97 protein-coding genes and 1 other RNA gene (2 of these 98 cut by a window edge) are annotated in these 115,343 nt (G+C 44.0%); 41 read left to right on the forward strand and 57 right to left on the reverse strand.

Translation table 11 applies throughout. The annotated features are described in order from the left end of the window. The 3 genes from lysS to dksA all read right to left on the reverse strand — a co-directional run. A protein-coding gene (gene lysS, locus QNI24_RS11120; RefSeq protein ID WP_267176185.1) for a lysine--tRNA ligase crosses the window boundary here: on the reverse strand, positions 1–224 show its start. Its footprint begins 1,255 nt before the window's first position; the window shows 224 of its 1,479 coding nt (coding positions 1–224); it begins with the start codon at positions 222–224; its stop codon lies beyond the left edge, outside the window. Between the two features lie 71 nt (positions 225–295). Beyond that, positions 296–1,391, reverse strand: a protein-coding gene (prfB, locus tag QNI24_RS11125) for a peptide chain release factor 2 (protein ID WP_267176186.1) whose coding sequence is annotated in 2 segments (ribosomal slippage) — positions 296–1,318 and positions 1,320–1,391 — 1,095 coding nt in all. Because the reading frame shifts where the segments join, the coding sequence is not laid out codon by codon here. A gap of 242 nt (positions 1,392–1,633) precedes the next feature. Continuing rightward, on the reverse strand, positions 1,634–2,092 hold the full coding sequence (gene dksA / locus QNI24_RS11130; RefSeq protein WP_267176187.1) for an RNA polymerase-binding protein DksA: 459 nt from the start codon (positions 2,090–2,092) through the stop codon (positions 1,634–1,636). 154 nt (positions 2,093–2,246) lie between these two features. Here dksA and yidD point away from each other — a divergent pair, with 154 nt between their 5' ends. After that, complete coding sequence (gene yidD, locus QNI24_RS11135; RefSeq protein WP_267176188.1) at positions 2,247–2,495, forward strand: membrane protein insertion efficiency factor YidD; 249 nt, start codon at positions 2,247–2,249, stop codon at positions 2,493–2,495. A 52-nt stretch (positions 2,496–2,547) separates the two neighbouring features. On the opposite strand, the gene QNI24_RS11140 is transcribed toward yidD, so the two are convergent. The 6 genes from QNI24_RS11140 to QNI24_RS11165 are packed head-to-tail and all read right to left on the reverse strand — an operon-like array spanning position 2,548 to position 10,203. Then, a complete protein-coding gene (locus QNI24_RS11140) occupies positions 2,548–2,943 on the reverse strand; it encodes a DUF3224 domain-containing protein (RefSeq protein ID WP_267176189.1) in 396 nt (131 codons plus the stop codon). Between the two features lie 14 nt (positions 2,944–2,957). Next, entirely contained in the window at positions 2,958–4,622 is a 1,665-nt protein-coding gene (locus QNI24_RS11145; RefSeq protein WP_267176190.1) for an AMP-binding protein, read from the reverse strand. A gap of 45 nt (positions 4,623–4,667) precedes the next feature. Beyond that, positions 4,668–5,885 (reverse strand): BaiN/RdsA family NAD(P)/FAD-dependent oxidoreductase, encoded by a 1,218-nt coding sequence (locus QNI24_RS11150; protein WP_283708716.1) that lies wholly within the window; start codon positions 5,883–5,885, stop codon positions 4,668–4,670. A 15-nt stretch (positions 5,886–5,900) separates the two neighbouring features. After that, positions 5,901–6,359: a GNAT family N-acetyltransferase gene (locus tag QNI24_RS11155; RefSeq protein WP_267176207.1), complete on the reverse strand. Its 459-nt coding sequence runs from the start codon at positions 6,357–6,359 to the stop codon at positions 5,901–5,903. Then, a complete protein-coding gene (gene maiA, locus QNI24_RS11160; RefSeq protein WP_267176208.1) occupies positions 6,352–6,996 on the reverse strand; it encodes a maleylacetoacetate isomerase in 645 nt (214 codons plus the stop codon). Before maiA ends, QNI24_RS11155 begins: the two co-directional genes overlap by 8 nt. A gap of 6 nt (positions 6,997–7,002) precedes the next feature. Beyond that, positions 7,003–10,203, reverse strand: a complete 3,201-nt coding sequence (locus QNI24_RS11165; protein ID WP_267176209.1) for an amidohydrolase family protein — start codon at positions 10,201–10,203, stop codon at positions 7,003–7,005. 129 nt (positions 10,204–10,332) lie between these two features. On the opposite strand from QNI24_RS11165, the gene QNI24_RS11170 reads away from it, so the two are divergent. The 6 genes from QNI24_RS11170 to QNI24_RS11195 all read left to right on the forward strand — a co-directional run bounded on the left by QNI24_RS11170 (position 10,333) and on the right by QNI24_RS11195 (position 18,376). Then, positions 10,333–11,220: a DMT family transporter gene (locus QNI24_RS11170; protein ID WP_267176210.1), complete on the forward strand. Its 888-nt coding sequence runs from the start codon at positions 10,333–10,335 to the stop codon at positions 11,218–11,220. A gap of 109 nt (positions 11,221–11,329) precedes the next feature. Next, positions 11,330–12,121, forward strand: coding sequence for a hypothetical protein (locus QNI24_RS11175; RefSeq protein WP_267176211.1), 792 nt, complete (start codon positions 11,330–11,332; stop codon positions 12,119–12,121). 85 nt (positions 12,122–12,206) lie between these two features. Then, complete coding sequence (locus QNI24_RS11180) at positions 12,207–13,103, forward strand: TIGR01777 family oxidoreductase (protein WP_267176212.1); 897 nt, start codon at positions 12,207–12,209, stop codon at positions 13,101–13,103. Next, on the forward strand, positions 13,103–13,828 hold the full coding sequence (locus QNI24_RS11185) for an SDR family NAD(P)-dependent oxidoreductase (RefSeq protein ID WP_267176213.1): 726 nt from the start codon (positions 13,103–13,105) through the stop codon (positions 13,826–13,828). The genes QNI24_RS11180 and QNI24_RS11185 overlap by 1 nt, the downstream gene beginning before the upstream one ends. Positions 13,829–14,086: 258 nt before the next feature. Next, positions 14,087–17,047 carry a ligand-binding sensor domain-containing diguanylate cyclase gene (locus QNI24_RS11190; protein ID WP_267176214.1) on the forward strand — a complete coding sequence of 987 codons (2,961 nt, stop codon included), beginning with the start codon at positions 14,087–14,089 and terminating at the stop codon, positions 17,045–17,047. Positions 17,048–17,161: 114 nt separating this feature from the next. Further along, entirely contained in the window at positions 17,162–18,376 is a 1,215-nt protein-coding gene (locus QNI24_RS11195) for a pyridoxal phosphate-dependent aminotransferase (RefSeq protein ID WP_267176215.1), read from the forward strand. 2 nt (positions 18,377–18,378) lie between these two features. Here the strand turns inward: QNI24_RS11195 and QNI24_RS11200 are convergent, their stop codons facing one another. Further along, positions 18,379–19,683: a DEAD/DEAH box helicase gene (locus tag QNI24_RS11200; RefSeq protein WP_267176216.1), complete on the reverse strand. Its 1,305-nt coding sequence runs from the start codon at positions 19,681–19,683 to the stop codon at positions 18,379–18,381. A 149-nt stretch (positions 19,684–19,832) separates the two neighbouring features. On the opposite strand from QNI24_RS11200, the gene QNI24_RS11205 reads away from it, so the two are divergent. Next, entirely contained in the window at positions 19,833–20,330 is a 498-nt protein-coding gene (locus tag QNI24_RS11205; RefSeq protein ID WP_267176217.1) for a pyridoxamine 5'-phosphate oxidase family protein, read from the forward strand. A gap of 102 nt (positions 20,331–20,432) precedes the next feature. Here the strand turns inward: QNI24_RS11205 and QNI24_RS11210 are convergent, their stop codons facing one another. Further along, positions 20,433–22,847 (reverse strand): mechanosensitive ion channel family protein, encoded by a 2,415-nt coding sequence (locus QNI24_RS11210; RefSeq protein WP_267176218.1) that lies wholly within the window; start codon positions 22,845–22,847, stop codon positions 20,433–20,435. A gap of 162 nt (positions 22,848–23,009) precedes the next feature. Here QNI24_RS11210 and QNI24_RS11215 point away from each other — a divergent pair, with 162 nt between their 5' ends. Next, positions 23,010–24,569, forward strand: a complete 1,560-nt coding sequence (locus QNI24_RS11215; RefSeq protein ID WP_267176219.1) for a SulP family inorganic anion transporter — start codon at positions 23,010–23,012, stop codon at positions 24,567–24,569. A gap of 367 nt (positions 24,570–24,936) precedes the next feature. Further along, positions 24,937–26,949 carry a S8 family peptidase gene (locus tag QNI24_RS11220; protein ID WP_283708717.1) on the forward strand — a complete coding sequence of 671 codons (2,013 nt, stop codon included), beginning with the start codon at positions 24,937–24,939 and terminating at the stop codon, positions 26,947–26,949. 66 nt (positions 26,950–27,015) lie between these two features. Here the strand turns inward: QNI24_RS11220 and QNI24_RS11225 are convergent, their stop codons facing one another. After that, positions 27,016–27,882, reverse strand: coding sequence for an alpha/beta fold hydrolase (locus tag QNI24_RS11225; protein WP_267176221.1), 867 nt, complete (start codon positions 27,880–27,882; stop codon positions 27,016–27,018). 61 nt (positions 27,883–27,943) lie between these two features. On the opposite strand from QNI24_RS11225, the gene QNI24_RS11230 reads away from it, so the two are divergent. Both QNI24_RS11230 and QNI24_RS11235 read left to right on the forward strand, forming a co-directional pair. Next, positions 27,944–28,822, forward strand: a complete 879-nt coding sequence (locus tag QNI24_RS11230; RefSeq protein WP_267176222.1) for an ATP-grasp domain-containing protein — start codon at positions 27,944–27,946, stop codon at positions 28,820–28,822. Between the two features lie 128 nt (positions 28,823–28,950). Then, positions 28,951–30,792: a DUF4397 domain-containing protein gene (locus tag QNI24_RS11235; RefSeq protein WP_267176223.1), complete on the forward strand. Its 1,842-nt coding sequence runs from the start codon at positions 28,951–28,953 to the stop codon at positions 30,790–30,792. Between the two features lie 49 nt (positions 30,793–30,841). Here QNI24_RS11235 and QNI24_RS11240 read toward each other — a convergent pair whose 3' ends face one another. Further along, complete coding sequence (locus QNI24_RS11240; RefSeq protein ID WP_267176224.1) at positions 30,842–31,141, reverse strand: YciI family protein; 300 nt, start codon at positions 31,139–31,141, stop codon at positions 30,842–30,844. Positions 31,142–31,212: 71 nt separating this feature from the next. Between QNI24_RS11240 and QNI24_RS11245 the strand changes: the two genes are divergently transcribed. From QNI24_RS11245 to QNI24_RS11260, 4 genes are all read left to right on the forward strand, one after another. Then, on the forward strand, positions 31,213–31,407 hold the full coding sequence (locus QNI24_RS11245; RefSeq protein ID WP_267176225.1) for a YwbE family protein: 195 nt from the start codon (positions 31,213–31,215) through the stop codon (positions 31,405–31,407). Next, a complete protein-coding gene (locus tag QNI24_RS11250) occupies positions 31,400–32,071 on the forward strand; it encodes a glutathione S-transferase (RefSeq protein ID WP_267176226.1) in 672 nt (223 codons plus the stop codon). The genes QNI24_RS11245 and QNI24_RS11250 overlap by 8 nt, the downstream gene beginning before the upstream one ends. Before the next feature lie 137 nt (positions 32,072–32,208). After that, on the forward strand, positions 32,209–33,216 hold the full coding sequence (gene trhO, locus QNI24_RS11255; RefSeq protein WP_267176227.1) for an oxygen-dependent tRNA uridine(34) hydroxylase TrhO: 1,008 nt from the start codon (positions 32,209–32,211) through the stop codon (positions 33,214–33,216). Then, positions 33,216–33,866: a lysoplasmalogenase gene (locus QNI24_RS11260; RefSeq protein WP_267176228.1), complete on the forward strand. Its 651-nt coding sequence runs from the start codon at positions 33,216–33,218 to the stop codon at positions 33,864–33,866. Before trhO ends, QNI24_RS11260 begins: the two co-directional genes overlap by 1 nt. A gap of 85 nt (positions 33,867–33,951) precedes the next feature. Here QNI24_RS11260 and QNI24_RS11265 read toward each other — a convergent pair whose 3' ends face one another. From QNI24_RS11265 to hppD, 7 genes are all read right to left on the reverse strand, one after another. Then, positions 33,952–34,275, reverse strand: a complete 324-nt coding sequence (locus QNI24_RS11265; protein ID WP_267176229.1) for a glutaredoxin family protein — start codon at positions 34,273–34,275, stop codon at positions 33,952–33,954. A gap of 105 nt (positions 34,276–34,380) precedes the next feature. Further along, a complete protein-coding gene (locus QNI24_RS11270) occupies positions 34,381–35,667 on the reverse strand; it encodes a choice-of-anchor Q domain-containing protein (protein ID WP_267176230.1) in 1,287 nt (428 codons plus the stop codon). A 372-nt stretch (positions 35,668–36,039) separates the two neighbouring features. Next, entirely contained in the window at positions 36,040–38,301 is a 2,262-nt protein-coding gene (locus QNI24_RS11275) for a TIGR03032 family protein (protein WP_267176231.1), read from the reverse strand. Between the two features lie 146 nt (positions 38,302–38,447). After that, the gene (locus tag QNI24_RS11280) at positions 38,448–40,724 is read right to left on the reverse strand and encodes a M36 family metallopeptidase (RefSeq protein ID WP_267176232.1); all 2,277 of its coding nucleotides are present in this window, start codon (positions 40,722–40,724) and stop codon (positions 38,448–38,450) included. 194 nt (positions 40,725–40,918) lie between these two features. Next, positions 40,919–41,899 carry a fumarylacetoacetate hydrolase family protein gene (locus tag QNI24_RS11285; protein WP_267176233.1) on the reverse strand — a complete coding sequence of 327 codons (981 nt, stop codon included), beginning with the start codon at positions 41,897–41,899 and terminating at the stop codon, positions 40,919–40,921. A gap of 24 nt (positions 41,900–41,923) precedes the next feature. Then, positions 41,924–43,054, reverse strand: coding sequence for a homogentisate 1,2-dioxygenase (locus tag QNI24_RS11290; protein ID WP_267176234.1), 1,131 nt, complete (start codon positions 43,052–43,054; stop codon positions 41,924–41,926). A gap of 12 nt (positions 43,055–43,066) precedes the next feature. Beyond that, positions 43,067–44,095: a 4-hydroxyphenylpyruvate dioxygenase gene (gene hppD / locus QNI24_RS11295; RefSeq protein WP_267176235.1), complete on the reverse strand. Its 1,029-nt coding sequence runs from the start codon at positions 44,093–44,095 to the stop codon at positions 43,067–43,069. A gap of 106 nt (positions 44,096–44,201) precedes the next feature. Here hppD and QNI24_RS11300 point away from each other — a divergent pair, with 106 nt between their 5' ends. After that, the gene (locus QNI24_RS11300) at positions 44,202–44,624 is read left to right on the forward strand and encodes a MarR family winged helix-turn-helix transcriptional regulator (protein WP_267176236.1); all 423 of its coding nucleotides are present in this window, start codon (positions 44,202–44,204) and stop codon (positions 44,622–44,624) included. Positions 44,625–44,648: 24 nt separating this feature from the next. Here the strand turns inward: QNI24_RS11300 and QNI24_RS11305 are convergent, their stop codons facing one another. Both QNI24_RS11305 and QNI24_RS11310 read right to left on the reverse strand, forming a co-directional pair. Further along, the gene (locus tag QNI24_RS11305) at positions 44,649–45,263 is read right to left on the reverse strand and encodes an ACP phosphodiesterase (RefSeq protein WP_267176237.1); all 615 of its coding nucleotides are present in this window, start codon (positions 45,261–45,263) and stop codon (positions 44,649–44,651) included. Between the two features lie 78 nt (positions 45,264–45,341). Continuing rightward, the gene (locus QNI24_RS11310; RefSeq protein ID WP_267176238.1) at positions 45,342–47,216 is read right to left on the reverse strand and encodes an ATP-binding cassette domain-containing protein; all 1,875 of its coding nucleotides are present in this window, start codon (positions 47,214–47,216) and stop codon (positions 45,342–45,344) included. 254 nt (positions 47,217–47,470) lie between these two features. On the opposite strand from QNI24_RS11310, the gene QNI24_RS11315 reads away from it, so the two are divergent. Then, the gene (locus QNI24_RS11315; protein WP_283708718.1) at positions 47,471–49,714 is read left to right on the forward strand and encodes a bifunctional serine/threonine-protein kinase/formylglycine-generating enzyme family protein; all 2,244 of its coding nucleotides are present in this window, start codon (positions 47,471–47,473) and stop codon (positions 49,712–49,714) included. A 4-nt stretch (positions 49,715–49,718) separates the two neighbouring features. Here the strand turns inward: QNI24_RS11315 and QNI24_RS11320 are convergent, their stop codons facing one another. From QNI24_RS11320 to QNI24_RS11335, 4 genes are read right to left on the reverse strand one after another with little or no spacing between them, the layout of a single operon-like run. After that, the gene (locus QNI24_RS11320; protein WP_267176240.1) at positions 49,719–50,717 is read right to left on the reverse strand and encodes a serine/threonine dehydratase; all 999 of its coding nucleotides are present in this window, start codon (positions 50,715–50,717) and stop codon (positions 49,719–49,721) included. After that, positions 50,714–51,319 (reverse strand): DUF938 domain-containing protein, encoded by a 606-nt coding sequence (locus tag QNI24_RS11325; protein ID WP_267176241.1) that lies wholly within the window; start codon positions 51,317–51,319, stop codon positions 50,714–50,716. Before QNI24_RS11325 ends, QNI24_RS11320 begins: the two co-directional genes overlap by 4 nt. A gap of 7 nt (positions 51,320–51,326) precedes the next feature. Then, the gene (locus tag QNI24_RS11330) at positions 51,327–52,556 is read right to left on the reverse strand and encodes an MFS transporter (protein WP_267176242.1); all 1,230 of its coding nucleotides are present in this window, start codon (positions 52,554–52,556) and stop codon (positions 51,327–51,329) included. Positions 52,557–52,560: 4 nt separating this feature from the next. Next, the gene (locus QNI24_RS11335; RefSeq protein ID WP_267176243.1) at positions 52,561–54,954 is read right to left on the reverse strand and encodes a tetratricopeptide repeat protein; all 2,394 of its coding nucleotides are present in this window, start codon (positions 54,952–54,954) and stop codon (positions 52,561–52,563) included. A gap of 64 nt (positions 54,955–55,018) precedes the next feature. Here QNI24_RS11335 and QNI24_RS11340 point away from each other — a divergent pair, with 64 nt between their 5' ends. Continuing rightward, positions 55,019–55,225: a SlyX family protein gene (locus tag QNI24_RS11340; RefSeq protein WP_267176244.1), complete on the forward strand. Its 207-nt coding sequence runs from the start codon at positions 55,019–55,021 to the stop codon at positions 55,223–55,225. 73 nt (positions 55,226–55,298) lie between these two features. Here QNI24_RS11340 and rpsI read toward each other — a convergent pair whose 3' ends face one another. The 3 genes from rpsI to QNI24_RS11355 form a co-directional block, all read right to left on the reverse strand. Further along, positions 55,299–55,691, reverse strand: coding sequence for a 30S ribosomal protein S9 (gene rpsI / locus QNI24_RS11345; RefSeq protein WP_267176245.1), 393 nt, complete (start codon positions 55,689–55,691; stop codon positions 55,299–55,301). Between the two features lie 7 nt (positions 55,692–55,698). Further along, the gene (gene rplM / locus QNI24_RS11350; protein WP_267176246.1) at positions 55,699–56,127 is read right to left on the reverse strand and encodes a 50S ribosomal protein L13; all 429 of its coding nucleotides are present in this window, start codon (positions 56,125–56,127) and stop codon (positions 55,699–55,701) included. 146 nt (positions 56,128–56,273) lie between these two features. Continuing rightward, the gene (locus QNI24_RS11355; protein ID WP_267176247.1) at positions 56,274–56,819 is read right to left on the reverse strand and encodes a UPF0149 family protein; all 546 of its coding nucleotides are present in this window, start codon (positions 56,817–56,819) and stop codon (positions 56,274–56,276) included. Positions 56,820–56,995: 176 nt separating this feature from the next. Here QNI24_RS11355 and QNI24_RS11360 point away from each other — a divergent pair, with 176 nt between their 5' ends. From QNI24_RS11360 to rpiA, 5 genes are all read left to right on the forward strand, one after another. Then, entirely contained in the window at positions 56,996–57,199 is a 204-nt protein-coding gene (locus QNI24_RS11360; protein ID WP_267176248.1) for a TIGR02449 family protein, read from the forward strand. Further along, positions 57,196–57,489 (forward strand): cell division protein ZapA, encoded by a 294-nt coding sequence (locus QNI24_RS11365; protein WP_267176249.1) that lies wholly within the window; start codon positions 57,196–57,198, stop codon positions 57,487–57,489. Before QNI24_RS11360 ends, QNI24_RS11365 begins: the two co-directional genes overlap by 4 nt. A gap of 14 nt (positions 57,490–57,503) precedes the next feature. Then, positions 57,504–57,689, forward strand: a non-coding RNA gene (ssrS, locus tag QNI24_RS11370) — 6S RNA. 45 nt (positions 57,690–57,734) lie between these two features. Next, on the forward strand, positions 57,735–58,277 hold the full coding sequence (locus tag QNI24_RS11375) for a 5-formyltetrahydrofolate cyclo-ligase (RefSeq protein WP_267176250.1): 543 nt from the start codon (positions 57,735–57,737) through the stop codon (positions 58,275–58,277). Then, positions 58,274–58,939 carry a ribose-5-phosphate isomerase RpiA gene (rpiA, locus tag QNI24_RS11380; RefSeq protein WP_267176251.1) on the forward strand — a complete coding sequence of 222 codons (666 nt, stop codon included), beginning with the start codon at positions 58,274–58,276 and terminating at the stop codon, positions 58,937–58,939. The genes QNI24_RS11375 and rpiA overlap by 4 nt, the downstream gene beginning before the upstream one ends. 92 nt (positions 58,940–59,031) lie before the next feature. On the opposite strand, the gene QNI24_RS11385 is transcribed toward rpiA, so the two are convergent. The 11 genes from QNI24_RS11385 to ndk all read right to left on the reverse strand — a co-directional run bounded on the left by QNI24_RS11385 (position 59,032) and on the right by ndk (position 69,670). Continuing rightward, positions 59,032–59,307: a hypothetical protein gene (locus QNI24_RS11385; protein ID WP_267176252.1), complete on the reverse strand. Its 276-nt coding sequence runs from the start codon at positions 59,305–59,307 to the stop codon at positions 59,032–59,034. 293 nt (positions 59,308–59,600) lie between these two features. Then, a complete protein-coding gene (locus QNI24_RS11390; protein WP_267176253.1) occupies positions 59,601–60,767 on the reverse strand; it encodes an FAD-dependent monooxygenase in 1,167 nt (388 codons plus the stop codon). Further along, a complete protein-coding gene (locus QNI24_RS11395) occupies positions 60,764–61,954 on the reverse strand; it encodes an FAD-dependent monooxygenase (protein ID WP_267176254.1) in 1,191 nt (396 codons plus the stop codon). The genes QNI24_RS11390 and QNI24_RS11395 overlap by 4 nt, the downstream gene beginning before the upstream one ends. After that, on the reverse strand, positions 61,947–63,419 hold the full coding sequence (gene purF / locus QNI24_RS11400) for an amidophosphoribosyltransferase (protein ID WP_267176255.1): 1,473 nt from the start codon (positions 63,417–63,419) through the stop codon (positions 61,947–61,949). The genes QNI24_RS11395 and purF overlap by 8 nt, the downstream gene beginning before the upstream one ends. Beyond that, a complete protein-coding gene (locus QNI24_RS11405; protein ID WP_267176256.1) occupies positions 63,419–64,045 on the reverse strand; it encodes a CvpA family protein in 627 nt (208 codons plus the stop codon). The genes purF and QNI24_RS11405 overlap by 1 nt, the downstream gene beginning before the upstream one ends. After that, complete coding sequence (locus QNI24_RS11410; RefSeq protein ID WP_267176257.1) at positions 64,045–65,070, reverse strand: SPOR domain-containing protein; 1,026 nt, start codon at positions 65,068–65,070, stop codon at positions 64,045–64,047. Before QNI24_RS11410 ends, QNI24_RS11405 begins: the two co-directional genes overlap by 1 nt. Before the next feature lie 32 nt (positions 65,071–65,102). Beyond that, a complete protein-coding gene (gene hisS, locus QNI24_RS11415) occupies positions 65,103–66,371 on the reverse strand; it encodes a histidine--tRNA ligase (RefSeq protein ID WP_267176258.1) in 1,269 nt (422 codons plus the stop codon). Positions 66,372–66,461: 90 nt separating this feature from the next. Then, positions 66,462–67,397 (reverse strand): helix-turn-helix domain-containing protein, encoded by a 936-nt coding sequence (locus tag QNI24_RS11420; protein WP_267176259.1) that lies wholly within the window; start codon positions 67,395–67,397, stop codon positions 66,462–66,464. An 8-nt stretch (positions 67,398–67,405) separates the two neighbouring features. Beyond that, positions 67,406–68,146 (reverse strand): type IV pilus biogenesis/stability protein PilW, encoded by a 741-nt coding sequence (pilW, locus tag QNI24_RS11425; protein WP_267176260.1) that lies wholly within the window; start codon positions 68,144–68,146, stop codon positions 67,406–67,408. Further along, entirely contained in the window at positions 68,143–69,246 is a 1,104-nt protein-coding gene (gene rlmN, locus QNI24_RS11430) for a dual-specificity RNA methyltransferase RlmN (RefSeq protein WP_458368001.1), read from the reverse strand. The genes pilW and rlmN overlap by 4 nt, the downstream gene beginning before the upstream one ends. A 4-nt stretch (positions 69,247–69,250) precedes the next feature. Further along, positions 69,251–69,670, reverse strand: coding sequence for a nucleoside-diphosphate kinase (gene ndk / locus QNI24_RS11435; protein ID WP_267176262.1), 420 nt, complete (start codon positions 69,668–69,670; stop codon positions 69,251–69,253). 414 nt (positions 69,671–70,084) lie between these two features. On the opposite strand from ndk, the gene QNI24_RS11440 reads away from it, so the two are divergent. The 4 genes from QNI24_RS11440 to QNI24_RS11455 are packed head-to-tail and all read left to right on the forward strand — an operon-like array spanning position 70,085 to position 76,607. Further along, positions 70,085–70,708: a TetR/AcrR family transcriptional regulator gene (locus tag QNI24_RS11440; protein WP_267176263.1), complete on the forward strand. Its 624-nt coding sequence runs from the start codon at positions 70,085–70,087 to the stop codon at positions 70,706–70,708. An 8-nt stretch (positions 70,709–70,716) separates the two neighbouring features. Further along, complete coding sequence (locus QNI24_RS11445) at positions 70,717–73,047, forward strand: acyl-CoA dehydrogenase domain-containing protein (RefSeq protein ID WP_267176264.1); 2,331 nt, start codon at positions 70,717–70,719, stop codon at positions 73,045–73,047. Further along, a complete protein-coding gene (locus QNI24_RS11450) occupies positions 73,037–75,403 on the forward strand; it encodes a 3-hydroxyacyl-CoA dehydrogenase/enoyl-CoA hydratase family protein (RefSeq protein WP_267176265.1) in 2,367 nt (788 codons plus the stop codon). The genes QNI24_RS11445 and QNI24_RS11450 overlap by 11 nt, the downstream gene beginning before the upstream one ends. Before the next feature lie 13 nt (positions 75,404–75,416). Then, positions 75,417–76,607: an acetyl-CoA C-acyltransferase gene (locus QNI24_RS11455; protein WP_267176266.1), complete on the forward strand. Its 1,191-nt coding sequence runs from the start codon at positions 75,417–75,419 to the stop codon at positions 76,605–76,607. Positions 76,608–76,677: 70 nt separating this feature from the next. Here the strand turns inward: QNI24_RS11455 and QNI24_RS11460 are convergent, their stop codons facing one another. After that, entirely contained in the window at positions 76,678–78,831 is a 2,154-nt protein-coding gene (locus tag QNI24_RS11460) for a pilin (RefSeq protein ID WP_267176267.1), read from the reverse strand. Between the two features lie 158 nt (positions 78,832–78,989). Between QNI24_RS11460 and QNI24_RS11465 the strand changes: the two genes are divergently transcribed. From QNI24_RS11465 to QNI24_RS11475, 3 genes are read left to right on the forward strand one after another with little or no spacing between them, the layout of a single operon-like run. Next, a complete protein-coding gene (locus tag QNI24_RS11465) occupies positions 78,990–80,942 on the forward strand; it encodes an acetoacetate--CoA ligase (protein ID WP_267176268.1) in 1,953 nt (650 codons plus the stop codon). 9 nt (positions 80,943–80,951) lie between these two features. Further along, on the forward strand, positions 80,952–81,902 hold the full coding sequence (locus QNI24_RS11470) for a helix-turn-helix transcriptional regulator (protein ID WP_267176269.1): 951 nt from the start codon (positions 80,952–80,954) through the stop codon (positions 81,900–81,902). Between the two features lie 32 nt (positions 81,903–81,934). After that, positions 81,935–83,587 (forward strand): DUF748 domain-containing protein, encoded by a 1,653-nt coding sequence (locus tag QNI24_RS11475; RefSeq protein WP_267176270.1) that lies wholly within the window; start codon positions 81,935–81,937, stop codon positions 83,585–83,587. 67 nt (positions 83,588–83,654) lie between these two features. Here QNI24_RS11475 and ppnN read toward each other — a convergent pair whose 3' ends face one another. Together ppnN and QNI24_RS11485 are read right to left on the reverse strand one after the other, a co-directional pair. Beyond that, the gene (ppnN, locus tag QNI24_RS11480; protein ID WP_267176271.1) at positions 83,655–85,037 is read right to left on the reverse strand and encodes a nucleotide 5'-monophosphate nucleosidase PpnN; all 1,383 of its coding nucleotides are present in this window, start codon (positions 85,035–85,037) and stop codon (positions 83,655–83,657) included. A 307-nt stretch (positions 85,038–85,344) separates the two neighbouring features. Next, complete coding sequence (locus QNI24_RS11485) at positions 85,345–85,842, reverse strand: peptidylprolyl isomerase (RefSeq protein WP_283708719.1); 498 nt, start codon at positions 85,840–85,842, stop codon at positions 85,345–85,347. Positions 85,843–86,006: 164 nt separating this feature from the next. On the opposite strand from QNI24_RS11485, the gene QNI24_RS11490 reads away from it, so the two are divergent. The 4 genes from QNI24_RS11490 to QNI24_RS11505 are packed head-to-tail and all read left to right on the forward strand — an operon-like array spanning position 86,007 to position 91,656. After that, complete coding sequence (locus tag QNI24_RS11490) at positions 86,007–88,133, forward strand: prolyl oligopeptidase family serine peptidase (protein ID WP_267176272.1); 2,127 nt, start codon at positions 86,007–86,009, stop codon at positions 88,131–88,133. A 24-nt stretch (positions 88,134–88,157) separates the two neighbouring features. Then, on the forward strand, positions 88,158–89,420 hold the full coding sequence (locus QNI24_RS11495; RefSeq protein ID WP_267176273.1) for an amidohydrolase: 1,263 nt from the start codon (positions 88,158–88,160) through the stop codon (positions 89,418–89,420). A 3-nt stretch (positions 89,421–89,423) separates the two neighbouring features. Next, entirely contained in the window at positions 89,424–90,770 is a 1,347-nt protein-coding gene (locus QNI24_RS11500; RefSeq protein ID WP_267176274.1) for an alpha/beta hydrolase, read from the forward strand. A 52-nt stretch (positions 90,771–90,822) separates the two neighbouring features. Beyond that, positions 90,823–91,656: a hypothetical protein gene (locus QNI24_RS11505; RefSeq protein WP_267176275.1), complete on the forward strand. Its 834-nt coding sequence runs from the start codon at positions 90,823–90,825 to the stop codon at positions 91,654–91,656. Positions 91,657–91,700: 44 nt separating this feature from the next. Here QNI24_RS11505 and tldD read toward each other — a convergent pair whose 3' ends face one another. The 7 genes from tldD to rsfS are packed head-to-tail and all read right to left on the reverse strand — an operon-like array spanning position 91,701 to position 100,607. After that, positions 91,701–93,140 carry a metalloprotease TldD gene (tldD, locus tag QNI24_RS11510; RefSeq protein WP_267176276.1) on the reverse strand — a complete coding sequence of 480 codons (1,440 nt, stop codon included), beginning with the start codon at positions 93,138–93,140 and terminating at the stop codon, positions 91,701–91,703. Continuing rightward, positions 93,140–93,967, reverse strand: coding sequence for a paraquat-inducible protein A (locus tag QNI24_RS11515; RefSeq protein WP_267176277.1), 828 nt, complete (start codon positions 93,965–93,967; stop codon positions 93,140–93,142). Before QNI24_RS11515 ends, tldD begins: the two co-directional genes overlap by 1 nt. 2 nt (positions 93,968–93,969) lie before the next feature. Beyond that, positions 93,970–97,650 carry a YhdP family phospholipid transporter gene (locus QNI24_RS11520; protein ID WP_267176278.1) on the reverse strand — a complete coding sequence of 1,227 codons (3,681 nt, stop codon included), beginning with the start codon at positions 97,648–97,650 and terminating at the stop codon, positions 93,970–93,972. Between the two features lie 12 nt (positions 97,651–97,662). Continuing rightward, positions 97,663–99,159, reverse strand: coding sequence for an Rne/Rng family ribonuclease (locus QNI24_RS11525; protein ID WP_267176279.1), 1,497 nt, complete (start codon positions 99,157–99,159; stop codon positions 97,663–97,665). A 9-nt stretch (positions 99,160–99,168) separates the two neighbouring features. After that, a complete protein-coding gene (locus tag QNI24_RS11530) occupies positions 99,169–99,774 on the reverse strand; it encodes a Maf family protein (protein WP_267176280.1) in 606 nt (201 codons plus the stop codon). A 3-nt stretch (positions 99,775–99,777) separates the two neighbouring features. Continuing rightward, positions 99,778–100,248 (reverse strand): 23S rRNA (pseudouridine(1915)-N(3))-methyltransferase RlmH, encoded by a 471-nt coding sequence (gene rlmH, locus QNI24_RS11535; protein ID WP_267176281.1) that lies wholly within the window; start codon positions 100,246–100,248, stop codon positions 99,778–99,780. Further along, positions 100,245–100,607 (reverse strand): ribosome silencing factor, encoded by a 363-nt coding sequence (gene rsfS, locus QNI24_RS11540; protein ID WP_267176282.1) that lies wholly within the window; start codon positions 100,605–100,607, stop codon positions 100,245–100,247. The genes rlmH and rsfS overlap by 4 nt, the downstream gene beginning before the upstream one ends. A gap of 285 nt (positions 100,608–100,892) precedes the next feature. Between rsfS and ovoA the strand changes: the two genes are divergently transcribed. Beyond that, positions 100,893–103,001 carry a 5-histidylcysteine sulfoxide synthase gene (gene ovoA, locus QNI24_RS11545; protein ID WP_283708720.1) on the forward strand — a complete coding sequence of 703 codons (2,109 nt, stop codon included), beginning with the start codon at positions 100,893–100,895 and terminating at the stop codon, positions 102,999–103,001. A gap of 28 nt (positions 103,002–103,029) precedes the next feature. Next, positions 103,030–104,124 (forward strand): pyridoxal phosphate-dependent aminotransferase, encoded by a 1,095-nt coding sequence (locus tag QNI24_RS11550; RefSeq protein ID WP_283708721.1) that lies wholly within the window; start codon positions 103,030–103,032, stop codon positions 104,122–104,124. Here the strand turns inward: QNI24_RS11550 and QNI24_RS11555 are convergent. The 6 genes from QNI24_RS11555 to QNI24_RS11580 form a co-directional block, all read right to left on the reverse strand. After that, positions 104,087–105,904 (reverse strand): GGDEF domain-containing protein, encoded by a 1,818-nt coding sequence (locus tag QNI24_RS11555; protein WP_267176285.1) that lies wholly within the window; start codon positions 105,902–105,904, stop codon positions 104,087–104,089. The genes QNI24_RS11550 and QNI24_RS11555 overlap by 38 nt on opposite strands. Positions 105,905–106,061: 157 nt before the next feature. Beyond that, positions 106,062–106,238: a hypothetical protein gene (locus QNI24_RS11560; protein WP_267176286.1), complete on the reverse strand. Its 177-nt coding sequence runs from the start codon at positions 106,236–106,238 to the stop codon at positions 106,062–106,064. Positions 106,239–106,374: 136 nt separating this feature from the next. Next, positions 106,375–107,175: an SAM-dependent methyltransferase gene (locus QNI24_RS11565; RefSeq protein WP_267176287.1), complete on the reverse strand. Its 801-nt coding sequence runs from the start codon at positions 107,173–107,175 to the stop codon at positions 106,375–106,377. Between the two features lie 60 nt (positions 107,176–107,235). After that, positions 107,236–108,966: a GGDEF domain-containing protein gene (locus QNI24_RS11570; protein WP_267176288.1), complete on the reverse strand. Its 1,731-nt coding sequence runs from the start codon at positions 108,964–108,966 to the stop codon at positions 107,236–107,238. Between the two features lie 83 nt (positions 108,967–109,049). Continuing rightward, a complete protein-coding gene (locus QNI24_RS11575) occupies positions 109,050–109,232 on the reverse strand; it encodes a hypothetical protein (protein WP_267176289.1) in 183 nt (60 codons plus the stop codon). Positions 109,233–109,416: 184 nt separating this feature from the next. Beyond that, positions 109,417–109,935, reverse strand: a complete 519-nt coding sequence (locus QNI24_RS11580; protein ID WP_267176290.1) for a GNAT family N-acetyltransferase — start codon at positions 109,933–109,935, stop codon at positions 109,417–109,419. Between the two features lie 141 nt (positions 109,936–110,076). On the opposite strand from QNI24_RS11580, the gene QNI24_RS11585 reads away from it, so the two are divergent. Together QNI24_RS11585 and QNI24_RS11590 are read left to right on the forward strand one after the other, a co-directional pair. Next, positions 110,077–110,832 carry a M90 family metallopeptidase gene (locus tag QNI24_RS11585; protein ID WP_267176291.1) on the forward strand — a complete coding sequence of 252 codons (756 nt, stop codon included), beginning with the start codon at positions 110,077–110,079 and terminating at the stop codon, positions 110,830–110,832. Between the two features lie 76 nt (positions 110,833–110,908). Continuing rightward, complete coding sequence (locus tag QNI24_RS11590; RefSeq protein WP_267176292.1) at positions 110,909–111,460, forward strand: hypothetical protein; 552 nt, start codon at positions 110,909–110,911, stop codon at positions 111,458–111,460. 17 nt (positions 111,461–111,477) lie between these two features. Here QNI24_RS11590 and QNI24_RS11595 read toward each other — a convergent pair whose 3' ends face one another. Continuing rightward, a complete protein-coding gene (locus QNI24_RS11595; RefSeq protein ID WP_267176293.1) occupies positions 111,478–112,857 on the reverse strand; it encodes an FAD-binding oxidoreductase in 1,380 nt (459 codons plus the stop codon). A 54-nt stretch (positions 112,858–112,911) separates the two neighbouring features. Here QNI24_RS11595 and serA point away from each other — a divergent pair, with 54 nt between their 5' ends. Then, positions 112,912–114,144 (forward strand): phosphoglycerate dehydrogenase, encoded by a 1,233-nt coding sequence (serA, locus tag QNI24_RS11600; RefSeq protein ID WP_267176294.1) that lies wholly within the window; start codon positions 112,912–112,914, stop codon positions 114,142–114,144. Positions 114,145–114,164: 20 nt separating this feature from the next. Continuing rightward, positions 114,165–115,343, forward strand: the 5' portion of a protein-coding gene (locus tag QNI24_RS11605) for a DUF885 domain-containing protein (protein WP_267176295.1). 570 nt of this gene lie beyond the right edge of the window; the window shows 1,179 of its 1,749 coding nt (coding positions 1–1,179); it begins with the start codon at positions 114,165–114,167; its stop codon lies beyond the right edge, outside the window.

Consider the following 115,343-nt stretch of genomic DNA (forward strand, 5'->3'; position numbering starts at 1 on the left):
GCAAAACCACCTTTACCAAATAACCTTTGGCTCATCATGCGTCCAACAACTGCCACTTCGATGCCTTGTGGATCGAGTTCTTCTTTCTCCATGGCGTCGTATTTGGCATGTAAGTCTGCCGCCAAATGCGAGCGTCTGAACTGGTTAGGGTACGCATTTCGCTGGGTTCTGATGGCGTCTAATTTGCCACGTCTTTCGGCAATGAGTTTGTTGTCTTCTGTCATGATCTTCGGTGTTATTTAATTGCGGTTGATTTTACTTTTCAGTCTGTGATGATTGGGTCACAAAACTTGGGTTACAGCCCTTGTTTTAGGCTCGCTTCAATGAATTTATCTAAATTACCATCCAATACAGATTGGGTATTGGTGTTTTCAACGCCAGTGCGCAAATCCTTAATGCGAGATTGATCCAGAACGTAAGAACGTATTTGACTGCCCCATCCGATGTCAGATTTGGTCTCTTCTAAGGATTGCGATTCCTCACTGCGTTTTTGCATTTCCAACTCATACAACTTGGCTTTGAGCTGTTGCATGGCGGTGGCTTTGTTCTGGTGCTGAGACCGACCATTTTGACACTGCACAACTGTATTGGTGGGAACATGGGTGATACGCACAGCAGATTCGGTTTTGTTGACGTGCTGACCACCGGCACCAGATGAACGGTACACATCAATCCTTAAGTCTGCTGGGTTGATATCAATTTCAAAACTGTCATCTATTTCTGGTGAAACAAAAACAGCAGCGAAACTGGTGTGGCGCTTGTTACTCGAGTCAAAGGGTGACTTACGCACTAAGCGATGCACTCCTATTTCTGTACGCAACCAACCATAGGCATATTCACCATCGACCTTAATGGTGGCTGATTTGATGCCAGCCACATCACCGGCTGAAACTTCAATCAGCTCGCCTTTCCAACCTCTGGATTCAATCCAACGCAGGTACATGCGCAATAACATTTCAGCCCAGTCTTGGGCTTCTGTACCACCAGAACCGGCCTGGATATCGACAAAGGCATTGTTGGCGTCCATGCGCCCTGAAAACATTTTTTGGAATTCTAGTTTTTCAATCTTGCTTTCCAGCTCAGCTATCATCCCCAAAACTTCATCCAAACTATCCTGATCTTCTTCTTCATCAGCCATTTGCAAAAATTCTGAAGCATCAACGATACCAGATTTGAGGTCATCTAAGGTGGATACAATGTGATCCAAAGAGGCACGCTCCTTACTCAGCGCTTGGGCTTTGTCCTGATCATTCCAAATATCAGGGTCTTCCATTTCGAGGTTGACTTCTTCTAGACGTTCTTTCTTGTTTTCGTAGTCAAAGGTACCTCCACAGCGCATCAGTACGCTGTTGGAAGTCATCCAATTGGGCAACTTGTGGTGCAATTTCCATAGTAAATGGTATTCCTGCTAAAAATAATTTGTATTATCGGTGTATGCCCGGATCAGGGCTTGCCTAATAAAAGGTGTTGCTTCGCTGTTGAAGCCAATGCACAGAGCGCACTCAGATCATCGATTCGATGCCGTATTGCTCTCTGCGCATCATGATTGTAAGGTACTGCGATTGTCATTACAATCTTTCCTCATGGTCTTGCGCTACATGACAGACCAAAGTATCAAATTGTTTGCTTCGCGTTAACCTTCTTTGGTGATTTTTTGTTTCAATTCCCAACGTTCTTGCGCATCGATACATAAGGTGGCTATGGGCCTGGCAATCAAACGAGGCAAACCAATCTCTTCATCAGTCTCCTCACAGTAACCATAATCACCGGTCTTGAACCGATCCAATGCCTTATTGATTTTCTTCAACAATTTACGGTAACGATCGCGTGTTCTGAGTTCGAAAGTATTTTCAGTCTCACGAGAGGCACGTTCTGCTTCATCGCTGACATCGCGGGCTTCAGACCTTAAGTTAGCAATGGTTTCATTGGACTCTTTCAATAGGTCTTCTTTCCACTGTAAGATGCGGCGCCTGAAATATTCAAGCTGCTCATCACACATGTATTCTTCTTTATCTGATGGTACGTATCCCTCGGGTAAATCCATGTTTGGAACATAATCCTCAGGCAAATCATTGATGCTTCTTTCCGCCATTTATATCTCCGTTAGTGCGTCGCACTGTTTAAGCGCGTGCTAAAATATGGACTGTTTTAAGTTTTTCAATGGCAATCATAATTTGTGCTGCCAACAACTTAAAATTTAAGGCGAACTTTATACCTGAAACTGACCCAATGAGCAACCATTTTCGATGATTAGAAGCATATTCATTTCAATTCTGAGAGGCTACCAATATTTAATCAGCCCAATGCTCGGTAATCGGTGTCGTTTTTACCCCTCTTGTTCTGAATACATGATTCAAGCAGTGCGGCGTTTTGGTGTGTTTAAGGGGGTTTATTTGGGCCTGAAAAGATTAAGTAGATGCCAACCGATGTGTGAGGGTGGAGTCGACCCAGTACCTGAAGAGTACCCTGGAAAGAAGGCTAAAAAGTCTCAGTGATTCATGGCTCACTTGTCAGTGATTCATGGCTCACTTGTCAGTGATTCATGGCTCACTTGAATGTGAATTCAAAGTCATAGAAATGCACTCCATTCTCAATTTTGATATCCATTTGACCCTGCAGTCCATGTAACTCACCGCTGCCCGAATCTGGAATCACCACCAAAGTTAATTCACTTTTCCCTTGTTGCATGATACCTGAATGCTGCAAAACAAACCCACCTGACTTGCCTACCAAAACACCACTGACTTGTTCAATGGCGACATAACCAGCTGAACCCTCGGTTGCGGTTACAGCACTGAGCATTTCACCTTGGCTGGTGGCATTGAGCTCACCTTGGTAATTTTTGTTCAGTACCATTCGTCCGATTTTGACACCATTGGTGCCAATAAATGAACTGGCTTCAGGCTGCATTTTGACTTCAAAAACCCCACTGATTTTTTTCATTTATCCTCCTGTGGTTATAATACAATGACCTGACTTGAATGTTTTGACATCAATTCTTTAGCCTTACCTTGGTATTGTTGTTCGATTTGTGGGCGTTTCATTTTAAGTGTTGGCGTGAGCATGCCATTTTCTATACCCCACAAGTCTTCGGTAATGAATACGTGACTGATGCGCTCTTGGACTTCTAATGACTGATTTATTTCTGCTAAATGCTCCTCACATAAGGCCACCAGAGCGCTGATATCATCATCGAAACGGGTTTCGAAAGTGGTGATGACCAAAAAGGGTTGAGTGAAACCGTCACCCATTACTATCATGTGTTCCAATCCCAGTGCCGACTGAAACTTTTGTTCAATGGGAGATGGGGCAATGTACTTGCCCTTGGCTGTTTTAAAAATATCTTTTACGCGACCAGTAATGTACAGGAAACCTGATTCATCAATCCGGCCTTGATCGCCGGTATGCAACCAACCCGCTGAGTCAATCACCTCGGCAGTCAGTTCAGGCTGTTTATAGTAGCCAGTCATCATCGCAGGATTGCGCAACAATACCTCGCCTGATGCTGAAATTTGACATTCACAACCATCAATCACACGGCCCACGCTACCAGTTTTGGTGTCACTTTGTTTGGTCATGTGTGACAATCCACAAGTTTCTGACATGCCATAGGCTTCATTTAATTTAACACCCAATTGATCGAACCATTCAAGCACATCCTTATTCACTGCTGCAGCCGCGCATAATGCGTATCTCACATGCTGAAAACCCAGCTTTTTGACCAGCGCTTTTTTCAACAAACCACCCAGCAGCGGTAGTCGCAACAGCGTACCCAATACCTTTGGCCCACCCAGCTTGCTTTCTATGGCTGATTTGATTTTGGTCCAAATTCGCGGCACCCCAAAAAAGATGGTTGGGGCTGCTGTTTTTACATCTTCACTGAACGTTTCCAATGAACGAATGAAAGAGACATGCGCACCGTTAAAGAGGGCACCGAATTCAACTGCCATCCTTTCAGCCACGTGGGCCAAAGGAAGATAGGATACAAAGCGGTCTTGCGGCTTAATAACAATGATGCTTTTGACCAAGCTCATTGAGGCTTGAACTGCACGATAGGGCACCATCACGCCTTTGGGGTCACCAGTGGTGCCTGAGGTATAAATAATACTCATTAAATCATCAGGCTGATGAGTCGCAGCAACATTAATTGGCTTGTTTTCATTGACCAATGTTTGCCAATCAAACATACCTGGGTATGACTGATAAATGGCCATAAGATCAATCTCGGCATCGCCGATGGCGGTTGTAACACTTTTCAGCCCTTCATTCGGCTCAAACATTTTCCCAATGAACACTGCTTTGGCCTCAGAATGTTTGAGGATTTTTCTCATGGTATCTACCGAAGCAGTTGGGTAGATGGGTATCGAAACGTGCCCTGCCATTTGAATCGCCAAATCAGCCAAAATCCAATGGGCACAGTTAAGTGAGACAATGGCAATGTGACTGCCAGGAGGGTATTTGCTCAAATAAGCAGCTACCCGCGAAACCTCATCCAGGGCCTGTGACCAGGTATAGGTAAAAGTTTCAGCACCAATAGGCTGAGTCAAATAGGTGTTATCTGAGCTGGTTTTAGCCCAGTAACGCAATCGATCAATTGGCGTTTTAAATTCTGTTGCACACATATCTTTGATAATAACATATTTATTTGTCAGTCTTGCAAAGGCCGATTATTTTGCTATCAAGTCTTGCGCAGCAGCATAGCCAGAAGCCCAAGCCCATTGAAAGTTATGACCACCTAAGTGGCCTGTCACATCAACAACCTCACCAATAAAATAAAGGTGTGGATGACCAATTAAAGACAGATTTTTAGAGGAAAGATGTTGGGTATCAACACCACCCAAAGTTACTTCTGCGGTGCGATAGCCTTCGGTACCAGAGGGTTTGAGCTGCCAACAACTCAAACTGTTGGCGATTTTTTTGATTTCTTCCTTTGATAGATCCTGTAGGGTTTTTTCTTTAAATTCAGCCAACAGGTATTCGATAAAGGCCACTGCTACTTTATTCGGCCAATATTGACATAGCCATTGCGCCAATTTTTTTTGCGGTGATGATAATTTGTAATTGGTCAAATCCAACGTCACATCGTCCACTTCAGGCATCAGATTAATCTTCAGGGTTTGGCCTAAATCCCAGTAACTTGAAATTTGTAACATGCTAGGCCCAGATAAGCCTCGATGCGTAAACAACATTTGATGTCGAAAACTGGGGGCTTGTGATGTTTCCGGAGAACAGACCTCAACTTCTATTGATGCACCTGATAAGGCACTGAATAACGCTTTGTGTGCGTCAGTAAAAACAAAAGGCACCAAACCCGCTCTTTGGGCCCGAATCTGTAAACCCAAACGTTCAGCCAATTCATAGCCAAAACCAGAGCCGCCCATTTTGGGGATAGACAAACCGCCCGTTGCAATCACCAAATTCTCGGCGCTGAAGGTGCCTTGGCTGGTTTTGACTTGAACCGGTAAATCAAGCGTTGAATCAAGCACTTCAACATCGAGCCGAATGCTTACATGTGCATCCGCACATTCATCCAATAACATGTTCACAATGTCTTTGGATGAACGATCACAAAATAACTGACCCAGCTCTTTTTCATGGTAGGGAATGTCATGCTGGTTGACCATTTCTATAAAATGCCATGGCGTGTAACGTTTCAATGCCGACTTACAGAAATGAGGGTTGGCCGAGAGGAAGTTTTCAGCTGATGTATGGATATTGGTGAAATTACAACGACCACCGCCTGACATGAGGATTTTTTTGCCCGGTTTATTGGATTTTTCTAAAACCAACACCCGCTTACCGCCATGGCCAGCAGTCAAAGCACACAACAAACCAGCAGCACCTGCACCCAGAACAATCACATCATAATGATTGGCTTGATTCATGAACAGCGTATCACCTCAGAATAAGTGCCATTCCCAGACCGGACCATCCTCTGGGTGCTCAACCACATCTATAAAAGTGAAGCCCAGCTTTTGCAAGATGTGGTTGGATGCATTTTTCTCAGGCAATGTCTGTGCCACTATAGTTAACTCCTCATCCGTTTGTATCGCCAAATCTATCAACGCCTGCGCGGTTGCTGTGGCAAAACCTTGGCCTTCTAATTCTGGCACGGTATAGTAGGCAACCTCAACTTGTTGTTGGTGAGGTGCTGATTTAAAAGTACCACCACCAACCACCTCATCATCAACCACTGATACATAAGCAATCCAAGGTGACTGAAAACCAGCTTGGGCATAGTAATCAATCATTTGGCGATTGATTTGTTGAACCATTTCGGGCAACCCTGACAGCTCATCTAAACCTTCGGCTTCGCCCTCAGCGCTGACTGGAATCAATCGTACCGATACCTCATCCATCAATTTCACCAAGCTGGGCTTCAGGCCTTGCAGTTTTGAATGCCGGTAATTGTAAACACCGCTCATTGATTGCAAGCAGCCTGGGAAATTCACCCAAAGGCACTTTGAAGCGATTGGCATTATAAATTTGAGCCACCAAACAAATGTCAGAAATACAGGGGTACATTTCATTCATGAAACTGTATGTCGAGCCTTCAAGCATGGTTTCCAGCGCAGAGAATCCTTCATGAATCCAATGCGCGTACCACAAATCCACCTGTGTTTGGTTCCAGCTCTTTTTAAGCATCTGTAGCACCCTTAAATTATTCAAAGGATGGATGTCAGACACAATCATTTGCGCCATCGCACGGGCTTTGGCTTGTCCTATATGATCAGCAGGCAGGATGGCAATATCAGGATAACTGCTCTCAAGATACTCCATGATTGCCATAGATTGGTTGATGACTTCACCACCTTCAGTCACCAATGCTGGCACCAAACCCTGGGGGTTCAATGCCTTGTATTCTGGCTGATGTTGCTCGCCGCCGTCTTTGACCAAGTGAATCGGCACTGATTCATATGACAAACCCTTCAAGTTCAGTGCAATGCGCACTCGGTATGCAGCTGTGCTGCGCCAATAGGTATAAAGTTTTAACATGGTTGCTTACTCAAAATAAAACTTAGGTCTGGTTTGTTTTTCAGGATAGATTTGATTCATTGTGGCAGCCTCATACAAACGACCATTGAGCATCACATGACTGACTTGGTCAGAATTTCTGATGTCTTGCATTGGGTCTGCATCTAATATCACTAAATCGGCCAATTTGCCTACCTTAATTGAACCCAGCTCATGGTCCATGCCAATGTATTTAGCCCCATCTATGGTGCTGGCTTTGATCACATTCCATGGAGACATACCACCTTGAGCAAACATCCACATCTCCCAATGAGAACCCAAACCCTCACGTTGACCATGTGCGCCCAACAAAACATCAACGCCCTCGTTTTGTAATTCAGTGGCTACGCGGGCATTATTGAAATGGCCATAATCTTCTAAAGGTGCTTTCATGCGGCGTACATTGCCTGGTTGCAAGACATGATCAGGGACATACTGTGTTAACAATGGGTGTTTCCACACTTCAGTGGTGTCATACCAATAACGCTCGCCCCAGATGCCGCCATAACCAACTGTCAAAGTGGGTACATAGGCAGTTTGGGTACCGCTCCATAACTGTTTCACATCATCATAAATCGCTCCCACGGGTATAGAGTGCTCTATACCAGTATGACCATCGATGACCATTGTCATGTTGTGCATAAACAATGAACCACCCTCAGGCACCACCATCAAACCAGTCTGACGTGCTGCTTCCAATACTTGTTGGCGTTGATCCCGACGTGGCTGGTTATAGCTTTTGACCGAAAAAGCGCCTGCTGCCTTCATCCGCTCTAAGTGCCCTATGGCATCATCCAAAGAATCGACCTTGGCAGTGAAGTAATGATTGGCGCCATACAGGATGGTCCCGGTTGAGTAAATTCTTGGCGCTAAGATTTTGTTGGCTTTTTGCATCTCCGATGAAGAGAAAACTGCGGCAGTATTTGCCGATGGATTGTGAGTTGTCGTCACACCAAATGCCAATGTGGCTTGTGCGTTCCAGTTATTTTGTGGGGTGATTTGACCATTTGCATATGGGCCATGCCAATGCACATCGACCAAACCAGGGATTATGGCTTTGCCTTTTAAGTCAATCACTTCTGCATTTTCTGGCGGTGTGATTGATGCCGCAGAGCCAACCGCAGTGATGCGATTGTTGTTAACAATAATGACCCCATCTTCAATCACCAACTGTTCACCATCGACTTGTTCCATGGTGATGATTTTCGCGCCCACCAAAGCCACAGTGCCTTTGGGAATGTCGGTCTCTACATTAAAAGTAATTTGGCTGGACTTAGCTGATGGTTTCGACTCACCTGCTTGGTCTTTATCCCCGACTTTGATTTCCCCACCTAAGAAATCAAATCTATCTGACAGTTTTTGTTGGTATAAAGTGGCACCCATGGCCCAGCTTAATTGGTTGGATGATTGGTTCCAATGAATATAGTCGCCAGCATGTTCAGAGAAGTTTTCCACTGGCAAATTAGTGGCTCCAGAACCGGTACTGATGTGCTTGCCGTTGCGAACGAAAGGAGTAACATAGACTTGGTAGTTCTGCACAAACGCCAGCCATTGCTCATCAGGTGACACTTTGTATTGGGTAATCCACTCACCTTGATAATGGTGCTGTTCCTCGTTACCACTGAGGTCAACCGATTTCAGTTGGGTGGTCACTACTTCGCCACTGCGGCTTTGACCGACAAAGAAAATACGCTGGCTGTCATTGGTGAAAAATGGATTGGCACCACTGTCAGCAATCTTGTTTTGTGTTTTATTGGCCACATTCACCACGAACAAACCGGTGTCATGCGAATACAGCGGCGAGGTCAAATAACCACCAGAAGTGGCCTCAAACACCACGTGTTTGCCGTCTTTTGATATGGCAGGGTTGGTGTAGTGGCCCGGTCTGCTTGAGACCACTTTGGATTTACCGCGTAAATTTGAGACCCTGACTGTGCCCAATTCCTCATCATGCCATGTGGTATAAACTATCTGTTTGCCATCGGCACTGAATTGAGGGAAAAACTCAAAATGTTCTGCTTGTTTGGTCAAGCGTTTGGGTTGACCTTGCATTGCGCCATTTTTCAAACCCACGGTGTAAAGGTGTCCCATCGATTGAAAAACAGCCAAATCACCATCAGGCGACAGTTGTAACCAGCGCAACATTTTAGCCTCGAAAGTGGTCGGCGACACTTCATTTTTCACCGTCACTGCTTGGCGAATTTCTCTCCTGTCATCAACTTGAAATGGTATGTTTTTAACCGTTTTTGATGCCACATCAATGTGGTGGATTTTACCTTTGGCATAAAACACAATACCCTTACCATCCGGCATCCACGCCATACTTGGATATACGCCGTGAATGGCCCAGGTTTCCTGCATGTCACGTTCTAAGCCAGTAAAAATCGGTCTCACCGCTCCACTTTCACGGTCTTGGATGAACAAAGCCGTGTCATTCCTGATGCGCCTGACAAAGGCCAAAGAATCGCCATCAGGTGATGGTGTAGGTCTGACCGCACCACCGGGACCTGAGACCCAAGATTCAATTTCACCAGTGGCCAATTCAATCGCAAAAATTTCATAAATTTGGGTGTTTGAATCCTTCGAATATTCAAAGATCCTGCCCGGCGTAGAATCCCTTGAAAACAGCACATAATTGCCATCTGGGGTGTAAACAGGTTCGCCCAAATCTTTTTGTTCGTTGGGTCGTTTGTTCAGCTGTACGCCTTTGCCGCCACTTTTGTGGTACATCCAGATTTCACCAGCACCCAAAGAACGCATGCCAGTAAAATGTTTACGAGCGACAATATAATTACCATCTGGTGACCAGCTGGGGGCATTGAGCAGCCTGAATTTCTCATCAGTCACCGCTTGTTGATCGGTTCCATCAACTGCCATCGTCCAAATGTTATCACCACCGCCTTGATCGGTGGTAAAAACCAGCCTCGAACCATCAGGTGAAAACTTGGCTTGCATGTCCCAAGCCATTGAGTTGGTAATGTTTTTAGCCTCACCACCACTGATTGGCATGGTATAAATATCACCCAGCATATCAAATACAATCAGCCTGCCATCAGGACTCACATCAAGATTCATCCATGTACCCGTATCGGTTTTGATATCCACGAATGCTTGTTCACCTGGTGGGTTATTAACATCCCACTTGTCTTTGTTTGGTTCAGATGCTTGTGCCACCCAACTCTGTGTCATTAACCATGTGATGCAGAAAAGTATTCTTATCATGTTCAACCCTTTATTTATAAAAACGGGATAATTATACGTTCATTGGTCATCCACTTCGCTTACAATTTGCTGAATTTTTAACTGGCTGCTTTATTCATGTCATTGGGTCTTGGTGAGTTTTTATCATTGTTGTGCGCGCTGTTGTGGGCATTTGCTGTGATTTGTTACCGCAAAGCCGGTGAAAAAATCGATGTCAGCGCAATGAATTTATTTAAAATCAGCTTAACACTGATTTTGATGATACCCACATTGTATTTCACCGATGGTTTGATTCCTCCCTCATTGAGCACTGCCGATTGGTTGTTGTTATTGGTCAGTGGTTTTTTCGGTATCATGCTGGCTGATTTATTTTACCTCAGGGCACTGCAACTCATAGGTGCAGGACTGACCGGTTTGACCGGCAGTTTGTACAGTCCTTTTGTGGTATTTTTGTCCTTCTTTTATTTAGGTGAACGCCTCAATAGTTGGCAAATCATGGGCATGGCCTTGGTCATCATTGGGGTGCTTGTCATCAGCTACCGCAAAAAATCAATGACCATTGAACACCCACCAATCAGAGGCTTCATTTATGCTGCACTGGGGGTTTTTTTTACAGCGCTGGGGATTGTCATCATCAAACCAGTGACCACTGAAATGCCTTTTTTCTGGATCATCACCATCAGGACCCTAGGCGGTATCAGTACCATGGTTATATTCAATTTATTATTGAAAAAAAGTTTAAACCCTTTGGCTGTTATGCACAGTTCTGGCAAGTATTGGTTACTGGCAGGTGCTTTGCTGGGCCAGTACCTCTCGACCATGATTTGGGTGGCCGGGTACAAGTACACCTCTGCATCGGTGGCATCAATTCTTAATGAAACGGCATCCATCTTTATTTTGATTTTAGGTTGGTTGATGCTGAAAGAACAATTGACCACTCGAAAACTGGTCGGCGCTTTTATTTCCGTGTCTGGAGTATTATTGGTCATTCAAATGAGTCAATGATGTTTTTCACTGCTCAGCGATTCAACAATTGTTCACAAAAGCGGTCAATAAGTTCTCAGCGATTCGGTTATAGTTAAATCTATCCTTAAAACTGAACACCAACCTTTCCATGACCACTTTGACTGATTCAAACCGTAAACAGAACGGCTCCAACGGCTCCGTGAAAAATGCCGCAGGCCAGTTGGGAACCATGGTCTATTTCAGAGGCGTCAACAGGGTTCAAATCAATCGCTTCAAAGCCTATTTATTAATCTTCAGCAGTCGTTTACAAAATCATTGGCAAGTCACTGATGACATCAAGTCTGCTCAGATTTTAATTGAATGGAAGCAGCAGAAATCCAGCCAAGAGAAACACTTATCCATGGCGGTGTTGTCAGGTACGGTCAATCAAAGACCTCAAGTTATCAAACGGTTTCCTTTAGATTTTGATGAAGCCCGAATGGTGAATCAGCTGAACCAAGCTTACAAACTATTGCGACGCAGCAACAACACCATCGAAGAGGTCAGCGATGATTATCAAGACATCATGGTATCTGGCCTATTGAATTTACCTCTGAGTCAGGTATGCGAGCAATTTAACAATTTATCGCAGAAAACTGAGTTTTCACCATGTGTTGATCTGTTTTCAGGCAAAAATGATGTTTTCAGAGAAAAGCTGTTATTATTGGTTGATCCAACATCAGCTGATTCCATACAGGCCTATAAGACACTGATCAAGAAAAAGCGACAAGGCGATCTGATTATCAGTGAATTAATCATCGGTGTTATACAGAGTGCTAACCAACATCGCAATGAGGCATTTTTTGATCAGGTATATAACCACTCAGACGCCAATACCCAAGTGACCATGGTTGACTTGAATGATGAATCGAGTTTGGTCAGTGTAGTGACATACCTTTAAGCCATGCTCGCTGCCAATAATCAATATTGACACCTCCTTCACTGGTGGTTTCTTATGATGAAGTTCTGTTCTAATATTAAACTTCATGAAAACCACAAAACCCATCGTATTCATCACCGGCCAAAGTGGTATGGTCGGCACCGCACTGACTGAATTTTTATCAAACAAATACCACGTGCATGGTTTAGAACGCAGCAAGTCATCTGCCAAAAACCCAAGCTGGAACTACCGTCAGTCACTTGAAAAACTGGGCATTGATGCACCAGATATAGTGATTCACTTGGCTGGCGCAGGCATTGCTGACAAACGTTGGAACGCAAATTACAAACAAGTCATCTACGACAGCCGAATCAATGGCACCCAATGGTTGGTTGATGAGGTACTTATCCACGAACAAAAACCAAAACTATTCTTATCTGCCTCTGCCATTGGATTTTATGGACACAGACCCGGGGAAGTGCTGACCGAATCAGCTGAAGCTGGCACAAACTTTGTAGCAAAAATCTCGAAAAATTGGGAAAAAGCCACAACGCCACTGAGCCAAGCTGGCATCAGAACTGTCAACATGCGATTTGGCATGGTTTTGAGTCAAAATGGTGGTGCCTTGAAAGAAATGCTGTTGCCATTCAAATTGGGCCTTGGCGGTCGCATGGGTGATGGCCAACAAAAATACAGCTGGGTCGCCATCGAAGATGTGGTTCATGCCACCCATTTTTTGATCAACAACAGCAACATCGATGGTGTAGTTAATATAACCTCACCCCATGCCGTCTCAAACAGCGAATACACCCGCTATTTGGCCAAAGCCCTGAATCGTCCTGCCTTTTTCCACATGCCAAAACCTGTGGTGCGCTTAGCCTTTGGTGAAGTGGCAGATGAACTGCTGCTGGCAAATGCTGAAGTCAAGCCAGAAAAATTAGTCGCTGCTGGTTACACATTCAAACAACCACAATTGAAGGCATTCTTTGAGGAGATATTGTAATGAATGTACTACTTATAGGCGCAGAGAGAGGTATCGGAGCTGCTATGGCCGCGGCGCTCTCCAAAAACAATGAATATATTATCATAAAAACCAGTCGTTCGTACGGTGAATTAACGCAAGACCAAAATACTCACTGGCAGCTCAGGTGTGACATTGCAGATGCAGATTCAATCAATCAAATGGCCAATGCTTTGATGCAACAATTTGAAAAGCTTGATTGGATAATTAATTGTGCCGGGGTGCTACATAACAATGACTTCATGCCAGAAAAGTCACTCAAAGCAGTCAATTCAAAACAATTGATCGATAGTTACCAAACCAATGCCATAGGCCACTTGTTATTAATCCAAGCATTGGAAAAATTACTGACCACAAAAGCACCAGCTGTGGTAGCTTCCATTTCGGCCAGGATTGGCAGTATCGAAGACAATAAACTGGGGGGCTGGTATGCCTACCGCATGAGCAAAGCTGCTCTGAACATGGGTATCAAAACCTTGGCCATTGAATGGTCTCGAAAAAACCCCCAAGTCAAGTTCATGTTGTTGCACCCAGGCACCACAGACACAGACTTATCGGCACCATTTCAAAGAAACTTACCCAGCGGGCAGCTCCAGACCGCAAAAGAAACTGCCCTAATGCTGCTGGAACAAATCGACCAACACAAAAATCATGATGAAAAACACCCGATATTTATCGATTACAAAGGCAAAAAAATAGCTTGGTGACAACCGACAATTAATCTTCAAATACAATGCCAGCCTGCGATAACATCACTTAAACTTATGAGCCACTGCAGCTTATCGATTACCTTTTAAGTTTGTTTGTGGTGACAAAATTAATCACTTGTGGCTGCTTTTGACGCGGCCAGCAGCAAAAAATAAAAAATACTGACCTTTTCTGGATCAGCAATCAACTGAGATTGCCGAAATTTTACCAAGGTGCTATTATTTTAGTTGTGTGTGAAAACGAAAGGGGATTGTTGCTTGTCTTACAAATCATTACTGTCGCAGTATAAGCCAGGAAAAGCTTGGTTTGTTCTGTCGATGTGTTTTCTATTTACCCTGTTTTCCTCTCAAGTCTCGGCACAACAACTGCCCTATTCTCAACTGACCATTGCAGATGGTTTAGAGGACATGGTCATTATAGATATTGAACAGGATAATGAGGGTTTTTTGTGGTTCACCACCCGCACCGGTGTGAATCGCTTTGATGGCAAACAATTTTGGACCTTTAACCAAGCCTCAGGGCTGCCCCATAATTTAGTCAGAGACTTAATTAAAACCAGCAATGGCAAACTGTGGGCTGGCAGTGAAGCTGGATTGGCTTGGTTTGATGGCACGCGATTTCAAGCGGTCAGTGAAACAATTTGGCCAACAAACGTTCCAATCAGACAATTACAAGAAGCACCCGATGGTACTTTATGGGCGGCTACTTATGGCATGGGACTGGTTCAAATAGAAACTTTTGGTCAGCCAAAAATATTACAGAAATTTGGTACCGAATCGGGTCTATCAACCAACCGCATCCGCAGCTTATTAATAGACCAAGAAGGTGCGATATGGGCCGGCGACTCAGATCAAGTGATGCGATACAAAGACGGGAATCTCCAAGCCATACCATGGTCTGCCGAACCTTCTGAAATCAGAACTTTGTATGAACATGAAGACGGCACCATTTGGGCTGGTACACGCAATGGTGTGACCTATTTTAACGGTACTTCATTTGTTCCGCTCGAATTTGAAGTTGACTTGAGCAACGAAACCATCAACAGCATCATCACCGACTCCGAGCAGAGAATATGGCTCGGTTCTCGTGATTCAGGTGCTTATGAATTTGATCAACATCGACAATCAGTGAGTCATGCCAACATCAACAATGGCCTGCCCGATAACAGCATCAACCGCATTTTTGAAGACAGCGAAAATAATTTATGGTTTGGTACTTATGGTGGTGGTGTGGCCAGACTCAGTGCCACCAATGTGATTAATTGGAAAGCCCAAGAAGCCTTGCCCAACCCCAATATCTACGCCCTGGTAGCAGATCAAGATCAATGCATGTGGGTTGGCACCAATGGTGATGGAGTCAGTCAAATATGCGGCAGTGAAATCAGCAGATTCACCACCGCAGATGGACTGAGCCACAACAAAGTCCTGACTGTAGCCATCGATCCAGAGAACAACCCTTGGCTTGGTACATTACATGGCTTAACTGGCATCATTGAAGGTGAATTCATCACCTACAATACTGAGGACGGTTTAGGTGGTGCTGTGGTATTCCACATCATCAATGCTGCAGATGGTGGTCTTTGGTTAGGTACCAACAATGGTTTGTCTTACTACCACCAAGGCAAGTTCACCACATACAGAACCGAAGATGGCTTACCAGATAATCGCATCAATCGCATGTACCAAAGTAAAGAGGGTGTGCTGTGGGTGGCATCTTCAAATGGCTTGTCGAGATTCCAGCAGGGTCAGTTTCAAAATTGGACGGTCAAAGATGGTTTGGCTGCCAACTTCATCAACGACATTTACGAAGACAGCAGTGGTTTGATTTGGTTAGCAACCAACAATGGACTCAGCACATTCGATGGTGAAAATTTCAATACTTGGACCACCGCTGATGGCCTACCACATAACAATGCGGCCATCATCCTTGAAAGTAAACAAAACAATGAAATGTGGATTGGCACCAGTCGCGGTGTTGCGCTGTTCAACGGAAAGACTTTCTCAGTCATCACTACACGTGAGGGTCTGGTGTTTGATTTGGTTAATCGTGGGGCGGGTTTTCGCGATCGTTTGGGAAATCTGTGGTTTGGAACGGCGCAAGGCATCAGTCGGTTCGCAGCGAATTTTCAACCCGCTGCAGGCTCACCTCCACCGGTTAGAATCCTTTCAGTGCGGAACGACAATGAGGAAATCATTAACCTACCAGGCACCTTCATCAAAGAACAAGACACCAACCTTACCTTTGATTTCACTGCCATCAGTTTCCAACGGGCACCAGACATCAATTACCGTTACAGGCTAAACAGCAAAAATGCCAGCACATGGCGCACGACTCGACTGAACCAGATACAAATCAACTCACTGAATGCAGGCATATATACCTTTCAAGTCAGTGCCAGAGTCGGAGACGGTGAATGGAACCTACGTCCAGCAGAATTCAATTTTGTGGTAACCCCACCCTTTTGGCAGACCATAGAATTTGCCATTTTAGTATTGGCTTGCTTTGCGGCTGCTTGGATTTACCGCACCTGGCGCATTCGCCAGCATGCACTTCATTTGGAAAAAACCGTCAAAGACAGAACCCAACAGCTGGAAGATGTGAACAGTGGTCTAGACTGGCTGGCCAATCACGACAGTTTGACCCGCTTAGCAAACCGACACCAAGTTCAGCATGTTCTTAAATCATTCCAGTCAATAAAAAAAATCACACCCTTGGGCGTGGTGGTCATTGATTTAGACTATTTCAAATCAATCAATGATCAGTTTGGTCATGGTGTTGGGGATGTCACCTTACAATTATTTTCTGCCATGTTAAAAAAGTTGGTTCACCCCAAACACACTGTGGCTCGCTGGGGTGGCGAGGAGTTTTTGATTATATGCTCAAAAATTCAATTAGATGCACTTAAAACATTGACTGAAAATATTTTAGAACAATGCAGAGTACTACACATTCCCGCGGGTTTGAACCAAACAGCGCCATTGAATTGTTCAATCGGCTTTGTTCACTTGAAGCAGTTAGATGCCCAATCAGACATAACCAAACAGCTGGAACAATGCATCCAACTGGCCGATAAAGCCTTGTATTCAGCCAAACACCGAGGACGCAATCAAATATGTGGTTACACTGTAAATTTCCCTATGGGCGAATTGAAACTGAATGACTACATCAGTGATCCTGCAGAGGCCATCAAAAACAAATGGATTATTGAAGTCAATTAGATAATAATTTCAAGACAGTTTAACAGACTGTTATATTCAATCATTATTGATTCATTTAAGCCATCAATAATGATTCAGGCTCAACACAAAGCATCTGCGAAATGGCATTCAGACATGAGAAAGGTATTAAAATCAAATAAATTATCAGGGGTTTGTTACGACATCAGAGGTCCGGTTTTAAAGGCGGCCATCCAGATTGAAGCAGAGGGAGGCAAAGTACTTAAACTGAACATTGGCAATCCCGCTCCTTTCGGTTTCGATGCACCTGATGACATTGTGCGTGACGTGATACACAACATCACCGATGCAGAGGGCTACTGCGACTCCAAAGGCATCTACCCCGCTCGGGTCGCCATCTACCAATACTACCAGCAAAGAAAAATAAAAAACCTCAACATCGATAACATATTCATTGGTAATGGAGTCAGTGAATTGATTGTTATGACCATGCAAGCCTTATTGAATGATGGTGATGAAATGCTCATTCCTGCACCTGATTATCCGCTGTGGACAGCGGCTGTCAATTTATCAGGTGGGAAAGCCGTGCATTATCTGTGTGACGAAATGCAGAATTGGGCACCAGACTTGGCTGATATGGAAGCTAAAATCACTGCAAAAACCAGAGGCATATTACTGATTAACCCAAACAACCCAACTGGTGCGGTTTACACCAAAGAACAATTGTTGGCAGTCATTGAGCTGGCCAAGAAACACCAATTGATAATTTTTAGTGATGAAATTTATGAATTAATCCGCTATGACAACACCCCTTTTATCAACACAGCAGCTTTATCCGATGAGGTGATGTTCGTGACTTTCAATGGCTTATCAAAAACTTATCGTGTTGCAGGCTACCGCACCGGGTGGATGGCAATCTCAGGCAATACGGCCATTGCTCAAGATTACTTGGATGGACTCAACATCCTCTCATCGATGCGTTTGTGCGCCAATGTTCCCACCCAATTTGCCATTCAATCTGCCTTAGGTGGTAAACAATCGATATATGACTTAACCGATGACCAAGGTCGCTTGAATAAACAAAGAATCTTAGCCCATGAAATGATCAATGACATCCCTGGTTTATCTACAACTTTGCCCCAAGGGGCGCTTTACTGCTTCGTTAAAATTGATACAGCACGTTTTGGTATCAATGATGATGAAAAATTTATTCTCGATTTATTGATTGCCAAACACATCTTATTGGTACACGGTTCAGCCTTTAACTGGCCCCAACCTGACCACTTCAGGTTGGTTTTTTTACCGGAAGTCACGGTTTTAGAGGATGCTTTACAGCGACTCAAGGATTTTTTAAATACTTATCAACAGTGAAATTATTTACGCTTTCTGATGGCTTTGCGGTTTTTCTTGCCGCCAGCGCGACTAGAAATTGATTTTTTGCCTGATTTGTGTGTTTTCGATTTGTTCGATTTGGGTTTGGGTTCACTGACCTTTTTCTTCGGTTTACTGACTGTCTTTCGAATGGTGGTCTGCTCTATTTCATCACGCAAAGCCAGCTCATAGCCACGCTGGTAGATTCTTTTGATTTCCTGACCAATCACCCGTTCAATTTTTTGCAGTGCGCGGTTTTCTTCAGGACAGACAAAAGAAATGGCATGACCTAATCGTCCGGCCCTGCCAGTTCGACCAATTCGATGAACATAATCTTCAGGCAAATATGGCAAGTTGTAATTCAGAACATAATCCAATCCCTCGATATCAATACCACGCGCTGCCACTTCAGTTGCGACCAAAACTTGTATTTTTGCTGCTTTGAAATCTTTCAAAGCCCTGCGTCTGGCACCTTGAGTCTTATCGCCGTGACACAAGGCAGCCGGCACATCCTTTTGTTTCAGCCGCATCAACAAACGATCAGCTTGTTTTTTGGTGCTGGTGAAAACCAAAATTTGAAACCAATTATGAACTTCCAGCAACTCCATAAACAAATCAAGTTTCTTTTCTTCATTAACCGGATATAAGACATGTTCCACTGTATCAGCCGTTGCGTTGTTGGCAGAAAGTCTGATTTCATGGTGTTTGTTTAGCACTTGATGTGCCAAATTATTAACTGCTGCGGTGGTGGTCGCAGAAAACAACATCATTTGTTTGCGTTTTGGTGCTTGGCTGTTAATGCCCAGAACTGACTCAACAAAACCCATATCCAACATGCGATCAGCTTCATCCAAAACCAATACTTCCAGTTCAGACAAATCCAAGGCTTGGTCGTGCAACATTGCTACCAAACGTCCTGGGGTCGCAATCAGTACGTCGGCACCCGTTTTGAGTTTTGCTGATTGATCTTTGGTGCCACCAAACACAGCGCGAACATTCAATGCTGTGAACTGCGCATACTGTTGAATTTTATCTTGTAATTGGTCGGCCAATTCACGTGTTGGGGTCAGAATCAAGGCCCTCACATGTCCGGCACTTAATTCTTTAGCTGATTGATGTAATCGATGAATGATTGGCAAGGCAAAAGCAGCTGTCTTGCCGGTTCCGGTTTGTGCATTGACCCACAAATCACGCCCTGATTTGGCCATTGGAATGGTTTCCTCTTGCACAGGGGTCATTTCATCATAACCACATTGCTCAATGGCTCTCAGAATATCCGGTAACAAGCCGGTAGCAGCAAATTTCATAAATTAAATCAATCGTTGTAACAAAGGCGCGAGGTTACCACTAAAAGCTTTAAATATAAACCTCGGCGAGGTGAAACAACATCTTTTTGACAGGTTTTTGATGAGGCTATCCATAACATACCTAGTCTTTATCATTCAAAGGAGATCACATGAGTATTAAAGAAACCCACGATTTTGACAAAGTCAGAGCAATAATCAAGGAGCTTAAAGTGGCCATGCTGGTCACTGCTGATGATGGACTGAGTATGCACGCCAGACCGATGCATACCGCCGATGTAGACGATGAAAATAACATATGGTTTATGACCAATGAAAACTCTGAGAAAGTCAAAGAAATGATCAATGACCACCATGTCAGTTTGACCTACTCATGCCCACAATCCGGTAAGTATTTGTCAGTAACTGGAACGGCTTCATTCAATGACAACCAATCACGCAAAGACGAACTGTTCAATGTGTTCGGTAAAGCATGGTTTCCTAAAGGCGCCGAAGACCCTGAGTTATTATTGATTAAAATCAACCCAGATTGTGCTGAATATTGGGAAACATCTTCCAGCAAATTGGTGCAACTGTTCAGGGTGGTGAAAGCCGTTGCTACTAAATCAACTTATGATGGTGGTGAACACGGCCAGGTCAACAACATCTAACAACCACACTATATAGCCACCTATAGGTGCGACAACTCAAACCCAAAAACCTTGATTCATGAGTCAGTTTCAAGGTTTTTTTGCATGTTCTGCTGATTGATATCAATCTTCTGTTTCTTGGTCTTTTTGCTTTTGTTGTTCTTTTTCCTGTTCTTTGCGCTTTTCATCCTCTTCTATCATTTGCTCAACTTCACCTTTATCATCATTTGAGTCGTTTTGTTGATTGGTGCTGCTTTGACTGGGTTGATTGATGTTCTTCTCACTTGAATCTTTATCATCATTGGTTTGTTCTCGGTGCTCATCAACCTGATTCAATTTCAACACCGACGCGTCTTTGATATGCAGGTCGCGTTGTGGGAATGGAATTTGAATGCCAGCCTCTTTGAAGCTTTGGGCGATTGCAAAATTAAGCTCAGTTTCAACATCCAGGAATTTTTTAATGTCTTTGATCATTACCCGCAACTCAAAATTCAAGCTGCTGTCACCAAATTCTCTGAACAACACCTTATGTAAGTAAGGTTCTCTTTGCATCACTTGATCATGATTCTTGGCCACTTGGTTGAGTAGTTCAAGCACTTGATTAACATCTGAGCCATAGGCCACACCCACCGGCAAGGTAATTCGCCCCACACTGTTGCTTAAGGTCCAATTGGTTACATGGTGAGAAAGTAATTCAGAATTAGGTACCAAAATCTCAGCATTATCGAATGTTCTGATTCTGGTGGCTCTGATCTTAACCTTTTCAATCAAGCCAACCGTGTTACCGACTTCGACCCAATCACCCCGAGTCACTGGCCTTTCAAATAATAAAATCAAACCCGAGACAAAATTACTGACAATGTTTTGCAGTCCAAAACCAATACCCACCGACAGGGCGCCCGCAATGATGGCCAAATTAGAAATATCAAAGCCAGCTACTGTCAAAGCAATGAATACCGCGATGGTGATGCCAATGTACCAAACCAACATCGAAAAGACTTCCCTCGAACTCTTCCTCAATCTGCTTTTGTCAAACCAGCGATTTTGAATGCCACTTTTTACGCCGCTGAGGAACATCACCAGCACCGTCAAAATGATCACCCCAATTAAGATGTTTTTTGGCACCAGCTGGACTGAACCTATCTTGAAACCTTCATTGAAGACAAAAGTAAAGTGTTTGTAGACTTGTTCATTGATTCCAGCCAACCACCCAACAAAAGCCAATCCTATAAAACCAGTTATAAGCGTCACAAATAAGCTGATCCAAAACGGAAAAACAAAATTAGAGTCTTTGAATTTATCGTTGCTCTTAAGTTGTTGTATTTTCTTGGTCAGCAGTATTTTTCGCAGCCAATTGATACTCTTCCAAGACCAATGCACCAGCATGCTACCCACTGTAATCACCAACAAATACTGAGCCCCATTGGCATACGAGAAAACATAAGCCAACACACTGATCAGCGCAAAACCAGCCAGTACCAATGAAAAATACCGATCACGAGCGGCCGCTAACAGTCGATAAAGGTGCCAATTAACAAGTGCGGTCAAAACACCTGTCAGCAACATCAATGGCGTAATCACCACTGCAAATTCACTGAGCCAATTAAACTCAATGCTGTTTTCAATGTTGATGCCATTGACCCCGATGGCCACGAAACCCAACAGCACAGTAGATAACCAGACAAATCGACGCAAAGAAGGCTGCTCATTTACCGATATCTGATTCCTCAATGCCAAAAGAATCAAAGTATCTCTGAGCAACAGGCCGGTGAAAAGAATCAATAAATTGATACCGCCTTGTAACAAGAACAAATAGCCAATAACAGCAACACTTATCGGCACAGCATGAATTCTTAACAGGGTTTTTACCTTGGGTTTGATTCTAATATCTGTCAATTCAGGATTTTTTGCTGGATCAAATGCTGTAATCAAATGACCAAAAGAAAATAAATAAACAACCATACCCAATAACGCAAAAATCCAAAAATATAGATTCAGGGGCAGCAGCTCTTGTAAACCATTCTTAATTCCAGCCAAATCAACGGGCTTACCTAAAAAACTCCAAACAGACTGCTTTTCCGCCAACTTAGCTAACCACTTTTGTTGTCTTTGTTCGATGATGTCTACTCGAATTTCAGTAATTTGACTGGATTTAAGGCGACACGAAATAAGGGCTTTGGTTGCTTGGTTGATTTGTCGATCAACTTCATCACTGGCTATGTCTGCGGGTATCTGTGATGGTTCACTGCCGCCACCTGAGTCAGTGCTCGCATTAAGCTCTTGTATGTTCCTGATTTCAACCAATTGACTGATGTCTTCCTCAGCTCGATTTTCACAACGCTGTAATTTTTTAATCAGTTCTTGGCTGGTTGACTCGAAGCCATTCAACTGCTTGAGGCTTTTCTCAGCCGATTCATACTGGCTTAAAAACTCATTGGCTTGTTGTTTAAGTGCCGGGCTGTTGTAATCGTCTGCCGCAACTGGCATCACCACCAACATTCCCCACAAAATGAAGTTCCTGATTGAAAGAGCTAACACTTGATTCTGGATCCATTTAAAAAAACTGTTTTGATTTTAACCGATTCCTATCAATAACGTGTCAACATGCTCACAACTCACCACCTATTGAAAGTCAATTGAATCATTGACTTTGAGACTAAATCCTTTAATATGCGCGCCACTTATCAGTGAACCAGTGACATGTTTAACTTAATCTCAAAACAAACCGGCTACAGCATCAAAAATGACGTACTTTCAGGATTAACCGTAGCTCTGGCACTGGTTCCTGAAGCGGTGGCTTTCGCTTTTGTGGCAAAAGTTGATCCATTGGTTGGCTTGTATGCAGCTTTTATGGTTGGATTAATCACTTCTGTATTTGGTGGCAGACCCGGGATGATTTCAGGTGCCACTGGCGCCATGGCGGTGGTCATGGTGGCTTTGGTCGCAGAACACGGTGTCCAATACCTGTTTGCTGCGGTGGTGTTGACCGGTGTCTTTCAAATGCTGGCCGGGGTGTTCAAACTGGGTATGTTTATCCGCATGGTTCCCTATCCAGTCATGCTGGGTTTTGTTAATGGTTTAGCGATTGTGATATTTCTGGCGCAACTGGGACAGTTTAAGTTCGTCGATGAGTCCGGTATGCACCAATGGATGCAGGGCAGCACATTGTATTGGATGATTGGCATGGTTGCTTTGACCATGTTCATTATTCACTTTTTACCAAAGATAACCAAAATCATACCCGCTTCACTGGCAGCCATATTGATTGTCACTGGATTGGTTATTGTGCTTGATATTCCTATTCCCAACGTGATTGATTACGTGCGCTCAGAATCAGGCGACCCTGCAGCGACCATAGCTGCTGGATTACCTACTTTTGCTATACCTTCTGTGCCTTTTAATATGGAAACATTTCAAATCATCCTACCTTATGCGCTTATTTTGGCAGCTGTGGGTTTGATTGAATCATTGTTGACCATGACACTGATTGATGAAATCACTGAAACACGTGGACATGGTAATCGCGAATGTCTTGGTCAAGGTTTGGCTAACTTCACCAATGGTTTCTTTGGTGGTATGGGTGGTTGTGCAATGATTGGTCAAAGTATGATTAACATCAAATCGGGTGGCCGTGGACGCTTATCGGGCATCACTGCAGCTGTTGCTTTGTTGTTGTTCATATTGGTGGGTTCATCTTGGATTGAAATGGTACCCTTGGCTGCGCTGGTTGGGTTGATGTTTATGGTGGTGTTGGGCACTTTTGAGTGGGCCAGCTTGCGCATGATAAATAAAGTCCAAAAATCAGAAATATTCATCATTGTATTGGTATCGAGTGTAACTGTGATTGCTGACTTAGCCATTGCGGTGATTATTGGCGTCATTGTCAGCGCCTTGGTGTTTGCTTGGAAAGGTGCCAAACGCATTTACGCCACCAATGAGATTAATGCAGCGGGATCAAAAGTTTACCACCTCAGTGGACCAGTGTTTTTCGGTTCAATCCAAAACTTCCAAGACATCTTTCAACCAAAAACCGATCCAGATGACATCATCGTTGATTTCATGGACGCACGCATCTATGACCACTCAGCCATCGAAGCTTTGGACTCATTGGCAGAGCGGTATGAAAGAAACGGCAAGACCCTGCACTATCGTCATTTAAGCCCAGAATGCAAACAACTGCTCTCAAAGGCCGGTAACCTGGTTGAAGTCAACCTGATTGAAGATCCAGACTATAAAGTAGCAGACAGCCAGTTAGGCTAATTTTAACTGTCATTTAGTATTAGCCATTGATTTTTTCTGATCTTAGTTTTTGGTTTCATAATGCCGGCATAATCGAACCACAGTTCTGTGATTTTCTCTGATTGGTTTTTTGCCAACCTCTGCGTAAGTACGTACGAAATAAACGGTCGAATAGTCAACCCCTTTTTTCAAGAAATTTGTACTTTTTAGCTGTAAAAATCCTTTTTTTTGACCTTTTTTTTGGTTTTTCCCCTAAATTTATTTGTCGAATGTCATGTTTGTGTTATATATTTATGTCATCACTGAATAAAAAATTATAAAAAAGTGGTAACGAAGGATTGATTTTTGATCAATCTAAAACATAAAAAATAGAGGAGAGACATCTAATATGAAAAAGTTAGGTCTTGACGTGCGTTCGTCAAATTTAAATCTAAAAAGCGCAATTTCAAAATCATTGGCTACCATCACTTTGGTCGCATCTTGTCAAATTGCTTTGGCACAAAACATCACTGATCCAACTGTCCATCACATTCAAGGATATTCATCTGTGGCTAAAATACCCAACCAATACATTGTGGTATTAGATGATGCCAAAGTAATGGCAGAGGCTGCATTGAGAGCTGCACCTGGATTCAGTATGGCTGAAGCCAGAGCGGCAGTGGTACGTGATATGGGTATTTCAATGGCCACACAAGCACGTGGCAGCATGGACAAAACCTATTCAACTGCGTTGCATGGTTTTGTGATTAAAACCAGAGCCAGTAAAAAAGTTGCGGCCTTATTAAAAGACCCCAGAGTCAAGCACATTGAAGCCGATCAAAGAGTCAGTGTGGTGGCCACGCAATCTAATGCGACTTGGGGCTTAGATCGTATTGACCAAGCCAACTTACCACTGAACAACACTTACAACTACGATTTCAATGGCACAGGCGTTAACGCCTATGTGATTGATACTGGTGTAAGAATTTCATACAACCAATTTGGTGGACGGGGCCGATCAGGCTATACCGCCATCAATGACGGTAACGGCACCAATGACTGTCAAGGTCATGGTACACACGTCGCCGGAACCATCGGTAGTTCAACATATGGTGTGGCAAAAAATGCCACCATTTATGCAGTACGTGTTTTGGGCTGTGATGGCTCGGGAAGTAACTCAGGTGTCATTGGCGGTGTTGATTGGGTTGCAGCCAATCACGTCAAACCAGCTGTTGCTAACATGAGCTTAGGTGGCGGCGCCAGCTCTGCACTCGATAGTGCCGTTAACTCAGCAGTTTCACAAGGTATCACGATGGTAGTGGCTGCCGGTAACGACAACAGAAATGCTTGTAATTACTCACCAGCCAGAGCAACCAATGCCATGACTGTGGGCTCAACCACCAGTTCTGATGCCAGATCATCATTTTCTAACTACGGTACATGTTTGGACATCTACGCGCCAGGTTCTTCAATCACTTCAACGTGGTCTACCAGTAACAGTGCAACCAATACCATCAGCGGTACATCAATGGCTGCGCCTCACGTAGCGGGTGTTGCGGCATTGTATTTGGATGAATTCCCAGGTGCCAGCCCAGCTCAAGTTGAAGCTGCCATCGAAGGCGCTGCTATTCCAAATAAAGTAACTGATGCCAAAACTGGTTCACCAAACTTACTGTTGAACAATTTCAGTGGCGGTGGTAACCCTGATCCGGACCCAGATCCAGATCCAGTTGGCGGCGAATTAGCCAATGGCACAGCCAAAACTGGCCTGTCAGGCGCAAGTGGTTCACAAACGTTCTTTACCTTACAAGTACCTGCTGGTGCCACAGACTTAAGCTTTGCAACAAGCGGCGGTTCAGGCGACGCTGATATGTATGTAAGATTTGGAAGCGCACCGACTACATCAACTTATGATTGTCGTCCTTACAAAAATGGTAACAACGAAACTTGTGACATTGCAAATGTTCAAGCAGGTACTTACCACGTCATGTTAAGAGGTTACTCAGCGTTCTCAGGCGTGAGCTTGGTAGGTAGTTTCACCCCTCCAGCTGGTGGTGGTGGTGGCGGAGGATCTAATTTCTTCGAGAACACCAACAACGTAACCATATCAAGTGGCGCTCCAAGTACAGTCAGCTCAGTGATCAATGTATCTCGTACAGGTGCATCAGGCACCATCACCATCAAAGCTGACATCAAGCACACTTACCGTGGTGACTTATCAGCTAAGATTTTCGCACCAAATGGCGCCAGTGGCACGGTTCATGCCAGAACCAACACCAGCGACAGCGGCGATAATTTGTTGATAGATGTTGATTTGAATGCTGGAAGCATTGAGTCAAGCGGTCAATGGCGTTTGGAAGTAACTGACCATGCCAACCAAGATGGTGGCTTCATTGATTCTTGGAGCATTGAGTTTCAATAATTAATAAGTAACAATCTTGAAGATTAATTGGGAGGCCATTGGCCTCCCTTTTTTGTGCTCAATTGTTTAGTTTAAAACACCAGCAATGACAGCCTGAGTCCAACGCCTGGGGGTTTCAAGCATGGGGAAATGCCCAGATTTTGGGATGACAGTTAAGGTGCTGTTATTAATTTCCTGATAAAGAACATCAGCCATTTCAATCACTGCCACAGGATCATTTTCCGCCCAAACAATGTGTGTTTTAAGCTTAGTTTCTTGTAAAGCACCAATCCACCTGTGCCAATGCTGCATGCGTTGTTTGATGTATTGTGTGGTCTTAGCGATGACTTTTTTACCATCATTGTGCATCATCATGGCCCAAATAGCATCGATCTCTGATGAACTTAGCTTATTTTCATCATAATATATATTCCTCAAATTACGCGCCAAAACCCGTTTTGATGTAAGCCGTCCAACCAACGGCCCAAGCCAATGGTTCATTAATAATTTTTGAATCAAGCGCAATTGGGCCAGTTCAACATGCATGCTGCCATTGCACAGTACCAATTGTTCGATTTCAATCGGTAGCTGATTAAACATTCCCAGCCTGGCTACCAGTTCAGTAGCTATGCTGGTGCCATAATCATGCGCCAACACAATTGCTTTGGAGACACCGAGCTTTTGCCAAATCAATAAAGCCTGATCAGTTTGCTCAAATAAGGTGTATGAGTATTCAATGGGTTTGTCTGAAAAACCAAAACCCAAATGATCATGGACCACAACACAAAAGTATTGTTCTAACTGTGGAATAACCTTGTGATAGTCATAAGAGCAAGTTGGATAGCCATGTAAGATAACCAGGTACGGTTTATTGTTGTTGCTGTCATAAACAAAATGTTGGTGGCCATTGACTGAAATGAATTGGCCTTTTTCTCGCCATTTAATTGCTTGCATTGAATAATTCCAAACCCATGAATAGCGTTATAATAACTCAATTTTAAGTATATTAGGACGGATGCAACTAGCCATTATCACTTGCAGCAGCTTACCCGAGGGAGTTGCCGATGATCAACCACTCTTTGAATCCTTGCGAGCCATTGGCTTTGATGTTGATATATTGCCTTGGGATTCTGCTGTTGATTGGTCAAAATTTGATGCCGCTTTGATCAGGTCAGTTTGGGACTACCATGAACGCCACAGTGCCTTTAATTGCTGGTTAAAGAAAGTCAGTTCGCTCACTCATCTGATTAACCCCATAAGGACAATCCAATGGAACAGCAACAAAATCTACCTGAGAGAACTTGGCACATCAGGGATACGCACTGCTCCCACAGTCTGGATCAACGAAAACAATCAAAATCACTTCAATGAATTCATCAATGACACATCGGCGGAACAATATTTTTTAAAACCAGTCATTGGCGCAGACTCATCTGGCACATTCAGGTTTGCTGACACCCCAAATGATATACAACAAGCCCAACAACACCTCAAACAGTGGTTGCCGCAGTTTGAGATGATGTTACAACCCTACATGAAAAGTGTAGAAACTTATGGCGAAACCTCTTTGATATATTTTGCTGGTCGCTATTCCCACGCCGTGAGAAAAATACCACAACTCGGCGATTACCGTGTGCAAGATACGTTTGGGGCACAAGATATAACGCACCAACCCAATGAAGATGAGCTGCTGCTGTCTGAACAATGCCTTAGACACATGGCCTCACATAAGCTGCATGCACACTATGCCAGGTTTGACTTTCTAAACGATGAAAAAGGCCAAGCCTGCCTCAATGAGGCTGAACTGATCGAACCTTCCTTGTTTTTTAATCATGGTCCAAATGCGGCCTTTGCTTTGGCAAATGTCATTCAAGATTACCTCTCAACAGGATAAAGTCCAACTGTCAAAAAATGAACAAATCCGTCAAAAGCGTGTGAATTTAATTCACAACCACATTCACCGCTGCTTCACAGAACCGCCGTAAACTGAATTGTGCTATTAATTAAAGTGAAGAGGATCACATGAACAAAATTAAATTTCTTACCCAATTAGGGCTGTTGACTACAGCCACCGTTTCAATGGCTACCCAAGTCAATGTCAATCATTTGGCACCTTTTGCTAACACCCTTGAAGGTACAGCTGTATCAATCAATGTCAATGGTGATGAAGCATTATCAGGTGTGCAGTTTCTGCAATCATCCGGTTATATAGAGCTGGCTGAAACTGGCGTGGCACCTGGCATGACCATGCTGGATGTTTTCGCACCTCCGGGTGGAGACACAGCTGCTATTTCTGCCACTGTTGATTTGGCAGCAGATACATTTTATTCTGTATCTGCCATTGGCGATGGTGTCAACCAACCTTTATCTTTGTTACCCTTGGTTGACGACAACACAGCACCTGCTGATGGTAATTTTAAAATTCGTATCATTCATGCTGCACCCTTTGCGGCTGACATCAATGACACGGCAGCCTCTATACGTCTAGATGATGAGACTGTTGTTGGCGGATTGGACAACGTGCTTTTTGGCCAAAATTCAGGCTACCTTGAATTACCAGCAGGTAATTATGACCTGAATGTTTCAACTGCCGATGGTTCGACTCGCTTGATTGACATTGCACCACTTGATCTTGCCGCAGGTACCATTGTGAATGTATTTGCTACCGGTGATGGCGTCAACCAACCTGTCGGCGCTTATGCTGTCTTTGGTGATGGCACAGCGGCCACTCTGGCTTTGGAAGCTGCAGAACCACCTGCTCCAACACGAGTTAATGTGGCCCACTTGGCCCCATTTGCTGAGGCATTGGATGACACCGCAGTGTCAATTGATGTCAACGGTAACCAAGTTCTTACTGATGTCAAATACAAGCAAGCCTCTGGATATCTAACATTAGCTGACGATGGATCAGCGCCAGGTTCAACTTTGCTGGAAGTTTTCGCGCCCCCAGGCGGTGACACAGCTGCCATCACTGCAGAAGTGGATTTGGCTGCCGAGACAGATTACACGGTTGTGGCCATTGGTGATGGTGCCAACCAACCATTAAGCTTATTGCCTTTGGTCGATGACAACTCAACTCCTGCTGATGGTGCTTTCAAATTAAGAATTGTGCACGCAGCACCTTTTGCTGATACATTGGCAGATACAGCGGTATCTATTCGAACCGATGGTGGTGATGTAGTAGCTGGATTAACAGGTGTAGAGTTTGGTGCAGCAACTGACTACTTAGAGTTGCCAGCAGGTACATACGATTTGAACGTGTCAACACCCGATGGCAGTGCTCGACTGATTGACCTGGCTCCAGTTACCTTAGGTGCTGGTGATGTAGTTACGGTATTTGCAATTGGTGACGGCGCCAACCAAGAATTGGGTTTCTTCGCATTATTTGGTGATGGCAGCAGCGCAGCATTGGCCACAGAGCCGCCATTCACTTCATTGACAGCTGGCTTGAATGGCTCATGGTACAATCCTGCCACTAATGGCCAAGGTTTCTCTATTGAAGTATTTCCTGAGTTAGGCAGCATGTCCATCGCTTGGTATACTTTTGACACCACTTTTGCCGATGGTAATGAAACAGCTGTGGTTGGTGAGCCTAATCACCGTTGGTTAACAGCTCAAGGTCCCTTCGATGGAACCAGAGGTGAGTTGATTGTGTACTTAACTGAAGGTGGCATCTTCAATCAGGACAACGCCGTCAACCTAACAGAAGTGGGTACATTGAATATAGATTTCAACGATTGTAGAACAGCAATGGTTGATTTTACTTTGGATGACAGTGGCTTAACTGGCATGATTCCAATTCAAAGAATCTCTGGTTCAACAGTGGAATTCTGTGAGTCAACATTGGCTGTACCAGCACAATAAATAGTTTTTGGCAACATCTTGAAAAGGCCTCTATTTAAGAGGCCTTTTTTTATGGCAGCACCTTTAAATAAGGTTTTACAACAACCTCAGCATACACCCCAGCCTTGATATAGGGGTCGGCATCGGCCCATTCTTGAGCAGCATGCAATGAATCAAATTCCGCCACAACCAAAGACCCAGTGAATGCCAGTTGCTGTGGATTTTCTTCATCAGTGGCAGGATGGGGTCCGGCAATCAACAATCGCCCTGCATCTTTCAATTCATTCAGTCGAGCCAGATGCTGTTCTCTGACAGGTAGCCTCAAGGGCAGTGAGTCGACAACATCGGTTGCCATAATCGCAAAATACATAGTCTTTGGTTCTCTCAATATCTAATAATAGAAAACTTGATTATAATGACCTTTTGAATGACTGCAATCTAATGACAGGAACCGAACGAAATAAAATAAAAATAGGCATGCAAGTGGCTGTGGTACAAAAACAGCACCAAAGATCTGGCCAATTGACCACAGGAACCATTGCTCGAATTCTGACCAACTCATCCAACCACCCGCATGGCATCAAAGTAAAACTCAGCGACGGGACGGTCGGACGCGTCAAAGAAATTCATGAGTAAACACGTTTTATATTCTTTCAGACGCTGTCCGTATGCCATCAGAGCCAGGATGGCGCTGGCTCAAGCTGAAATCAACTGTGAGTTGAGGGAGCTGATGCTGCGTGACAAACCCAAAGACATGCTGAAGCACTCCCCCAAGGGCACTGTGCCCGTATTCATCACCCAACCGGGTCAAGTCATCGATGAAAGCAAGGATGTCATGCTTTGGGCACTGCAACAAAATGACCCTGATGATTGGTTACATGACTTAGAAATTTCGCTGCAATTGATTGAAAAAATAGACCATGAATTCAAACCCTTGCTCGATCGCTATAAGTATGCAGACAGACACCCGGAAATGACCGATTCAGAGCACAGGGATCTGACTTTACCCCACATCAAGGCGCTTAATGAAAAATTAGAGCGCTCTGAATTTCTCCTCTCAAACCAAATCACTTTAGCAGACATTGCAGTGTTTCCTTTCATCAGACAATATGCCTTCGTCAACAAAAAATGGTTCGACGATCTGCCTTATACCGCCTTAAAAAAATGGTTACAACATTTTCTTGATGCTGAATTGTTCCACAACATCATGCCAAAGTGTCGACTTTACAACGATGGCTTTAGCTACCAATTTCCTGATTATGTTCTTAGCAACATCAAGCACAGCAATCGAGCCCTGTGAATAAGCCATAGCCGATAACAGTTGATCGCAATGTAAAGAGTTGATTATATTGGTTTGCAAAACCATCAATCATCATTAAAATAGCGACCATTCAAAACAATGCGCCTGATTTACGTTCAGGTCAGCAGGAGATCAGCATGTCAAACCAGTCTGGTTCAGAACAAGAACCCATCGTTGTCAGCGCCTTATACCATTTTGTGCGCTTAGAAAATTTTCAAGAATTACACCAACCCTTGTTGGACGTCATGAAACAGAATCAAGTCAAAGGCACCTTATTATTGGCCAATGAAGGCATCAATGGCACCATAGCGGGCAATCAAGCCGGTATCGATGCGGTCAAAGACTTTTTGCGCCAAGATTCACGCTTGGCTCAAGTTGACAGCAAAGAGTCTTACACCGACACCATGCCTTTTTATCGTTCCAAAGTTAAATTGAAGAAAGAAATCGTCACCATGGGTGTCGAAGGCATTGACCCCAATGAAGTTGTTGGTACGTACGTTAAGCCTGAAGAATGGAACGATTTGATATCAGACCCTGAGGTTGTGTTAGTTGATACGCGCAATGACTATGAGTACCAAATAGGTAGTTTTAAAAATGCCATCAACCCCAACACCGAAACTTTCAGAGAGTTTCCTGAGTATGTAAAACAAAACCTCAATCCCAAAAAACACAAAAAAGTGGCGATGTTTTGCACCGGTGGTATTCGCTGTGAAAAATCAACTGCTTATCTGAAAGAACAAGGCTTCGATGAGGTTTACCACTTGCAAGGTGGCATACTCAAATACCTGGAAAAAGTACCCAGTAATGACACCTTGTGGCAAGGTGAATGTTTCGTTTTTGATAACCGCGTGGCTGTTAATCATGATTTAGAAAAAGGCCAATACGATCAGTGTTATGCCTGCCGCTACCCCATCACTGAAGAGGACAAACAATCACCTCATTACCAAAAAGGTGTCAGTTGTCATCATTGTTTTGATAAAACCACAGCAGCACAACGGGCGCAGTTTGCGGAACGCGAAAAACAAATGCAGTTGGCCAAAGCACGAGGTGAGGAACACATTGGCATGTCAGCCAGTGATGCCATAGAAAAGCGCAAACAAGAAAAATTAGCTGCCAAAAACGCCATGCGAAAACAAGCCAAATAATGCTCGCGCTGCTACCTACCATTTGTTTATTTGCCTGTGCTATCAGTATTGCTTTTGAGGCCAAAGGCCAGACTAAATTAACCATCAAATCCAAGTTACTGGCCAGTTTGTCATTTGTGGCTTTTGCTTGGACCTTGGGTGCTTGGCAAAGCAGTTATGGTCAATTAATCTTCATTGGCCTGTTATTCAGCTTGGTTGGCGATGTGATGTTGGCCATGAAAGGGCGCAGTCACTATTTTATATTCGGCATTGGCGCGTTTTTGTTGGCTCACCTGGTTTATACAGCGGCTTTTCTATCAACCGGATTCAACGTCGCACAATTACCATTAATAAGACTTTTGGTAATGGCTTTATTGGTACCCCTTATTATCACGGGCTTGTGGTTGAAACCGCATTTACAGGGTTCACTCAGGGTAGCTGTTCCGGTTTATTTGGCGGCCATAGGCGTAATGCTGATCACAGCCTGGGGCAGCATGGCACCACAAGCTTGGATATGGATCATCTCAGGAGCCAGTTTATTTGCTGTTTCAGATCTATTTGTGGCACGCCAACGCTTCATTAAAGCCGAGATTCGCAATCGCATCATCGGCCTGCCGATGTATTATGTCGCACAGTTGTTATTGGCCTTTTCTGTCAGTTTGGTTTTTTAATTGATCGAATAAAGTATAAAAACGTCCGTTAAAACCAGCCAATCACCGCGATTGAATTGGTAGGCCTCTGACTGAGAAAGTTCAGTCACAATCCGCTGATTAGCTCAAGCACCCTTTGTTGGTTAAACCCTTTAACCACCTCACCTTGAATCAGAAATACCGGCACTCCATGCCCGCCTAGACTTTTCATTTCTTGCTGGGCCTGCGGGGATTTTTCTATATCAAATTCCTTGTACTTGACGCCTTGCATGTTTAACATCACCCTGGCTTTTTTACAATAGCCACACCATGAGGTTGCATACATGATGACCTCTGAGTCATGTTTCTCATTCAGCTCAGCGGCGGCATCAGTCACACCCCACTTTTGGTAAACAAAGAAAGCGATGGCCAATACGATCAGTAATCTCATAAAATTATCCTTAATTTAAATCAATGGCACAGTATACGATAAAGACCATTAAAAAAGCCCGAAAGAGTCGGGCTTATATTAAACAAAATTGATGCCATTGGCTGGTCAGTCAAAGCCATTTCTAAATATCAAATCTCTGAACTCATAGGCACCCACATCACACCCCGGTGGGTTAGCCCCACCCGCTATTGGCCTCGGTGCTCCAGTCTGATCTTCATTTTCAACACATGCAGCATCGTGAAAAAAATCTATAGCAGGACTGCCCAAGACCAAAGCGTGAGTCGGTGTAAGCCCTCCATTGTCCTTAAGATTCAAATCCAGCACCGAGGACAACGCTGCTTCCTGGATGATGCCATCTGAGGTGCCCTGGTCGAAAATGACCCCAAAAGTACCGTCATCTCCATCAAGATCGATTAAGTTGTAACGATTGAGGTTGGTTGAATACACATCGGTGGCGAAGATTTCATTACCCAAATTGCCCGCGGTGTTACCGGATACCAAGGTTCGGCGTAAACTGAGTTCAGAATTTTGATTGAATATACCACCACCATTTTGTCCAGCGCTGTTATTTGCCAAAGTCACTGAAGACAGTGTTAATTCAGCGTTGCCTCCACCAAACGGGTTGTAATAGGACTGCATGTTGATGGCACCACCATTTCGTCCTGCGGTGTTGTTGCTGATGGTGGTATTGATCACATCAACGTCGGCACTGTAATTGTATGTATTGGTGAGGAACATGGCCCCATCGGATGCGTAGCCTAAAGCTGTGTTACCGCTGATAGTTGATCGACTGATCGTCACGTTAGTGCCCAGAAGCGACAATCCAGCCGCGTTTCCACCACCATATCCTCGGTTATAATTACTTTCACTGCGGTTGTTGGTGATCAGGGTGTCATTTATGTACCCATTCGAGTTATATAGTTTAATGGCACCGTTGTCATTATCAGAAAAAGTCGAACGGTTGATGTTGACTGATGCATACTGGCCATAGAGGGCACCGGCTTCAAGGCCTCCCCCAAAGTCTCCTCGCACTGGTTGATTGCCACCACCTTTGGTCATGGTGCAATCATTAAGCGTCAATGAACTGCCATAATCAGCAGTCAACAAAGTAAAACCCGGAGACATTTCATCACGCGTGATGGTTGAATCTTGGCAATTCAAAGTGATCTCTGAATCAACATTGGGTAATGCACTGGTTAAGGTGATGGTTGAACCCGCTGGTAAATTAATTTCATCAGCCCCTGAACCAGCACTACAGTCAATAACCGCTATTTCTTGGTTGGCTGACTCTATCGCATCAGCCAATGTACAGGTCTGATTATCAACGTTGATAACCGCTGCATGGGCTGTGATTTCAAGCAATAAAGCCGAGACCAACGCGGTTTTTTTCAAATGAGATGTTGTTTTGGACTTGTCTTTCCCCTTGTTAATTAATAACAATAAAATTAACAAACTATTATCTTCATTTCAATTGTTACAGATCAGGAGCAGATAATTTCAGAAAAAATCTGTCAAAAACTGTAGCCAATAGGTTTTGCGATCATCCAACCGCAGTCTCGTGAGCAAAATTCGTCACAACCAAGAGCAGTTCATGCAAACATATTTGATGGTTCAAGTGTTGACCTTCAAATCGTTGGCAGCCGCATCAAATAGCTGGATCAAAAACAAGGCTGCTGGCCATGCCCCTCATCTCATCGCAAACCTGATCAACGCAAACCTGATCAATGCGGCAACTGGTCAAAAAAAATCTGCGGTTAGGCTTGGTCATTCTATCAGCTTATTGAACACTGCCCTCAAAACATCATCCCAGTTGGCATCAGGCTGCTGTCTGAACAGCTGTGCCGATGGATACCATGGACTTTCACTCGTATCTGAATGCCACCTCCAATCTGCGTTGCTACATAACAAAATCCATGTTTCTTTACCCAAGGCCGCCGCCAAATGGGCAATCGCGGTATCCACTGAAACCACCAAATCCATTTGATCAACCAAAGCCGCGGTTCTGGCATAACCTGGTAGCTCAGGCTCCAAATCAATCACATTGTGTTTTTTCAGCAATGCCCTTTCATCAGCAGTGATGGGCATTTGTAAGGAATAAAACTGCGCATCCACACCAGCAGTCACGGTGAGTAAATCAGCCAAGTCAATGGAGCGGTTTTGGTTGTTGATGTGGCTGGGTGAGCCACTCCAAGACAGGCCAATTTTACGTTGTCCTTTGAGTTCACTGACCACAGCTTGTTGTGGCACTTTGACGTATTCATCTGGTGCCGGTAGATTCTCCAAAGTGATGTCTAAGTACCTTGGCAAACTCATCAATGGACAATACACATCAAACAAATCGGTACTCAACGCACCCGGTACACGAGATTGACTGACGCCCTCTATTTCAGCCACCAATGGGGCCAAATTTTCTGGTCCAAAATAAATCACTTCTTTACATCTATCAGCCAGTGGTTTTAAAAAGCGCCAAAACATGATGTGATCACCATTGCCCTGCTCAGAATGCACCAAGATCGTTTTGTCGCTGATATCCTCACCTTGCCACTGCGGTTTGTCACATTTAAAAGGCACAAACTGCGGGGTTTGCCAACGCCAATCATATTCAACCCAGCCTTCTTTATAATTTCCTTGTTTAAGCAATAATTTACCGCGGTTGTGGTGTGCCATGGCAAATTGTTGGTCGGTGGCGATTGACTCATCGAACCAGTGCATGGCTTGTTCTGGGTTGTTCTGTTCAGCATAGGCCGTTCCCAAGGCATTCATGGCTTCTGCATTATCTGGCGATATTTCCAGCACCTTTTGTAATTGTATGATGGCATCTGCCCACCTTTTGGCATCTGCCAAACAAACACCGTATTGTTGATTGGTTGCCGGGTGCTTGGGGTGGTCTTTCAATATCGCTTCATACAGTTTCAGTGCTTGATTCAGCTCACCGTTAACATGTGCCCTGGATGCGGCCTCTAGGGGCGCCTGCACAGGATCAACAGCGGCCAAATTATTCAATACAAAATCTGGCAATTCGTAGGAACTGGCAAGGAATGGACTTTGTTGGTCAATAATCGCTGCGAACTTGTGAGGCAATACTTTGACTTCAAAAACTTCTTGTACATTGCCAGTGAACACCAAAAACGCCACTATTTGACCATTACTGGTATCAACCACCCATACCCCACTTTGCCTTTTTTCTACTTTTTTGGTCAATGGCAAACCAGCAAATGTCGAACTCTCACGTATTTGTGACAAACCGATGATGGCATAGCGATCAATGAAATCTAAACCACGGGTAAAACCTGGTAATTCGGCCACCACTTCAGGTGCTTTTCCCAACTCCATTTTCATCAACTGGCCTGAACCGGATGATAAAAACCACAAGGCATTGTTATACCAACGCGGTGAATGGGGCATACACAAACCATCAACCATGACTTCGTTGTTGGTGATGTCCATGATTTGTCCGCCTGAAATTTTATTCTTGCGCCAGCCGCCAGGCTCATCGTAAGCGCCCAACATGCTGACATAACGTGGCACCCCATCTCTGAACCCCAAGCCATTAAGGTGACAGCGGTCCGTCAAATCATATTCAGTGATGAAGGGTGGGCGCCATTCTGGTTTAAAACTGTGGTCATTATCCAATGTAGCCAGGCATGACATCTTGGTGTTGATGAACCATAATTTGTCAAATTTATCATAGCCCATTTCATGGATATCTATCTGACCCGTGATGTGGTGTTTGCGTGGTATGTAACAGGCATCTACTTGTTCGCCTTGACCCACTTTGGGACCCACTGCTGCCAAGTTGCGAAAAGTGGTGATGAATGAAGCGCCACCAATGGTCAATTCATTGGCTCTTCTGGCTACACCCATAGGACGATCAAAAGCCATGAAGTGGGTATTGATACCCTGCCCTTGTGGCCTCACCATCACCACCTGTCCAGCCTGGTAAGTGGTGACTAATAAACTACACTGGCCTAAGGTCAGCAGTTCACGAAAAGAGTCTGTCGATTGGCTTGAGAATGTTTCAGTCATTGGGCTTTAAGTGCGCTGATAAAACAATCATTATGCCATCAATTTACCTAACTTAAAACCTCAAAAGGCTGCACTTCATTGAACCCAAAAAAAAGGGCAACTTGGTCATGCCAAGTTGCCCTTTTGAGTTTTATTAAATCTGCTTTTTATTCGAAGCTGTCAGCAAAAATCAAATCTGAATCCACCAAGCAAGACTCAGGCAAATCATAAGATTCAATTTCGTCACCCAACTGAAAAACACTGCCAGAATCGGCATCAACACCCAAGCCGCGTTTGGCAAAACCCGCCCATATTTCACATTGGTTGGCGCCTTCATTGTTGGTTTCATCTGCCAACAAAATGGCGTCACGACCAGAGACCAAACCGGGGTTACAAGGTTGTAGTTTCAACCCATCCATCATCAGTTGCATGGCGATGTTATTACCCCCTACTCCATTGTACAAGTCGGCATCAAAACCATGCTTTTCAATCAGGTTCCAATACATTTCCCACAACACTTGGGCCCATATTGAGCCAACCAAATGAGGACTGATGCTGCCATCATCTCTGATGGCATCTACCACATCAGCAAAGCTGTGCTGATTGATGGCCTCATCAGTTGAATAAGGGTAAGTTCTGATGCCATTGGGGTTTTGTGTGGCATAAGAACCCATTGGCCTGGCATCCGTGGCACTGTCAGTTGGTGAAGCCGTCATCATCAGGGCGAAAAAGTCACTCCAACCCTCACCCATTTGTTCGGCATTTCCCAAACAACCAGCTTGTGCCGGACCACCTGTGAGGCGATTCGAAATACCATGTCCGTACTCATGAATGATGATGCCGTTATCAAAGTCACTGTCTCGATCGGCACTGACTTTGACCATGTCTGCATCAACCACATTGGCTAATTCAGCGCGGATGGTGTTGCCATCGGCCTGTCCCACCATCAATGCAGGTATGGTGACATTACCGCCTTGCGCACCACCCCCCATACTGATGACACCATCACCGTCGTTGTTTACCACAACCACACCGATGGCACCGGCATTTTCGGCGTTCAAGGCCTTGAGACCAAACTCACAAGCCCCTCGATCAACCAATGCAATGCGGCCCGCAGTGAAACCACTCAAAGCAGTACAAGCATCACTTCCCGTATCAACACCGTCATCAGCCAATTCCACAATACCGTTAAAGGGTGCCGGAGTAATTTCAGCGCCAAAGCTGGCACCGCTGGCGGTGTATGTGCCTGCAATGCTGGCCGGTGAATTAATCACTAAGTCAGCCGAGCCAGTGAAGTAAAACATTTGCATTCTGGGGTTACCACCATCTGGTGGGGTACCAAAGTTGGCATTGTTGGTGCCTGAACCATCTTGCGCATCGGCAATCACCGCATCGCTGGCTGAGCCACCGTTACCATAATTGTTTTCTTGGAAGTTGCCTGCTGGTTCATCAAAACCATACTGATAAGCCAAATCATGAATGATGTTGTTCCAATAAAACAAGTTAACAATGGCCGCATCAAGGTTTTGTTCTTGATTTGGATTCACTGCAGGATTCCATGGCACGCTGAATATCAAGTCACTGCCACCATCCGGTCTGCTACCACCGGTGTTATTGGCATCCAAATCATCTTGTGCAAAAACATTGTTACCACGGGTGTCAGTGAATTCCGCACCCTCGTTACCATCGGTGTCATGCCAACCAAATGGTGAAGCCAATAAATCATGTGGGTCAGTGACTGTCTCCAACACAAAACCGTTATCAGCAGGTGATTCATTGGGATATGGAATCACATCATAACTGGCATGTGCTGACCAATTGTGTTGGCTTAAAACTTCACCGGTGTCGGCATCCAGTCGCATCGACCACCAGTCGTTTTCAGTTTGAATGGACATGTCCCAAGCCAGTTTCAATTGGCCTTGTTGATTAGCTTGATACACCAGCTTCACGGGAATGTTTTGTAGAGAAATGCCATCACCAGCATAGACACTCGCTTGATTTATACCAACGGCTTGCTCCAATTGGTAACTGGGCATCAAACCATTCATACTTAAATATGACGCTGCGGTTAATATGGCTTGATCGGCCGGCATGTCTGGATTCAGGTCATTGGCTTTCTGTGCAGCGTTTTTAATGAAGAAATTGTGTTTATTTAAAACTTCACCTTCGCGGTTTAAGTTGATTTGAATGTCGCCGCCTGCCACTTCAATGCCATTGACGTATTGTCTAAAAACCAAATGGCTGACGCCATTGTGGGCGGTCTGGTATTGACTCAATAGTTTTGAATCAGCAACATCTTTTGCGGCCAAATTCAATTCAGCCAAGGAAGCAGTCAAATGCGATTTTGCCTGAGACAATGCCTGTTGTGGAGAAAGTGTGGGCGAAGCCCACGCGAAAGGGCTCGTAGCAACCATCATGGCCGCTAAAATAGGTTTGCTTTGCATATGTAATCCTCTTGTTTTTTTATTATTGTGGTGTGAGTAAGTACTCAATTCCGGTCACATCATACCGACTTCGCCGGCAGATTTCCACGAAATATTGAACCAAAAGGTACAAATTAATCAGGTGAGGATAAGTTCAAAGCAGCTGCAAGCGCCCGTTTTTCAGAGCGCCTGCACGCATAATCAAAGCGTCAGATTCAGTACTTAACTACTTTTTGTTCAATGGTACCGAACACATTGTGACCGGATTTATCGGTGATTTCGATTTTAACCACATCACCAAAACTCATGAACGGTGTGCTTGGTTTACCGTGTTCAATGACTTCAAGTACGCGCTTCTCGGCCAAACAGGTTGAACCCTTAGAAATATCGTGATTGGCAATGGTGCCCGAACCAATGATGGTGCCGGCAGCCAACGGCCTGGTTTTGGCCGCATGGGCAATAAGTTCAGCAAAACTGAACTGCATATCAACCCCACAATCAGGCTCGCCAAACCACTCACCATTGAGCCATGTGCGCATGGGCAAATGAATTTTTTCATCCTGCCAAGCATCACCCAATTCATCTGGTGTGACAAAAAACGGTGATAAGGCCGTTCGCGGTTTGGACTGCAGGAAGCCAAATCCTTTGGCCAATTCAGCGGGGATTAAATTACGCAATGAAACATCATTCAATATACAGATCAGCTGGATGTACTGCCCTGCATCCTCAGCTGTAACATGCATCGGCACATCTGATGTGATGATGGCGGCTTCGGCCTCAAAGTCTATGCCGTATTCCTCACTGACGACTTCTATGTCTTGATCATGGGCCAAGAAGCCATCACTGACCGCTTGGTACATCAATGGGTCTTCCAGGAAGCTTGGCGGCATATCGGCCCCACGCGCTTTACGAACGCGCTCAACATGAGCAAGGTAGGCGCTGCCATCCAGAAAATGCAGGCCTCTAGGTAAAGGCGCCAAGACATCATCCATGTTCAACTCAAAGGCATCATTCAAGCCACCTTCGTTTAAATGTTGGTAGATGGTGTTGAGCTGTGGAGCCACTTGTTCCCAATTATCCAATGCAGCTTGCATGGTCATGGCTATGTTAGGCACAGTCACTGCATGGGTGCCATCGCGGTTTACAACGGCCAGTTGGCCATCACGGGTTTGGTTATTAATGCTGGTTAGTTTCATTGCTTTATCTCTGTTTGGTTCGCTTTATTTTGTTTCTTTCCAGGAGTTGACATAATCGGGCCATTCGACCTGTTCTGCTGCATCACACACCTCCAATGGATCACGGGTATCAATCATCACCGCGACTTCTTCAGTCATGGCGTTTTTTTGTTTGAACGCGTTGTTCATGGCTTTGGGGTGTGGGCCATGAGTGAAGCCTGTAGGGTGTAATGTCATCATGCCTGGGTGGATGTTATCCCGCGAGAAAAAATTACCCGCATGATAAAAAAGCACTTCATCATAATCATCGTTGTTGTGATAGAAAGGTACTTTTAACGCTTCAGGGTCGGTCTCAAATAACCGCGGCACGAAGGTGCAAATCACAAATCGGTTACCTAAAAAAGTCGTATGTGCCGATGGCGGCACATGAAAACGGTGACTCATGACCGGTGATATATCTCGCCAATTCAACGCCACCGGCATCAAATCACCTTGCCAACCAACCGCATCCAAAGGATTAAACGGGTAGTTGATCGTTGAGATTTTCTGCAATCGTTTGACCTTAACGGTCCAATCATCTGTGCTGTATTGTGTTTTGAAAGCATCATTGATTTCCGGTGTGCGATAAACCGCAGCATCAACAATGGCATTGGGACCGAGCAGGCCTTTATCGGGTAATTGATAATGCCCGTTGGTTGCTTCCACCATTAAGACAGTACACGGATTACTTACTTCCAGGCGCCACATGGTGCCCTTAGGTAGCATCAGGTAGTCACCTTCTTTGATAATCATGTGACCAAAATCACAATACAAATCAGCAGTCCCCTGATGCAAAAATAATAAGTCATCGCCATCGGCATTGCGCACCAAATGGTTCATGCTGGTATCCATTTTCAACAGGCGGATTTTGACATTGTTGTTCTTCATCAGCACATGGGCATCCCAAGGGGTGCCATGGCAAGAGCCAAACAAATTACTGTCAAACGCTCGTGGTCGGATATCACCTTGAAAATCAGTCCAGCCGGTGTGTTTGTTTTGGTGGTAAAAGTGAGTCACCGGGCCAAAAAAGCCCTCTTTTCCCATCTCACGTTCATAGGTGTCCTCAGGAAAACCGATGTGCGCCTGTTTGGCCACTTTGCCTTGTTTCTTATAAAAGTTAAACCACTTGCCATTCATCAGCACTGCTCCTTACAGATAACCACGTCGCTGTTGTTCCAGTTCAATCGAATCAAACAAGGCTTGGAAATTACCTTCACCAAAACCCTCATTGCCTTTGCGTTGAATGATTTCGAAGAAAATAGGACCAATTGCGGTGTTGGTGAAAATTTGCAACAGGATCTGTTTTTGGGTGGCTTCATCGGCATCAATCAAGATGTGATTGCGCTGCATCCGAGGTACGTCTTCTTCATGCTCAGGCACGCGGCGGTCTATGATGCTGAAATATGTCTCTGGCGTGATCATGAATTCCACTCCAGCTGCACGCATCGATTCGACCGATTCATATATATTATCTGTGAACAAAGCGATGTGCTGAATGCCTTCACCTTTGTATTCATCTAAATATTCGTTGATTTGTGATTTCGGGTCTTCCGATTCATTCAAAGGAATCTTGACTGAGCCATTTGGACTGGTCATGGCTTTTGAGACCAGACCAGTTTTCTGCCCTTTGATATCAAAATACCTGATTTCACTGAAATCAAATAAGTTTTCGTAATACTGGCTCCATTTTTCCATGTTGCCAAAATAGACATTGTGCGTAAGGTGATCAATAAAAGTCAGACCAAAACCCGTTGGGGTCTGGTGCATACCGGCAATGTCATCGAAATCTTGTTCCAACATCGCTGCATAACTTTCCTTGTCCAACACATACAAAGCGGCGTCTCCAATACCCTTTATGGCTGGAAAGCTTAAACCATTAGGCACCTCGAGAGGTTCCGAGCCGCCCTTAAGACTGTGTTCCAAGGCAGCTTCTTTGTTGTCGAAAACGATTGAAAATCCGCTGGCGCATGGGCCGTGTGCTTGTCGAAAATCAGCAGCAAATCCAGTTTTGCATTCGTTGATGTAAAAGTCTATTTGTCCTTGTCTGTATAAGGTAATGGGTTTGGATTTGTGCTTTTTAACCGCAGTAAAACCCATTTGTCTGAACAGTTGGTGTAAAGGTGCGGCATCATCGGCTGAATACTCGATAAAGCCAAATCCATTGATGGTTGCTGACATGCTCGTTCCTCAATCTTAGTTAAAAAAAGTTATTCTAACTGTATTTAGTTTCATTTGAAACTATTAATTGTTTCAAATGAAACTATTTTGTGGTTAAAATGAAAGCATGGAACTGAATGATTTCTTACCTTATCAACTCTCCGTGCTCAGTTTGAAAATATCAAAGGGCATTGCCGCACACTACCAAGATCAATTTGGCATCAACATTTCAGAGTGGCGGGTACTGGTCATCCTGTATAAGAACCCTGACATCACCGCCAAAAAGATTGCTCAATTGTCAGAAATGGATAAAGTTCGTATCAGTAGAACTTTAAAAACTCTGGTTGAGAAAGATTACCTCACGCAACAGCCACATCCATTGGATGCACGTGCCAAGAATTATGAATTGAATCAACGGGGTAAGTATTTGATGCGAGCGGTGATACCCGATGCGCTGCGCTATGAAGAGGACCTGATGAGTCAACTCAGCACTGAAGAACGTGAACAGTTACAGCACCTGATTGGGAAGTTCAACCGCATATTGGGTTAAATATTCAAACATCAAAACTAAGCATCACCGCAAGAAGTGATGTTCAGTGCTGCCTAATTTGTGGCTCTTAAAGTGCGTTACCAATAAAGGGAAAAAAACCATAAAATCTTGCATCAAATCATCATAAGCCTCAGCCACTGATGGTAGGTATTGTGTGGCTGTTTCTTTGGCTTTCAAACGCTTTGAGAGTCGTTGATCAATGCGCTGTAGCGAACTTTGGAAATCAGCAAAACTGTTATATTGCCCCAGCAAATTGGTGGCTGACATTTTGGTAACTATGATTTTGGGTTTGTTGGGATATTGTTGCGCCGTTTCATATGCTGCCTGATTAAACTGTAACAAATACTCATCCAAGCTTAGTACTGAAAAATCCTGCCACTTAATAGAGAGAAAATGATCATACAATAAATCAAGTACAACGCCTTTGAGGTGACCTGAATCACCCAATAATGACTTGCTGTGGCGAATTATTGCGTGTGAATCGGTGAATTTATCAATGGCGCGATGCATTTTCATGCCCTGACGCAAGGCCAGACTTGCCTCTGGCCAAGGCCTACCACGCAAAGGATCAGCCAATACATTGCCTAATTGATAATCAATGTCTCGTGTTGATAATAAAGTGTGGGCCAACCAGTTCATGTCTTAATAGAATAAGTCATAAGTTAATTATAACCTCGGTTTCATTTCGATGGACTCAGTATGCCCAATTCTGAACCATCAATCCTTGGCTTCCAACTCATCCCAGCGATCATAGGCAGCTTGCAGCTTTTTTTCTAATGCAGCCAAAGCAGTGGTGGTTTGTTTGATCTTGTCTTCATCTTGCGTGTAAAAATCGGGATCACAGACCTCAGCAGACATAGTTTCAATTTCAGTCTCTAATCCATCAATTTCAGCCGGCAACTGTTCTAATTCATGTTTTTCCTTGAAGGTTAGTTTGTTGGCGGGTGATGTTTTAATCACTTGGGTGGTGACAGTTTGGGCTTTTTTTTCAACAACGGGTTTTTTAACCTCAGGTTTCCTGCGTTGTCGCAAGTAATCTTCATAACCACCGATGTATTCATTGACCTCATATTTCCCTTCAACAGGGTTCTCGAAGACCAAGGTCTGGGTGCAAACATTATCAATAAAATCTCGATCATGACTGATCAGAATCAAAGTGCCTTTGAATTCAAACAACAGGTCCTGAATCAAGTCGAGCGTCTCCATGTCTAAATCATTGGTGGGCTCATCCATTACAATGACATTGGCAGGGCGGGCAAACAGACGTGCCAACAACAAACGTGAACGTTCACCACCGGATAACACACTGGCTGGGCCACGTATTTTTTCGGCACTGAACAGAAAATCTTGCAGGTATGAGATTACGTGCCTCGGTTTACCATTCACCTCAACAAAGTCGGTGCCTAACTGCAAGTTATTCTCTACCGTATCATCATCATTGATACTGGCTTTGAGTTGATCGAAATAAGCTATTTCGAGATTGGTGCCAAGCTTAACCGAGCCCATCTGCGGCTCAATCTCACCCAGTAACAATTGTACCAAGGTGGTTTTACCCACACCGTTGGGACCAATGATACCCACTTTATCACCACGCATGATTTTGGTGGTCAGGCCTTCGACAATGGTTTGGTCGCCGTATTTAAAGCCCAGATTATGAGTCACGATGACTTTTTTACCACTGGCTTCAGCCACATTGATACTGGCTTTGGTTGAACCTGATTGGGTGCGCCGGTTTTTACGCTCCTCACGCAACGCCAACAAATCTTTGACTCGAGACTCTGATCGTGTGCGGCGAGCCTTGATGCCTTGTCTGACCCACACTTCTTCCTGACTGAGCTTCTTATCCAGTCGTTCCCATTCCTTGACTTCCGCATCTAAGCGTTCTTCGCGGCGCTTCAAGTAAGTGTTGTAATCACAGTCGTATTGATAAATTTTTCCGCGATCTAATTCCAAGATGCCATTGGCAATGCTGCGCAAGAACGTCCTGTCGTGGGTCACAAAAACAACCGCACAATGCAGCTTATTGACCATGTCTTGTAGCCACAAAATGCTTTCAATATCCAAGTGGTTGGTCGGCTCATCGAGCAACAGAATATCGGGCATTTGCACCAAGGCCGCAGCCAGGTTAATGCGCCGCCTGACACCGCCTGAGAGTGATTTAATTACATCATCGGCATTGAGTTTTAATTTTGATGTGACTACATCTATTTGTTGTAACAGTTCCCAACCATTATTTTCCTCAATGGTATGTTGGTACTTGGCCATGGCATCAGGGTCTGTTGCGGTTTCATATTGTTCCAGCGCATGCCCTACCTCACCCAATGCATGCAGCAGGAATTGGCGAACGGTAGATTCAGATTCATTGACCGCTGATTGTTTCATCATGGCCACTTTCAGACCGTCCTGACGAATCACTTGACCATCGTCTATGGGTATGTCACCGGCCATGATTTTAAGTAAGGTCGATTTACCTTCACCGTTGCGACCAATCAAAGCCAACTTCTGGCCTTTGTTGATGGTAAGTCCAACCGCATCCAATATAGGATGGGCACCAAAATCAATACTGACTTGATCAAAACTAAGAAGTGACATGAATGAATTAGCTAAAAACTGGGTGACCATTGTAATCAGTTTCGAGTCAACCACAAGCCAGCAAGCATTTAATGTTGATTTTTGTTGAATCAGGTGACCAAATTTGGCACATTAGTTTAACACCATCAATTCAATCGATTCTGAAGGGGCGACAGCTTGAACCCCGTCACATTTTTGATGAATCATCATAAATTTGGCACAAACATGATTGTTAAGCGGCCCTAGAATTGACACATTGATTAAGCGAGCGCACTTTGAAGACTGTTCCAAAATTAAATTTGAATATACCTGACCATACCATATTAGACAAAATTGGCGAAGGTGGCATGTCGGCTGTTTATCTGGGCAGACAAATATCCTTGCAGCGTAAAGTTGCCATCAAGGTACTGAAAAAACTGGTGATGGAGGATAAGTCTTTGGCGGAACGGTTTGTCGATGAAGCAAAAACTGTTGCCTCCTTGGACCACCCACACATCATCAGTATTTACGAGGCGAAAAAATTACCCTCAGGATTGGCATATTTCACCATGCCTTATTTAACTCACGGCGACTTCGGTGAAATCATCTGCACCAACTCAGACCATTTGATTGAGTTACTCTGTCAAATCTGTGATGGCCTTTCACATGCCCACAAACACGGTATCATCCACCGAGATTTAAAACCAGATAACATTTTATTCGATCAATTTGGGCGCATTAAAATTGCTGACTTCGGTATCGCCATTTCTAAGAACACCCAACGCAAAACCAAAGAAACTCAACTGTTGGGCAGTGCTCACTACATGAGCCCTGAACAAATTCAATCCAGAGACATCGATCGCCACAGCGACATTTACAGTTTGGGTTGTATCATTTATGAAAAGCTCACCGGTGATCATGTTTATGAGGCGGGCAATGACTTTTCAATATTGATGTCACACATCAACAAACCCATTCCCACGCTGCCAGATGCTTTACAAGAGTGGCAACCCATCATCGATAAATGCTTGGCCAAAGACCCCGATGAAAGATTCAGTTCGGTTGAATCTCTGAAAGATGCCTTGCTGGCCATCAAATACACCCAGCCAGCGGTGGCAGAAAAACCGATTGAACCGGTACCAACCAAACAACGAAACCAGACAGGCTCCAAGCCACCTTGGTTTTGGCCATCCGTTGCCTCAGTGGGGTTAGTGGTTGTGATGGCCACACTGTTTCTCGTTACCAGAGATGACAACAACATTGATGCAACAGAGAAACTTCAACCAATCACCGCAGTTGAGCCAGTGACCCAAGCCAAAAAACCACAAGATACCCAGCCACTGACACTGGATGTTGGTGTCGTTACTCAGAGCGAAGATGAGGCGGAACTGGTCGATTTGAGCGGTAACATGGATAATGAAACCATCAACGAAATGTCACTTGAAGTCAAACTAGAAGAAGCCCAAAAACTGCTCAGAAGTTACCGCTTAACCAAACCAAAAGGTGAGAATGCCGCTGATAAATTCCAAGCAATCTTATTGGAACAACCTGAGAATCAAGCGGCCAAAAATGGACTCAATAGCGTCGGCAGATATTACTTCAACTTGATTGAAAACAAAATTGAAGAAAATGATTTCGCAGCGGCCACCAAACACATCATTTCATTGGCTCAATATTTGGATGAGTATGATATTGATCGCAATCAATTCAGTCAGTCAGTCAGTGACATCATGACAACCACCAATCGATTGGTTACACAAGCCGTTAAACAACGTCGACCTGAGACAATGGCAGATAACTATCTGAGCATGTCGAAACTGCTGGCAACAAATGATGATAATTTGGAGAAATTAGCCAAAGCCTATCAGAATATACCACAATCAGGTCAAGTCTTTGTTGACCAAATGGGTCACCAATTCGTCTATTTCACCGGCAATACGCCACAGAATGATTTCATGATTGGCAGCAATGAAGTCACCGTAGAACAATTCAAACGCTTTGCTGGAGAACGTTTCACCGAAGATAAATGCAATCATTACGACAAGAAAGTATTCTTCAAGAAAACATGGTTAAAACCACCTTTCGAGCAAGGCAATACCCATCCAGTGGTTTGTATCACTGCAAACAATGCACAAGCATACGCCCAATGGTTATCTGAACAAACTGGTGCAAACTACCGCTTGCCAACGCAACAAGAGTTTGTCTACCTCAGTCAGCGCATGCAACTCAAAAATGACTGTGGAGCGGCCAATTTGGCTGGCCAAGAAACCAATGATGAGCGCAAAGCAACTAAAACCAAATTAAACTGCAAAGACGGCTATGTTTTCACCGCACCCGTCGAAACATTTGGCACCCAACTTAATGTGGCTGATATCAAAGGTAATGTCAGCGAATGGGTGAGTCCATGTAGTGGCCAAAGCGTTTGTGCTATGGGCAGTTCATGGCTTTCAGGCAGTAATGAAAGTCATACCGTAGCGTTATCAGATGACCCCAGCCAAACGTATTCACACGTCGGCTTCAGATTGGTCAAAGTACTTTGAAAGATTAACTGAAGCGTTGAACATTTGGAACCTCTGTCAGCTGGTCCTCTGCCCACAACCGCTGCATCATCTGTGCATCGATGTTACCTCCAGAAAGTATTACCAATACTTTTTTGGGCTGCATTTGCCCTCGCAGCCATTGACACACACCATCCATGGTCATGGCTGAAGTCGGTTCTACGTGCATTTTTAATAGGTGCTGTAGCCATTGTGTCCAATAAGCCATGGGCGCCTCATCCACCACAAAAAAATCATCCAATTGTTTGATGTGAGCAAATGTTTTTTCACCCACTGATAAGGTCATGGCACCATCGGCGAAAGTGTTTGGCGCATCGGCCAATCGTTGTATCTCACCTGAGTGAAAAGAGCGGTAAGCATCATCGCCCGCTGCTGGTTCCACCGCAATGACTTGTGCTTTGGGTTGTAGCGCTCTGGTCGCTACCAAGCTACCCGATATCAAGCCACCACCGCCACAAGGGGCAAAAACGGCATCAATGTCTTGGTTTACTTGCTGCAAGGCTTCCAACGCAGCCGTGCCTTGTCCTGCTATCACTGCATCATCATTGAATGGAGGAATCCAAAACACACCATCCTCTTGCGCTGCTGTTGCAACGGCAGCATCAACTTGCTGTCGTTTGTCTAACAACACCACTTCCGCTCCGTATGACCGGGTGGCTTGAGCTTTGACCTTGGATGCAAAACTGGGCATATAAATGGTAGCGGGGATATTGAATTGGGCGGCAGACCAAGCCACTGCTTGCGCGTGGTTGCCTGAAGAATTAGCCACCACGCGGTTGATTCCAGCGTGCTTCTCACACAAGACTTGTACCGCATTACAGCCACCTCGGGCTTTGAATGCACCAATTTTTTGTAAGCATTCGGCTTTAAAAAATATTTGGTGCCCCAACCAATGATTCAGTTGAGCAGATTGTATGACTGGAGTGTCATTGATGTGCGCGTTGATTCTTTGCTGAGCCGTTTGTATGTCGTTAAAATTAATCATGACTTTTCAAATACAATCAATTGGTTATTGGCTGGCATGGTAATGTCTGAAACCAACTTGAAATTTTGTTGCTGCATCAGTGACTCAATCACGGCAAAATCACGGATGCCACTTTGCGGATCGCGTGCTTTCAACCACTCATTAAAATCAGCATTTGAATCAGCTGTATATTGACCACCGTACTTGAATGGGCCATAAAAAATGACCCGAGCAGCTTCTTTTAGGTGCGCCCCTAAATCCTTGATCAAAAGTACAACCAAAGCCTCGCTGATGATGTGTAACACGTTGGCACTATAGACCACATCATATTGGCCATCAGGCCATTGGCTGTGCCCTATGGCGTATTCTACAGGCGGCAAGGCATTGGTCAAATTTGCATCTGAGAGCCACAAATTAATACCGGCATGTTTTTCAATCAAATCTGCAGTTTGCCATATGATATGTGGCAGTTTAGCAGCGAAATATACCGCATGTTGGCCAGTACCTGTACCAACCTCCAAAATTGACTGACCAGTTGTGGATAACAACTCTCTTAGCTGCTCCAATATCACTGCTTGGTTGCGTTCACAGGCTGGGGAAAATGGTTTTTCTATGACACTCATGTTCAAATTATAGCTGTTTTTGTTGCATCAATTGAAATTGAGACTCTCGGTTTCGCCACAAGGACAGCACCGATAAAAACACCAACAAGGCCCCCAACAACAAAATCCATCTTGAATCAAGGATTGAAATAAAACCACCAACAGTGGCGATGATGACATTGGTGATGCAAAACGTTGAGGTTTGTAAGCCCATCACTTTTCCCTGCCCTAAATGGCCAAAATAATGCGACAGGTAACTGGGTATCATGCCATTGGTCATGGCGATGGTGCCGCCGATGATGGCGAAGATGACAAAGGTTTGTTGGTAACTACCAAATGGCTGAATAAAAAGTAAAACACTCAATACCAGTCCACCAGTCAAAATCGACTTGATTTCACCAAATTTAGCTTGTATCCGGGCCACCAAAGTGCTGCTGACGATGATCATCACCACCGTCAAACACACCGTTGCCAGCGAGATTATTCTGCCATCTGCTTGATAATAATCGACGAACCACACCGGATAAAAGTCATAAAAAGCATTCAGGCCCATGCTGTAGAGAAAATAAAACCAAAAAATGGGCCTGATATCAACATGCTTCAGCAGTGTTAACGAGTTGTTTTGACGAATGGCTTGCCACAAAGGCATGTCATCGATGTCCTCTGCTCGATCCTTGGCAATCAGCACCAGTACCAATATGGTGGCCAACAGCATGCCCAAACCTGCAATCAGAAACACTTCAGCAACTCCATAAACCATCAAAAAACCACCAATCACTGGTCCCAACAACCAACCTGTGTAGGTCGCCGCATACACCATCGATAAGGCTTTGGTACGATCAATGGCGGGGTGTAATTCAGCCGCAATGGCTCGAGCGATGGAAATGTTACCCTCGCACAAACCGGTTAAGAAACGAGCCAAGATAAAATACACGAAAGATTCGGCATAGACTGCCCAAGCAGTGAGTCCATAACCAACCACTGAACCACAAAGGGTAATCAGCAGCACTTTCTTTCTGCCAAAGCCATCAGACAAAGCGTCTATGTAGATGCTACCAATCAGCAGCCCCAGCGGATAAATGGCTAAACTGATGCCCAACAGAACTTTGGGGTGAAAGCCCATGAAATGGGTCAGTTCGTTGGCTGGGTAATCAATGAAATAAGGCGCCAATACGGGATATGGCAGCGCAATACCAATGGTACCCAATAAGCTGACCAACATCACTGTCCACAGAATCAACTTGGGGTGCTTACTCATGCAATCAGCTGTTTGCAGCTACCAACTCATTCTCAACTTCTTTTAAGTCAACCAAATGTTTAAAGTCAGGGTTGGCATCAGTCCATATCGCTTCAACTTCTGTAATAAGTTGTTGTGCTTCATCGATCTGATTCAATCCAATGTGAGACCGAGCCGCAAGCAGTTTGGCTTGGCCCAGCAGTGGGTTTCGCTTCAGCACCACTTCTAAGGTTTCCAGTGCTGCTGCGTATTGACCCATTTGGAATAAAGTGATGGCTTTCTTATGCAGCATATCGTCCAATACATGTATCGTGTTCAAAGTCAGAAATGATTGTTTAGATTCAGTAATGGCCTGATCATGCAATTCAATTGCCTGATCATATTCACCGTTTTGTCTGGCTAGAATAGCCTTGGATAGTTTGATGAATTGATTGTAGACATTGAGATTGATTACTTGAGTGAAGGCCTCAAACTCAGCCAAAGCAGCAGCAGCTTTTTCTGAATCACCTCTCAATTCGTGCACCGTCACTTCAACCATCCCCATCATGCTGTCATAAGGGGGTTTAAGTTCAGATTTAACCGCTTCAATCTTGGCCCAAGTGCCCTCGTAATCTTGTAGATATGCCAAGTAAGTGGCTTCTTTAGCACCGTACATCAATTGAATTTGTAACGGCGGCATATATGACTCACTGAGTTTTTTGGCTTCTGCGACAACCGCCATGGCTTGTTGGACACGTCCTGTTGAGTACAACAACACTTCTTTCTCTGCCAAGACTTGAACTTTAGCAGAATCAGTCGCTGATTTTTCAACCAAACTATCCATGGCTTGCAAGCCGCCATCCACATCGCCTTGATACGCCATCAGTTTAGCCAAACCCAAGTCAGCACTGATTTTATTGAAACTCAACAAACTGGCCTCCTCATAGCTCTGCTTAGCCTTTTCAAGATCACCAAATTGCATATATGTGGCAGCCATTTCTAACCACGGCGACTCCTTATCTGGGTTGGTTTGTTGATACAAATCCAACGCTTTAAGCGCCATTTCCTGATTGTCTTTCAGTCGATAAATTCGAGCCTGATTAACCAAGGCTGTGGCATTGGATTTTTGAATTTCACTGAGTTTGGTATAAACCGCCAAGGCATCGTCCAAGCGATTCCCCACAACGATGTAGTTAGAGCCTAACGATTGCAGCGCATCTGCACTTTCCGGCTCTAGTTTGACCCAGTTTTCTAATACCCTGATGGCTTTATCCAAGTCACCGTCAATGGCGTAATAGTTGGCTTTTACTTTCAATGCAGTTCTGGGGGTGAGTTTATACTCTAATTTCAGTGCCTCATTGCCGGCTTGTTTGGCAGCTTCCACATCACCCATGGCCCGGTAAAAGTCCATCATCAACACATAAGCCTCAGCCAACTGTCCATCATCTGCCAAAGCCGCTTGTAAATGTGCTATGCCTTGTGGAAAATCATTATCTATGGTGATTGAGTTTAAAGAACCAATCACAGACTCAATGGCTGATAAATTACCAGAAATGTACTCTGATAATGGCATTGAAGGTATGATATTTGTAGGTATGTTCGCCTGTTCAAGTATCACGGCAGCCAGTTGTTCAGCCACATCGTCCAACGCAAACAACAAGTCATCATAACTGGCTGTTGTGGTGGTCACTAATGCGCCGGTTAAAACGTCATACAAAGAAACCTCAAAGGTCAATTTTCCATCGTTTTTGGTGATTTGACCATTAATCATCCACTGCGCGTCTTTGTCCTCTGAAATATCCAGATTCAGCGCCAATGGTGCGCCAACGGCCCGCTCAAAACCTTTGCTGGTAATGGCTTGCATCATTGAACTTGAATCATAGGGTGTTTGGATTGAAATGATCGGGTTGCGCATCAGATCTTTGGCCACCATCCACATTGAGCCATAGCTGAGCCAATCCAAAGATTCATCGCCAGTCTTATTTTCCCAGAAAAAACCAGCTACCTTTTGACTCATGCCAGATTTAGCCACCTCGTACTCAACCACCTCACCAGTTTGTACATCAGTTAAGGCCATGATTTCTGTGGCAGCTTCATTGGCTAACTTAAGCTCAGGCTGGGTAGTTAATTCAGTGGGTTTAATGAATGTGGTTACAGCAAAATAGGCCAAGATCAAATTGATGGGTATGAACATGATCTGTTTCTGGGTCCATTTATCTCTGCCTGGCCGGCCATGACCCCAAGCTAATAACGCCACCAATGGCACAAATGCAATCATGATAACGAAAACATAGGAAGAAAACTGAACAGGCACATCAAAACGTTCACTCATCCAATCAGCGATTTCTACAGCCAACCAGACCGAAGCCACATAGACGCCCAATATTTGTGGCAACCTCCGTTCAATAATTTCTGTCAATATACTTTTCTTCTGATTCATGAGTAATCATTTGTTTGCTTTGTGGTAAATTATACTATGACCTTAACCTATATAGTGTACTGAAATGTCTGATAAAAAATTCATTGATTTAGAGACTCGCATCGCCTTTTTAGAGGATGCGGTGGATGATTTAAATAAACTGGCCTACCAACAATCAAAAGAAATTCTACAATACCAAGAAACTTTAAAAACCATGTCTCAGCATGTCAAACAAGTACAAAGCGACATAGAGGAATTCAAACCTCAAAACGAGGTCCCGCCTCACTATTGAGCGGCCACTTAAATCACAGATAAAAAAAAGCCGGTATAAAACCGGCTTTTTTTGTTGTTGCTTGAAAAGTTTTTTAACGTTTCGAGAACTGTACAGAACGACGTGCTTTGCGTAAGCCGACTTTCTTTCTTTCCACTTTTCTGGCATCACGGGTCAAGAAAGAATATTCTTTCAAAGCTGGACGCAGTGTGTCATCTGATTCTAACAATGCACGAGACAAGCCTAAACGAATCGCACCAGCTTGGCCTGTTGTGCCACCGCCAACAACAGTTGCATTGATGTCGAATTGATCAACCAAACCCAATTTCTCTAAAGGTTGAGTTGCAATCATTACACCAGTTTCTCTACTGAAGTACTCATTGATGTCTTTGTCATTGACTATGATTTTACCGGAACCAGGTGTTAAGAATACACGTGCAGATGATGATTTACGTCTGCCAGTTCCATAATATTGTTGAGTTGCCATAATATTCTTATACCTCTAATACTTTTGGTTCTTGTGCTGCATGTGGGTGCTCAGCACCGGCATACACTTTTAATTTGCGGAACATTTGACGACCCAATGAGTTCTTAGGCAACATGCCTTTGACCGCTTTCTCAATCACACGCTCAGGATGCTTATCTAACATGTCTTTCAATGTAATTGTCTTCAAGTTACCCACATAACCTGTGTGGTGTTGGTAAACTTTATCGTTCAATTTATTACCTGTTACCGCTACTTTCTCAGCGTTAACAACGACAATGTAATCACCTGTGTCTACGTGTGGAGTGAATTCTGGTTTGTGCTTACCACGAAGTCTTAAAGCAATTTCCGTAGACATACGACCCAAGGTTTTACCTTCGGCATCAATCAAAAACCACTCACGATTGATTTCTTCTGCTTTTGCACTGAATGTTTTCATAATAATTCTTCTACTTTAATTTGGCTGCTGTTTAATTTAGGCCATGGGTCTGGAATTGTGCCATTTAAATGTGCCTACAGACCACGCCTTTTACAAAGAGCGGGAATGGTACTTAATTACGTCTTTGGATGCAAGTATTTTGTTTATTAATTTATGCTTTTCGAGTGTGTTTGCATGGCATTCAATTCGATATACAGCATCATAACACCAGTGCGTATGTATTCAGTGATTTCCATGAAGTCTAACTCTTCTCCAGTCACCTCTTCACTGTCGTTCTCAATCCGCGCAATTTGTGCCATGTCTTGCAAGAACTCACTACCCTCTTGAGACAGGTTTATTTCAGTCATGCCGGCCGTGCCTAAACCGGCTAAAAAAGTGGCCACCCACTCGGCCAAAACAGCAACCCTGTCAGCCAGAGTGCTTTCTTCTTGAGGTAGTAATAAATCATAACCATAATCATCTTTGGCTAATTTTTCTTTGGCATAGTCAAAGACAGCTGACATAACCATTTTAAAGTTTGTATCCTGAGGGTTTTCTACGCAGTACTCATTCACCATTTGTTGTAGCCAAAACTCAAAGTCAGTGTTGTGATTGACACACAGTGCAGCGCTGGCCTGAGCATGTAATTCTGACGGTGAGGCCAAAACGCCAATGGATTTAAGGTGTTCGGCAAAAGGTTGGTATGGAATCATTTCTTACTTGATGTTCAAATTGTGACGTATTTTATGATATTTTTCATAAACTTGTGTTAATTTTCTGAGATGTTTGTTGACCTTTTGAGGTGAACAAACTATATTTATTCGGGTATTTTATCCCTTTGTGCATGGGTGAAGTACAATCCAAACAACCAATCAAGGCCTAGAAAGCAATGGATGAAATAAGACGTTTAGAAAGAACCACAGAACAAATGATAGATTTGCTCACTAAAATCAAGGCAGAAAATCATGCCCTGAAGAACAAACTAGAAGAGCTGACCAATGAAAAGTCTTTGTTGATGCAAAAAAATGATCAAGCAAAAACCCGTCTTGAGTCCATGATTTCACGCTTGAAAACCCTGGAGCAAACAGCATGAGTCAGTCCAAAGTATCTGTGCGTATTTTAGGCCGTGAATATCAGTTTGCATGTGCCGAGGATGAACGTTCATCCTTGCTGTCTGCCGCTGATCATTTAGATACCACCATGCAAGAGATCAAAAGCAATAACAGCACCATGTCGCCGGATAAAATCACTTTAATGGCTGCCATGAACATTGCCCACGAGTTGATTAAGTCACAATCCAAAAACCAACATTTTGATGTGGAAGTTTTATCCACTGTTAAAAAACTCAACGATAAACTTGAACAAGCCATAGCCAACGACTAAAATTGAGTTAATGGTGTTGACTGCCGTGTTCGAGGTATGCAAGCATATGCCTTGGCCCTAATTAATCTTAACAGGGAATTTTATCAGCTGTCAGTGCGCATGCTCACCTTGCAGTGAGAAGCCTTAGCCAGTTGTTGGATTTCCGCCTTGTACCTTTGGTACCAAGGACGCCAGTATACAACGGCACATGTGGTCAACATCTCCATTCTCTATCATCCCTTTTAAGTCGATGCCAAATCCATTCAATGAATAAATCCACCATAAGGGCTGAACTGCTTAGACAACGAAGACAAATGGATGATGCACTGATTCAAACACACAGTGCGAAAATAATTGCTAATATTTGTGCATCAACGGTTTTCAGAGAAGCATCTCAAATCGCTTTGTATCTGCCAATCAATGGTGAGGTTGATCTGTCTGCATTATTGACTGACTCAAATAAAAACTTCTATTTACCCTCTATTGAAATGCAAACCATGCAGTTTCACCACCACCACAGTCAATTAACCCTAAAACAGCATCGCTTTGGTTGTCTGCAACCCGAATTCAAAGCCGACCATGTCGCACCTGATTTAGAATTGTGTTTGTTGCCACTGGTGGGCTTTGACCAGCAAGGCAATCGCTTGGGTATGGGTGGTGGATACTATGACCGTTATTTCGCTGATAATGAGACCACCATTTTGGCCGGAATCGCCTATCAGTATCAGCAAGTTGAACAATTGCCGACCGATAGCTGGGATGTTAAACTGCAGCACATCTTCACCGAACAAGGACATTTGAAAATATGAGTACTGACCAGCTAAAAATACAAGCAGCGACCGCTGCACTGGAATACATCAAAAAATTCGACTATAAAATTGATTTGGGGGTTGGTACCGGCTCAACAGTGAATGAATTGATAGCACTTTTACCCAGTGTCAGACACCACATCGATGCGGTTGTTTCAAGTTCAGAAGAATCGACCAAACGCCTCGAAGCTTTGGAATTCAATGTCAAAGAATTAAATCAAACTGGCGATTTAACATTATATATAGATGGTGCTGATGAGTGCGATGGCCACAACCGCCTGATCAAAGGTGGCGGTGGTGCCTTAACCCGTGAAAAAATCATAGCGGCATCCAGTCGTCAATTCATCTGCATTGTAGATCAAACTAAAATGGTCGATGTGTTGGGTAAATTTCCTTTGCCTGTAGAGGTCATACCCATGGCCCGCAGTTATGTTGCCAGACAAATGGTCAAACTGGGTGGGCAGCCGATTTACCGTGATGGCTTTGTCACTGACAACGACAACCAAATCATCGATGTTCATAACCTTAAAATCCTCGACCCAGTGAAACTGGAAAGTAAAATCAACCAAATACCTGGCGTCATCACCAATGGATTGTTTGCGTTGCGTAAAGCCGATTTAACACTGGTTGCTCAGAAAAGCGGTGAAATCATCAAACAATAACCCACATAATTCAATGCTTCCATTAGGCTGATTAACGATGACAACAACGAAACGGGCTGAATCAACAGCCCGCTTTTACATCAAGCCAAATTTTAGCCGTGCTCTTTTGCACATTCAGCAGCAACCTTCAATGCATCCCCCCTTACTTTTTCAGAATCACCTGATTGTTGTGCCTCTAACACGGCTGCATAGTCAGTTTTATTGACTTTGCACTCACACAACTTTTGGGTTTTTGCTTGCATGTCTTCTGGCACCCCGGCCACCTCAGCGGCACAAGCCCGCATGGCATCATCTTTCAGTTGGGTTGCGTCTTTGGCAAACGTCATGGAGCTGGATAACATTAAAATAATAATTGTCGTTTTTTTCATTTTTAATTCCTAGTTAAAAGGATGCTCAAAGTAGCATTGCTATTTATGCTGTTTTCATGAACACCATCACAGAACCTAACATAACCGCAGAGATTAACTTATATCTTATTGAATTTTAACGACTTTATAATGAAAATTGAAAAATATTTGATTAAGAATTTGTTAACATTGAACACGCCTTGATTGAAAATCAAAAATGCTGGTTCACTGACAATTTGTTGGCTTAGGGGCAGCCCCTCAAACAAACAACTTATGACTGGGTGTGTTCAATAACCACAAACACAGGCCGTTGATTAACTTCCAGCTTGTTGCAATAACCAGCGTTTGATTGGTGAAACTTGATCCAAGCCATTCATGCCGAAAGCCCTCAGCATTTTAATAGGCGCGCTTTGGGAGACAAATAAGTGATGTAAAGCATGCATGGTTTCTGCTGTTTTGTGTGCTTCGGCTGTTCTGGCTCTTTGGTATTGTCTCAATGCCGTTGAAACTTCATCGAAGTCTCTCAAATTTATTTGGCTGGCTTTTTCGGCCAACAACTCAGCATCGCCAAAACCTAAGTTAACACCTTGGCCAGCCAAAGGATGAATAGTATGCGCTGCATCGCCAACCAAAACCACTCGCCCTTCATGATAAGCACTGGCATAAGACTTACTCAACGGGAATGCCGCTCGCTCACTGATTAACTTAATTTCACCAAAGTGGCGATTGATATGCGCTTGCAAAGCATTGTTGAATTTATCCGTATCGCACCCAAGCCATTGCTCAACTTGAGTCTCTGGTAAAGACCAAACCACCGAGAAAATACCCTCATTCATGGGTAATAGGCCAACTGGGCCGCTTTGATTGAACGCTTGAAGTGCGGTACGCTCAGGCGCGTTTTCTATCGACACATAACAGACCAGACCATGTTGCTTGTATGGCGTAGTCGTAAAGCTGATGTCAGTAGCCGTCCTGACTCGAGACCTGGCACCATCTGCCCCCACCAACAATGCTGCTTGGAGTGCCTCATTGTCATCAAGTTTAACCCTGACTTTGCGTGTGGATTGTTCATAGGATGTCAGGGTCGTGGCAAAAAAAAGTGTTGCATTGGCATGTTCGGTTAATTTTTGCTGTAGAGCAGCCACCGTTTGGTTATTCTCTATCATCGCACCCAACGGTTCACTAGATGGACTTTGAAAAGCAATTTCACCATTCGAATGATTATCCCACACCTGCATGTTATGGTAATAGCCAACGCGATTAGCCTGCATCAGATCCATCACGCCCAATTGCTGTAACAGTTGCAAGTTGTGTTGAGAGATGGCTGAAACCCGTAAGGTTCTGTCAGCCTTGTTGCTGTAAGTGGTTTGACTTCGGCCCTCCATCACAGCCACCTTAATACCGCGCTCAGCCAGCAACAAAGCAGTGAATGCACCAACCATCCCTGCTCCATTGATGATGATGTCATAACTGTTATTCATCGCAAACCACCTGCCGTTTGGTATAACATTTTTTTCAGCGCCAGGTTGGCATTGATGGCGACTAAGCCCAGTGACCTGATGGCATTCACTGTGGGTTCATCAATTTTAAACCAGCTCATTAAATCATCGGTGTAGTTCATGGTTCTGTCTTGGTCAGTATTCGATAAGTCTTGGTATTTTCTCAGAACCTGTGTTGAACCCAAGTCATTATTGTTGTTATTTTGTTCAGCCAATAACTGACTCAATCGATCAATGCCACGCACCGCCAAATTCAATCCTTGAGCAGATACTGGGCTCACTGCATGTGCTGCATTGCCCATCAAAACAACGCGTTGTGCATACTGAGTGGGTACTTTGATTTGAAACAAAGGATAGGCGCTGCGCCGACCCACTTTGAGCATCGCTCCTGCACGAAAACCAAAGCGCTGTTGAGCCAAAGCCAAAAATTCATGATCATCTGCCGCTAAGAGGCTGGCAGCCTTTTCCTCTTGAACAGACCACACAAAACCAAATCGATTTTTGAATGGTAACAACGCCATTGGTCCTTCAGTAGTGAGGCGCTCGTAGGCACGGTTATGATGGCGCTCGTCTGTGGTGATGTTACAGATGATGGCCTGACGTTGGTATGACTTAACCACAGTTGCTAAGTTCAGTTCAGTTCTGATGGCCGATTTCACCCCATCGGCTGCCACCATGAGACTCGCATCAACCTGCAATGATTGCCCTGCGGTAGCAACCTTCATTCTGACATGTGACTCATTTTGCTGAAAAGATTCAAGCTTGGCTGGTTGGTGATGTTTTATCAGCTTATTTTGTTTAACAGCTGCATGTAAGATTTGTGCTAATTTTTTAGCCGCAATAACATGACCTAATTGAGGCACTTTCAATTCATCCTTATCAAAATGCACCACACCAAATTGCCCTTGGTTAGAAACATGCACATGATTGATTTCAGTGGTGTGTTTGGCTATATCAGACCAAAGGCCTATACTGTGCCAGAATTGCTTAGATGCGGGATTGATAACCAATGTACGGTCATCAAAACTTTCTTGCTCAAGATCATCCTCAACACTGGCCTCTAGCAATACCGACTCAATATTATTCTGAGCCAAGGTCAAGGCCAACGCCATCCCCACCATGCCTCCGCCAACGATGGCGACTTGCGTTTTTAATGCTACTTCAGGCATTCCCTTGTTTGGCTAAGTCGCTGCGTTGAACACCAATTTTTTCAAAATAATCAGCACCCACATCAGTCACGTATTCATTGGAAAAACAGGATGAGTCAAAACGATCAATTTTGGGATTACCCTCTTTACAAGCAGCTTCCAAGTCTTCTAAGCTTTGATAAATCAAGCCATCAGCACCCAACAACTCACAAATCTCATCTTCCGTGCGGTTGTGAGCTATCAACTCTTCTGACACAGGCATATCAATGCCATAGACATTGGGGTATCTGACCGGCGGTGCTGCTGAGGCAAAAAATACTTTTTTGGCACCAGCCTCGCGGGCCATTTGAATGATTTGTTTTGAAGTGGTCCCTCGCACAATTGAGTCATCAATCAGCAGCACATTTTTATTTCTGAACTCAAGTTCTACCGCATTCAGTTTGCGCCGCACTGACTTCACCCGCTGTTCTTGTCCAGGCATGATAAAGGTTCTGCCAATGTAGCGGTTTTTGATGAAACCTTCACGGAACTTCAAGCCCAAATCATAGGCCATAGGAATGGCACTGGTGCGTGAGGATTCCGGGATGGGTATGACCACATCAATTTCCTCGTCCGCCCAACGCTCCTTGATTCTCTCCGCCAGTTTCTCGCCCATTCGAAGACGGGCCTTGTACACCGATACATCGTCAATCATGGAATCTGGTCTGGCGAAGTAAACATACTCAAACACACAGGGTGAAAGTTGGGTTTTTTCGGCGCATTGTTTGCGGTGTAGTTGACGGCCATTGGTGATAATTACTGCCTCACCAGGCGCCACGTCACCCAACAATTCAAAATCATGCTGATCCAATGCGATACTCTCAGATGCAACCATATACTCATCTTCAGCGCCAGCTGTTTTGCGGACGCCATAAACCAATGGCCTGATGCCATTCGGATCACGAAATGCCACAATCCCATAACCAGGAATAATCAAAACATTGGCATAGGCACCCTGACAGCGTTTGTGAACGCGGCTCACCGCATGAAAGATAGCATCTGGCGTGATCACTAAGCCTGATGCATTCTGTAATTCATGCGCGAAGACATTGAGCAAGACTTCGGAATCAGATTGGGTATTGATGTGTCGCCTGTCTTCGGCAAACAATTCCCGCTTTAATTGCTCTGCATTGTGCAAATTGCCGTTGTGGGCCAGAGCAATACCAAAAGGTGAATTCACATAAAAAGGCTGCGCCTCCTCAAAATTACTCGAACCTGCAGTTGGGTATCTGACATGTCCAATACCAGACAGGCCTCTGAGCTTCTGTGCGCTTTCCGAGCGAAAAACGTCACTGACCAAGCCATTGTTTTTTACCAGTTCCAGCTTGCCTCCTTCGCAAGTGGCGATGCCAGCAGCATCTTGCCCTCGGTGTTGCAGGATGGTCAAACATTCATAAATCGTTGAGGCCACGTCATGGTTGGCAATCATGCCTACTATTCCACACATTATATTTCTGTATCCGTCTCAGGCTGACTCTCTTCCAGCGCATCATCAGCTGGTTGTTCGCCTTCGGTAGTTGTTGGTTGTTGGTTATTCAATTCCTTCAATGCCGGGTTCAAAGTTTCTTTTAACTGCTCCGGTTGCATGAAAGAGAAATATTCGCCCATATCCTCAGGCATTTGCTCCTTAACCCAATCTGCCAACTTGGCAAATTGAGGTGTTAATTTTGATTCAGTCCACCATGGGTCTTTTGAAAACGGTGTGGCTTGAATGAACAAAACCAGTGCGGTCACCGCAATAATTCCTCTGCCCAAGCCAAAAAACATACCAAAAAAACGATCGGTGGCTCCCAAACCTGTTTTGGTGATCATCTTGCCGACCAAATAATTAATAATACCGCCCACAATCAGTGCAGCCAAAAACAATGCCACAAATGAAATCAAGTGCCTGGCCGATGGCAGCTCTATAAACGCTTCCAACCAACCAGCCCCTCTATCTACAAATGTCCAAGCCAACCAAAAAGCACCGACCCAAATCAACAATGACATCACTTCACGAATCAAACCGCGGAACAAGCTGACGATAACTGACAAGCCCAATATGGCAATGATGGTTAAGTCAAACCAGTTCATTAATTAACCACTTGGCCTATTTCATGGGGTTTTATCAAACCATCAAGTTTAAGCTTTTGTTTGATGCTGACCTGAGTATTTTCAGCGTCTACGCGTTCCATCAATGGACCAATGCGTAGACGGTACAATGTTTTACCTTGGCTGTTGGTGATGCGGTCAACAAACCCAGCAAATCCAGCTGCTTTGACTTTGTTACGCAACTTAATGGCGTTCTCTTGCGCCGAAAAACTGCCCAACTGAACCACCCAACCCATCTGACCTTGGCTGGCCATTTGGCTGACTTCGGCTGCAGATAATTTGATTACTTTGGGAGTGCCGATGTTGAGGTTCAAGCGATTCACAGCAGCCACATATTCATTGCTTTTGTTTTCATCGTTGTAAATTTCTTGTGACCAAACACGATAGAGTTTGAGTCCAGCATTGAATTCCACGATGGCCTTGATGTTTTTCTGTAACAAAGCACTTTTAACTCGCTCTGCATTGGCTTGTTGTGAGAAGCTACCTAATTTGACGCGGTAAACTTGGTTCAAAGCAACAGGCTTTGTAACTGGCTGTACAACGGCTTTAGTAACCGGCTTTGATACTGGCTTTTTCTCCAGCACTGGTTCTGCAGCCACTTCATTTACCACTGTTTCATTATCCACTGTCTCATCAACCTGCTCATCAACCTGAATGGGCTTTTGAGTTGGTTCTGTTTGTCGCTCTGTGGTGATTACACCGTTGTTATTTTCAGCAACTGTTGTTTCGACCACATTGGCTGACTCAGTGGTGACCAGTTGTGGTGCTTGTTCTGTGATCACCAGTTCGGCATCACTTGGCGGCAATTCCTTACTAGAAACCACCGGTTTGTCTAACTCAAATTTCTTAACTTCCAAGTTGTTCTCACCGGCTTCAGGAATCGATATGCTGATGTTTTGATTGCTCTTGTTTTCAACTTCACCATCGAACAACATCGGCACAAAAATAATTGCCAATGCAATGATGACCGAAGCGCCTATTAACCTTTGCTTTAACTCTTGGTCCATTGATTACTTACCTTTATTATCATCGTATACGATCAAAGCTGATGCAGGAATTCAACCAATTCAGCAAACGTGAATTGCTTTTGACCAAAATCTCTGTCATGCAGTGCTTTCAATGAAAACACACCCTGATTCATTTCTTCTTCACCTATTATTATAGCGAACTGCGCCCCTGATTTATCTGCTTTTTTGAATTGTGATTTGAAAGATGCCTGCCCCATATTGACTGTCATCTTTAATTCCGGCAACTCGTTTCTGATTTGTTCACTCATGGCAATGACTTTTGCATCAGGCACTTGCTTATCTCGAATCAGAAAAACTTGTGTTTGTGGTTCGTTCTGCCACAAATCATGATCTAAAATCAATTCAACCAAACGGTCAACGCCCATAGCAAACCCAGTAGCCGCTGTTGGCTTGCCGCCTTGCATTTCGACCAGTCGATCGTAGCGACCGCCAGCACAAATGGTGCCTTGCGCACCTAAATCATCCGTTATCCATTCAAAAACATTGTGGGTGTAATAATCTAAGCCTCGCACCAATTTTGGGTTGATTTCATAAACCAAACCACAGTCATCAAGAATTTCACACAATTGTTGAAAATGCTGTTGCGATGCATCACTGAGGTAATCTTTAATCATCGGCGCATCAGCTATCAATGCCCTCAGCGCTGGATTTTTTGAATCCAGTATACGCAATGGGTTGGTGTGTAGGCGTTTTTTTGCATCCGCATCCAGTATATCGGCATGTTTTTCAAAATAAGCAATCAATACGTCACGATAGGCGGCACGGCATTCAGCGGTACCCAATGTATTGATTTCGAGTCGCACATTTTTGATGCCCAAACGATCCCACATTTTCTTGGTCATCAATAACAACTCCGCATCCACATCCGGTCCATCAAAACCAAACACCTCTACTCCCACTTGAGAAAATTGGCGGTTTCGACCTTTTTGTGGTTTCTCATAACGGAACATCGGGCAGTTGTACCAAAGCTTTTGTGGGTCATTGAAGATCAGACCATTTTGTAACACCGCTCTGACAGTTGATGCAGTGCCCTCCGGGCGCATGCTGATAGATTCACCTTTACGTGTTTCGAAAGTAAACATTTCTTTTTCAACCACATCGGTGACTTCACCAATGGCTGAATGAAACAAAGCGGTTTTTTCTAGGATAGGAAAACGAATTTCTTGATAACCGTATTGGTTCAGGACGGAAGTAACGATATGCTCTAATTTTTGCCACACCCAAACTTGATCTGGGGTGACATCATACATGCCTCTTAGCCTGGTGATTTTACTGCTCAAAATTCAGCCCTTGCAAAAGAGCGTATTTTATACGAGCAAGACCCAGAGTAACAGCACAGATGATATGAATCTGCTTCCACCCAATGGCGTTCAAGAGTTAGGTGGTAAGGGCCACTCAAAATCAGCCACATCTTTGTTGGTATAAGGTACCAAGTCTATGGTCTGGTTATTGATGGATAAGCTTAATTTTTTGGCATTACCCAATCTGAATTTCAAAGGCTCATCGGCGTTGAATTCTCGCAGACCCGGATTCAACAAATCATGAACGACATTTTCACCTTGTTCGGTTTTGATCGAAACCCAAGCTTGTTCCTGTAAGTCCAAACTGATCTGAAAAACACTGCTATCAAGACTTTGATCAACGGCTGCTTGTTGCCCGTTATCACCACTGACTGGTTCTACCAAATCGACACCTTCACTTTCAATTTCATTTCCAACCCCTTCATTCGGCTCACTTACAACCTCAGCTTCAGATGCTACTGGCTCAACTTGCTCAGCGCTGTTTGTGGTGGTTTGCTTAGGGCCAGTTACTTGTGGAATCAACGAAGAATAAGTGATGGTCTCTTCATCAGCATTGCCATCCTGTGAAATGGTAATGTTTTCAATTTGTCTTGAATCTTGCGGTAACGACCATTTGTCCCAAACGAAATAAAAGCTTAAGTAAAGCATGGCCAAAATCGCCGTACCAACGGCATATTTTCCAAAACTGTTCGACTGACGTTTGACTCTGGCCAGTGGGCTTGCCCCCATGGCATTTGAAGACTTGAGTTGGTGGTGCTCAAGGTACTGACTGGGAATTTGAGCCAATATCAGTTCTGGATCAATCTTCAGTGCCTTGCTGTAATTGGTGATGTGTCCACGTAAGAAAGTAGGTGCACCTAATTTTTCAAATTGACCTGATTCAATGGCTGTCACAAAATCCTTACTGACCTTCATCATTCCAGCCACTGAATCGACTGTCAGTTTTTGTTCTTCTCTGGCTCCCTTCAGATTGTCTAATTGAGGTATTTGGGTTGAATTATTCATTGTGTTTGTTATGATTTTTTCAAATTTCTTAGTTGCGCCAAGTATTGATTGGCAGCCTTGTCATTCCCCATTTTTTTTTCAACTTCATAGGCCACTTTCAAGAGTTTTTCATCCAACTCCGTCAGCCCTTCAAGCCTTTGTATAAAAGCCCTGGCTTTCATACTATCACCTTTACCCGCTGAGACTATAACCATGTTGTACAGGGAAATAGGCATATTAGGGTTAGATTCCAACGCATTCCTGAAATGCTTTTCAGCGGCTTCAGCTTCTCCTGCTTTCATGAGGCACACACCTGCGTTTTCATGAACAGTTTCTGGCGTTTTGTAGAAAGGATTAGCCAGTGTTTTTTTGTAATACTCCACTGCCTCAAGGTATTCACCTGTTTGGCACAAGTAAGTACCGTAATTATTCAAAATAACTGGATCATTTGGCGCATGTTTCACTGATAGTTTATAGTGCCTTTCAGCATCCACCTGTGCATTCATGGCTTTGTAGACAGTTGCTATGCCGGAATGAGCAATGGCTAATCTGGGGTTGTGTGACAACGCCCTTTTGAATTTCTCGATGGCCACATCATAATCCTGACGTTCAAAGTAAGCCACCCCCATTTTCACATTCAACATAGCTGGGCTGTTTTGCGGCTCCGCTTGTGAATCATTTTCTTGGTATTTCCTTGGGCCTGAACCAGTCTGGGCACACCCTAAAATGAATACCATTGATAAGTAGATAACCATCAGTCTGATATTCATGCAACCACCCCCAGTGGTATTTTTTTGATTGTGGCAGAACGGCGTGTTCTGTCCATAAAATCACCTGCCAATTGACCGCATGCAGCGTCGATGTCATCGCCGCGGGTTTTTCTGACCGTGGTGATCAAGCCATGCTTCATACAAATCTCTTTGAACCGTTCAATGTTTTGTGGTTTAGATTGTTTGAATGCGGTTCCTGGAAACGGGTTGAATGGAATTAAGTTAATTTTAGTTGGCAATTGTTTCAACAGCTTACCTAAAGCGTGGGCGTGCTCGGGTAAATCATTCATACCATCAATTAAAGTGTATTCAATGGTGATTCTTGCTTTGCGTTTATTCTGTACAAAGTTTTTACAAGAATCCAGTAATGTAGCGATGTTGTATTTTTTATTCAATGGTACCAGTTGATTGCGCAATTCATCGTAAGGTGCATGCAATGAGATGGCCAATGAAACATCGGCATCTTGATTCAGTTGATTAATATAAGGCACCAAACCTGCGGTACTGACTGTCACCCTTTTGTTAGCAAATCCAAAACCAAAGTCATCGCGCATGATATTCAGCGCTGGCAAAACATTTTTATAATTGGCCAAAGGCTCACCCATGCCCATCATAACAATGTTGGTTATCTTTCGATCTTGTGCTGTGTGGCCAAGTTGCTTGGCTGCCACCCATACTTGGGCGATGATTTCAGCGGTCGTCAGATGACGATTGAAGCCTTGGGCGCCGGTGGCACAAAAAGTACAATTAAGCGTACACCCCACTTGCGATGACACACATAAGGTGCCGCGATTTTTTTCTGGAATGTAGACCGTCTCCACAGCATTGACGTCGTCAACTTTTAACAGCCATTTAACAGTGCCGTCTTTAGAAACTTTTTCGCTGATCATGTCGGGCACTTGAGCGATGTAATCATCAGCCAATTGAGCCCGCAATGTTTTACTGAAATTACTGAAAGCAGCAAAGTCCAATTGCTGCTCACTGTAAATCCATTTCATTGCTTGTGATGCACGAAAACGTTGCTCCCCCATTTCAAGGAACAACGCCTCCAGACCTTGACGGTCGTAATCTAATAAATTAATTGGTGCATCTTTCAAAATATTTTTAACTCAGTTCAATTGATGAAAAAAAGTAAGCAATCTCAACCGCAGCAGTTTCTTCAGCATCAGAGCCATGAACCGCATTGGCATCAATGCTCTCAGCAAAATCAGCGCGTATGGTACCAGCCGCAGCTTCTGCAGGATTGGTGGCGCCCATGATGTCACGATTTTTCTTGATGGCTTCATCGCCTTCTAAGACTTGAATCATCACCGGACCTGAAGTCATGAATTCAACCAAGTCCCCGAAAAATGGACGTTCTTTGTGGACCGCATAAAAACCCTCGGCTTCAGCCTGGCTTAACTGTTTCATTTTAGCCGCGACAATTTTCAAGCCTGCATCTTCAAATCTTTGGTAAATTTGGCCAATGACGTTTTTCGCAACTGCATCGGGCTTGATGATTGATAAAGTTCTTTGTTTAGACATTTTTTACTCCAATTGCGCGTATTTATCAAGTTTTTCTTTTAGAATCTGTAATTTACGCGCCAAATTAAAAAAATAATTTAACTTTAAGACAGTTGGTTTAATGCCCATTTTCAAAGCAGCCAACTTCTTACTCAAAAAAAACTTGCGCATTGTATCAACAATAAGCCACATATTAAACCGCAAATGCCTATTAAATAAGGATTTCAACTGGTTTGACACTTTCCAATCCACCACATCAAATGCAATGCCTATTCAATCTTTATGATATGACAGTTTGACCAATGTCTTGTTGCCGTTTTGCGGGTTGTATCACAACTTTTGAAAATAAGTCACATGCGATTTAAACGACCGTTTGAATTGCTATGAGATATGACATCCTTTACAATGCCATAACTGAAAAATTACAGCGGCATTATGACTACCCTTTCAACCAAAGAAAGAATCTTAAACAGCACTGAGCGTCTGATTGCAGAGCATGGGTTTGCGGAACTCTCAATCCGTAAAATCAGCCTCAAAGCACACACCAATCTAGCAGCTATTAATTACCATTTCGGCAACAAAGAACAACTGATTAACCAAGTTTTGGAACGCCGGCTGAACAACCTGTTTGAAGTCAGAATGAAAATGCTGCACGATTTAAATCAAGGCGATGAGAAACTGGCATGTAATTTGGAACAAATCTTACATGCTTTTATTGCTCCCGCACTTTACATGATCAACGATGAGCACCAGGGTGGTAAAGTATTCATGAAAGTACTGGCCAGGGCTTATGCTGAACAAAGTGATTCTTTACACGAATTATTGGCCAAAAGGTACACCCCCATTATCAAAGAATTTGCTGAGGCCATTCATTTGGCGTGTCCGGAATTACCGCGCGCAACCATTTTTTGGCGTTTTCATTTCATCATTGGCGCATTGACGTATGCAATGGGTGATTTTGGCGCCTCGAGCATGGCTAAACAAATGCCAGAGGCTGAATATTTTAATAAATCTGTTGAAGAGTTGATTCAATTTGCGGTGGCATCACTGACTTCTTAAGCCATGTAATGACCCTTTATTTTCTCACATTATTTCTGCAACTGCTTTTTATCGCTTTTTATCGGCTGCCTTTCTGGCTGTTGTCTGTATTCTGGTTCATCACTCCTTTTATTTGCTACAAACTAAAACTCATAACCAATACCCAAGGCATCATTACCCTTTTTCTGCTGCTTAATATCATCATCATAGGTAACATCACTTACATCAGAAAACTGTTGTTCACCCTGCCATTATTGAGAATTTTCAACAGCAAAGATCGCATCAACTGGCATCAGTTTGAACAAATAGACGATGGTTGGCTGGTCACTGATTTTGAGCAATCCATATACAACGGTCAACCCAATTTTAAATTCAAGCAAGCCACTGATCAGGTCATATCAGCAAGGGCCCAATCATTTGCTGATGATTTGCTGCAGTCACACAGCCATAACATGGTGCAGTTCAGACAACGAATCAAAGCCAGCGACTATGCCGGCATGGCCATCAATGCGCGTTACGGCGGACAGGATTTCAGTCGACACGAATTGGCTCATATAATCAGCCAAATTTCACAACTTGATCCGCTGATGGGCGCCTTCATTGGAATCATTAATACCGAGTCAGTCATCAGCATCATCCAGAGTTATGGAACCAAGGATCAGAAAACCAACTATTTGCCTGACTTTGTAACTGGCAAGAAGCAACCATTCCTTAATACCACATTCTTATACGAATTACTCGAAAATGGCAAATCTTCCATAGAAGGTAGAATTGATATCGAAAGCCACAAAGACCAATCAACCCATGGGATTCGCTTAAGCTTTACAGACATCATCTTATTGGGTACCCCTGACTCGACGGTATTCTACTTGGCGGTTAATTTATCTGATTTTGCTAACGAACTCAGTGACAGAACCAAATTAGGTACGGCCCTGTGTATTTTCGATGCGGATATTGACCGCATTGAAATCAAACAAGGCAATGAAACATACAAAGGCTTGTTTCGTTATTACAGTTGTTCAGCCAATGACATTTTCATCCCATTGAGTCAAATAGTGGGCGGCTTTGACAACGTCAACAAAGGCATCAAACAGATGTACCTCAAACAAGCCTCAGCAGCCAGCATCTGGCCGGCTGCGGTGTCATTACCCATACACAACAGCACCACATATATCTCATGGTATTTTGCACACATTAAAAAACAAAACTCACGTGCACTGCTGAACTATCGCTTGGTAAAAAAACAATTGAATCGCCAGTTCAGTCACCGCCAAAGGTTACAAAGTATTCAGCATATGGCCTTGATCAATGAAGACAATACATTAATGAGTTACTCCAACATTTTGTTCAAAAATTCTGTCTTTGATATCACCATGCATCAACTTTCATGGCTCAGAACTGTGCTGGGCTCACATGCCCACCACATCAAAAGTGAAAATAATTTAAACCAATATTTTCGGGTCAAACACCTCAGTATGGAATTGGATGGCAACAGCCATGAAATCAACCAACTGCCGTTGATGAAAAAAGTGGCACTGTCAGCACACCCTTGGTACAAAAAAGAAGTTGAAGCATTGAACCAGCCACATGTTGACAGCAGCCAATTAGATCATTACCTGTTTAAGCACTTGGGTTACATTGTCAATAACTTGGCTAAAGTATGGGTTCATGCAGTTCGAACTTCTTGGTTGGGACGTTTTATTTGGCGTAAATCAAAACACCAAAACTTGATAAAACGCATGAGCAGCAGTTATGCATTCATTGCTGATTTGGCGTTGATAAAATGGTCTTTAAAGGCTGAAAACAACACTGAATTCACTGGCTACTTGGCACAATGTAACCAACAACTTATCTTGCAAATGGCTGTGCTCAGACAATACCAAAACAACAACGATGATTCAACCAAGTACATTTTAAAACAGTCGATGCGCGACAGTTTTTACTTGAGTCAACAACACATCAATAAATGTATTAACAGTGCCTTCAATCGGTTTGCTGCCTTGATACTTAAAATCATGATTTTCCCACTGGGAAAACCATTTCACCAAGCCAGTTTTGCTGCCCCTGAAAACCTGTCATTGATAGACCCAGATGTGATCAAGCAGTTATCCAAAAATAACCAAGTACTGTCACAAATCGCTGAAGCATCGGAACAGCTCAGCCAAGTACAAAACATCGAACATGCCGTGACCAACGCCACTGGCTTTGCTTTAACTACCAAGAATTACCAAGTTCTGATTGATAGAACCCTCGCTGCTGGCATCATCAGCGTCGAACAATCTGAACAAATCAGAACTGCCTATGATGCCATCCATAATCTTGAACTACTCAACCATTTCGGAAATCAAAATGAAAACTAAAAACATCAGGAAAGTAGCCATACTCGGCGCCGGTGTGATGGGCGCACAAATTGCCGCTCATTTTGCCAATGCCGGAACCCCGGCCATTCTATTTGATCTGGCCGCCAAAGATGGCGACAAGAACGGCATAGTCAACAATGCCCTAAAAACTTTGAAAAAATTGAAACCAGCACCACTTGGAAATGGCTCGGTGTTGTCTTTGATTGAACCAGCGAACTACGAGGATGATCTGGCCAAGCTGAAACAGGCTGATCTGATCATTGAGGCTGTGGCTGAACGCATGGATATCAAAAAGTCCGTCTATGACATGGTCGAAGACTACATCAATGAAGATGCCATTTTTGCCACCAATACATCAGGCTTGAGCATCAATGAATTGGCCACGGTGCTACCTGCTTCATTGCAGTCTAAGTTTTGTGGCGTGCACTTTTTCAACCCGCCCAGATACATGCACTTGGTTGAAATCATCCCGATTGAGTCAACCAGTGAACAAGTAGTCAATGATTTGGAGGCTGTGCTCACCACTGTAGTGGGTAAAGGCGTGATTATTGCCAAAGACACCCCCAACTTCATTGCCAATCGAATCGGTGTGTTTTCTATCGTCTCAACCATGTACCATGGCGCCCAGTTTGGTATCCCATTTGAAACCATAGATGCTTTGACTGGTGTGTTGATTGGCCGACCAAAGTCAGCCACTTTCAGAACCGCCGACGTGGTTGGACTCGATACCTTGGCACACACCATCAACACCATGAAAAATGGTCTGCCAGATGACCCCTGGCATGCCTACTTTGACCAACCTGATTGGATGAGCACACTGATTGAAAAAGGCGCTTTAGGACAAAAATCAGGTGCCGGCGTCTACATGAAAAAAGGCCGTGACATATTAGTTCTTGACACTGAAAAAGGGGAATACCGAGCACAGGATGCAGCCATCGATCCAGCAGTTTTGGACATCATGAAGAAAGGCAAGCCACAAGATCGCCTTAAGGACTTGCATGCACTGAAAGATTCACCACAAGCACAATTTCTTTGGTCAATTTTCCGTGACTTGTTCCATTATTGTGCCACCCAATTGGAACACATTGCTGATACCGCCCGTGACATTGATTTTGCCATTCGCTGGGGCTTTGGTTACGGTCAAGGACCATTCGAAACATGGCAAGCATCCGGTTGGAACCACATCGTATCACTGATTGTTGATGACATTGATGCCGGTAAAACAATGGCTTCATCGCCACTGCCTGCTTGGGTTATGAAAGTCGAAGGCGCGCACGCTGCCGAAGGTTCTTATTCAGCTGCAGAAGCGACTTTTAAACCACGCTCATCGGCTGCTGTATATGAACGCCAATTGTTCCCAGAGCTGTTAATTTCTGAACAAGCCGACTACGGTGAAACCATTTTTGAGGATGACGACATCAGAATTTGGCACCAAGGCGACGAGATTGCCATTGCCAGTTTCAAAACCAAAAAACACATCATTGCTGAAGGTGTACTTAAGGGCTTGAGGAAAGCCGTTAAAATTGCCGAGACAGACTACAAGGGCTTAATTGTTTGGCAGACCGAAGAACCTTTTTCTCTGGGAGCAAATTTGGCCCCCGCTGCGATGGCAATCGCAGATGGACAAGTTGACCAAGTTGAACAATCCGTAGACTTTTTCCAGCAAACATCACAAGCCCTGCGCTTCAGTGCAGTTCCAACAGTTATCGCCACTCGCGGCATGGCCTTGGGAGGTGGTTGTGAATTTTCAATGAGCGCCACTGCTGTGGTTGCAGCTTTTGAAACTTACATTGGTTTGGTTGAGGCAGGTGTTGGGTTATTGCCAGCTGGTGGTGGTTTGAAAGAAATTGCTCGCCGTACAGCTGCTGAAACATTCGGAAATGACCTATACCCCATGTTAGAGCACTATTTCAAGAAAGTGGCCATGGCAGCGGTCGCCGGCAGTGCCGCTGAAGCCAAAGAGATTGGCTTTTTGAAAGCCAATACAGAAGTGGTAATGAATGCCAAAGAAATTTTGTATGTGGCCAAAGCCAAAGTGAATTATTTACATGACAGAGGTTATGTGCCACCAGCCAATGAACAAGCCATCAAAGTCGCTGGTGAACCAGCCATCGCCAACATGGAAATGATTTTGGCTAACATGCTTGAAGGGCACATGATATCAGCCCATGATTATGAAATAGCCAAACGAATTGCAATCGTGATCGCAGGTGGTTATGTTGATGCAGGTTCATTGGTCACTGAACAGTACTTACTCGATCTAGAGCGTAAATACTTCATGGAATTGATTCAAATGCCGAAAACATTGGCCCGAATTGAACACACCCTAAAAACCGGCAAGCCATTACGTAACTGATAGGAGAATTAGAATGAAACCAGTATATATTGTAGAAGCTGTTAGAACGCCTATCGGAAAAGCACCCCGTGGCATGTTTAACAAAACCCGCCCAGATGACTTATTGGCAAGGTGTCTGACTGAAATCATCGGTAGAAACCCAACTTTTGACCCACAATCCATTGGTGATGTGGTCATCGGCTGTGCCATGCCAGAAGCAGAACAAGGCATGAACGTGGCGCGTATCGCGGCACTACTGGCCGGCTTGCCTGAAAGCGTGCCTGCCATGACCATCAACCGCTTTTGTTCATCGGGCATCCAAGCGGTGGCGATTGCGGCACAACAAATTGCCACCGGCCAAATGGATGCTGCCATTGCTGGCGGCACCGAAAGCATGAGCATGGTACCCATGATGGGACACAAAATTGCCATGAACCCAGCTGTGTTTGCTGAAGACTCAGATGACGTGGCCATTGCTTATGGCATGGGCATCACAGCAGAAAAAGTCGCTGAACAGTGGGAAGTCTCACGACAGGCTCAAGATGAGTTCGCAGTTGAAAGTCACAAGCGGGCAATCAATGCCATTAAAAATGGTTATTTTGATGACGAAATCGTGCCCATTGAAGTGACCAGCAAACAACCAGATTTGGCCAATGCAGGAAACACCGTGACCACTCGTGTGGTTGATACGGATGAAGGCCCAAGACCAGGTTCAACACCTGAGACCTTAGCCAAATTACGTCCTGTATTCCGTATGGGCGGTTCAGTGACCGCTGCCAACTCATCACAGATGTCAGATGGCGCTGGTGCGCTGCTGTTGTGTAATGAGGAAGTCCTCAAACGTGATAACCTCACCCCAATCGCCATGTTCCACGGTTTTTCTGTGGCAGGTGTGCCACCAGAAATCATGGGTATTGGTCCAATCAAGGCAATACCAAAAGTATTGAGCCTGACGGGTATCAAGCAAGATGATCTGGACTGGATTGAGCTGAATGAAGCTTTTGCAGCACAGTCATTGGCGGTGATTGGCGAATTGGGCTTGGATACTGAAAAGGTCAACCCCAATGGCGGTGCCATAGCTTTGGGCCATCCCTTAGGCGCTACTGGTGCTTGTCGTGCGGCCACAGCCATTCATGGTTTGCGCCGAACTGGTGGCAAATACGGCATGGTCACCATGTGTATTGGTACCGGCATGGGCGCTGCAGGTGTGATCGAAGCCTTGTAATGCGCTCACCATAGCCAGCAACAAAAAAGGCCGCAATCGCGGCCTTTTTTAATGATTTATCTACCTTTAATCAATACTTACAGCTACTAGGCAAATAGGCATCTTTAAATGTGGCGTAACAAATCCAATTAATATAGCCTGTCTCGAACAAAGGCTCTAAATACAATTCATCATCCTCACTGAAACTGTCATCTACCGCACCCATGTTAATTACTATCATGCCAGTTTCTTGGTCAATGTAATAATCTAATTCAGGTTGGTAAAACTCATCCTCAACACCAGCAAATGTTTCAGCATCAAACTCATCAACAACCATCATCCTTTCGGACAATATGACTTTAAGCCCAGATGCCAATGACAATTGCTCAATGACTTTGGCTCTGATGGTGTAATCCTTATAAGCTGGAATGGCTGTCGCCGCCAACACACCAATGACTGCTAACGTCGTTATTCCACCTTCTGCAGATACAAGAGGTTCCAACAATGAATACTCATACCCAAACTTAAAACTCACTTTCTCTGCGTCAGCTGATAACGATAAATTCAAACGACCATGCTCAGGTAAATTCAATTGATCAGCAGTGGGTAAGGCAAATAGGTCAACTTCAACCTGAGCCAAGTCACCCATGGCTTGAATGATTTGTAAATAATAATGGTACATATCTTGCGGCAAATCTTTGACGTCTTTACCATAAGCAAACATCGCACCGTCCCAATCCCCTCCCTGATTGCTTTCTAGCCATTGCGATAGTTTGATTGGCTTGTTGTGATTTTTTTTCATGGCCAAAACTTGCGGCACCCGGCTCATGTAAGTCACATCATTTTCCTCGAACCAGTACACATGATCCTTAAACACATTGAGAAATTTTTGAATTTCTTTGGCATCAGCCGGTAATTCAGTTTGTTGTTCAAACAGCTTTCGGTAAATTGAAAAGTGTGCCTGCATGATTTCAACACCCTCAAGATTTTGACTGGACGCATCTATTTTGAAATAGTCATAAAAACTTTCATCGATGCGATCTCTTAATGCTTTATTTTTGGTCTTCATGGCAATCCAAGATCCCGAATCATCTTTGACCATGAAAACCTGTTGATAATAAGCATCTAAAAGGTCATAAAAATCAAAACCCAAGTCTTCACCCATTTTTTTCCAAACAGCCATTTGTTTGCGGTCTGAATCGGTGAGCTTTTCTTCAAGTTTTAAAGTTTCAATGATGTGCTTCACTTGCTCAGATGTGGGAAGGGTTAATTGAAAAACGGAACGTGGTTGGCCAGCAATGTTCACATCAAACCAATCTTGCGGTGTCGGCAGCATTTTTCGCCAACCCGTCTCTGGCATCATGGCATGCACTGCGAAGGCCGATTGGCCAAGATTTGATTCAAACCCTGCCCATATGTGAGTTAACTGATCCAAGCCCAATTCAGTAATCAATTGTTTTTGCTCAGGCGGCACAAATGCCCCACCCAATTGATACATCCGAGCCGGTGCCAACCACATCTTCATGTTTAAACCGCTGGGATCAGCCTGTTGGTTCAGTTTTAAAATCGCTGAGGATTGATTAGCATCGGCTCCATTCCACAAAGCAGCCAGTTTTTCTTGTTTGGCACCCATACCCCCATAAACCAGTAATTGACCGGTCGTCTCATCAAACTGTATCAAGGCTGGAAATTGCCCTGTCTTAAATGACCAGATGTTTTTATTATCAATTTGTTCTAACAAAAAACTCGGATCAATCGCTGTCATCAAGGCTTTAATCTCCGCAATTAATTGATCTGCTTTGATGTTTTTTAAGCGAGTGCCTACGGCAACAGTGGGTAACAATGCCGATGGCGAATAATTAATTACCGCCAACTCAATAGAAGTGGCTGTATTTTCCACCAACAGAGAACCTAAAGAATGGTACTGACTTGGTAAATATTCAAAATAACTGCTTTTGAACCCTTGTTTGATTTGCTCAACTTGTTGTTGGTGAGCGGGCAATTCTTGAACCTTATGCAAGGCATCCGCTTTGGCATCAAACAAATAATTCCAAGGTGTAGGCAGATTGAAATAAGCCACTGTTTCAGGTGGTAAATGCTGACTTAACCAGGCGGTTTTCAATGTTTCTAATTCATAAGATGGCGAGTCACGCAACACCGCTGTGTTTTGGTTTTCATTGTCACAACCGCTGATGAAAACAACGATCACCAATGCCAACATGAGGAGTCCTTTGGGTTTGCCCATATTATTTATCCTTTTCATACAAAAGATTGGATTATACAGCCTATCTCAGCTTGAAATAAGCATGCTGTTGTATGTCTGCATTAATTGATAAATATTAATATTAAAACTCGTGCCACATTCTTGTTAAAATCTGAACTTTAATCATGCAATCGCCTACCATGTCAGACCCAATTATTTGGCAACCTACCACTGAACAGTTAGCCGGCACTCAGCTGACTCAATTTACCCAAATGCTAGAAAATCAGCACGGTTTAACATTCAATAATTATGCTGAATTACATAATTTTTCAGTGACCAATCGAGCTGCTTTTTGGCGTGCGGTGATTGATTTCTGCGGCGTCATTTACCACCAAGAAGCCACCACAGACTTACTTGATGACGGGCATATGATTGATGCAGAGTGGTTCAAAGGCATGACTTTGAATTTCGCGGAAAATTTATTGCGTCATGTGGGTGATGATGAGGCCATCATCTTTGAGTCCGAATCAGGTGAAGTGCAGTCCTACAGCTTCAATCAAATACGCCGCCAAGTGGCACAAGTCCAACAACAACTCAAAAACTGTGGTGTTGGTGTTGGCGATCGGGTCGCTGGTTTCATGCCTAACTTGCCAGAAACCATCATTTGTATGTTAGCAACCACCTCAATCGGTGCCGTCTGGTCATCCACTTCACCTGATTTTGGCATCAATGGCGTGGTCGATCGTTTTGGACAGATAGAACCCAAAATTTTATTCACCGCCAATGCTTATGAGTACAACGGCAAAACACATGACTGTCTGGCTAAAGTGGAGCAAATCAACGCACAAATCAGCAGCATTGAACATACCGTGGTGATTGAATTCATCGAATCAGAGCAAAGTTTGCCACCTTCTTGTGTGTCTTTAAGCGAGTGGCTGGTGGACACTGATCCTGACAGGAATTTAATTTTTGAACCTGTGCCATTTGATCATCCTCTGTATATATTGTACTCGTCTGGCACCACTGGCAAACCAAAATGTATCGTACACCGCAGCGGCGGCATTCTGCTTCAACACCTCAAGGAATTGATGCTACATGGCAATGTAGCAGAACACAAAAGGCTGTTCTATTTCACCACTTGTGGCTGGATGATGTGGAATTGGATGGCCTCGACCTTGGGCACGGGCGCCAGTTTGGTGCTGTTTGACGGCTCACCTTTTTACCCTGATGGCAACCGCTTATTTGACCTGGTAGAAAAACACAAAATCACCCACTTTGGCACTTCAGCCAAGTGGATTTCAGCAGTTGAAAAAGCCGGCATTAAACCGAGCAATACACATCAGCTTGATGATTTGGAGACAATCTTCTCAACAGGTTCACCGTTGCAGCCCGAGAGCTTTGAATACATTTACCGCGATGTGAAGCAAGATGTTTGTTTGTCCTCTATTTCTGGCGGAACAGATATTTGTTCGTGTTTTGCATTAGGCAATGCCAACTTGCCAGTCTATAGCGGTCAACTCCAATGTTTGGGTCTGGGTATGTCAGTCAAGGTCCTTGATGATTCAAAACAAGCTGTTATTGGCACCCCAGGAGAACTGGCTTGTGATGCGGCATTTCCTTCCATGCCCATCTATTTTTGGCAAGATCCTGAGCATGAAAAATACAAAGCAGCCTATTTTGATAAATACGACAACATCTGGTGCCATTCAGACCGCGCCGAAATCACTGCTGAAGGCGGCATGATTATTTATGGTCGCTCAGATACCACACTCAACCCGGGCGGTGTTCGCATCGGAACGGCTGAAATATACCGTCAGGTTGAGGCTTTGCCAGAAATCACCGAATCAATTGTGGTTGGCCAAGAATGGGACGATGATACCCGGGTGATTTTGTTTGTGGTGTTACAGCAAGGTCATGAACTGGATGATGCCTTGGTACAAAAAATCAAAACCACCATTCGCCAAAATACCACGCCCAGACATGTACCGGCAAAAGTTTTGTCAGTGTCAGAAATCCCCAAGACCATCAGCGGTAAAATAGTTGAAGTCGCTGTTCGTGATGTGATTCACGGCAAGCGCATTGCTAATACGGATGCCCTGGCCAACCCTGAATCATTGAAACTTTACAAAGACCTGCCAGAACTTAAACATTGAATCATCGCTATGAAAAAGATTGAACGCATTTATTTACTCGACAGCATCTTGAAACAGCGCAGGTCACCGATTTCTGTAGATGCCTTGAAAGAACGCTTGGAATGCTCTCAAGCCACAGTCTATCGCATCATTGCCACCATGCGAGATGAATTCAATGCGCCGATTGAAACCAATGAACAAGGTGTTTTTTATCCTCGAGACGCGGCCTTTGATTTACCCGGCATCCGTTTAAGTGCCGAGGAAACGCAAGGCTTACTGATGGCAGCACATTTACTGGAGGATTTGCAGTCAGACTCTTTACAAAAACCGATGCAGCGGATTATTGAGAACATTGATAAAGTATTGTCACAGAAAGGCATCGCCAATCGGCGCCTGATCCAAATCATTCCAGCATTATCAAGACAACCCAAAGCCGCTGTGTTTCAAGCCATCATGTCAGCATTACAGGCCGATAAGAAGCTTAAAATCTCATACAAAACCAGAGGCAAAAACGAGATCACTGAACGCTTGGTTTCACCACAACGACTGACCAGCTACCGCAACGCCTGGTACCTGGATGCTTGGTGCCACCTGCGTGAGGACATCAGGTTATTTGCCTTGGAACAGATTCAGGCAATCAGCCCAGACATTGAACAGTCTAAAAAGCTCAGCCCGGAACAATTGCGCTCACATTACGCCGACAGTTACGGCATTTTTTCCGGACAAATGAAGTCAACCGCAGTGATTAAAATTAACACCACACAAGCGCCTTGGACGGTTTTTGAACACTGGCACTCAAAACAACAAATGAGCCGAATAGATGATGAGCATATGCTGTTAAAGATACCCTACAACGACCCCAGAGAGCTGATTGCTGATGTGATGCGTTTGGGTACCGCAGCACAAATAACCGAGCCACCTCAACTACAACAATTAATTACCCAAGAATTAAAAAATGTCTTGGCGCAGTACCAAAACTAAGGCTGCCACATTTGAAACAAACAACGCATGTCATGAAATCCAGTTTTTATCAGCGTAAGAAGAAATGGCTGATGCTGTTGGTGATGCTGCTTTTGCTCTATGCACTGTTGGGCTATTTTTTATTGCCAAAACTCATCACCCAACAACTGAAAAAGCAACTCAATGCCACCTATTCAATGCAAATTGATGTGGCGCAAGTACGCTTTAATCCTTTCACTTTCAATACCGAATTGGTAGACATGAAGCTGACTGATTTGAATAGCCATGTCTGGTACCAAAGTGACTCTGCAAGCATTGATTTTGATCCCACTCAACTGATCACAGGTCAATGGCGTTTCTCAGCGCTGCAGCTGAATGGTATTGTGATTGATGTAGCTACTGATAGTACCGGCAAAGTAACCAGCCCTGCCCTGCCAGAAGCGATTGAACCAGCAGCAACATCTGAGCTGGTCGATTTTGCAATCAGTAACATCGTCATTAAAAATGGTCGAATCAATGTACAAGCAGATCACATCAAACAAAATTATGCGGTGACTTTGCAGGACATACAAATTGAATCAGAGCAGTTTGTAATGACTGACAAAGACAGCACATTTAAGCTCAGCATCAGCACTGAAAAAGGTGAGGAGATGATTTTTAATGGCAGCTTCAACTTCCTCAATCAACACATAATGAGTCAATTCACCCTCAACGATGTGTTGGCACAAAGTATCAATGACATACTACCAGACGAAGCGTTATTAGACATCCAGTCAGGCCTGATTGTTGCTCAAGGTTTTATCGATTGGCAGTTCGAATCAAAACCCAACATAAGGCTGGACTCAATCACATTTAAAGACATTGCTGCTGCTTGGCAACCCGGCATAACCATAAATGGCTTTCAAGCCAACCTCGAGACTGTCTCTATCGACACCGAAAACAATCAAATCGAAATTGAATCTATCACTTCAACGGCGGCTGATTGGCAAGTTTCACTGCCTTTGAATGATGCCTTTGATAACCAAAGCGCCACCGAAACAACTCCACGAGAACAAACATGGACGGTGAATGTAGGACAAATCAAAGCCAGTAACTGGCCCATTACATGGCAGATACAGTCACAGCCATTGAATAGCAAAATGTTGCAGTTTGAAGCCATCGGCTTCAACAACAGTGCTCCATTCAATTGGCAAGCCGATTTCAAACTCACCGCCGATGAGGCTCGTCTCAGACTTAACAGCCAATCAAACCTCGTTCCATTGAATATCAAAACTGACCTTGAACTCAGCACATTGAATCTCAAAACCATGCAGCCCTGGATGCAGCCACTCAGTGATTGGCAGTTCACTCAAGGCATTTTAAACACCCAACAACAGCTCTCATTCGATGGCAGTGAACTGATGATGCAAGGCAAACTCAACATCGAGCAAGGCATGATTTTCAACGACATAACGCAAGCGACTGCTCAATGGCAACTGCTAGAAATCGCTGCTGTAAGCGCATCCAGCCTTTCTCAGGCGATTATTTTTGACCAAATCAGCATAGACAGCGCCTCAGGTATGCTGCCCGATGTGCCAGCCAGTGACCAAATAGCAGACATGGAGTCCGTCTCAACTGTTGACCTTGACCCAGACAGATCAAAAACAAACAGCGATGGCTGGAGCATCCAAATTGGTGACATTAACTACACCGACAAAAAGTACTGAAGTTTCTTTCTTGGGCATGAAAAAACCCGAGACACGCTCGGGTTTTTTTTGGTTGTTTAGGGTGAGGTTACTTGACCACTTCAAATACCGGGGTGTAGACACTGCCTGGTAGCTTCATGCGTTTTTGCGCAATGAATGACTGCAGTAAGTCATCCAGCTTTTCCATCAGGGCATGGTCACCATTGATTTGGTAAACACCTTTCTCTTTGATCTGTTGTACCCCAAATTCCTTGACATTGCCGGCCACAATGCCTGAAAAAGCACGGCGCAACGATGCCGCCAATTCCTCAATCGGACGATCTGGGTGCAAAGCCAAGCCAGCCATATTTTCATGTGTTGGCAAGAAGGGAAACTGGAATGAGCTGTCAATGTGCAAACCCCAATTGAAGTAGTAGGAAATTTTATTCTTGGTTCGATACAGCTTCACTGCATCTAAACCTGCCATCATCTTGATTGCGACTTCCTCTGGATCATCAATAATAATCTCATACAAGTCAGCCACCTCATCTCCCAAAGCAAAACGAATGAACTCATCAATTTTATGAAAATAATCTGCCGACTCTTTGGGGCCAGTCATGATGAATGGGAAGGGTACGTCTTTGTTCTTTTCGTTGGCTAAAATACCAATCAAATAAAGGATTTCCTCAGCCGTACCGACACCACCTGGAAAGACAATGATGCCGTGCCCCAAACGCACAAATGCCTCTAATCGCTTCTCAATGTCCGGCATGATCACCAAGTGATTGACAATCGGGTTAGGCGCTTCAGCAGCAATGATTCCAGGTTCTGTTAAACCAATATATCGACCGTCTTTAATTCGTTGTTTGGAATGGCCGACAGTGGCGCCTTTCATGGGCCCCTTCATGGCGCCGGTACCACATCCGGTACAGATATGCGCACCACGTAATCCTAAGTGGTAGCCAATATCTTTGGTGTATTGATACTCTACGCGATTGATTGAATGACCGCCCCAACACACCACTAAATTGGGTTCTGCACCAAACTGGTGCACTTCACCACGGCGCAAAATTTCAAACACAAAATTGGTGATATCAAATGATTGAGTTAAATCGTAATTACCTTCGCCTTTCTCAGTGCTTTGAAACACAATATCTCGCAAAACCGAAAAAATGGAGTCACGGATACCTGATATCATTTTGCCATCTACAAAAGCTTGTGCTGGCGCATTTTCAAAACGCAGATGAATGCCACGTTCACGTGGAATCAAGGTCACTTCAAAATCAGGATAACGTTCCAATACCGCCATGGCATCATCCTCTTTGGCATCACAATTCAATACCGCCAAACAGCATTTCCTGAACAATTCATGGACGCCGCCTTTACCGACCTCCATCATTTTATTGACTTCCTCTTGAGACAGTAATGTCATGCCGCCAGTGGCAGCAATGGTTGTTTTGGGTATTACTTTTAAATTATTTATGTTGTTCATTTACTTTCCTTTTTTATTATTATTAGTATATTTCTTCGTTTCAATCAGAGTCACTTAATCATGACGATTGTGCATCATCATTAATGGGTGAATCGATTCAATTCTTATACGGAGGTTCCGTGGGTCGATGAAGCCACTACAGCCTCAACAACGATACGACCAAGCAGCATATAAAATGTCTGTGTCGTTTTGACTAAAAAGCCAGCATGTATGCTGGCTTCTGTAGAATGACCCTATTATACCGCTAAGTCACTGTAAGTGCCAACGGCCTGAAAAAAGTCAAATTAATCCATTTAATGGGTGGTGCTTAGATGTGCTCATTCCATGCTTTGACACGATCTGCCTGGGCTGTTAATAATGCCTCAACATCACCACTGACTTCAATGGTTTTGATTTCATCGCCACCTACAATGGCATTGACAACGGCTTGGTCTTCTGCTGAAACCACTTCGCCAAATACTGAGTGCTTGCCATCCAACCAAGGGGTAGCCACATGAGTCACGAAGAACTGGCTGCCATTGGTGCCTGGACCAGCATTGGCCATAGATAATATACCTGGCTTGTCATGCTTCAGTGATGCATCAAACTCATCCTCAAATTTATACCCTGGACCACCAGTACCCGTACCAATGGGACAGCCGCCTTGGACCATGAAATCAGGGATGACTCGGTGGAATGACAAATCATTGTAAAAACCCTGTTGTGCTAAATTGACGAAGTTAGCTACTGTAATGGGTGTTTTGTCATCAGTTAAGTTGATGTTGATGTCGCCTTTGTTGGTTTTAATCACTGCTTTTATGGCCATAAGAATTTTTCTCTGAAATTAAAAACCTTTATATGGTAGTTAAATTGGCGTAATTCAAGCCAGTAATAGTGATGAAATCAACCACTTTAAAACGTATAATGATTGTTTGTTATTAACTTAGGGCCACCCGACCAGGATAATGTCCCGCTTTTTAGAGGATTGTAATGATTAAAAAGATAAACCTTCTTGTTTTGGTGGCCTTGCTGGCAGCCTGTTCACAACAAGTTCAAAATACCCAGAATGATGCCCGACAAAACAATGTAGCAACCCATGCAGATGATCCTTTTCTGTGGCTGGAAGAAGTCGATGGTGAAAAAGCCATCGAATGGGTCAAAGCCCGCAATGAAACATCATTAGAAGTGCTTGAAAACCACCCAAAATTTGACACTTTGTACGAAACCAATACAGCCATTTACAACTCAAACGAACGCATCCCTTATGTCAGTCAGATGAATGGCTATTTGTATAATTTTTGGCGTGATGCCACCCATGTCAGGGGTTTGTACCGCAGAACCACACTGGCTGAGTACCAAAAAGATGAGCCCGAGTGGGAAACAGTCTTAGACGTTGACGCTTTGGCCACAGCAGATGATGAGAATTGGGTTTATAAAGGCATGTCATGTCGCTATCCAGTGTACGATCGTTGTTTGGTGAACTTATCTCGAGGCGGTGCAGATGCCACCGTGGTCAGAGAGTTTGACCTGGAAAGCAAATCCTTTGTTGAAGGTGGTTTCTATCTGCCAGAGGCCAAGAGCTCTGTGACTTGGGTTGATTTAAATACCTTGATGGTTGGCAGCGACTTTGGCCCAGACAGCATGACTGACTCTGGCTACCCCAAAATCACCAAATTATGGCAGCGCGGCACCCCGTTAAGCAGCTCCCCGACTATTTTTACAGGTGAGCAAAGTGACGTAGGCATCTGGCCAACAGTGTTGTATGATGGCGATGAAGGTTACCGTTTTGTCATCCAAGCTGACAGTTTTTACACCCGAACGTGGCATGTTTTGGATGAAAACAACCAAAGCAAAGCCCTTGATGTGCCAAATGACATTGGGGTTTCAGGATTAATTGATGGTCAAGCCATATTTGAACTGAAGTCAGACTGGCAACCCGCTGATACAGCATTCAAACAAGGTGATTTAATCGCCATAGACTTCAGTGATTTGTTGGCAGGCAGTCGTGATTTTGTTGCCATCATGCAACCGGATGACAATACTTCTATCAGCTCCGTATCCACCAGTAAAAACTATGTACTGGTCAACACCCTAAAAGATGTCAGCAGCGTCATTTATCAAATGAGCTACGAGCAAGGAACATGGCAAACCCAAACCATGGATTTGCCTCAGTTTGGGGCCATGTCAATTTCAGGAACCAGTGATAAGAATGACGATGTATTTATTAATTACAGTAACTACCTGACACCCTCTACTTTGTATTACTACAATGCAGCGAAGCAAGAATCCAAAGCAATTAAATCGTTACCTGCCATGTTCGATAAAACAGGCTTAACAGTTGAACAACACTTTATGGTAGCTGAGGATGGCGTGAAAGTACCGTACTACCTAATCCGCAAGGAAGACCTGGAATACAATGGCAAAAACCCAACGATTCTTTATGGCTATGGTGGCTTTGAAGTGTCGATGCGACCCAATTACTCCAGCACAGTAGGTACCAACTGGTTAGAAGATGGCGGTGTTTATGTGGTCGCCAATATCCGTGGCGGCGGCGAATATGGCCCGGCTTGGCACCAAGCTGCTTTAAAAGAAAATCGCCATGTGGCATTCAACGATTTCATCGGCGTGGCAGAGGATTTGATTGCCAGAAACATCACTTCACCAGAGCATTTGGGTATAGTGGGTGGCTCCAACGGTGGCCTGTTAGTTGGCGCTGTTTACACCATGCGTCCTGATTTATTCAATGCGGTGGTTTGTGCTGTGCCTTTATTGGATATGAAACGTTATAATAAATTATTAGCCGGTGCCAGTTGGATGGCTGAATACGGTAATCCTGATATACCTGAGGAGTGGGCCTACATCAAAACATATTCGCCATACCACAACTTAAAAGCCAATGAAGACTATCCAAAAGTGTTTTTTACCACCTCAACCAGAGATGATCGGGTGCACCCTGGCCATGCCAGAAAAATGGCTGCACTGATGGAATCAATGGGTCATGATTATTTTTACTATGAAAACATAGAGGGTGGCCATGGCGGCGCCTCCAACAACAACCAGGCAGCTTACTTACAAGCCCTCAGGTACAGTTATTTTTGGCATCAATTGGCACCTTAACCCCAACAAAAAGAGAGAACATACATGAAAAAATTATTATTTATTTTATTGGCTATCAGCCCAATGGGTGTGATGGCTGACATACAGCAGGACATCATTGATATTGAAAGTAAAATGCTCGAGTGGCGTCGTCATTTACATCAAAACCCTGAATTAAGTAACCGTGAATTCAAAACAGCGGCCTACATCGAAAAACACTTGAAAGCATTGGGTCTAGAAGTAAAAACGGGTGTGGCGCATACCGGCTTGGTTGCCTTCCTCGAAGGTGGCAAACCAGGGCCTTTACTGGCACTGCGAGCTGATATGGACGCACTGCCGGTTACAGAGCAGGTTGATTTGTCTTTTGCCTCTAAAGTGACCACCGAATACCGCGGTGAGACCACTGGCGTGATGCATGCCTGTGGACATGACACCCATGTGGCAATTCTGATGGCAGCAGCCGAAATATTCACCAAAAACAAAGCCGACTTGGCTGGTTCTTTGATGTTTATTTTCCAACCAGCCGAGGAAGGTGCTCCAGGTGATGAGGAAGGTGGAGCTGAGTTGATGCTGGCAGAGGGTTTATTCAATGACAGAAAACCTGAGGCCGTTTTTGGCTTGCATGTTACATCTAACATGAACAGCGGCATTGTTGGCTTCAGAAAGGGCCCATCAATGGCTGCAGTGGATGATTTTGAATTGAAGGTGATTGGTCGACAAGCACATGGTTCAAGACCATGGAGCGGTATCGATCCGATTGTGACTTCAGCACAAATCATAAACTCAGTCCAAACCATCGTTTCACGCCGCACTGATGTCACCAAAGCGCCTGCAGTGGTTTCTTTCGGCGCCATCAAAGGTGGTATCAGAAACAACATCATTCCTGATGATGTGACCATGGTTGGTACCATCAGAAACTTTGATATGGGTATCAGAGATGACATCCACCAACAACTGGGCAAAATTGTTAATCATGTCGGTCAGGCCAATGATGCCGACATAGAATTTAAAATCAATGAAGGCTATCCGGTGACCGTCAACGACCCAGAATTGGGGGAAAAAATGCTGCCTTCTTTGCACCGCGTTTTTGGCGCGCAAAATGTAATTGACCCGGGCCTGATTACGGGTGCTGAAGATTTTTCTTATTTCGCGAATGAGGTGCCAGGCATGTTTTTCTTTATGGGTGTAACCCCTCAAGACCAAAACCCACTTGAAGCACCAACCAACCATTCACCGCACTTTTATGTTGAGGAAACAGCTTTACTCAACGGCGTGAAGGCTTTTGTACAACTGGTCAACGATTACTGATTGATGAAATTTTGGCCTGTCCTTTTGCTGGTCATCCTCACAGCATGCCAAGTCAACACCAAACCTGACTTGGCGTTGCTGTACCAACCGCAAAACAGTCAAAACCAAACCCCGCTGATTTTAATTCATGGCTCTCTAGGGAGTAAATTAAGACTGATTGAAAGCGGCAAAGAAGTTTGGCCGGGTAAATTGAATGACCTGATATTTTCAAATTATAAAGTCCTTGCTAACCACATCAAGCCGGACACGCTGTCAGTGGATTATGAAAAAATTGAATCCTACGCGATATTTGATTCCTATTCAGGACTGAGTATTTATGACGACATCATCAAAACATTGACCACCTATGGAGGTTATCAATTAAATAAACCGCAGCAAGCCGTTGGCTCTCAGCGCCAACTCTACGTGTTTCATTACGACTGGCGCCAAGACAATGTTCATAATGCGCAAAAGCTCGCTGCTTTTATAGATCAGGTGTTAAAAAAGCACCCCAATCAACAACAAGTTGATGTGGTGGCTCATTCAATGGGTGGCATCTTATTGCGCTATTACCAAAGGTTTGGCGCCAAAGATGTACTGCCTTTGCTGCAAGCAGATTCATCTGCTGCCATCCAAACTGATTCTCAAGCCAATAAAATCAGACACGCTATTTTCTTAGGAACACCGCAATTGGGTTCAGTCAAACCAGTGTTGAGACTGATGTCGGGTTTTGATTTTAATCTGCGTAACATACCGGTTGAGGTTCAAATCACCATGCCCAGCGTTTACCAACTGTTACCACACCCACAAAGTCATTGGCTGGCAGACTATGCAGGCAACTCAATTCAGTTTGACCTGTATGATCCCAATAATTGGAAACAACATGAATGGTCTATCTATAACACAGATGTGATAACAAGAATTCACAAGAATCACGACCCACAATCAGACGGTGAGACCGAACTACAAACCCTACAAGCTTTCTTCAATCATCAGCTCAGGCGGGCCAAAGCTTTGTGGTTGGCACTGTCACCCAAATATGAAGTGGATCACGAAGGGTTTATTATTATGGGCGGCTCCTGTAAACAAACCCTGAACCGCTTGATACTTGAACAAGACCATGATCACGTCGTTTTCCACGACAAAATCAATCACGCCGTGGGCGATAAAGACATTCAAAGAAACATCCTGTATGAACCAGGTGATGGTCAAGTGACTAAATCCTCACTGTTGGGACAAATTCGCATCTCAGACCAACAAACACTGGACACCATAAAGGTGAGGTACCCTGTTTTTGTCTGTGAAGACCACCTTAAACTGACTGAAAACATAACCTTCCAAGATAATTTATTACATATCCTGTTAAATTGAATCAGTTCCTATTCAATGTAATAATAATCATTGTATTTTATCGAGTTCAAAAATGACTAGATTACAGATCACTTTAACAGCGCTGTTTTTTTCAACCACACTGTTGGCTTTCGATGAGGTCGAGGTCACACCGCTGTTTCCAAACGGCTGGGAAGCAGTCAATGTACGAGATGATGCCATGGTTATGCAAAGTAATAACCAGCCTTTGTTCGGAGATGGCTCTTTGCTATTTGCCACTGACACCGTGACCAATGGCCAAGACAAAGCCGATTTCCAGCTCCTCTGGCAACAATCAGCCTCAGTGATAGATTTCCCAGGGCGCACCTTGGGAAACATCAGTGATTTGAACTATGCTTGGTACCGTGATGCGGCCAGTACCACCATTGCACATTTTACCCCAGTGTTTCGTCTGACATTCTACGATGACAACAACACCCCAACAGACCTTACTGATGATGTGAGCGGCGTGCTGGTTTGGGAAGGTGTTTACAATGGCTACAGCGATCCAGTTGAAGACAGCTGGGAGTTGGTAGATATGATGGCGGATAATTTTTGGGCTTTTGTTTCTTTCAATGGCCAAAACACCGGTACCGGCGTGATTCAAAATTACAATGTCTCGTTGGATGACTGGATCAACCAATCGCCTCAAGGACAACCAGGCGATCCGCAAATCAATTTATCGGCGGACACCCTAATCATTGGCGTCAACGTAGGAGTGGGTTCAGGTTGGGGCAATTCATTCCTGGGTTATGTGGATGCCGTGCGAGTGGGTTTTGGCGAGGAAGATGATACCTTGTTTAATTTCGAAGTTTGTCCTGTTTTCATTGCCAATGATAACCCTGATGTGATTTTCGATGATTCATTTGAGTGTTTCAAAAGATTTTAAAACACCCAATACGCCCGCAAAAAATTCATCTAATCAACGCTGAATTAAACTTGGGTTCCGCCCACAGTCAATTGATCAATCTTTAAACTGGGTTGGCCTATTCCAACTGGAATGCTCTGGCCATCTTTACCACAAACACCCAAGCCTTGGTCGAAAGCCAGGTCATTGCCAACCATACTGACTTTTTGCATGGCTGCTGGTCCATCGCCTATCAAAGTTGCCCCTTTGACTGGGTGAGTCACTTTGCCGTTTTCAATCATGTATGCTTCTGATGCCGAAAACACAAATTTACCATTGGTTATATCTACCTGACCACCACTGAAATTAACCGCATACAAACCCTTATCAACTGAAGCAATGATTTCTTGAGGATCATAGTCGCCACCTAACATGTAGGTATTGGTCATTCTGGGCATCGGTAAATGAGCAAACGATTCACGTCGACCATTACCTGTGGTCGGCACTCCCATTAAACGTGCATTGAGTTTGTCTTGCATGTAACCTCGTAAAATGCCATTTTCAATCAACACGTTTTCTTGTGATGGCGTGCCTTCATCATCAATATTCAGCGAACCGCGTCGATTAGGCATGATACCACTGTCAATAATGGTACAAGCCGACGAGGTGACTTGTTGACCCACCTTGCCGGCAAAAGCAGATGAACCCTTGCGATTGAAATCACCTTCAAGGCCATGACCAACGGCTTCATGTAATAACACACCTGGCCAGCCACCGGCAAGTACCACAGGCATCTCGCCAGCCGGGGCTGGCTTGGCTTGTAAATTAATCAGTGCACCATGAATGGCTTGATCAACAAAGCTGTCGGCATAACCCGCCTGGAATACATCATTCAATAGGATGCGACCACCGCCGCCGGCATAGCCCATTTCCATGCGCCCTTTGTCATCAGCACAGATAACTTGAATACTCAACTTAACCATGGGCCTGATGTCCGCGCCAAAAGTACCATCGGTGGCAGCCACCATGATTTCCTCTTGTGATGAGACCAATGAACAAATGACTTTTTTCACCCGTGCATCTTTCTTTCTGGCCGCTACATCCATGTCGTTGAGAAGTTGGATGATGGCTTTATTATCTACCCCGTTGAGAACATCTTGTGGGGTGTATAATGTTTTTGCTTCAGCTGAGCGCAAATTGACTGCCGGGTGGTTCCTGTTATCACGTGCAATACTGCGTGCGGTTTGAACCGCTTGTTCAATGCTGTTTTTATTCAATGCATCGGTATAAGCAAACCCGGTTTTCTCACCTTGATTGATGCGCACACCTACACCACGATCAATGCTGTGGCTGCCTGATTTAACTTGTTGGTTTTCCAACACCCATGACTCCAGCCGCGAGGACTGAAAGTATAAATCCGCGAAATCTCCCCCAGTGGCCAAAGCACCACCCAAAAGATTTTCAAGGTCGTTGATGCTTAAGCCATTGGGTTCAAGGAAGGTTTGACTGGTTTGTTTGATAGACATTATTTTATTTCTTCTTGTTTTATACTGATTAGGTATGTGAGTAACATCGATGAGATGACATAGGTGACAAAATAGTACACACCAATTTGTAAAGTTGCATCAGTGGCACCACCTGATTTGGTGGTAAAGTAAGTCACTAAAATTGCAATAACAAAAACATCTAACATCGACCACTTACCGATGCTCTTAAGTACCTTGATGCTTTTTTGTGAGAAGTGTAAATTTTGACTGAACAATATAATCAACATCATCAAAGATTTGAATATGGGGGTTAACAGTGTGAACACAAATATGATCACTGCAATGGCTGTTTGACCTGAAAAATACAGTTTTTGTAGGGCTGAGACGATGCTTTTTGATTCAAACTGAAAGACACTTTGTCCGAGCACAGGAATGTCTTGGTAAGCAATAATCGCCAAAATCGGTGCGAACCACCCAGTGACCAAAGCAATCACCGTCACTGAGAGCATGGCCAGCAGTGAAATTTTGGATTTGATGAAGCCGTGCAGCAAAAACATCAACACCAAAGTCGCAATGAATAATTTGGTATGCTTGTGTGCCAATTGATCGTGTTTTTCTGCCTTGTCTTGAATTGCTTTGAGCGCGTCCAGCTCTTCAGTATAGCCTGAGTACCAATTGAATGTGATGGCCTCCAACACTTTTTTGCTTTGTGACTTGAAGTTATCTGACATCGACAAGCGCTCAGCAACTTCTTGAATGCGGTGTTCATATGCCAACGACTGACCCCAAGACTCATAGGCCAAATAGGAACAGAAACTAACCGTCACCAAGAAATAAAGTAGTTGTGCAAAAGTCGATTTATTCATTATTATTCATCATTATTTTCAATCAGTTCTATGATTGGATCATCCCAAGTACCGGTGACTGCATAATTAATTTCATTGCCTTTTTTCAGTTGTTTATCAAATAAGCCTTGCACCAAAAAACCTGCTGCTGCACCAACTGGACCACCGGCGATGGCTCCTATTGTGGGGAAGGTCTTACCAATTTGTGGTCTGATGATAATCGTTTGATTGTAGGTTTGGTCAGCAAAATTCACGTCGCCATTGATGCGAATCTTAGCAGAAGATGCAGTGATCAGGAAATCTTCCGTTTTGGCCACACCCGATTTAATTTGAAAATGGCCCTCCATACTGCTGAACAACAGACCATCTGCCAGTACATCACGAAAATCCAAAATCAACCGACGCGGTAAATTGGTTAAGTTGAATAAACCGAGTACACGACCAAAACCAGGTTTTTGGTCCAACACCTGGCCTTGGCCAATTTTTATTGATAAATCACCATCAATATCAGCCACATTGAATTGGCTGGGCACCCCTGGCCATTGTGCATTAAGTTCAATGATGGTCTGGGCATTGGTTATCGGTGCGGCGAAGCCAACTTGTTGTAAAAAGTCAGCGATTTTCTCTGAGATCATCACTATATCAAAATTTGATTGCCCTACACCGTCTGCTTCTTTTAGCCAAACTCCCGATGCGTTGATTTCAGCCTCTGGCGATTTCAAACTCAGTTGTTCAATTTTAATACCATCTGCTACGTTGCGCATTTCCATCCGTAAGGCACCTAAAGGAATACCTGCATACTCAAACGATTCTGACCACAAATGTATATCAGGCACTTTTGAACTGGCCGCATCCTCGATAATTTCATCCAAATCAAGGCTTGGATCAATCCAATTCAGGTATTTAAATTGTGCCACAATTCCTTTGTTGGCTAAGTCATCATCGACTATAACCAGACCATCCATGTCATCGCCAATCACATTGATGGCATAATGTTGTTGTGCTCTTTTGATGTTTAATGTGATGTTTTTAAATGCCCTAGACATAAAAATCATTTCACCAATGTCTAATTCAATTTCCTCAATGGGCCAAGCATCGGCTTCATCGCTTGTCACCTCAGACTGATTGTATTGAGCTATCAAATCCAACCATTTGTCTAAATTAACCCGTGCAATTGTGCCACCATACAATTGCTCTTGAGCTGCCAGTAAATCAGTATTGAGGAATTGCAACCTGGCCAAATGATAGCTCCCTGTTCGGCCATCCAATGTAGACCTGATTTCATCGTTGTAATTGATTTCTACATTCGAGCTTTGACAGGGGATTTGGCATGAAACAGTCAACGTTTTTTCCATGCCAGCTGTTTTATCTAAAGGTGCTGGCAGTCCAATGGTTGTGCCCAACAAAGGCGACGAGGCAGTCATTTGTAATTCAGACTGCTTGTTTCTGATGTTAATCAGCCAATCAGATGCACCCTCAATGGGTAAATTTTGTTGAATAACGTCAAGTAAATAAGTGGCATTTAGTTCGCCACTCAAGTCAACATCAATCTGAAAACCAGTTTCGCTTTTGGTAATGATTTCACCATTTAATTCAATCTCAGCCGCACCTAACTGTGCCGGTAAACCATCCATTTTCAAGGCATAACCATCCAAATTAACAGGACCATTAATACCTTCGATGCTAAAGTGTTCCGTAGCAAACACACCATCCTCAAACCTCACCTGACCCCACGGTCGGAAAGGCAGATTCACATCAGATTTGATGCCTACTTCAAAATTCAAATCAAATCGCTGCTGCCCATCAATCTTGATCGCTTCACTTAATTCAATGTTTTTAACCAAGGGTGAATCACGCAAATACTCCAGGATTTCATTGCCATTGCTGCTGGCCTTCAAATCCACATCAAGCACCCCAGCATCAAATGAGTCGATGGCAACATCCGCTTGATAAACAGCTATATCACCCGTTTCGGCATTGGAAATTTCCACCTGAACGGAATCATGGTCAAAAACAGCCACACCATCTATGTTGTTTACCTGTGGCCATTCTGGATGAAAAATATTGGCCACTTTATCGGTATAGGCCCTTGAGATAAATGTCGCAGCGCCGGTTTTGAAAGTTTTGGGAACCAAATCACCATTCATGAAAACATAACCTTTGCTTACCTGACCTGACAGCAGCCCCCTGTCCAACCATTCAATGGTTTTCGGTTTCCAAACGTTGTGTGGCCAATATTTATATAGCTGGTTCACTTCAACTTGAGACAAGACACTGGCCAGTAACATGTTACTGGGTTGACCGACTTGTAAATGACTCCATAGTTGTAAGTCAAAATCAACACAATCACACCACAGATTATTGATCGCCATAACAGCTGCATCGCCTGACCAGTCAATGCTGTTCTGCACCGTCAAATCTTGCCAATTCAGCTGACCTCGATAGATTGCTGGTATGTTCAAATGACCCTGTTCTGAATCCAACAGCAAATTGCCACCTAGTGAGTCGAATTCAAAAGTACCATTCAACCCAGTAAAATCAAATACTTCATGACCCAGTGCAAAATCAGAAAACTGCAAAGCCCCGCGCCATAAACCGGTGTCATTGGCCATTTCAAACTCAGCAACATCTATAATGCCCGCCACCGCATTGAAGGGTTTATCAGCCACAACATGGTACTCTGCATCCTCAGCCAATTGGCTAAAAAGTGCGAGGGGTATTTGGCTGCTTTGCAATTGGGTGGTGTCATTTTGACGTTGAATCCGCAGCAAAAAATCATCGTATTTTTCTTCTGCAATAACCACATCAGTAAATTGCATGCTGGCAACCCAGTCCTTATCCTCACTGAACTGTTTAATTTTTATTTCAAAACCCAAGCCACTTTCGGGATTTCTCCAACTGATTTCACCAGACATTGAAGTGATTTGTCCTGCTTTTGCCGATAGCCACAACTGGCCATTGATGGCACCTGCTGGAAATTTAATACCAGTCAACAATTCGTTCAATTGGCCCAATTCAAACTGATTGAATTCCATGTACCAATTGGCATCCTTGGTCAAGGTGTTGTTTCGTAGACCTTGGCTGATGATTTCAATGCTTTGATTGTCATTCTCAATCAGTAACTTCAAGGCCCTCTCATCGTCATCCTGTTGTAACAATAAATCAGCTTGCAAGCCAGCCAACAGTACTTGGCCGTTTTCATCAGCCAAATTAAACATCATTTCATCAACCCGCAAAGATCCCGTGGTTAAAATGCGATCTAGCATGTCTGCAAAACGAGCCTCATCCTGCGTATCGTTAAGTGTGATGCTGGCCCCTTCAGCAGACTGAATCATATCCAACTCAGCTCGATTGATACTTAAATCAATGCCAGAACGCCCACCGGGTATGATTAATTGATAGATATTGATAGCCAAGTTGGCACTGGCCAGTTGGACACTCTGCTTGCCAGTGAGCTCCAAATCATAAAGTTGAAAATGAGGCCCATAGCCACGCCATGAACCGTTGATTTCTTTGACTTTGACGACCAGGTTCCATTGTTCTTCCAGGAACTTCTCTAGCCGATCTTGGTACAGCGATTCAAAAGGTAAAAACAGACTCAAAGCACCGACAGCAAGACCCGCCAAAATAACCAAGCCAGCCAGCACCAGACGAATTTTTATCCAGATGCGGTAGTACCAACGGTATTTTTTATGCTTAGCCATCAGTCAAAATCTTTATAACAGGACCACATCGTGTTGGTGACGCTCATAACTGTCTTCTGCTTGAAAACTGATGCGCTTGCCTAGACTTTCTTCCAGCTCTGCCAAAGTCTCTGAATGTTCATCGATGATGTATTGCACCAATCGCCTTGAGCCAATCACCATGACTTTGCTGGCCTTGAATTGTTTAACAGAGCGGCTGATTTCTCGAAACAATTTAAAACTGATGGTTTCAATGGTTTCTATTGAGCCGTTGCCATGACATTTATCGCACGACTCACACAACATGTCATGCAGGTTTTCGGTGGTTCTTTTGCGCGTCATCTCAACCAAACCCAAACCAGTGAAACCCAACACATTGGTTCTGGCGCTGTCATTTTCCAAATGTTCCACCAAGGTTTGTAACACTTTTTCCTTGTGAGATTGTTCAACCATATCAATGAAGTCAATGATGATGATGCCACCTATGTTGCGCAATCTTAATTGACGTGCGATGGCTTGGGCCGATTCAAGGTTGGTTTTAAACGCGGTATCCTCCAAGGACTTATAACCGACAAATTGACCGGTGTTGATGTCTATGGTGGTCATGGCTTCATTTTGATCAAAAACCAAATTACCACCGGACTTTAATGCCACACGTTTGGTGATGGATCGATCAATTTCATCATCAATGTGAAACTGATCAAATAAAGGTCTGGAAACATTGTGCTCAATCAATTCACCTGACCATTCGGCAGCAAAATCTTGCAAAAACTCAGACAGGTTTTGAAACAGTTGATTTGAATCAGTGGTGATTTTAGTCAAGTTTTCGGTTACTTGGTCACGTACCACACGCTTTGCCAGAGAAAATTCACTGTGAATTAAGCTCGGAGATTTCGATGCTTTTATGCGCTCATCAATGCGTAACCAGAGGCGCTGTAAAAACCTAAAATCATGATACAAAGCAGTCATACTGACTTGTTCTGCATTGGTTCGAGCGATTAAACCAAAATCTTGGTTATCGTGATTCATCTTTTTCAATGCTTCAACCAAACGCTCTCGTTCTACTTCATCGGTTATTCTGGCCGAGATGGCGGTCAATGCAGGGTTGTACGGCATCATCACCAAATAGCGACTGGGAATGCTCAACTGGGTTGTGATTCGAGCACCTTTGCTGCCAATTTGGTCTTTGTAAACTTGTACCACGATTTTCTGGCCTTCATGCAGTATCTGAGAGATTGAATCATGGCTGCCATATTCAGTGGTGTATTTCTCATCCTCAACTTGGTTGTCTTGGCCATCGATATCAGAGGCATGTATGAACGCCGCTTTGTTTTCACCAATATTGACGAAAGCAGCTTGTAAACCGGGTAATACTTTTTCAACCGTGCCTTGATAGATGTTACCAACCAATGAATGTTGTTGTGAACGCTCTAACCACACTTCCGCCAATTGGCCGTCCTCGACCAAAGCCACCCGGGTCTCAAAATCGTTGCTGTTGATAAGAATTTCTTTACGCATAGATGCAGTCATCTCCAAGCCTCACTGGCTCGCCTTTGAGTTGAGCAGTGGTAGTTTCACGTTTAATGCTTTTAAGATGGAGGTTGTTTCATACAATGGCAAGCCCATAATTGAAGAATAGCTGCCTTCAATGCGCTCTATCCAGATTGCAGCTTGGCCTTGGATGCCATAAGAGCCGGCTTTGTCCATCGGTTCACCGCTGGCAACATACGACTCAATACTTACCGAATCAATGGCTGCCATAGTGACTTGACTGACCGATAGTTTGGACATGCTTCGTTGACCAAAACTGACGCACACGGCTGAATAAACTTGGTGGGTTTTGCCGGCCAATTTATGCAAAGTCAATTTGGCTTCATTTTCGTCCAGCGGTTTACCCAAAATTGCTCCATCTAAAGCCACAATGGTGTCCGCAGTCACTGTCGGTAGTTCAGTTTCTATGGCATGATTCGCCGCCGCTGATTTTTCCACCGCCATTCTTAAACAGTAGGCATCAGCCTGCTCTTCGGATTGGGGTGTTTCATCGATGTGAATCGGTTTAACCAATGGATTCCAACCGACCTGGCGTAACAACTCAGCACGTCTTGGAGACGCAGATGCCAATACGATGTCATGTGATTTAACCATGTTTTATTCCCGGTGGTAGGGGTGGTTATTGAGCAAACTGTGAGCGCGATAAAGTTGTTCAGCTATAATCACCTTGACCAACTGATGTGGAAAAGTCAATGACGACAATGACCATGTTTGGTCAGACATTTTCAAAATTGAAGCGTCCAAGCCATCGGCGCCACCAACGATGATGTTAATGTCTTGACCATTGAGTTGCCATTGGTCTAATTGTTTAGCCAGAAAGGCTGTGTTAATGGCTTTACCATGCTCATCTAAAGCGAAATTGACCTGACCTTTTTTGATTTGCTTTTGAATCAAAGTCGCTTCTTGGGCTTTGATTTGATTGACGCTCAAGCCCTTTTGTCTGGATACGGCGCTGATTTCGCGCATCTGAATTTTTAGATAAGGCGGTAAGCGGTTGTTGTAGTTATTGAAAGCGATGTTTACCCAATCAGGCATCTTGTGCCCAAGGGTCAACAAGCTGATTTTCATGCTTCAGCTGTTTCGCTGATGTCCCACAAACCTTCCAAATGATAGAACTCACGCGCATCAGCACTCATCACATGCAGCACTGCGTCGCCACAGTCGACAATCATCCACTCATCAGAATCCAGTCCTTCAGTACTCAACACTTCTCTGCCCGATTGTTGCACTGCATCGATGGCTGATTCAGCCAGGTGTCGCATGTGCCGGTTTGAACTGCCTGTACAAATCACCATATAATCAGTGACCGAAGTGAGGTGACTGACCTTTAAAGTTGTCGTGTTTTGCGCTTTGGCGTCATCGAGGGCTTGCGTGATGACTTCGGAGATGGGGTTGGCTTGTTTTGGTGTTTTTTTGATTTCTTGCACAAATGTATTAGCTATTAAAACGTCCCCATTTTAGCATGCGCACAGTGATAAATTGAAAGGCTTTCGTTAAAACTCACATTTTTTAGCAGATTTCACGTCAATCAGAGCGGTGATGGATAAAAATTACCATCAGTTTAATTGATCCTACCACTGAATCGTATTGTCTTTTACTTCATATTTAGCATGGCAATGGAGCAACAAGATTGATACAATCATCACAACAACAAAAATCATTATATGTCGATTCTAAAAAAACCTAACCCACACACATCGATGCAACTTGCCGTGAGCAAAACACCCCTCATCAATCAGGGGAATGCATCAGAAAAACGCGCTGAGATCAAACAACACTTCATCAGCACCTACGAAACATACGAATCACTGTTCAAATGTCTGAAGAGTGAATCTGCCTTTTATTTAAAGCCAGAACCCTTAAGACATCCGCTGATTTTCTACTATGCACACACAGCGGTGTTTTTTGTCAACAAACTCAGGGTAGCTAAAATCATCAGCAACAACATCAACGAGGACATCGAATCCATGATGGCCATAGGTGTTGATGAAATGTCCTGGGATGACCTCAATGATGCCAACTATGATTGGCCCTCGGTACAAGAAGTACAAACTTACCGCGATCAAGTTAAATCCATGGTCTTGGCGTTAATTGATGAATTGGATTTATCCTTGCCAATCAACTGGGAGGACCCGTTTTGGATCATTTTGATGGGCATTGAACACGAACGCATTCACCTTGAAACATCCAGTGTATTGATCAGACAAATGGATATCCAACACGTGGTTTCTCACAGTGATTGGCCACACAGCAATGTTGATCATGACGTGGTGACCAATTCATTACAATCGATTCCTGGTGGCACCGTAATCCAAGGCAGAAGCCTTCCCAGCGAAACTTATGGTTGGGACAATGAATACGGCCAGCAAAGTACCGAAGTTAAAGATTTCAAAACCAGTCAATACCTGGTTTCAAACCATGAATTCAAAGCTTTTGTTGATGATGGCGGTTATTTGGATGAACAATGGTGGACCGATGAGGGTTGGCAATGGTGCCAGTTCAAACCGGCCAAACAGCCAACATTTTGGGTCAATCGAGATGGTAATTGGCTGTATCGGTGCATGACAACAGAGATTGAAATGCCATGGAGTTGGCCAGTTGATGTGAATTATTTAGAGGCCAAAGCCTTTTGTAATTGGCTTTCTGCGCGCAACGGCAAATCCATCAGGCTACCAACCGAAGCCGAATGGTATCGCATTCATGAACACACCATGAGTGACCAAACACCCTATCCTCAATGGCAACAAACACCAGCTAATATTGACCTGAGTGTCGCCGCCTCATCTGTACCAGTTGATAAGTTCACCTTTGGTCAACAAAAGCTCGGGGATGTTATCGGTAATGTGTGGCAATGGACTGAAACTGCCATTGATGGTTTTAAAGGCTTCAAGGTGCATCCAGCCTATGATGATTTTTCTGTGCCCACTTTTGATGGCCAACACAATCTGATCAAAGGCGGCAGTTGGGCCAGCACCGGCAATGAAGTACATACAGACTCAAGATACGCCTTTCGCAGGCACTTTTTTCAACACGCAGGATTTAGATACGTCGAATCGGAGCAACAAGTGGACCAAACATTTAATACTTACGAAACAGATGAGCTGATTGCTCAATACTTAGAATTTCACTACGGCGCGGCATATTTTGGCGTACCCAACTTCCCCAAAGCCTGCATCGATGCTTTGATTCCGCATGTTGATTTAAGCCACAATCAACGGGCTTTAGATTTAGGCTGTGCTGTAGGCCGCAGCACCTTCGAATTGGCCAGATATTATGACCATGTTGATGGTTTGGATTTTTCTACTCGATTCATCCGCAATGCCATCAATCTGGTTGAGCATGGTGAAGTGAAGTACATGATTCCTACTGAAGGTGAATTAACCGAGTTGAAGTCTTTTTCATTGGCTGATTTGGCTTTGGGAGACAAGGCCAACAACACCGAGTTTGCTCAGGGCGATGCCTGTAATTTGAAACCCAAATACAGCAACTATGACTTGATTTTCGCCGGTAATTTGATAGATCGCTTGTATCAACCAAAACAATTTCTCGAAAGCATCACGGAGCGACTGAACAGCAAAGGCTACTTGGTGATCACATCACCCTACACCTGGCTTGAAGAATTCACCCAAAAAGAAAATTGGTTGGGTGGGGTTAAAGTCAATGGTGAAAATTACACCACATTGGATGCACTGCGTGATGCTTTGCGTGACGACTTTGAAATGATTGCAGTGCCACAAGATGTGCCCTTTGTCATCAGAGAAACAGCCAGAAAGCACCAACATACCGTTGCCCAATTAACCATTTGGCGCAAAAAAGCTTAATCATACTGTGCGCTTTCCCGCCTTCAAAATGGCCGCCTACAGCAAATTGGCGGCAACTCACCATGCGCACAACTTACACAGCAGCAACCCACAACCCCTGAATTGTCAGGGGTTGAGCGAACTGATAGGCGTGGACCTCACAGCAGCGATCAGCCAAATGCCGTTTGGCTATGAAAGCACCCAAGGCCGCGAATCGCTGCGATCATTACTGGCTACCGAATTGTTCAAGTCCACGACCGCTGATGAAATCTCTTTAACCTGTGGTGCACAAGAAGGCATTTTTGTGGTGATGCAAACTTTGCTCAGTGCAGGCGATGAAGTCATCGCATTCACACCGAGTTTTGAACCACTGATCACAGAAGCTCAGATGACAGGTGCAACGGTGAAAACCATCCCATTGATTCAAGACCAAGGTTGGCACATCGATTGGCAATTGCTAGAAAAATCTTTTTCTGCCCGTACCAAAATGCTCATCATCAATTTTCCACACAACCCCACCGGCACGCATATCAACGCTGAAGAACTCAACCGCTTGATTGATTTATGCCGTTCAAACAACAGTTGGCTGGTCTCAGATGAGGTTTTCAGGGGGCTTGAACACGATGAGTCACAGCGCCTGATGGCCGCAAGCGATTTATATCAACGCGCCATTTCAATGGGCGTGATGTCAAAATCATACGCAATGCCTGGTATCCGACTGGGATGGATTGCGTGTAGAAATCCCGAAGTGATACAACAGATCAACACCATCAAAGCCCATTTGTCGATTTGTCAGAGTGCCGCCGATGCGCAGTTGGCTGAAGCGATTTTGCCCCACACCCAAATCATTTGGAAATACCACGTTAAGATCATAAACGAGAACAAACACTGGTTGCATGGCAAACTGCAGCAACACCCTGAATTAAGCTGGCACCTGCCAAAAGCTGCTGCCACAGGCTTTGTTCAGTTCAAACGTTTAAATGCCGATACAACCATCAAGCAGTGGGCAGAAGAATTACAGCTGATGGTCATGCCGAACGCGGCTTTTTGTACTGAAACTCAGGGCTTTCGAATCACTTTAGGACAAAAAAACTCTCAAGCCAGCATCAGCCAACTGCTGAACTGGCAACCTCAAGCTTCTTAAGCTGGCTGTATACCACGATTTGATTCCGCCCCCTGTTCTTGGCTTCAAATAGGGCCAAATCAGCATGCGTAAGCAGCACCGGTAAATGGTAGCCTGAACTCAAGGCACTGCTGAGGCCAAAGCTGGCGGTGATATTGAATTCAGCACCTGATCCAGAACAGTCCATTTGCGCTATGGCTGCACGCATTTTTTCCAACAAAGCGACCATCTCAAGCTCGGATATGCCTGGTGAGACCAGACCAAACTCCTCACCACCCAAGCGCGCCAATAAAATATCTTGATCAATCACTTCTTCACAACACAGAATCACTTGTCTGAGCACCCAATCACCGACCAAATGCCCATACTGATCGTTGACATTTTTAAACAAATCCAAATCCATGATGGCCACATTCAATGGTTTTTGCTTGCTTTCACAGGCTTTGAGCATTTCGGCTGTTTTCTCTTCAAACGCTTTGCGGGTGAACACCTGAGTCAAGTGATCAATTTCTGAAACGTGTTTGAAGTAATCGTGGCGCTTTTTGATTTTGAATGTCCATACGATCAACAACATCAACAAGCTGAAAATAAGTAGCAGCATCAATTGTTGTTTTTTCGCCGTTTCTGCCGTCAGTTGATTTTCTAGTGACAAGACTTGGTTGCTTTGGTTGAGCTGTTCTATTTCTAGTTGTTTGGCCAGATTATTGTGTTTGATTGACATGTATGCCATTTGTTTGGCTTTGGAATCGGTGTATATTTCATTCTCCACTTGGCTTTTTTGACTCATGTACTCATAGGCCAATTTGAAGTCATTGCTTTTCAGCGCAAGCTGATTTAAGACGTGCAATGACTCCACTACCTGCAGGGTATTGCCCGTTTTGTTGCTGCCCTCGATGGCTAACAGGGCATGGCCTTGAGCCAAAGTATCATCACCCAAGGCAAAATGAATCCGCGCGAGTAACATTTCTTTCAGACCAATCAGGTTTTTCGATTCGGTGGCATTGATCAGACGTTCTTGATCTTGCAGCAGTTTTTTTAGGACATTGATGTTGGCAGTATCATTTCGTTCAATCGACTGCTCAAACTCACTTTGGATCCAATTCAAAGTCAATAACATGGCATAGCCTGTCTGATTGCTGTTTTTACACAACTCAATGGTTTGATGCAGCCTTTCCTGTTCGACAGCTTGTTGGTCTTTGAATGCTGCAGCCAGGTATATCGCGGAGGCTTTACATAAGTAAATGTCATTCAGCTCGTCATGGATCACCAGCTGCGCGTACTTCTGACTCATTTCATAGATATCCAACAAATAATAGACATTGGCAGTGACAAAGTTAATTTTTGAGCGGATGACTTTATCGGGGTGATCTTCTACTTGACTGATGATGTAGTCCAAGTGAATCAAAGCTTGATTGTATTCACGGCTGATGGCGGACATGTTGGCCAAGGTGGCTTTGGTTCTGATTTTAACTTCAGTATCACTCAGTTCTTCGAAGAACCTTTCGTATTCGTTTTGAGCCGTGTTGTAATCACCAGCGACAATCCACTGGTAAAGTTCAAAGTATTCAATGAATTCCTTTTGCGCTGGAGTGGCTTGTGGACTAAGGATTTTGAGTTTATCTAAGTGCTCTTGAAAAGCTTCAGGATCGGATATTTTCAAATCATCCGCTGCCAACAGCGTGTTTTGAATTTCCAGTTGGGTGGGGCTGAGTGGTGCGTTAGATTGAGCAGCACTGAGGGCAGCATAAAAAATGATGCACGTGGTAAATAGAATGAATTTAATTGGTTGTTTATTTGACATCTATCTCATGAGTACTTGGCCACTGTTCTCTGGTGACTTTAACCAACAAATTCACAAGGCATGTCTCTACCAATAACAACTAACACCCTGTGAAAGCCTGTCTTTCTCATCCGAAACACATTGCCCCACAGGGTGCTGATGAATTGACTGAAGTGGTTTAGTCTTGGTCGTCTTCTGGCTCAACCAAACAATACAACTCAACGCTGTGGCTGAAAGTTTCTTCAATCAGGTCTGAATTCAAATGGTTGGCTTCTAACATCGCTGCTGCCGATTGGTGCTGTTTCAATGACGTGCTTTGACCGATTTGTTCCAAGGTTTTAACTAGTTTTTTCATTTATGTTCCTCACATGTTGTTGTTATTATCACAAGATAATATCACGAGACCAACGTGATTTGCCAACACTAATTACCACCACCCATTCGAGCCCTTTCTGGGAGACAATTAAATCCTTAAATAAATCTCAAACTGATTAATCAGTTATGTGATCATTTGCCTGACTTAAACTGTTGGCCATATCTATCATGGCTTGATTGGTTTGCTTCGCAATGGCCGGTGGCACCACCAAAGTCGATTTCAATGACACTTCTTGGTGGGCCAGATCTTGCAATGATACGGTTTTAATCATGGCCTGCTCTATCGGTAACACTGGACACTCGTATAAGGTCACCTGATGGTTTTTGGGGTACGTTTTAAGCAACAAATCCACCAATAACTGCCTTTGCTCTGGCGTGGTCTCAAAGGTTTTCATCGCTTTATCACCGGCCATCGCTATTTGCCACAGAATCAAGTAAGCACTGGGATCAAAAGGTCGGTGATTGAACAAAAACTGACTGGCTTCAAAATGGGCACAGCCATGCTGACCCGGATCGATACCTAAATCGGCATACAAACAAGCCTCTGCTGAAACACCCGGTTCCATGTGAGCCTGATAGCCCTCATCACGACACATTCTGATGGTTTCATGCGGCGGCCAAGCGAACACTCCTGGGTGACCATAATAAGCACCACACACCGATTTACCGGCCCTCACCTGCGCCATGATGGCAGCCACCATGTTGCGGTAAGTCACCATCCGTGATTGTCCTTCTTGGTAGTATGGCTGCAGACTGATGACATGATCATTCATGGTTTTGACCCATTCTTCCACCAATTGGTTCGAAGCCGAGACAAACACCACATCAGCCTGTTCAATAAAGTTTCGAGAAATGGGCGTGATGTGCGCACCCAAAGTCATGCCCAGTCCAACGTTGACCAGTTTACCTTTTTTCATTGTTTAAAATCCTCAATCAAGACCTTGATCGGTCTCAGTGGTATTAATTGAATGTTAATTTCAGTGCTCGTTATGTGCCAGCACAATTTGATTTCGACCTTGCTTCTTAGCCTCAAACAAAGCCACATCGGCATGCGTTAACAACAAGGGCAGCGCATAACCTGAAATGTCGCTGGAAGTGTAACCAAAGCTGGCCGTTACTGCCAAATCAGCCGCCGAGTCTGAACAATCTAATTGCTCAATGGATTGTCGCATATGTTCTAATTTGGCGTGCATGTCTTCTTGTGTGATATCCGTCATCACCACACAAAACTCCTCGCCACCCAAGCGCGCAATGATCATATTTTCTTCAATCAGCTCTTTCACCGCGTAGACCACATTTTTCAGCACCCAATCACCCACCAAATGACCATGGGTGTCGTTCACGACTTTAAAATGATCCAAATCCATGATGGCCAATTGAACCGTTTTCTTTTGCTCACGTGACTCATCCAAAATAACTGACATCTGCTCTTCAAAGGCCTTACGGGTCAGCACTTTAGTCAAATGATCTATCTCAGAAACTGCGCGGAAATAATCATGCTTCTTCTTGATCCTCATAAGCAACAGAATCACAAAAGACAAAATGATCAATATCAACAGAATAATCAAGCGCTGGTTATTCGCTTCCTGTTTGGCCAATTGTTTTTCCAGCTCCAATACTTCTTTTTGCTGATTCAACTGCTCGATTTCAAAAACTTTAGATAAATTAGAATGTTTAATGGTCATGAACGCCATTTGTTTGGCCTGGGCTTGATCGTACATACCCAATTCAGCCTCGTTTCTGCGTTCCAAATAATGATATGAATTGACAAAATCCCCCATCTCTCTATGAACTGTTTCTAAGACTTTTAATGCCATGACCAAATACTCTGTTTGATCGGCATCACGATTCATATCTAAAGTCTTTTCAGCCATAACTTTTGCTTTATTCTGGTCGCCTTGCAATAAGGCGAATTTAGCCTCGATTGCATTAAACGCAGTTTTGTTATTGATATAGATTGAATTTTGAACCAGGGGTTTTAATTGTTCTATCAAAGCACTAACAACAGTCAACTCTTGTACATCTATTCCTGCCTGACTCAAGGAACGCTTTAAAGTATCTAATAAGATTGACTCAGCAATTAGATTGTGACCATTTTTTGAACACTCATCAGCAATATCCTTGATTTCAACCATTGAGGTTTTTGAAGAGTCACTGTCAAGATGATGAAGGTTCTTGCTGTAATGTAGCCGACATAAATTTTCATCGGTTGGAGATAAGGAATAGAGTAGCTTACTGTATTCAATACTCAACTCCTTCTGATCCAATAAATTATAAACCATAGAAGCAGCGGTATATGCTATGACTTTCGAGGCAATATCTGCTGTTTGTTCAACCTTATTGATCACCGCATCAATAAAGAAGGAAGCATTTTCATAATCACCGACTAATGCACTCAAATTGGCAACCAACGCTTCAATTCTAATTCTGGCACGCAAATCATCACATGAGGGAATGATTTCCTTCATCTGATTTATAGCCTCTTGAGTTAAACCTTCGAAAGCAACTTTGTACGCCTTTAAAAAACGGAAATGACAATACTGATAGGATGACATGCTACCTTGCGTTTGCTCAAGTTCAGACAATCCATCCAAAAACAGTTCATAATCACTCAGACGTTTGGATTCCAGTTCCAATAACTTATCAGTGATGAACACTGGCTCAGCCAGATCAGATGTGATTTGTGCATTTGCCACCCATACTGTCAAAAGCAGTATGAATGGCACTTTATTAAGCAATTTCAAAACCTACCATGATAATTAAACATATTTTTCAACAAGGCTTTAAATCATTACTCATCGTCATCATCATCGTCCGGTAATATCAAACAAATTAAATCTTGGCTCTGTGACTTGATCTTTTGAAAAACCGTGTCTTTCATGCCTAATGAATTAACCATGTGCTCAGTCGAATCATACTGACGTATAGATTGTGTTTGTCCTAACTTTTCTAGGATACGAACGTCTAACTTCATACTCACTCCTCTTTGATGATATTATTTTTAAAGGTGTAAACTACTTACACCGCATAAAATCATAGCATGTTTTATTATCAGCTTTGAATGTTTTTAATAATCAATTAGATACAGCCATTTGAGTAATGAAAAACTGTATTTATTTCATTGACTACATTCGTTGATAATAATCAGTAAACCTTCATTATTTCAATTCCCAATACCTGAAGCAATTATCTCGGCCTGCCTTTGATGTCAATGAAGCTTTGAAGCCTAAATTTTCATAGCAATTATTTGCTGTTACGTTTTTAACAGCAGTAATTGCTGTAAATTTTTTGACTGGAAATTCGGTTCGGGCATCTGCCATCAATGCGTGATGAGCTTTTTTAAAAATACCTTTACCCTGGAACTCGGGTAAAACCATGATACCTAATTTAACAATCTGCGTAGATGCATTCCAATGTAGACTGAAAATCCCCAGATCATTCAATTTCTTGTTAGCATCACACCAACCACTACCTGATAAATAACCTTTTAAAACGAAGTATTTGGCAAAACCTCGAGACACTTCCTTTAACATAGTAATAATTAGCTGATGAACCTCTTGATCATTTTTAACGTTGCCTATGTGTTTCATGACAGTTGCATCTTGGTATAAACGTTTAATTAAATTGATGTCAGTTGCCAATAATTGCCTATATCTCAGTTCTGTATCAAAAATCATGACTCAATAAATATTAACTAATACTAAAAAAACTTCATACACAATACACATCATATTTCATATCATAATACATTTTTAGACCTAAGCACGATGATCAATTTCATAACAGTTTTAACGCTAGTTGCACTATTTTTTCTTATCATGTTTTATTGGATCAGAAATAGAAGACTCAAAAAGCGTCAAAAAATATACAAGTTACCCACACCTGGACCTTGGGTTGATTACATCAAAAACAACGTAGCCATCTATCATTTCCTACCCCAACCTTTACAACAAGAGTTGCTGGGACATGTGAATGTTTTTCTGGCAGAAAAATATTTTTCAGGCCACGCCGGGCTTGAAGTCACTGATGAGATGCGCGTGACCATAGCGGCACAAGCTTGTTTGTTGTTGCTTAATCGCAAAACCAATTACTACCCACACCTGAAAACCATCATGATCTACCCAGCTGGTTTTAAAAACCCCAATCACCACGACAAACCAGGTCACCACCTGGGTGAATCATGGGTGCGGGGACCAGTTATATTGTCTTGGAATGATTCAATCCATGGTGCCAGGAATGCCAAAGACGGCACCAATGTGGTGATTCACGAATTTGCACACCAACTCGATCAGGCAGATGGTGCTGGCGATGGCAGGCCTTGGTTTGACAGTGCCCACATCAAAACCTGGGGCAAAGTCATGAGCAAAGAGTTCAAAAGCCTGATCATCAAAGCCAAACTTAATAAGCGCTCTTTTTTGGATCATTACGGTGCCACCAATCCGGCTGAATTCTTCGCCGTTTCATCCGAACACTTTTTTGAACAGCCGAAAACTTTCAAACGCAAACACCCTGAACTGTATCAAATACTTTCCGGCTATTACCGCCTGGACCCATCAAGCTGGTTGATAAAATAATTAATTTAAATGTGAACAAATGTAACTTTATTCAGTCTGATGCGTTAATAGGATTAAATAAACTTGTAGAAATATCATGGCTTCACAAAACAACATATCAGCAATATTCAAGGTGGTTTTACTGACCACAGCCTTATTTGGTGGCTTGGTAGCCCAAAGCTACGCCACCAATTTAATCACTGAAACATTTCTGAAAATGAATGTAGAAGTCAGCACCGGCGACACCACCAAAGAACTGGCCAGTGTGCGGGTTAAAGACCAAGATTCCTCCAGCTTTGAGTTTGGCAATCACCAGATTGATGTCAAAACCACTTTTGTTAACTTTTCTGAAGACAATGCAGCATTGGAAAAGCAAATTCTGGCAGAAATTAAAGTGCTTGAACTGGATGAAGCCGGTGAGTTTGAATTGAAATACTCGCCTTCCATGTTGATCCTTCAAAACAAATGGGCCGAGTTGGAAATTGGCTCAGGTGAAGACGACGAGAATCAATTCAAACTAAAACTCAAATACGAAGACCTGATCAAAGAAGTTCAAGACAAAGCCGCTTACCTGCAATCCTTACACCACAAAACATTGTGGTTAAAAGGCTCTGATGTAGCGAATGATTCAACCTTCAAAGCCTGTTAATCAATCTTATTAGACCATCAATCAACCACTTTACCGCGATTCATTACATTATTGGGGTCAAATACTTGTTTGACTTGTTGCATCAGCCTGATCTCTTCGGCCGATTTTGAGTAAGGTAAGAACGGTTTTTTGATCAAGCCCACACCATGTTCGGCTGAGATGCTGCCAGCAAATGAATCAATCAAACCATACACGTGCTGATTAACTGATTCACACTGGGTTTTAAAGGCTGCGGTGTCCATGCTTTCAGGTTTGAGTATATTCAGGTGCAAATTACCATCACCAATGTGTCCAAACCAAATGGTCTCAAAATCAGGGTATTCTGCCGCCAGCACATCCTCCAACTGCTGCATGAACTGCGGCACTTGTGAAATTTTCACCGAAATATCGTTCTTATAAGGGGTGTAATGGGCGATGGACTCAGAAATGCCTTCGCGGTATTGCCACAGCTGTTGTGCTTGATCAATGCTTTGCGCGATGATGCCATCATTGACCCATGCTGATTCCATGCCAGACTCGAATACGTGCATGGCCTGATCCTCATCCTCATCAAACTCTAACAGCACGTAAAAAGGATGCAAATCCTCAAATGGATTATCAAAGCCCCGGTGAGACATCACATGTTTTAAAGCGCGATCTGAAAAGAACTCAAACGAGGACAGTTGCAGTGTGCCTCGAGCCAAAGCAAACACCGACATCACCGCATCCAATGAAGACAAAGCCAGCAACATCACCGCTTGATTGGGCGGCGGTGAAACCAGTTTGATTTCCGCCTCAATCACAAAGCCCAGGATGCCTTCAGAACCAATGAACAAATGACGAAAGTCCAGGCCACTGGCATTTTTCACCAAGCCCTTATTTAAATGTAAGATTTCCCCTGCACCGGTAACCACCGTTAAGCCCAATACATAGTCTCTGGTTAAGCCATACCGCAGCACCCTGATTCCACCGGCGTTGGTGGCGATGTTTCCAGCCATGTGAGACGAACCCGCCGAAGCGAAATCAACCGGATAGAATAAACCATGCTCTTCAGCAAAATGCTGCAGCTGCTCAGTGATGACCCCTGCACCGACTTTAACGGTTTGATCAATGGCATTGAAATCACTGATTTGGTTGAACCTGACCATGGAAACAACCCATTCACCGGCTGTGGCCACTGCGCCTGCGCTGTAACCAGTACGCCCCCCTGAGGGAATCACCACTTGTTGGTGGCGGTTGGCCACTTGAATGATTTTTTGTACTTCTTTGATGTCGTTGGGAAAAAACACCACAGCCGCTTGGGGATCATGGAAGCGAGTCCAATCTTGACCAAACTTTTCTAAATCACTGGGCTGCATGGACCAAGCCATACCGGGCAACTCCGTTTCTAATAAAGAAGACAATTTATCTGGGTGCATATCTGTTAAAATCCTGTTTTCTCAACTGATTCAAGTAACAAAAACGCAAAGAATATGGCTAAATTATCGCTAAGTAAAGAAAAAATCAAAGTTGTTTTGTTAGAAGGCGTTCACCCAGATGCCGAAAAGTTGTTCAAGGCCGATGGTTATGACAACATCCACGTTTACAACAGCACCCCTGAAGACGACGAACTACAGGAAATTCTCAAGGACACCCACATTTTAGGCATCCGTTCCAGAACCCAGCTAAAAGGCCAGAACTTGGCGACTTGTGATAAATTGATGGCAGTGGGCACATTTTGCATTGGTACCAACCAAGTGGACTTGGATCAATGCAAAATACAAGGCATACCGGTATTCAATGCACCTTTTTCAAACACCCGCAGTGTGGCGGAGTTGGTGATGGGTGAAATCATCTTGTTGTTGCGTGGCATCCCTGAGAAAAATGCCAAAGCTCACCGCGGCGAATGGTTTAAATCAGCCATTAATTCCAATGAGACACGAGGCAAAACCCTCGGTATCGTTGGCTTTGGCCACATTGGATCACAGTTGTGCGTGTTAGCTGAGGCCATGGGTATGAAGGTCAAGTATTACGACATTGAGAACAAATTACCCTTAGGAAACAGCGAAGCCATGCCATCACTTGAGGCATTATTACCAGCTGTTGATGTGTTGTCCCTGCACGTTCCTGATACGGAATTAACCCGGCAGATGATAGGCGCCAAAGAATTGGCTTTACTGCCGCAAGGGGCTTTTTTGATCAATGCCGCACGTGGTCACATCGTGGTGATTGATGATTTGGTTGACGCTTTGGAAAGTCAACACCTCAACGGCGCTGCCTTGGATGTATATCCTGAGGAACCTGCCAGTAACCAACACCCATTTGAAACGCCTTTATTGAACTTTGATAATGTGATTCTGACCCCACACATCGGTGGCAGCACCCAAGAGGCGCAGTTCAATATTGCCAACGAGGTGGCAGACAAACTCATTAAATATTCCAACAATGGCTCAACTTCATCGGCGGTAAACTTTCCTGAAGTGTCCTTGCCGGCCTTGCACGATGATTTGACTCGGGTGATGCACATCCATCAGAACAAACCCGGTATGTTGGAACGCATCAACCACGCGTTCTCAAGTCAAGACATCAACATCGCAGCGATGTACCTGCAAACCTCTGGTGATGTCGGTTATGTCATCATGGATGTTAACTGCGAATCATCAGACCCCATCGTCGCACAACTCAAAGACATCGATGGCACCATCCGCGTCAGGGTATTACATTGAATCAAACCACAGGTAATGACATGAAAAAAATCAGTTTAATTATAATTTTATTGGGCATCAGCCTGTACGCAGAAGCCAACAGAGAAAGTAAAAAGCTGCATAAAATCCTTGATGAAGTCATCGCTGTGCAAACTGAGCTCAACCCACAACTGGCTTTTTGGCAAGGAGACCAAAGTAAAGCCGGGGAACTGAATGATGTTTCTGCTGAATTTTATACAAAACAAAACGATCGGCTAAAACCGCTGCTGGATAAACTGAATAAAATCAAAAGCAAAAAACTGGACTTTCAAGACCAGGTTTCACTGCAGATGCAACAAGCCTTTTTGCAAGAAACAATCGCTGATAACAACTTCAAAGAATACCAAATGCCCATCACAGCAGAGGGTTCTTTCCATGTCAACTTGGCTACCATGCACCGTTATGCCAGCTTCAACACACTTGATGATTATAAAAATCACCTCAACAGGATGCAACAAGTCCCTCGGGTGATGCAACAACACATAGAGAACATGCAAGCAGGTTTGGCACGCGGCTTCACCCAGCCACAAGTCATCATCCAACATTATCCAAAATTCATTGATACCTACATCAAAGCAGAGCCAACCGAATCTGACTTTTACCAACCGTTCTTAAAAAAACCTAAATACGTCAATGAAACTGATTTCAGCAAACTACAACAACAAGCAAAAACCATCATTACAGACAGCATCAACCCCAGTTACCAGGCGTTCAAGTCCTTCATGGTCAAGCAATACATACCCGGCGCCCGAACCACCATTGGCGCCCACAGCTTCCCGGCCGGCGAGGCTTATTACCAACAACAAATCAAAGAATACACCACGCTGGATTTGAGTGCGGAAGAAATCCATCAGATTGGCTGGAATGAGGTCAAACGCATCCGAGCTGAAATGGAACAAATCATCAGTGAACTTGAGTTTGCCGGCAGTTTTGCTGAGTTTTTGCATTTTCTCAGAACTGACCCACAGTTTTATGCCACCACTGCTGATGAGCTGTTGAAAGAAGCCCGTGACATTTCCAAGCGCATGGATGGAAAATTACCACAACTGTTCACCAAGCTGCCAAGACAACCGTATGCTGTTAATCCTGTACCAGCTGGTATCGCACCGAATTACACCACCGGCCGCTATGTCCCTGCCCCTTTAGACTCTACCCGACCAGGCCAATACTGGGTCAACACC

Source organism: Marinicella marina (assembly GCF_030065545.1).
GTDB lineage: Bacteria > Pseudomonadota > Gammaproteobacteria > Xanthomonadales > Marinicellaceae > Marinicella > Marinicella marina.

Bases quoted from the DNA above. Each gene is read 5' to 3' on its own strand.
- dksA (WP_267176187.1), bottom strand. From the start codon at position 2,092: ATGGCGGAAAGAAGCATCAATGATTTGCCTGAGGATTATGTTCCAAAC.
- yidD (WP_267176188.1), top strand. From the start codon at position 2,247: ATGATTAGAAGCATATTCATTTCAATTCTGAGAGGCTACCAATATTTA.
- QNI24_RS11140 (WP_267176189.1), bottom strand. From the start codon at position 2,943: ATGAAAAAAATCAGTGGGGTTTTTGAAGTCAAAATGCAGCCTGAAGCC.
- QNI24_RS11145 (WP_267176190.1), bottom strand. From the start codon at position 4,622: ATGTGTGCAACAGAATTTAAAACGCCAATTGATCGATTGCGTTACTGG.
- QNI24_RS11150 (WP_283708716.1), bottom strand. From the start codon at position 5,885: ATGAATCAAGCCAATCATTATGATGTGATTGTTCTGGGTGCAGGTGCT.
- QNI24_RS11155 (WP_267176207.1), bottom strand. From the start codon at position 6,359: ATGGATGAGGTATCGGTACGATTGATTCCAGTCAGCGCTGAGGGCGAA.
- maiA (WP_267176208.1), bottom strand. From the start codon at position 6,996: ATGTTAAAACTTTATACCTATTGGCGCAGCACAGCTGCATACCGAGTG.
- QNI24_RS11165 (WP_267176209.1), bottom strand. From the start codon at position 10,203: ATGACACAGAGTTGGGTGGCACAAGCATCTGAACCAAACAAAGACAAG.
- QNI24_RS11170 (WP_267176210.1), top strand. From the start codon at position 10,333: ATGTCATTGGGTCTTGGTGAGTTTTTATCATTGTTGTGCGCGCTGTTG.
- QNI24_RS11175 (WP_267176211.1), top strand. From the start codon at position 11,330: ATGACCACTTTGACTGATTCAAACCGTAAACAGAACGGCTCCAACGGC.
- QNI24_RS11180 (WP_267176212.1), top strand. From the start codon at position 12,207: ATGAAAACCACAAAACCCATCGTATTCATCACCGGCCAAAGTGGTATG.
- QNI24_RS11185 (WP_267176213.1), top strand. From the start codon at position 13,103: ATGAATGTACTACTTATAGGCGCAGAGAGAGGTATCGGAGCTGCTATG.
- QNI24_RS11195 (WP_267176215.1), top strand. From the start codon at position 17,162: ATGAGAAAGGTATTAAAATCAAATAAATTATCAGGGGTTTGTTACGAC.
- QNI24_RS11200 (WP_267176216.1), bottom strand. From the start codon at position 19,683: ATGAAATTTGCTGCTACCGGCTTGTTACCGGATATTCTGAGAGCCATT.
- QNI24_RS11205 (WP_267176217.1), top strand. From the start codon at position 19,833: ATGAGTATTAAAGAAACCCACGATTTTGACAAAGTCAGAGCAATAATC.
- QNI24_RS11215 (WP_267176219.1), top strand. From the start codon at position 23,010: ATGTTTAACTTAATCTCAAAACAAACCGGCTACAGCATCAAAAATGAC.
- QNI24_RS11220 (WP_283708717.1), top strand. From the start codon at position 24,937: ATGAAAAAGTTAGGTCTTGACGTGCGTTCGTCAAATTTAAATCTAAAA.
- QNI24_RS11225 (WP_267176221.1), bottom strand. From the start codon at position 27,882: ATGCAAGCAATTAAATGGCGAGAAAAAGGCCAATTCATTTCAGTCAAT.
- QNI24_RS11230 (WP_267176222.1), top strand. From the start codon at position 27,944: ATGCAACTAGCCATTATCACTTGCAGCAGCTTACCCGAGGGAGTTGCC.
- QNI24_RS11235 (WP_267176223.1), top strand. From the start codon at position 28,951: ATGAACAAAATTAAATTTCTTACCCAATTAGGGCTGTTGACTACAGCC.
- QNI24_RS11240 (WP_267176224.1), bottom strand. From the start codon at position 31,141: ATGTATTTTGCGATTATGGCAACCGATGTTGTCGACTCACTGCCCTTG.
- QNI24_RS11245 (WP_267176225.1), top strand. From the start codon at position 31,213: ATGACAGGAACCGAACGAAATAAAATAAAAATAGGCATGCAAGTGGCT.
- QNI24_RS11250 (WP_267176226.1), top strand. From the start codon at position 31,400: ATGAGTAAACACGTTTTATATTCTTTCAGACGCTGTCCGTATGCCATC.
- trhO (WP_267176227.1), top strand. From the start codon at position 32,209: ATGTCAAACCAGTCTGGTTCAGAACAAGAACCCATCGTTGTCAGCGCC.
- QNI24_RS11260 (WP_267176228.1), top strand. From the start codon at position 33,216: ATGCTCGCGCTGCTACCTACCATTTGTTTATTTGCCTGTGCTATCAGT.
- QNI24_RS11265 (WP_267176229.1), bottom strand. From the start codon at position 34,275: ATGAGATTACTGATCGTATTGGCCATCGCTTTCTTTGTTTACCAAAAG.
- QNI24_RS11275 (WP_267176231.1), bottom strand. From the start codon at position 38,301: ATGACTGAAACATTCTCAAGCCAATCGACAGACTCTTTTCGTGAACTG.
- QNI24_RS11280 (WP_267176232.1), bottom strand. From the start codon at position 40,724: ATGCAAAGCAAACCTATTTTAGCGGCCATGATGGTTGCTACGAGCCCT.
- QNI24_RS11285 (WP_267176233.1), bottom strand. From the start codon at position 41,899: ATGAAACTAACCAGCATTAATAACCAAACCCGTGATGGCCAACTGGCC.
- QNI24_RS11290 (WP_267176234.1), bottom strand. From the start codon at position 43,054: ATGAATGGCAAGTGGTTTAACTTTTATAAGAAACAAGGCAAAGTGGCC.
- hppD (WP_267176235.1), bottom strand. From the start codon at position 44,095: ATGTCAGCAACCATCAATGGATTTGGCTTTATCGAGTATTCAGCCGAT.
- QNI24_RS11300 (WP_267176236.1), top strand. From the start codon at position 44,202: ATGGAACTGAATGATTTCTTACCTTATCAACTCTCCGTGCTCAGTTTG.
- QNI24_RS11305 (WP_267176237.1), bottom strand. From the start codon at position 45,263: ATGAACTGGTTGGCCCACACTTTATTATCAACACGAGACATTGATTAT.
- QNI24_RS11310 (WP_267176238.1), bottom strand. From the start codon at position 47,216: ATGTCACTTCTTAGTTTTGATCAAGTCAGTATTGATTTTGGTGCCCAT.
- QNI24_RS11320 (WP_267176240.1), bottom strand. From the start codon at position 50,717: ATGATTAATTTTAACGACATACAAACGGCTCAGCAAAGAATCAACGCG.
- QNI24_RS11325 (WP_267176241.1), bottom strand. From the start codon at position 51,319: ATGAGTGTCATAGAAAAACCATTTTCCCCAGCCTGTGAACGCAACCAA.
- QNI24_RS11330 (WP_267176242.1), bottom strand. From the start codon at position 52,556: ATGAGTAAGCACCCCAAGTTGATTCTGTGGACAGTGATGTTGGTCAGC.
- QNI24_RS11335 (WP_267176243.1), bottom strand. From the start codon at position 54,954: ATGAATCAGAAGAAAAGTATATTGACAGAAATTATTGAACGGAGGTTG.
- QNI24_RS11340 (WP_267176244.1), top strand. From the start codon at position 55,019: ATGTCTGATAAAAAATTCATTGATTTAGAGACTCGCATCGCCTTTTTA.
- rpsI (WP_267176245.1), bottom strand. From the start codon at position 55,691: ATGGCAACTCAACAATATTATGGAACTGGCAGACGTAAATCATCATCT.
- rplM (WP_267176246.1), bottom strand. From the start codon at position 56,127: ATGAAAACATTCAGTGCAAAAGCAGAAGAAATCAATCGTGAGTGGTTT.
- QNI24_RS11355 (WP_267176247.1), bottom strand. From the start codon at position 56,819: ATGATTCCATACCAACCTTTTGCCGAACACCTTAAATCCATTGGCGTT.
- QNI24_RS11360 (WP_267176248.1), top strand. From the start codon at position 56,996: ATGGATGAAATAAGACGTTTAGAAAGAACCACAGAACAAATGATAGAT.
- QNI24_RS11365 (WP_267176249.1), top strand. From the start codon at position 57,196: ATGAGTCAGTCCAAAGTATCTGTGCGTATTTTAGGCCGTGAATATCAG.
- QNI24_RS11375 (WP_267176250.1), top strand. From the start codon at position 57,735: ATGAATAAATCCACCATAAGGGCTGAACTGCTTAGACAACGAAGACAA.
- rpiA (WP_267176251.1), top strand. From the start codon at position 58,274: ATGAGTACTGACCAGCTAAAAATACAAGCAGCGACCGCTGCACTGGAA.
- QNI24_RS11385 (WP_267176252.1), bottom strand. From the start codon at position 59,307: ATGAAAAAAACGACAATTATTATTTTAATGTTATCCAGCTCCATGACG.
- QNI24_RS11390 (WP_267176253.1), bottom strand. From the start codon at position 60,767: ATGAATAACAGTTATGACATCATCATCAATGGAGCAGGGATGGTTGGT.
- QNI24_RS11395 (WP_267176254.1), bottom strand. From the start codon at position 61,954: ATGCCTGAAGTAGCATTAAAAACGCAAGTCGCCATCGTTGGCGGAGGC.
- purF (WP_267176255.1), bottom strand. From the start codon at position 63,419: ATGTGTGGAATAGTAGGCATGATTGCCAACCATGACGTGGCCTCAACG.
- QNI24_RS11405 (WP_267176256.1), bottom strand. From the start codon at position 64,045: ATGAACTGGTTTGACTTAACCATCATTGCCATATTGGGCTTGTCAGTT.
- QNI24_RS11410 (WP_267176257.1), bottom strand. From the start codon at position 65,070: ATGGACCAAGAGTTAAAGCAAAGGTTAATAGGCGCTTCGGTCATCATT.
- QNI24_RS11420 (WP_267176259.1), bottom strand. From the start codon at position 67,397: ATGAATAATTCAACCCAAATACCTCAATTAGACAATCTGAAGGGAGCC.
- pilW (WP_267176260.1), bottom strand. From the start codon at position 68,146: ATGAATATCAGACTGATGGTTATCTACTTATCAATGGTATTCATTTTA.
- ndk (WP_267176262.1), bottom strand. From the start codon at position 69,670: ATGTCTAAACAAAGAACTTTATCAATCATCAAGCCCGATGCAGTTGCG.
- QNI24_RS11440 (WP_267176263.1), top strand. From the start codon at position 70,085: ATGACTACCCTTTCAACCAAAGAAAGAATCTTAAACAGCACTGAGCGT.
- QNI24_RS11445 (WP_267176264.1), top strand. From the start codon at position 70,717: ATGACCCTTTATTTTCTCACATTATTTCTGCAACTGCTTTTTATCGCT.
- QNI24_RS11450 (WP_267176265.1), top strand. From the start codon at position 73,037: ATGAAAACTAAAAACATCAGGAAAGTAGCCATACTCGGCGCCGGTGTG.
- QNI24_RS11455 (WP_267176266.1), top strand. From the start codon at position 75,417: ATGAAACCAGTATATATTGTAGAAGCTGTTAGAACGCCTATCGGAAAA.
- QNI24_RS11460 (WP_267176267.1), bottom strand. From the start codon at position 78,831: ATGGGCAAACCCAAAGGACTCCTCATGTTGGCATTGGTGATCGTTGTT.
- QNI24_RS11465 (WP_267176268.1), top strand. From the start codon at position 78,990: ATGTCAGACCCAATTATTTGGCAACCTACCACTGAACAGTTAGCCGGC.
- QNI24_RS11470 (WP_267176269.1), top strand. From the start codon at position 80,952: ATGAAAAAGATTGAACGCATTTATTTACTCGACAGCATCTTGAAACAG.
- QNI24_RS11475 (WP_267176270.1), top strand. From the start codon at position 81,935: ATGAAATCCAGTTTTTATCAGCGTAAGAAGAAATGGCTGATGCTGTTG.
- ppnN (WP_267176271.1), bottom strand. From the start codon at position 85,037: ATGAACAACATAAATAATTTAAAAGTAATACCCAAAACAACCATTGCT.
- QNI24_RS11485 (WP_283708719.1), bottom strand. From the start codon at position 85,842: ATGGCCATAAAAGCAGTGATTAAAACCAACAAAGGCGACATCAACATC.
- QNI24_RS11490 (WP_267176272.1), top strand. From the start codon at position 86,007: ATGATTAAAAAGATAAACCTTCTTGTTTTGGTGGCCTTGCTGGCAGCC.
- QNI24_RS11495 (WP_267176273.1), top strand. From the start codon at position 88,158: ATGAAAAAATTATTATTTATTTTATTGGCTATCAGCCCAATGGGTGTG.
- QNI24_RS11500 (WP_267176274.1), top strand. From the start codon at position 89,424: ATGAAATTTTGGCCTGTCCTTTTGCTGGTCATCCTCACAGCATGCCAA.
- QNI24_RS11505 (WP_267176275.1), top strand. From the start codon at position 90,823: ATGACTAGATTACAGATCACTTTAACAGCGCTGTTTTTTTCAACCACA.
- tldD (WP_267176276.1), bottom strand. From the start codon at position 93,140: ATGTCTATCAAACAAACCAGTCAAACCTTCCTTGAACCCAATGGCTTA.
- QNI24_RS11515 (WP_267176277.1), bottom strand. From the start codon at position 93,967: ATGAATAAATCGACTTTTGCACAACTACTTTATTTCTTGGTGACGGTT.
- QNI24_RS11520 (WP_267176278.1), bottom strand. From the start codon at position 97,650: ATGGCTAAGCATAAAAAATACCGTTGGTACTACCGCATCTGGATAAAA.
- QNI24_RS11525 (WP_267176279.1), bottom strand. From the start codon at position 99,159: ATGACTGCATCTATGCGTAAAGAAATTCTTATCAACAGCAACGATTTT.
- QNI24_RS11530 (WP_267176280.1), bottom strand. From the start codon at position 99,774: ATGGTTAAATCACATGACATCGTATTGGCATCTGCGTCTCCAAGACGT.
- rlmH (WP_267176281.1), bottom strand. From the start codon at position 100,248: ATGAAAATCAGCTTGTTGACCCTTGGGCACAAGATGCCTGATTGGGTA.
- QNI24_RS11550 (WP_283708721.1), top strand. From the start codon at position 103,030: ATGGCCGCCTACAGCAAATTGGCGGCAACTCACCATGCGCACAACTTA.
- QNI24_RS11555 (WP_267176285.1), bottom strand. From the start codon at position 105,904: ATGTCAAATAAACAACCAATTAAATTCATTCTATTTACCACGTGCATC.
- QNI24_RS11560 (WP_267176286.1), bottom strand. From the start codon at position 106,238: ATGAAAAAACTAGTTAAAACCTTGGAACAAATCGGTCAAAGCACGTCA.
- QNI24_RS11565 (WP_267176287.1), bottom strand. From the start codon at position 107,175: ATGAAAAAAGGTAAACTGGTCAACGTTGGACTGGGCATGACTTTGGGT.
- QNI24_RS11575 (WP_267176289.1), bottom strand. From the start codon at position 109,232: ATGAAGTTAGACGTTCGTATCCTAGAAAAGTTAGGACAAACACAATCT.
- QNI24_RS11580 (WP_267176290.1), bottom strand. From the start codon at position 109,935: ATGATTTTTGATACAGAACTGAGATATAGGCAATTATTGGCAACTGAC.
- QNI24_RS11585 (WP_267176291.1), top strand. From the start codon at position 110,077: ATGTTTTATTGGATCAGAAATAGAAGACTCAAAAAGCGTCAAAAAATA.
- QNI24_RS11590 (WP_267176292.1), top strand. From the start codon at position 110,909: ATGGCTTCACAAAACAACATATCAGCAATATTCAAGGTGGTTTTACTG.
- QNI24_RS11595 (WP_267176293.1), bottom strand. From the start codon at position 112,857: ATGCACCCAGATAAATTGTCTTCTTTATTAGAAACGGAGTTGCCCGGT.
- serA (WP_267176294.1), top strand. From the start codon at position 112,912: ATGGCTAAATTATCGCTAAGTAAAGAAAAAATCAAAGTTGTTTTGTTA.